Raw genomic sequence first — 113,730 nt, 5'->3', positions numbered from 1 at the left:
TCCACCCACATCCAGCACGCGATCGAACAGTGGGCCGTCCTCACCCCCGACACGGTCGCCGTCGAGCACCTCGACGAGCGCATCACCTACCGACAGCTGGACCGGCAGGCGGACCGTCTCGCCGCCCGGCTGATCGCCCACGGGGTAGGTCCGGGTGACCGGGTCGGCGTGTTCACGCGCCGGTCGATCCCCATGGTGGTCGGCATCCTCGCCACCCTGAAGGCCGGCGCGGCGTACGTGCCCCAGCACGCCGGGGTGGCCACCGAGGCCCACCTGCGGCACGTCACCGACACCGCCGGCATCCGGATCGTGCTGACCACCACCGAGACGGCGGGTCAGCTGCCGCACCTGCCGGGCCGGATGCTGATCGCCGTCGACGAGCTGCTCACCCAGCCGCTGGCGGACTCGGCGTACCCGGTCGTCCCGACCGGTCCGACCAGCCCGGACGACGGCTGCTACGTGCTGTTCACCTCCGGCACCACCGGCCGACCCAATGGGGTCACCGTCACCCATCGAAACGTGTGCAACCTGCTCCTGACCGCCCCCGGCGACCTGGGCATCCAGCCGGGGTGGCGGGTCGGGCAGATTCTCAGCATCGCCTTCGACATGGCCGCCTGGGAGATCCTCGGTTGCCTCAGCCACGGCGGAACCCTGGTCGTCCGGGGGAGCGACATCGCGGCGACGGTCGAGACGGTGGACGTGGTGATCGCCACCCCGAGCGTGCTGGGCGCCGTCGACCCGGACCGGTGCCCACGGGTCAAGGTGGTCGCCGTGGCCGGTGAACCGTGTCCACGGGAGCTGGCCGACCGGTGGGCCCGACAGGCGGTCTTCTACAACGGCTGCGGACCGACCGAGACCACCATCGTCAACACCATGCACCGGCACGACCCCGCCTCCGAACAGCTCACCATCGGCCGGCCGACCCCGAACAACACGGTGTACGTGCTGGACGCCGACCGCCGGCCCTGCGCGATCGGCGAGGTGGGGGAGATGTGGGCGGGTGGTGACTGCGTGTCGGTCGGCTACCTCGGCGATCCCGAGCTCACCGGGCAGCGGTACGTCCCGGATCCGTTCCTCGGCGGTGGACGGATGATGTTCCGTACTCGGGATCTCGGACGCTGGACCCCCGACGGTGAGTTGGAGCACCTTGGCCGCACCGACGACCAGGTCAAGGTCCGTGGGTTCCGGGTCGAGCTGGATTCGGTCTCCGCCGTCCTGGAAGCGGTGCCGGGTTGCCGTCGGGCGGCGACGATCAAGGTCGACGACCGTACGCTCGTGTCGTTCGTCGCCCCGGCGACCGTTGACCCGACGGCGGCGCGGGCCGCGGTCGCCCGGACTCTGCCGTACTACTGCGTGCCCGAGCGGGTGCACGCCCTCGAGTCGCTACCGGTGACCGATCGGGGCAAGATCGACAAGGGGGCGCTGCGCCGGTCGCTGGACCGCCCGGCCCCGCCCAGCAACCCGGCCCCGCCCAGCAATCCGGCCCCGCCCAGCCATCCGGCTCGGTCCGACCTGCCGGCTCCGCTGCCGTGGCAGCGCCGGATCCTCAGCCATCCCCGGCTGATGCCGTACCACCGGCTGGCCGCGCTGGTCCTGGCCGGCAACGCCGCACTGCTGTACTACGCGCTGACCACCGGCGGCTGGTGGCAGGCGACCGACGGCGGCCTGGCGAACCTGTCGTACGCCGCCCTGGCCAACGTCGCCCTGGCGGTGCTGATCCGCCAGCAGTACATGATCAACCTGCTGTTCTGGCTGGCCACCCGGGCGCCGACCCGGTGGCCGCTGCGGGTGCGCTGGGGGTTGGGCAAGGTCTACCACTTCGGTGGGCTGCACGTCGGTGGCGCACTCGCCGGCACCGCCTGGTTCGCCGGGTACGTCGCCGAACTCACCCGGCAGGCGTTGGCCGGCCGGGCCGTCACCGCCGTACTGGTGCTGTCCTACCTGTTGGTCGCGCTGCTGCTGGCGATGGTGACGACCGCGCTGCCGCCGGTTCGTGGCCGCTGGCACGACCTGTTCGAGCGGGTCCACCGGTTCGGCGGGTGGGCCGCGTTGATCCTCCTGTGGGCCCAGACGGTGCTGGTGGTCGACGGTGCCCGCGACGGGAGGCCGTTGGCCGCCGCGCTGCTCGGCTCGCCGGCGCTGTGGACCCTGGCACTGCTCACCGTCAGCGTCGCCCTGCCGTGGCTGCGGCTGCGCCGGGTGCCGGTGCAGGTGGACCGGCCGTCGAGCCACGTGGCCATGCTGACGTTCGGTCACACCACCCCGTTCGCCGGATCGTCCACCGCGATCAGCCGTCGTCCGCTGCTCGAATGGCACTCGTTCGCCAACGTGCCGGCGCCCGGTGAGCGCGGCTTCCGGCTGACGGTGTCCCGCGCCGGCGACTGGACCGGCTCCCTTATCGACGACCTGCCGAACCGGATCTGGGTCAAGGGCATCACCACCGCCGGCGTGGCCAACATCGAAACGCTGTTCACCCGGGTGGTGTACGTCGCCACCGGCAGCGGCATCGGGCCGGTGCTGCCGCATCTGCTGGCCGGCAAGGTGCCGGCCCACCTGGTCTGGTCCACCCGCAGCCCGCGGACGACCTACGGCGACCAGCTGGTCGACGAGATCCTGCGGGTGCAGCCCGACGCCACGATCTGGGACACCGCGCAGCGTGGCAAGCCGGACATGGTGGCCCTGGCCTACCAGGCATGGCAGGCCACCGGCGCCGAAGCGGTGATCTGCATCGCCAACCAGAAGCTCACCCGGCAGGTGGTCCACGGGCTGGAACGCCGGGGGATCCCCGCCTACGGCGCGATCTGGGACTCGTGAAACCGGACTGGGCCGACTGAAAACGGACCATCCGACCGACGACCCTGCGAATCCGACTGGAGGAACCGACATGCATCTGACGACCGAGCGGGACGGTGCCGTGGTCACCGTACGGCTGCACCGGCCCGCGGCCCGCAACGCACTCACCACCGCGCTCTGCGACGAACTTCTCGCGACCCTGCGACCACTGGACCGGGACCCGGACATCGGCTGTTTCGTGATTACCGGGTCGGACGGCTTTTTCTCCGCCGGCGCCGACATTCGAGAGATGGCGGCGATGAGCCCGGTGCAGGCGATGACGGCCGATCTCTTCGCCGGCTGGGAGGAGTTCGCCGCGTTCCGGACACCGAAGATCGCCGCGGTCGCCGGCTACGCGCTCGGCGGTGGCTGCGAACTGGCCATGATGTGCGACCTGGTGTTCGCCGCCGAGGACGCCCGGTTCGGTCAGCCCGAGATCACCCTCGGGGTGATCCCCGGGATCGGCGGCACCCAGCGGCTGACCCGGCTGGTCGGCACGGCGAAGGCGATGGATCTGATCCTCACCGGGCGGATGATGCCGGCCCGGGAGGCGGAGCAGTGCGGCCTGGTGTCCCGGATCGTGCCCGCCGACCAACTGCTCGTCGAGGCCCGGTCGGCGGCGGCGGTGATCGCCGGGCACAGCCGGCTCGCGGTCACCGCCGCCCGCGAGGCGGTCCAGCGGGCGCAGGAGGTCGGACTGCGTGAGGGGCTACTGTTCGAACGGAGGGTCTTTCACGGATTGTTCGCCACCGCCGACCGAGCGGAGGGGATGTCCGCGTTCCTGGAAAAACGGCCGGCACGGTTCACCGGCAGCTGAGCCGACCGAGCTTCACCGGCCGGACGGGCTGTCACCGGCCGGCCGGCTGCGGCGGACGGATCCGGCGGGATTTGATAGTTATTGTGCGTACGGATGAGGCGCGGGCTGGCTGAACCGGCAAGGATCGGCATATGAAGGTTCTCTTCCTGGGTGGCCCGTGGCATGACCAACGTCGCGAGGTGACGCCCCGCCGCCTCGCCGCTGCCGCGGACACCTTGCCAACGCAGTACACGGTGCCGCTCCGACCCGGGGTCAAGCCCGTCACCTACACCCGCCGTTACGCCCGCAGCCAGGGCGAGCGGCTGCCGGTCTACGTCGCCCCCGACTATTCCGGCCCGGCCCGCGCCTGACAACCGCGGCGCCGACGCCTGAGCCGGCCGCCGTCACCGGTCGAGCCCCCGCAGCCGGTCGGCCAGCTCTCGCTCGAAGAAGTCCAGGAAACCGTCCGGGTCGGGCCCGGCGTTCTGCAGCACGATGTGGTCGAAACCGGCATCGACGTACGGTTTGACCGCCTCGAGGTGCACCGCCGGGTCCGGCCCTACGCTGAAGTGTGCGGCGATGTCGTCGGCGTCGACCATCGCCGAGGCCGCCTCGAAGTTCACCGGGTTGGGCAACTCGCTCATCACCTTCCAGCCGGTCAGCGCCCAACGGCTGGACTCCCAGGCCGCCTTGACCGCCTGCTCCTCGTCCACCGCCCAGGCCATCGGCACCTCGGCGTAGCGCGGCCCGGCGCCGCCGGACCGCCGGTAGTGCTCGACGATCGAGCCCTTCGGCTCGGTGGCGAACAGTCCGTCGCCGAGCTCGGCGGCCAGCCGGGCGGACTCCGAGCCGCTGGCGGCCACCGCGATCACCGGCGGGGTCGGCGGCAGGTCGAACACTCGCGCGTCGTCGAGCTGCAGGTGCTTCCCCTGGTACGAGTGGTAGCCGCCGGACCAGAGCAGTCGGATGATCTCCAGCGCCTCGCGGAGCCGCTCGTGCCGCCCGTGCACACTCGGGAACGGTTCCCCGGTGACGTGCTCGTTGAGCCGTTCGCCGGCACCCACGCCGAGGGTGAACCGGCCGTCGGACAGCAGCGCCACGGTCGCCGCGGCTTGGGCGACGATCGCCGGGTGGTAACGCAGGCTCGGGCAGGTCACGCCGGTGGCCAGCCCGATCCGTTCGGTACGGGCGGCGATCGCACCGAGCACACTCCAGGTGAACGGCGAATGGCCCTGGGAGTCCAGCCACGGGTGGAAGTGGTCGCTCATCTCGACGAAGTCGAACCCGGCCTGCTCGGCCCGGACAGCCTGAGCGATCAGGTCGGCCGGTCCGAACGCCTCGGTGGCCAGCTTGTAGCCGATCCGCATGTCGCCTCCCCGGTGGTCGTCCGCGTCACGTCCAGTTGTCCGTGGCGCCGTCCAGGGTTGCCCTACCCCTGCCCGACGGATCTATTCGCGTTCACGGTCGATCCGCAGTTTCCATCCAAGCTGCAGTAGACCGATGGTCCGTGCACGTTGGGAGTGAGCACCGACAGCACCAGGAAGCCGGCGACGTCCGGCAGGCTGCGCGGCCGACGCCGGCAGGCCGCGCAGTACGGCGGCTGTCACCGGGATGCGGGCCAGTGCCCACCCTTCAGCACGGGGGTGGGGGCGCGCGTGGGGAGGCAGTCGATGCCTGAGGCTGAGCAGTGGCGGGCCGGACCGGTCTACCCCAAGATGTCGTTGCGCCTGCGGACCAGGTTTGCCACCGCGATGACGCGTGGGCGGCGGCCGCCCGCGACGTCGAAGCCAAGGCCATGGCGAAAGATCTCTGGAATCCAGTAGTGGTCCGCCTCGCGGAAGACCACGCCGTTTGCGTCGAGTAGTTGTGCCTGCTCTGCGGTGAGACCGACAGATTCCAGGGTGAAGGGGAGCTTGCGGCGATCGGCGTCGAGCGACCTGAGACGGTCCAAAAGTGCACCGACCGGCCTGTTTTCGAGACTGATGGCTTCGATCTTCTGGCTACTGCATCGAGGTAGTGCGCTACGCATCGCGACCGGTGTCAGTATTCGATCCGACCATCGGTCGGTGCCCGTCGATGCGGTGGCCGCCTCGGATAGGAAGGAGACGATGTCGCGGGCCTGGATCTGTTGGCGGAAGTCAGAAAGTGCCGCGAAGAACCACACATCTGATCGAGCTTCCTTTGATTTCGGAGTCCCCATCTTGTCGCCCCATACAGTGCTCATCTGGTCGGAGAGTTGATCGGCGGTGGCGGTGCGGACGCTGTCTGCGGATGCGGTGAGCGCGCCGGCCCTCTGACATACCCATGCCGCCAGTCTGAGCGCCTCCTCTCTGTTCCAGCGCAGTGCATACTTCTCATATCTTTTCTCGAACTGTGCCACGTTCTGGTGGATGGCCTTTTGTACGAGGTCCCGTCGGACGAAGGTCACCATTCCCAGTGGGCGTCCCCGCAAGGTGCGGAGCCACTCCGGACAGTCGACTAGCAGGGCGCGCAGGGCTCGCTGTTGACGGCTGTCCTCGACGAACTCCGGGAACAGGTCCTCAAGCCCGTCGATGACGAAGATTACTGAATTGGAGCGGGCAAAGGAGGCCAATGATTCCTCGACCTGTTCGGGGGTGGTGTCCAGGCCGATTGCGCGGGCAAAGCAGGTGAGCCATACTCGCCGCCAACCTCCCGATGTCAGCTCGCCGGACAGGGCGTCCTCGACGTTTTCGCGGACCGCCTGCGATCCGGCCGCTACGCCGCCGGTAAGCCTGTTGGCTTCCGCGATGCGTCTCTCGTTGATCGCTGTGGCCGATTGATCGCCCAAATTTGTTGACGCCAGGACAGGGATTGTTGGGATTCGCAGGGTCGCATCGTCGACTCCGGCTGCAGCCGCAAAATCAGCCCATGTCGTCCTCCGGCACAGCTGGAGGTACGTGAAGGTCTTCCCGGCACCTTTTCCGCCGACGACGATTTCGATTGGTGGCTCGGTCCGGTGTGCTTCGGCGAGGTTGCGTAGTGCGTCGGTGACTAGGAAGTCAACCTCTGGAGAAGTCTCTGCGAAGACCAAGTTTCCCGCGACCGCCGCGAGTCTCGACCTGATCGCGTCGAGATCGGCGGGCTCAGGTTCTGCTGGCACAGGCGCACCGGGGTTCAAGCGGGGCAACGAATCGATCAATGGGGTCAGCGGCTGTGCGAGTCTGGCGCGTTCGGCCAGTCCGGTGACGGCTTCCCACGAGGCTGGAAGATTTAGCAGTATCGGATTGAACTCGCTTGTCATTGAAGGAATCGCTATGTCGGCGTCAACCGTGGAAGCTGCTTGGCTCGTTGACGATACGGCGTAGGCGGCGCGCCGCAGGTCGGCGGCTACCTCTGCCAGCCGATCGCCATGGTCCTGCCCGCTGAACTGCGTGAGTAGAAGTGCGCAGTCGGGGTCGTTCTCCATGCGGGCAGGTGCGCGTTGCGCCAGCTCGGCGAGAACTCGTTCGGTACCCTTGACCGACTGGTCGCTGATGGTCGTGACGAACACCCTGAATACCCGCGGATCCAGTAGGAGGGGTGCGCTCAGTTCGCTCACGCCGGCTCTCAGATCGACCATGATGACGTCGGCACCGAGCGCGTGGCCGAGTCGAGCAAGTGCATTCGAAAGAACGTAAGGACTGCGATCGGGGGTCAACAGGTCGACCGGCTCAATCTGCGGTGGTGATATCCGGCTGTGATCTCGGCGGGCCGGCATCACCACCACGCCGTCGATTTCCTGGTTCACCAAGAACTTCCGGCCGAGGCTGATTGCCTCCGTGAATGATGAATCAACCGAACCTTGCACGAGGGCGAGGAAATCTTCGTAGGCAAAGTCGATGCGAATCGACTCGGCAATCATCCAGGTTATACCCGGTGCTTCGAGATCGGCATCAATCAGCAGTACCCGTTGCCCGCTTGAGGCAAGTTTCTGAGCCGCCGCCACACAGTGCAAAGTTCGACCGACGCCGCCCTTGAATGAATGAAAGGCCACGATCGGGATGTCGTGCGGCAATGGCGTTGTCGGAACGGGCAGCGGGTTCGCCAGCTCCGCGACCACCCGCCGATCCGTCCAGCGCGGACGCCGATCGCCAGGCGCGGGCGGGTCGTCCTGATCGATACTCACCGCGAGCGGTCGCTCCTCGCCAGCGTCATCGAGTAGCAGGCACCCGCGAGCGGGTTCGACGGTAAGTGGTCCGAGCACTTCGCGCAGCCAATGCCAGACATCGTCGGGCGGCGTCAGCGGGGCGACGGAGACCCGCACTCCGTCCCAGTAGGCGTCGATCTCCCGCAGCCATCCCGGCCACCGGCCTTGTCGGGCCAGCGCGGCGAAGTACAGGTTGACATCGAGCCAGGTGAACAGGTGGTCAGGATGCGAGGGACCAGAAACGTCCAAACGCTCGTTCACCGGCCCAGCTCCTTCCGACACCACTGGCCAAGGGATACCAAGCCTGCCACACAGCTCCGCTCGCCACCGGCATCCAGGCCCGCGCCGTATCGCCATGCCTCATGCAGCTGTGCTACCGCAACGGGCGGGGCGGGCGCGTTCGCTACGGCGACGCGCTTGCAGTCCACGAGCCGCTGGTACGCGGCTGGCGTGAGCCGGAGCTCTTTGGCGAGCCGCCGCAGGTCATGGCTGAGCAGGTCCGAGGGCAACTGATCGGTCCGCTGTAGGTTCCTCCGCCGCAGCGCTGCGGCCTTGAGTCCACATTCCACGGCATAGAACTGGAGCAGATTCGAGACCTGGCCGGCGGTGACCTCTGCGGACTCGAGCAGCCGAACGAAGCTCTTCACAAGATCACGATGGGTGACATGAAGGGGCACCGAGTGATACTACTGATCCCCGAGGCGCTTGCCGGCCGACGGTTCGCCGTGACGGTTCCTAGGGCGGTCGGGAGCGGGCCGCACGGGTAATAGTTGATCATTCCCAGTCCGGGTCGCGGCGCAGCAGCAGGGCGCTGTTGAAGCCGTCGAAGCCACGGGCGGCGACCAGCGCGGCGTGCCCCGCGCACTCCCGTGGCGTACGGACGAAGTCGAGGTCGCAGCCGGGTGCCGGGCGGCGCGGTGCGGCGGTCGGCGGCAGCAGCCGGTGCCGCAGCGCCAACAGCGCCGTCGCCACATCCAGCGCCGCACTGCCCTGGTGTGCCCGCCCGGTCAACGGCTTCGGCGTGGTCACCGGCGGCGCCGCCGGGCCGAAGACCGCCCGCACCGCCCGCGCCTCGGCCCAATCGAAACGCGGTACGCCGAGCGCGTCCGGCAGGCAGACGTCCACCTGCGCCGGAGCCACCCCGGCGGTCGCCAGCGCCCGGCGCATCGCCCGGGCGTACTGGTCGGCGTCCCCGCCGGTGTGCCGGTCGGTGTGCCGGGCGTCGTGGCTGGCACCCCAGCCGGCGACCTCGCCGTAGATCACCGGGGCGCCCCGGGCCAACGCGTGCCCCAGCTCCTCGACGACCAGCACCGCGCCGCCCTCACCCGGCAGGTAGCCGGCGGCGTCGACGTCGAACGGCAGGTACGCCGACTCCGGGTCGGTGCCGGTGCTGAGCAGCCCGCTCCGCAGCTGGCAGGCCAGCGCGTACGGGCTCAGCGCGCATTCGGTGGCACCGGCCAGCACCACGTCGGCGCCCCGGCGGATGGTCCGGGCGGCGTGCGCCAGGCTGTCCAGCCCACCGGCCGCCTCGGCGACCAGCACCCCGCAGGCGCCCTTGAACTGGTGGGCGATGGAGAGCTGGCCGACACTGGCGGCGTAGAACCAGGCAATCGACTGGTACGCCCCGACGGTACGGCCGGGCCGGCTCCACAGCCGCTGCAGCTCCCGCTGGCCGAACAGGTTGCCCCCGGACGAGCTGGCCAGCGCCACCGCGTACCGGTCGGGGTCGTCGGCGGTGTCCGGCAGCCCGGCGTCAGCCAGCGCCAGCCGGGTGCCGGCGAAACCGAGATGGGTCCACCGGTCGGTCTGCACCGCCCGCCGGTTGTCGGTCCACTGTAGCGCGTCGAAGTCGGCCACCTCGCCGGCCAGGGTGACCGGGTACGGCGCCGGGTCGAACAGGGTGATCCGCCCGGTGCGGACCTGCCCGGCCAGGGTCGCCTTCCAGTGCGCGTCGGCACCCAGCCCGGTCGGCGCCACCACGCCGATCCCGGTGACCACCGCCCGCCGCCCGGGCACCGCGGCCCGCTGACCGGGCAGCGCGGCCGGGGGGCCGTCGGCGCTCACCGTACTGTCCTGTCCGGTCGGGCGAAGACCATCGCCGACTGGAATCCGCCGAATCCGCTGCCGACCGACAACGCGACGTCGACCGGTAGCTCACGGGCGGTGTTCGGGACGTAGTCCAGGTCGCATTCCGGGTCGCGGGTGCGCCAGTTCGCGGTCGGCGGGACCACCCCGTGTGCCATGGCCAGCGCGCAGGCCGCCATCTCGATCGAGCCGATCGCGCCGAGCGAATGCCCGATCATCGACTTGATCGAACTGACCGGCACCCGGTACGCCGCGTCCCCGAGCGCCCGTTTGAACGCGGCTGTCTCGTGCCGGTCGTTCTGCCGGGTGCCGGAGCCGTGTGCGCTGACGTACGACACGTCGTCCGGGTTGAGCCGGGCCTGGTTCATTGCGTCCACGATGGCCAGCGCCATCTCCGCGCCGTCCGGGCGCAGCCCGGTCATGTGGTAGCCGTTGCTGCGGGTGGCGTATCCGCCGATCTCGCAGTAGATCCGCGCGCCGCGCCGCCGCGCGTGGTCCAGCTCCTCCAGCATCAGCACGGCGGCCCCTTCGGCGAGTACGAATCCGTGCCGGTCGTTGTCGAACGGCCGGCTGGCGTGCGCCGGGTCGTCGTTGTCCGGGCTGGTCGCCCCGATCGCGTCGAACGACGCGACGGTGACCGGGGAGATCGGCGAGTCGGCGGCGCCGGCGAGCATCACGTCCGCGTCCCCGTCGACGATCAACTGGTGGGCGTAGCCGATCGCGTCGATGCCGGAGGTGCAGCCGGTGGAGATCACCTGCGCCGGCCCGTGCAGCCCGTGCCGGCAGGCCACGTCGGCGGCCAGGCTGCTGGGCACCAGCGCCTGATAGAGGTACGGCATGGTGCAGTCCGGGTCGACCAGCCAGTGGCTGCCCGCGTCACTGGCCACCACGTACTCCTGTTCCAATGCCACAGTGCCGCCGACCGCCGAGCCGAGCGCCACCCCGGCCCGCTGCCGGCCGGCGTCGTCGAGGCTCAGCCCGGCGTCGGCGACCGCCTCGATCGAGCAGGCGAGGGCGAACTGGACGTACCGGTCGGCCCGTCGCCGCTCGCGCGGGCCGAGCCCGGCGTCCGCCGGGTCGAAGTCGCATTCGGCGGCGATCTGGGACCGGAACGGGGACGGGTCGAAGACGGTGATCCGGCGGGTCGCGGTACGCCCGGCGGTGATCGTCGCCCAGAACGCCTCCCGGGTGGTGCCGCCGGGGGCGACCACCCCGACCCCGGTGACGACGGTACGCCGGGGCGACCCGGCCGCGGTCACGGCCGGTGTCCGTTGGGTGTGGTGGTCCGGGTGCGCGGCACCGGCCGGCGGCCGGGCCTGGCACCGTTCGGACCCGGGCCGGCGGCGGCGTCCGGACCGGGACCGAGCACCGCCGGTCCTTCGGTGTCGACGTGGCCGAGTTCGGGGCGCGGCGCCAGCGGGCTGAGGTGGAAGACCACTTCGGCCGGTGCCTTGCTGACGTTGCGCAGCCGGTGCCGGGTGTTCATCGGCACGAACAGCCCTTCGGCGCGGTGCACCGCCACCGGCAGGTCGTCCAGGTCGACGACGATCTCACCGCGCGCGACGTAGAGGAATTCCTCGCTGTAGGGGTGGTAGTGCTCGGCGATGCGTTCGCCGGGGCGCAGCACCGCCAGGCCGAGGAAGCCGGAGGTGCTGCCGACCGTGCGTGGGCCGAGCAGGACCCGGAGTTCGCCGCCGCGTCGCCGGTCGGCGGCGAGGTCGCGGGCGGCGACGAGCCGTGGATCGTTCATGGGGTGCCTCCGACGGGGTCTGCGGTGCGGGCCAGGGTTTCGATCCGGTCGCGGATGATGTCCAGCTGGATCCGGCTGTTGGTGTTGATCCGTTCGGTCATGCCGGCGTTGTCGAGCGGCGCGGCCGGTCGCATTGCGAAGTCCTGCACCCAGGTCATCCGGGTGCCGCCCAGGACCTCGGCGTAGTCCCAGCGAATCCGCATGTACTCGAACGGTCCGGTCTCCACCCGGTGGGCCAGCACCCGGCGGCGGCTCCGGTCGGCGGTGCGTTCGCTGACCCAGCTCCAGACCGTTCCGTTCTCGTCCGGGTGCATGGTCAGCCGGAACCGCACGGTGTCCCCGTGCCGGTGCACGATCTGCACCGACGCGTACTCGGTGAACAGGTCGGGCCACCGGTCGACGTCGTTGGTGACCGCCCAGACGAGGTCCAACGGGGCGGCGATCACCACGCTGTTCTCGGTGTGTCCGGGGGGCTGTCCGGTGGCGTCCGCCGCGGCCGTTGTGGCCGGGCCGGTGTCCAAGGCAGCTCCGGCGTCGTCGTCGCCGGTGAGTTCGCTGGCAACCAGCTCGGCGATCTCGACGATGGTCAGGTCCGCGCTGTCCGGCGGGATCCGCACCTGGTACCGGTCGGCCACCACGGCCTGAAGTTCCAGCAACGCCAGCGAGTCCAGGCCGAGTTCGGCCAGGGATGATGCCGGGGCGTCGGCGGCACCGGACGGGTCGAGCCCGCAGTTGCGTACCAGGATCGCGGTGATGTCCGCGGCGGTGACCTTCTGCTGATCATCGGTGATACTCATCCGCTCCTCCTCGGGCGTGTGTGGTCAGGCCGTACGGATCTGCGACGGCTCGTCGAGCAGCCGGCCGACCAGGCCGGTCGAGAGCCGTCCTTTGCGGAACATGGCGTCGTCCAGCACCCGGCGCAGGAACGGGATGGTGGTGTGGACGCCGGGCCCGCGTACCTCGAACTCGCTCAGCGCGCGTTCCATCCGGTTGAGCGCCAGTTCCCGGTCCGGTGCCCAGACCACCACCTTGGCCAGCAGCGGGTCGTAGTGCGGTCCGACGACGTACCCGGTGTGACCGTGGGTGTCGACCCGGGTGAACGGGCCGCCGGGGATCTCGAAGCGGTCCAGCCGGCCGGGGGTCGGGGTGAACCCGCGCTGCGGGTCCTCGGCGTTGACCCGGCATTCGACCGCGACGCCCCGGGGCCGGATGTCCGGCTGGCGCAGCCGCAGCGGCGTACCGCAGGCGATGTGGATCTGTTCCTGCACCAGGTCCACCCCGGTGATCATTTCGGTGACCGGGTGCTCCACCTGGATCCGGCAGTTCATCTCGATGAAGTGGAACTGGTCGTGCTCGTCGACCAGGAACTCGAAGGTGCCGGCGCCGACGTAGCCGACCGCGAGCGCGCCGCGCAGCGCCGCTGCGGCCATCTCGTCGAGCATTGCTGCCGGCAGCGTCGGTGCCGGACCCTCCTCGATCAGCTTCTGATGCCGCCGCTGCACCGAGCAGTCCCGGGTGCCCAGGTGCACCCCGTTGCCGTGGCCGTCGCAGAGCACCTGCACCTCGACGTGCCGGGCCTGGGTGAGGAACCGTTCCAGGTAGACCCGGTCGTCGCCGAAGACCGCCCGGGCGGTCTGCCGGGTCCGGTGGTACGCCGGTGCCAGGTCCGCTTCGTCGGTGACCACTGTCATTCCCCGCCCACCGCCGCCGGCCGCCGCCTTGATGATGACCGGATAGCCGGTTTCGGCGGCGACTGCGGCGGCGTGGGCACTGCTGGGCACCGGCTCCCGGCTGCCCGGCGGCAGCGGCAGGCCGGCCGCCCCGAACACGTCCCGGGCCTTGGCTTTGTCCCCGAGGGCCTGCATGACCTGCGGCGGCGGCCCGATGAAGACCAGGCTGTTCTCCGCGCAGATTTCGGCGAAGTCGACGTCCTCGGAGAGGAAGCCGTATCCGGGGTGGACGGCCTGGGCACCGGTGCGCCGGGCCGCTTCGACGATCGCCGCCGCGTTGAGGTAGCTGGCCCGGCTCGGCGGCGGGCCGATCTGTACCGCCTCGTCGGCGAACCGGACCACCGCCGAGTCGCGGTCTGCGGTGGAGTGCACCGCGACGGTCCGTACGCCAAGTTCCCGGCAGGCCCGGGCGACCCGCAGCGCGATCTCTCCCCGGTTGGCGATCAGGATCTTCTCGAACACGGTCACCGCCTCCTCAGCCCGGTGCCACGGTGATCAGCGGCTGGTCGAACTCGACCGGATCGCCGTCGCCGGCCAGGATCTCCACGACCACACCTGGCCGGTCGGTGGTGATCTCGTTCATCAGCTTCATCGCCTCGACGATCCCGATCACCTGACCCGGCTCGATCGAGTCGCCGACCTCGACGAACGGCGTTCCGCCGGGCTCCGCGGCCCGGTAGAACGTACCGACGATCGGTGATCCGATCCGGTGCCCGGCCGCTGGCGCGACCTGGTCCGCCGCCGGTGCGGTCGGTCCGGTCGCCGACGCGTCGGCCGGGGGCGACGGCGTGGCCGCGACCGACGTCGTCCGGTCGTGCCACTCGATCTCGATCACCGTGTCGCCGTGCCGGACCTGGACCCGGCGCAGCGGACCGGTGAGTTCACCGACCAGCGTCCGGGTCTGCTCGGCGAGCCGGCGCAGCTGGCCGGCCGGCTCCGGCCCGGCCGGTGTTCCGTTGGCGGCGGCAGTGGTCATCGCGGCATCACCTGGATCGTCCGGTCGGTGTCGGGCTGCGGTACGGCGGCATCGACGGTGCCTGCCCCGTACCGGCGGAACCGGCGGGAACGTCGACGCAGCAGGTCGGTGGTGGGCACGGCGAGCAGGTCGGACAGCGCGGCGGTCAGCGCCGCCCGTACCCGGTCGGCGGCGCCGGCCGGATCCCGCTGCGCGCCGCCCGGTGGTTCGCCGACGATGCCGTCGGCGACGCCGAGGCGTACCAGGTCGGGCGCGGTGAGCTGGAGCGCGGCGGCGGCCCGGGGTGCGGCGGCCCGGTCATGGAACAGGATCGCGGCGCAACCCTCGGGACTGATCACCGAGTAGACGGCGTTCTGCAGCATCAGCACCCGGTCGGCGACGGCCAGCGCGAGCGCTCCGCCGCTGCCGCCCTCGCCGGTGACGACGGCGACCACCGGGGTGGGCAGCCGGGCCAGGGTGCGCAGGCAGGTGGCGATCGCGGCGGCCTGGCCCTGTTCCTCCGCGTCGACCCCCGGATGTGCGCCCGGGGTGTCGATCAGGGTGACCACCGGTAGTCCGAGCCGGGCGGCGAGCCCCATCACCCGCAACGCCTTGCGGTAGCCGGCCGGGCTGGCCATGCCGAAGTTGCGGGCCAGCATCTCCCGGGGGTCGTGGCCCTTCTGCTGCCCGATGACGGCGACCGGCTGGTCACCGAGCCGGGCCAGTCCGGCGACGATCGCCGGGCAGTCCGCACCGAGCCGGTCGCCGTGCAACTCGACGAAGCCGTCGAACGCCGTCCGCAGATAGTCCAGAGTGGTCGGCCGGGCCAGGTCCCGGGCGGTACGCACCGACTGCCAGGCGGTCGGCGTCGCGTCGGCCCGGTGCGTCGGCCTGGGGCGCGGAATCGGCCCGGATCCCGGCACCGTCGGTTCGGCCAGCGGACCTGCTCCGGCCCGGCCACCCGCGGCCAGCGCGAGCAGGGCGCGCAGCCGGGGGCGTAGGTCGTGGCGTTCGACGACCATGTCGACCTGGCCGTGCCGGAGCAGGAACTCCGCGGTCTGGAAACCGGGGGGCAACGCCTGGCGGATCGTCTCCCGGATCACCCGGGGGCCGGCGAACCCCATCCGGGCGCCGCGTTCGGCGATCACCAGGTCGGTGTTGGTGGCGAACGAGGCGGCGACGCCGCCGTACGTCGGATCGGTGACGACGCTGACGGTGAGCAGTCCGGCGGCGCGCAGTTCGGCGATCGCGCAGCTGACCGTCGCCATCTGCATCAGCGCCAGGACGCCTTCCTGCATTCGCGCCCCGCCGGAGGCGGTGACCAGCACCAGCGGATCCCGGGCAGCGAATGCCTCCTCGGCGGCGCGGGTGATCAACTCGCCGGTGGCGCAGCCGAGGCTGCCACCGAGGAACCGGAAGTCCATCACCGCCAGGACGGCCCGATGCCCGCCGATCCGGGCGGTGCCGCACAACACCGCCTCCGCCATGCCGGTCGCCGCCCGCGCCTCGGCCAGCCGTCGCCGGTACGGCATCGAGTCGACGAACCCCAACGGGTCCACCTCGGCGGCGCGGTCGGCGAGCCTGGTGAAGCTGTCCGGGTCGACCAGTTGTCCGATCCGTTCCGCCGCGGTCAACCGCTGGTGGTCTCCACACTCGGGGCAGACCTCCAGGTTGCGGCGCATCCGTCGCCGGTAGACCAGTGCGCGGCAGGCGTGGCAGCGCAGCCAGCGGTTGCGGCCCAGGGCCGCGACGGCGGTCATCGGGGCCGACCGGTGGGTGCGTCCCAGTGGTAGAACCGGTGCGCCATCGCGTCCCGAGGTGACCGCCAGGTCGCCAGGTACGGGCTGATGTAGCTGGCGAGTCGGCGGCTGACCTCGTCGAACTCCGGGTGTCGCCGGGCGGCGGCCACCGCGTCCGGTCCGGTCTCGGCGGTCTCGATCAGATGCACGTACAGGTCGTGCAGCCGGTAGAGCGACCGGTGCCGTACCCCGGCCAGGTGGGGCAGGTCGGTCAGGTCCGATTCGGCGAAGATCTCCGCGACCTGCTGCTCCGCGTCGGGGACCACCTTGGCGATGATCAGCGAGCGATCCATGGTTCCTCCCAGCGGTGTCGGGCCCGGTCCTGGCCAACCTTGCCGCCGTCGGCGTCACCGGCGCGTTGTCCGTGCCGTCCGGGGCACCGTTCACTGGTGACGCCGAGGTCACGGCCTGTGAGTACAGTGCGTGATCGCTCTCGATGTGCGTCGGTATCGCTCCAGCTGCCATCGGGGTTGCAAAATGCCAGGTCAGATGGGATGGGGTCGGTGGGTCAAGCGAATCGGGTAGTCGACTGAATGTTGACTGAGAGTAACCATGATTGATAATCTTCGTGACGCGATGACGTGATGCAAGGGCGGCGACCGGTGACTGACGTGTGCAGGAGGTTCGGCCGTGACGTCAGAGGCAGGCAACGCGGGGGCATCAGTCCGGCTGCTGCTGCTCGGCGGCTTCCGTCTGCTCCACCAGCACGAGACCGTGTTGATCCCCCGTGGACTGCAGCGGATCGTCGCGGTGATCGGGCTGCGACCCGGCGCCACCCGTGCCCACCTGGCCGGTCTGCTCTGGCCGGAAGCCGCCGAGGACCGCGCACTGTCCTCGCTGCGTACCGCGCTGTGGCGGCTGCGTCAGGAGCCGAACTGCCCGCTGCGGACCGCCGGCGACACCGTCCGGCTCGACCATCGGGTCCAGGTCGACGTCGACGACCTGGTCCGGACCGCCGCGCGGGTGCGCGACGGTGGGGATCCGCGACTGGCCGACGCGGTGCTCACCGCCGCCCGGCACGACCTGCTGCCCGGCTGGTACGACGACTGGGTGCTGCTGGAACGGGAACGGCTGCGGCAGCTGCGGCTGCACCTGCTCGAGCACATCGCCCGCTCCCATCTGGACGCCGGTCGGCACGACGAGGCGCTGCAGGCCGCACTGGAAGCGGTCGGTGCCGAACCGTTGCGGGAGACCCCACACCGGCTGATCGTGCAGATCCATCTCGCCGAGGGCAACGCCTACGAGGCGCTGCACGCCTTCTACGCGTACCGCGATCTGGCCCTGCGGGAGCTGCAGCTGGAACCGTCCCCGGCGATGGCCGCGCTGATCGGCGACATCCTCACCCCGATCCGGGACGCGCCGGCCCGGCGCACACTCGACCGGCGTCGGCCGGGTGAGTCGGCGTCCGGCCCGGTCAGCCCTCGCCCGGCCCGCTGACCCGTCCGGCGTCACCGCCGAGCGAGACCCGGACCAGGGCAGCGGCGAACCGGGGCAGGTCGCGCTCACCCACCAGGGCGGCCAGCCGCCGCGGTGAGGTCGGTAGATCCAGCTTGCGGGCCCCGGTCACCACCCGCTTGTCCAGGTACGGACGTAGTCCGGGCCAGACCGCCTGCGCCTCGCGCAGGAAAATGTCCGCTCCGGTCGGGCCGATGCCGGGGAACATGGTCAGCAACCGGCGCAGCACGGCCGGATCGTCACCGCCCTCAGCGTGCAGCCGCCGCAGGTCACCGCCCCACCGCTGGTGGCACAGTTCGGCTCCGTCGCCGAGCATCGTGGCGGTCCGTTCGTCGTACCGCCGGTAGTGGCCCCGGCCGAGCGCGTCGACGCGGTCCTGCCAACCGGCCGCGCACATCGCCGCCGGTGTGCGGTAGCCGGCCGCGAACAGTTCCCGAGCGCCGGCGACCGCGACCCCGGCCGAGATCCGGGCGCTGAGCAGGGTGGCCAGCACCAGCAGCTGGTACAGCGGGGCCGGCCGGTCGGCCAGGGCGATACCCGCCTCGACGCTGAACGTCCGGCCCTGCCGGTCGAGCAGCGCGTCGACCGCGCGTACCTGCCGATCCGCCATCGTGGCAACCTCCGTTCCCGGCCGACGAGGTACCCCCGGCGGTGCGCATGAAACGGAGCAGCCCGCCGTGCCCCCCCGCCGGCGTCGTCGGTCGCTTTCGGCGTCGGGTCAGCCCACGTCGCTCGGCACCAGCTCCCCGGTGCCGGCGCGGTCACCGTCCGCAGACCCGCCGACGCGGTCACCGTTCGCCGCTCCGCCGGCCTGGGCGATCCGCAGCGCCTCCACCAGGTCGCGGTACAGCTCGTCGGTGGCCGACAGCGTCTCGTGGTCGCCGTACGCCCGGATCCGCCCGCTGTCCATCACCACGATGGTGTCGGCGTCGATGACGGTGGAGAGCCGGTGCGCGATGGTGACCACCGCGCCGTTGCCGGCCTGCTCCCGGATGCAGTCGTGGATGGCCGCCTCGGTGAGTCCGTCGACCTGGGCCGTCGCCTCGTCGAGCAGCAGGACGTCCGGCCGCCGCAGGATCGCCCGGGCCAGCGCGATCCGCTGCCGCTGCCCGCCGGACATCGACGACGGAGTGAGCAGGGTGTCCAGCCCGTCGCCGAGCGAGTCGATCTTCTCGGTCAGCCGGACCGCGTGCAGCGCGCGGTGGATCTCCCCGTCGGTGGCGTCCGGATGGGTGAACAGCAGGTTTTCCCGGATGGTGCCGGGGATCACCGGGGTGTCCTGCTCGACGTACGCCAACCGGCTCCGGACCTGCTCGTGGCCCAGCGACGGGTACGGTCGACCGTCGAGCAGCAGCTCGCCCTGCTGCGGTGCGAGAAACCGCAGGATCAGCGAGAAAAGGGTGGTCTTGCCGGCGCCGGAGGGGCCGACGATGGCCAGGTGCCCACGGCGTGGCACGGCGAGATCGATGTCGCGTACCGCGGCCGGTAGGTCGGGTCCGTAGCCGGCGGTGACCTGCCGCAGTTCCAGTACCGGCCGGTCGGTGTCGTCGGTCGCCCGACCCGCCCGGCGGGCAGCCGGCTGCGGGCTTGTCCCCGGTGCCGGGGTAACGGCCGGGTCGGCCTCGGCCGGCATCGCCTCGACCTGCCGGATTCGACCGGCCGCGGCGATCCCGGACTGCAGCGCGGTGAGGTGCCGGCTCAGCGTGGTGACCGGCTCCATCAGCCCGAACGCGTACAGCAGGAACGCGATCAGGCTGGAGACCGGCAGCGCGCCGGTGCCGACCCGCCAGGCGCCGAGACCGAGGATCGTGATGATTGCCAACTGGATGCCGGCCCAGGCGACTGTCCAGGCGAGGGCTTCGCGGCGGATGGCCGCGATGCTCTGCCGGGCCGACTCGCGGGCCTCGCCGACGATCCGCTCCGACTGGCGCTGCTCGGCCCGGCTCACCTTGACCGTGCGGATCGCCCGTAACGTGCCCTCCAGCGCCGCACCCAACTTGCCGACGTGCTCCTGGGCGCGTTCGCGTGCCTTGGCGATGCCCGGCAGCAACAGGCTGAACAGGACGGTCATCCCGGCCACCGAGGCGACGGTGGCGCCGAGCAGCACCAGGTCGAGCACTGCCATCAGCACCAGAGTGCCGACCATCCTCACCGAGCCGTTGATCAGGCCGATCACGCTCGACGAGGCGGCTTCGCGCAGCAGCACCGTGTCCGAGGTGACCCGGGTGACGAACTCGCCGGTGGGCCGGGCGGTGACGGCCGGCACGGTGGCCCGGAACAGTCGGCGCACCATCGACTGGCGGGCGTCGAGGATCACCCGTTCACCGACGGTGCCGAGCAGGATCCACTGCCACAGCCAGATCACGACACCCAGGACGAGCAGACCGAGCAGCGCGAGCACCGGGCCGCGCAGCGACGCCGCCCCGGTCAGGGTGTCCAGCACCCATTTGGTGACCATGGGCGTAGCGAGGCCGGCGGCGGAGCCGACCAGGGCGAGGCACAGGCCGAGGCCCAGCGCGCGGCGGTGCGGCCGGGCGAACGACCAGAGCAGGCGGAGCCGGGGCAACCGGCGGTCGGCGACGGGGGGTTCGGCGGTCTGCGTGACGGTCACACCATCAAGTGGACCACGGGCCGCCGTCACGGTCGTCGCCGTCAGAGGACGGCGGGAGGGCCTTCGCCGTGTCGCCGCTGCTATCGAGCTGGAGCCTCCGCCGCAGCCTCCGCTGCTCGTCGGTGATCCAGTCCCGTCCGTCTGCGGAAACCGACTCCAGGATTCGGATCGCGGAGCTGATGCCGGAGGAACTGAGCGCCAGCTGCCGCAGCCGTGCAAGGTTCTCCTCCGGTCCCAGGAAACCCTTCTCGAAGTTCTCGACCAGTACGTTGATTTCGCGGCCCCCCGCGAGGTTGAGGTTAAATGCTTGGCGGGTTACGAGTTTGTTCACGTGCGGCCCAAATGCGCCTGCCTCCTGAGGTGAGAGAAGCTTGCGTTGTCCGTCGGAAAGTCGGAGGCCGAATTCATCTACCCGTACCGACTCAATCATGTCGTACCGGAACGTCTGTCGGCTTTCGTTGCTCAGCGTTCCGGTGGCGAAATCCATAGACATGGCGACCTGGCGGACGCCGCGTTGACTCAATAGAAAGAGGATCATCTCGTACTTCGAGTAACGAGGTGGCCCGTGCAGTACCCGGGCGCGCAATGCGTCCGGTGCCTCCTGGGTCATCAGCACATGCGTGATGACGTCGCGGTTCGACAACCCGTAGTCGCGCATCACCTCCATTCGGATGAAGACCTTGTCATAGTCGAGCCAGCGGGCCATCTCCTCGTCGGACGGCCGGTCGGCGAGCACCTGCGACCATCGGCCGAACTCGGTCCGCTCGGCAGCCAGTCGGGCAGTGGACTCCCGGCTCTCCTCCGCGTAGCGGATCCGCTCCGACTGCAGGGTCAGCAGCGCCTTCCACGATACCCACTCACCCGTGACGAGCAGCATCGCTGCGAGCAGTGCGTGCCACGGCATGGCGAACATTCCGAGAATCACGGCGGTAACGGTGGCGATGTGGAAGGCTGTCCATCCCGAGGAAACACCGACACGCACTGAAAAGGGAACACGTAGCCGTTCGCGGAACTCCGCCAGTTTGCCACGCCGCCACTGGTCGGCGGCGCGCCATGCGTACCACCGCACCAGCCACCGGATCCTTGCCACGTCCGCGTCGGGGTAGCCGTACAACAGCGTGAGATCGCGACGAAGGGTGGCGCGGATGCCGACAGTTAGCCCGGCCCACTGCACGTCGGACAGTCGTTCTCGGGGGCGGAAGCTTGCGAAACTGTCGCTGACGAGGCGTTCGAGAACGGAGCTGAACGGCTGTGGCGCGGACCAGCCGGCCGGTAGCGTGTCGGCGTACGAGCTAAACTCTCGTTCGCTGCGGGCGAGGCGGCGGCGCATCCAGTCGTGCCGGGGACCAAACAACGCGATGCCCGCGCCGCCGGCAAGCCAAAGAAGCGTGACCAGGGCGCTGCCGCCGAGACTCTGCCTTCCGGCGGTCAGGAGGGCGAGGGCTACGCCGCCGCCGACGGCGGCGAGGCCCAGCCCAAGCCGGATCCAGGCGTCGAGTCTGCTCTTTTCCGGGGCGACCGGCATCGGCTGCGGGGCCAGCGGGATCGGCTCAAAGAACATCCAGACCCGGTCGCGGCGGCCGTCTCCCATCCTTTGGGTGCTTATCTCGCCAGCCAGCTTGGCATCCAGCAGATCCTGGAGCTGCCCGGACAGAATCATGTCCAGGTGCCGGATTATTTCCTCTCGTCGTTTACTGTCAAGCTTCTGAAAGCGGTCCAGGATGCGGTGTATGCTGATCTGGGACTCGTCGGCTGCCTGCTGAGTTGAGTTTGCGACCATCATCTCGACGGTTTCCAGTGCTTCGGTCCACTCGTCGCGAGGTCGGTCTTTGGTGAGCTGAGCCTGTCCGTTGATCGTACGGAACTCATCATCAGACAGGTGGTCCACCGTTCGGCCGCTCAGCACCGCGACGAGGTAGTAGTAGACCACCTTGTTGGACGACTGCGGCGAGGTGATCAGATCTCGGAGCAGTTCGCGGGCGGAAGTGACTACACCGCCTCGGAGCATCCGCTCGGCGGCCGCGAGCCGCTCCTCGAAAGAGGCCTGCGGGTTGACCTGATATGTCTTGTTCTCAATCAGGACCTGTTTGCCGATGTTAATGTCACGAGCGGCGTACAGGTTCCGGTCGGTCGGCTGCCGTGGCTGCTGCACGGGTTGACTGAAGGCCCCGGTCGGCATGCTCATGCCCCGAAGGAACCCAGGATCGTCGCCACGTTCGCGCTGATCGCCAGCGTACCGGGAAGAATCTTCCCGATCCGGGTCAGCGCGGCCTGCAGCGCACGCTGCTCTTCCCGATCATCAGCAGGAAGTTGTTGCTGTGCGCAGATCAACTCGCGCTGCGCCGCAGCGTAATCTGCCTCGGCCAGTTCGCCTCGGGACCGAGCGTTGGCGAGCATCTCGCCCAGTCGCTCCAACGCCTCCTGTAACGCCACGACGCCGCCGAGATCCTCCGTACCGCCTGACTGCTCGAAGATGATCTGCTCGTTGATCTTGATGTCACGTCGAGCATTGAAGTTGGCCATCTGATCTCCAGATCAGGATCTGTCAGGTTGCGGGCAATGGCGCGACGACATGGCTCTCCGCCAGTGTGCGGCGCGGCGAATCGTTTATACCTCCGGAGTTCGAGCAGCGACAATCAGCGACGACGTCAGGCCGGTGTCAGATATTGGCAACACGGCCGGCTGGTTGTATCGCTCACGACGCCGGATCGGTGGAAATCGGCGACGTCCGGCCAGAATTCGCCGAGCGGCGGCCGTCGACACCTGGCGGGGCACTCGCCAGCGTGGGACCGGTCGGACCGAGGTCATCGCACCTGCCAGCTGCCTGGCGACGGTATCCGGCCTCGCTTCTGCGGTATATACGCTGGTCCGCGTGACGACGACTCACCGGCGGACGTACGGCACCGTTCTCGCCACCGCGCTGCTGGCCGCCGGCTGCGCCACCGGCCCTGCGGCGGCGCCCGGCGACAGCCGGGACGACGCCGTAGCCGGCGTCACCGGCCCACTCACCGTGCTGGCCGCCGCCTCGCTGACCGACGCGTTCACCCGGATCGGGGCCGACTTCGAGGCGGCCAACCCCGGTGTGTCCGTCACCTTCAGCTTCGCCGGCAGCTCCCAGCTAGCCCAGCAGATCACCGCCGGGGCACCCGCCGACGTGTTCGCCGCCGCCAGCCCGGCCACCATGGCAACGGTCGTCTCCGCAGGCGAGGCAGCCAGCGAACCGGCCGTCTTCGCCCGCAACCAGCTGGTCATCGCGGTGCCGGACGGCAACCCGGCCGGCGTCACCGGGCTGGCCGACCTCACCAGGTCCGGCGTCAAGGTCGCCCTCTGCGCTGAGCAGGTGCCATGCGGGGCGGCCGCCCGTACCGCGCTCGACGCCGCCGGCAGCGACCTCGTCCCGGTAACCTTCGAACGGGACGTCCGCGCCGCGCTGTCCAAGGTCCGCCTCGGCGAGGTGGACGCCGCCGTCGTCTACCGCACTGACGCGGCCGCCGCCGCCGACGAGGTCGACGCCGTCGAGTTCGCCGAGTCCGGCCAGGCGATCAACGAATACCCGATCGTCACCCTGGCTGCTGCCACCAACCCGCAGGCCGGGGAGGCCTTCGTCGGGTACGTCCGCTCCGCCGCCGGCCAGGCCGACCTGACCGACGCCGGCTTCCAGCGTCCGTGACCACGCCCGCGCCGCCCGCCGTCAGCCGGCGACGTCGCCGCACCGACCGGCGGCCGCCGGTCTTCCTCGCCCTGCCCGCCCTGGCCGGACTGGCCTTCCTGACGCTGCCGCTGGCCGGCCTGCTGCTGCGTACCCCGTGGGCGCAGCTGCCGGCCCGGCTCACCGCGCCCGGCGTCCTCGACGCGCTGCGGCTGTCCCTGCTGACCGCCACTGCCGCCACCGTGCTCTGCCTGCTGCTCGGCGTACCGCTGGCCTGGTTGCTGGCCCGCACCCGGTTTCCCGGCCGGGGCCTGATCCGCGCCCTGGTCACCGTGCCGCTGGTGCTGCCGCCGGTGGTCGGCGGCGTCGCGCTGCTGCTCGTCTACGGCCGGCGCGGCCTGGTCGGCGGCTGGCTGGACAGCGCGTTCGGGGTGACCCTGCCGTTCACCACCACCGCCGTCGTGCTCGCCGAAGCGTTCGTCGCCATGCCGTTCCTGATCATCGCGGTCGAGGGCGCGCTGCGCGGTGCCGACCCCCGGTACGAGGAGGCCGCCGCCACCCTCGGGGCCAGCCGGTGGACCACGTTCCGCCGAGTCACCCTGCCGATGGTCGGCCCCGGGATCGCCGCCGGTTCGGTGCTGTGCTGGGCGCGGGCGCTCGGCGAGTTCGGTGCCACCATCACCTTCGCCGGCAACTTCCCCGGCCGTACGCAGACCATGCCGCTCGCCGTCTACCTCGCCCTGGAGCAGGACTTCGACGCCGCGATCGTGCTGAGCCTGCTGCTGCTGACCGTGTCAGTGGTGATTCTCGCCGGGCTGCGGGAGCGCTGGGTCGGTGGTCTGCGGTGACCACGCGGCGACGGGCCGACGACCCCGTCCCCGACCCGGGGCCGGCGGCGGCGCTCGACGCACATCTGGTGGTCCGCCGCACCGGGTTCACCCTCGACCTGCGGCTGACCGTCGTCCCCGGGGAAGTGGTCGCGCTGCTCGGGCCCAACGGCGCCGGCAAGACCACGGCGCTGCGGGCCCTCGCCGGACTGCAGCCGCTGCACGCCGGCCACCTGCGCCTCGGCGACCGGACGCTGGACCAGCCGGACGCGGGGTTGCTGGTGGCACCGGAGCACCGGCCGATCGGCGTGGTCTTCCAAGACTATCTGCTGTTTCCGCACCTGACCGCGCTGGACAACGTGGCGTTCGGGCCGCGTAGCCACGGCGTGCCGCGTCGCGTCGCGCGCGACACGGCGGCTGGCTGGCTGGACCGGGTCGGGCTGACCGGGCACGCCCGCCGCCGGCCCCGGGAACTGTCCGGCGGGCAGGCGCAGCGGGTCGCGTTGGCCCGGGCGCTCGCCGTACGCCCGCAACTGCTGCTGCTCGACGAGCCGCTCGCCGCGCTCGACGCCCGGACCCGCGCGGAGACCCGCGCCCACCTGCGGCAGCACCTCGCCGCGCACACCGGCGTCGCCGTGCTGGTCAGCCACGACCCGTTGGACGCGATGATGCTCGCCGACCGGCTGGTGATCGTCGAGAACGGCCGGCTGGTGCAGTCGGGTGACGCGGCCACCGTCACCGCCCGCCCGCGCAGTGACTACGTGGCCCGGCTGGTCGGGCTCAACCTCTACCGGGGCAGCGGGGACGGGAGCAGCGTCACGCTGCCCGGCGGCTTCCGGCTGGTCGCCGCCGAGCCACAGCGCGGCGACGTGTTCGTGGCGTTCCCACCGTCGGCGGTGGCGCTCTACCGGCAGCGTCCGGACGGCAGCCCGCGCAACTCGTGGCCGGCCACCGTCAGCAGTGTCGCCCGCAACGGCGACCGGCTGCGGGTCGAGTTGGCCGGGCCGTTACCGGTCGGAGCGGACGTCACCGCGGCGGCGGCCGCGCACCTCGACCTGCGTCGCGGCGAGCGGGTGTGGGCGACGCTCAAGGCGACCGAGGTGGCCGGGTATCCGGCAGACCCGGACCGTACGATTCTCGGTGGAAGCCATGCTTCCGACGGCAATTCGTCTCCAGGAGGGAATCCAGGTGAGCACCGGGGTCGAGACGCGTGAGTTCCAGGCCGAGGCGCGCCAGCTCTTGCAGCTGATGGTCCATTCAATCTACTCGAACAAGGACATCTTCCTGCGCGAGTTGATCTCGAACGCCTCCGACGCGCTGGACAAACTGCGCTTGCAGGCGCTGGTCGACAAGGATCTCGACGTCGACACGTCGGACCTGCACATCGAGGTCGAGGCCGACCGCGAACAGCGCACCCTCACTGTGCGGGACAACGGCATCGGCATGTCGCGGGACGAGGTGGTCAGCCTGATCGGCACCATCGCCAAGTCCGGCACCGCCGAGCTGCTGCGCAAGATGAAGGAATCCAAGGAAGCCGCCGCGCAGGAGCTGATCGGGCAGTTCGGCGTCGGCTTCTACGCCACCTTCATGGTCGCCGACCGGGTCGTCCTGACCACCCGGCGGGCCGGGGAGACCGAGGCGACCCGCTGGGAGTCGTCCGGCGAGGGCACCTACACCATCGAGACGCTCGACGAGGCGCCCCAGGGCACCACGGTCACCCTGCACCTCAAGCCCGAGGACAAGGACGACCAACTGCACGACTACACCGAAGAGTGGAAGATCCGGGAGATCGTCAAGCGGTACTCGGACTTCATCGCCTGGCCGATCCGCACCACCACCGAGCGTCCCGGTGAATCCGACGGTGAGACCACCAGCGAGGTGGTCACCCTCAACTCGATGAAGGCGCTGTGGGCGCGGCCCCGTTCCGAGGTCACCGACGACGAGTACAAGGAGTTCTACAAGCACGTCAGCCACGACTGGAACGACCCGCTCGACATCATCCACATGAAGGCCGAAGGCACCTTCGAGTACGAGGCGTTGCTGTTCGTGCCGGCGCAGGCGCCGTTTGACCTGTTCATGCGGGACGCGCGGCGCGGCGTGCAGCTGTACGTCAAGCGCGTGTTCATCATGGACGACTGCGAGGCGCTGATCCCGGAGTACCTGCGGTTCATCAAGGGTGTCGTCGACGCGCAGGACCTTTCGTTGAACATCAGCCGGGAGATCCTGCAGCAGGACCGGCAGATCCAGCTGATCCGGCGGCGGCTGGTGAAGAAGGTGCTCTCCTCGCTCAAGGAGTTGATGGACAACGACGCCGACCGGTACCGCACGTTCTGGACCCAGCTCGGCCGGGCGGTGAAGGAAGGCCTGCTCAACGACTACGAGAACCAGCGGGCGATCCTGGACATCTCGTCGTTCGCCTCGACCCACGATCCGGAGCAGCTGACCACTCTGGCCGGGTACATCGAGCGGATGAAGGACGGTCAGGAGGACATCTACTACATGACCGGCGAGTCCCGCACGATGATCGAGAACTCCCCGCACATGGAGGCGTTCAAGGCCAAGGGGTACGAGGTCCTGCTGCTCACCGACCCGGTCGACGAGATGTGGGTCGAGTCGGTCGCCGACTACGACGGCAAGAAGCTGCGGTCGATCGCCAAGGGCCAGGTCGACCTGGCCGGCGACGACGACACCGCCGAGTCCGACCCGGAGCGGGAACAGCAGAAGGAAACGTACGCCCCGCTGCTGTCCTGGCTGGGCCAGACGCTCGACGAGCAGGTCAAGGAGGTACGGCTCTCCACCCGGCTGACCACCTCGCCGGCCTGCCTGGTCGGCGACGCCGCGGACATGACCCCGGCGCTGGAACGGATGTACCGGGCGATGGGCCAGGACGGGCCGAAGATCAAGCGGATTCTGGAGCTGAACCCGACCCACCCACTGGTCACCGGGCTGCGTGAGGCGTACGGTGCCCGCGCCGACGATCCGGCGCTGGCCGAGACCGCCGAGCTGCTGTACGGCACCGCGCTGCTCGCCGAGGGCGGTGAGCTGGACGACCCGGCCCGGTTCGCCAAGCTGCTCGCCGACCGACTGGCCCGTACCGTCTGAACCGCCGGTTCCGGTCCCCCGGCGGGCGTCGACCCGCCGGGGGACGCCCGCTGGCGGGACCCGCCACAGCTCAGGCGGTGACCGTTGCTTCGGCGGCGATCGCCTGGTCGACGGCGGCGGCGACGTGCAGCCGGCTGGTCGGGAAGAGCAGCAGCGGGGTGTCCTCTTGACGGACCAGCAGCTCGATCTCGGTGCAGCCGAGCACCACGCCCTGCGCGCCGGCGGCGATCAGCCGCTCGATCACCTTCAGGTACCTGGCCCGGGACGACTCGCTGACCACTCCGAGGCACAGCTCGTCGTAGATGACCGAGTGGACCATCTTGCGGTCTGCGGCGTCGGGCACCAGGACTGTCAGGCCATGGCCGGCCAGCCGCTCGCGTAGGAAGTCCTGCTCCATGGTGAAGGCGGTGCCGAGCAAACCGACCGTGTGCAGCCCGTGGCTGCGGACCGCGTCAGCGGTGACGTCGGCGATGTGCAGCAACGGGATGTCGATTGCGGCGGCGACCTGATCGGCGACCTTGTGCATGGTGTTGGTGCACAGCAGCAGCAGGTCGGCACCGGCCGCTTCGACCCGCCGGGCCGCGTCAGCGAGCAGGTCGGCGGCTTCGTCCCACTCACTGACCGCCTGCCGTCGTTCGACGTCGGCGAAGTCGACCGAGTAGAGCACGCACCGTGCCGAATGGTGCCCACCCAGCCGGTCGCGGACCAGTTCGTTGGCGAGCCGGTAGTAGTGCGCGCTGCTTTCCCAGCTCATGCCGCCGAGCATGCCGATCGTCATCATGCTGCCATCGTGCCACCGGGTGCCCGGGCACCGGGCGGATATTCGTCGGCGGACATCGACCCGGTCGGCGGCTGTCGCGGCCGTCCATGTATTGACTATTGTGGACTCACTTTGCGGACTACCGGCAGCTGTCCGAACATCAGGCGTGCCACCTGCGATGACCCAGCGACGGGCGGGAGGGGACCGTGGTGCCCAGGGACGTACCGGTACGGCGGATCGGCATGCGTGAGGTCGCTCGGGCCGCTGGCGTATCGGTCTCCACCGCGGCCAACGTGCTGAGCCGACCGTCGATCGTCGCGCCAGCGACCCGCCGCCGGGTGGAGGCCGTCATCGAGTCCGTCGGCTATGTGCCGAACGGTCCGGCCCGGCAGTTGCGCGGCCGGCCCAGCCCGATCGTCGCCAGCGTCACCCTTGACCTGGCCAACCCGTTCTACGCCGAGGTCAACCGGGGCATCGAGGACGAGCTCGCCGAGCACGGCTGTCTGGTGCTGGCCTGCAGCACAGACCTGCGCCCGGCCAAGGAGCGGCAGTTGCTGAAACTGCTGCAGACCCAGGCCGTACGGGGCGTCATCATCGCGCCGGTCGGTGCGGACCCGGCGCCGCTGCTGTGGATGAGTCGGCACGGGATGGCGGTCGTGCTGATCGACCATCCGCGCGCAGGGCTCGACCTGTGCGCGGTCGCGGTCGACGACGTCGCCGGTGGCCGGCTGGCCGGTGAGCATCTGGTCGGGCTGGGGCACCGCAGGATCGCGTTCCTCGGCGGCACCCGGGACGCCGGGCCGGTGGCCCGCCGTCGCGACGGCGTACGCAGGGCGCTGGCCGCCGCCGGTCTCGACCCGGCGACGGGGTTGCTGGACGTCCGCGTACCGCTGCATCCGCCGCCGCTGGTCGAAGCCGCCGCCTCGGCGTCGGCGCTGATTCTCGCCGCGACCCCGCCGGTGACCGCGGTGGTCTGTCTCAACGACACGGCGGCGCTGGGCCTGCTGGACGGGTTTGCCGCAGCCGGTGTCCGGGTGCCGGCGGACATCTCGGTCGTCGGCTACGACGACCTGCCGTTCGCCCGCCGGCTGGCGCCTGCGCTGACCACGGTCAGCCAGCCGAAGTATCGGCTGGGCCGGGCCGCCGCCGAACTGCTGCTGGACGAGGCCAGGCCGGGGCACGCTCACCGGGAGATCGGGTTCCGCCCGACGCTGGCGGTCCGCGCATCGACCGTCCCGCCGTCCGACGCGTCGAAACGCATCGATTGATAGCTATTGCCTCCGGCCGGGGTGCGGACGTAGCTTGTTGGCACACCGTAGAGCGCCGAGCCGGTCCTCGTACCCCCGGTTTACAAACGTTGCAACAGCGCGCCGCGCACGCCCCCGCTCCGGGTCCGTGCGCTCGGGCAGGCGCACCTCGCCCCGGGACTTCCCGGGCTCAACCTGAGGTAGGTCATGCGCGGGGTCAACCACCCGCACGTCTGGTACACCGGCGAGACCGACTCGTTCGCCGACATCAAGGCGCTCGGTGCCAACACCGTACGGGTGGTGCTGGGCAGCGGCCAGCGCTGGGGTCCGTCCAACGGCGTCGCCGACGTGATCGATCTGTGCAAGCGGAACCGGATGATCCGCGTGCTCGAGGTGCACGACACCACCGGGTACGGCGAAGAAGTGCCGCCGCCTCGCTCGACCAGGCCGTCGACTACTGGATCAGCCAGAAGAGCGCGCTGGTCGGCGAGGAGAACTACGTCGTCATCAACATCGGCAACGAGCCGATCGGCAACGTCGACGCCGGCCAGTGGACCGCCGCCACGGTCGACGCCATCGGGCGGATGCGGGCCAACGGCTTCGATCACCTGCTGATGGTCGACGCGCCGAACTGGGGCCAGGACTGGCAGAACGTCATGCGGGCGGACGCCCAGACGGTGCTGGACGCGGACAGCCACGGCAATACCGTGCTGTCGATCCACATGTACGCGGTCTACAGCAACGCCTCGTCGATCGTGAGCTACCTTGACGACTTCGAGGCCAACGGGTGGCCGCTGGTGATCGGCGAGTTCGGCTGGCAGTTCAACTCCGGAGAGGTGGACCACGACACGATCCTGGCTGAGGCGCAGGCCCGTGGCCTCGGCTACCTCGGCTGGTCGTGGAGCGGCGACACCGACCCGATCCTCGACATGGTGCTCAACTTCGACCCGAACCAGATGACCACCTGGGGTGAGCGGATCTTCAACGGACCGGACGGCATCAGCTCCACCTCCCAGGAGGCCAGCATCTTCGGCGGTACGCCGCCGACGACCGCCCCGTCGTATGACGCCATCACGATCGAGGTGGGGGTCCGGCCGGGGTAGGTGGCGTTCCAGGCGGCCCAGCCGTTGACCGAACGCCGGGCCTCGGCCACCGCCGTTCCCGCCACGGCCACTGTCGCGGCCGTCGGTGGGGCGGACACCGGCCGCGTGGGGGCGGGTACGGACGCGCCGAGGCGGATGCCACTGCCGGCACCGGCGGGGGTGGGGGTGACGGCGCGGGCGGCGGTGCCGGTGCCGACTCGGGTGCGGGTGCGCGGGCGGAACAGCGGCGCAGGCGCATTCACCGTGGCCCGGCCGGCGTTGATCACCGGCCGGTCGCCGCCGAAGGCCGCCGGTACGATCGGCCGACCGCCGACCAGCGACGGCCGGGCATGTCCGGTGAGGGCTGACCATCACCTCGGTCTCCGGCGGCGAGTACCTCGTCGCGTTGTCCAGCAGTTCGGCGAGCAGGTGCGCCACCTCGTCGACGGCCGCGCCGGCGACGGACAGCTCCCGGTCGACCGTGCCGATCCGTACCCGGGTGTAGCGCTCGATCTGGGAGAGCGTGGCCTGGATCACGTTGTCCAGCGGCACCGCTTCCCGCCGTACCCGGGAAGTACCGGAACCACCGAGCACCAGCAGGCTCTGGTTGATCCGTGCCATCCGGGCGGCGAGGTGGTCAAGTTGGTAGAGCTGTTCGAGCCGGTCCGGGTCGGTCTCGTCGCGCTCCACCCGGTCGACCTGGGCCAGCATCGCGTCGACCAGCCGCTGCTCGCGTCGGGACAGGTGGACGAAGATCTCCGAGACGTTGGCCCGCAGCACCGCCTGTACGCCGGCGACCCGTACCGCCTCGCGATGCAATCGCTGTGATCTTGTACGTCGGTGCCTGCCGGTAGGTCCTACGATGCCGCAGGTGGGCAGGGCGAACAGTCCGGTCGTCAATTCGTGGCAGGCGCTCACCCTCGACATCGGGCGGCGGGGCGCGGCCGGTCACGGCTTCACGCTTGCCTGCGTCACCTCATCGTCGAAGCGGCGGCGGGCGCGTTCAACCTCGGCGTAGTTGGCGGCGGTCCAGCCGAAGAGGGCGTCGACGAGGTCCTGCAGGGTCTTGCCCAGCGGGGCGATACGGTACTCGACGGCGAGCGGGCGGGTGCCGGTGACGACCCGTTCGACCATGCCGTTGCGTTCGAGCCGGCGCAGCGTGGCGGTCAGCGACTTCTGGGTGACCGCCGGGATCTCCCGGCGGAGCTCGTTGAACCGCAGCGGCCGCCCGCACAGCGTCTCGAGCACCCGCAACGACCACTTGTCCAGCACCTGGTCGAGCAGCTCCCGCTGGTCCCTGCTGAGCGGGGAGTCGGCACTGAGCTGGGCGTCAACGCTGATCGGGGAGTCGGCTTCCGCGAGGGTGGTTTCCGGCATGACACCTAGTATCGTTGAAGTTCCCTTCGGATACCAGGTAGACATCTGATACCTGATGACATCCGTGTTCGACGAAGGGTAACCCGCAATGACCACCGTGCAGCTGCTGTCCCCGGAGGGGATGGCCCAGCCCGTCCCGTACCACCACGTGTCGATCGCCACCGGCAGTCGCCAGGTGCACGTCGCCGGCCAGGTCGGGCGCGACGCCGACGGCAAGCCGGTCGGCGACGCCGACGAGCTCGCCGACCAGGTGGCGCAGGCGTTGCGCAACACCGCGCGCGGTCTCGCCGGTGCCGGCGCGAGCTTCGCGGACGTGGTCCGGCTGCGGTTCTACGTCACCGACTGGACCCCGGAGCAGATGGACGACCTGATGGCCGGCGTCGCGCGGGTCGCCGACGAGCTTGCGATCCCGCAGCCGTTCCCACCGTCGTCGCTGATCGGCGTCGAGGTGCTGTACGCCCCCGACGTGCGGGTCGAAATCGAGGCCGACGCGGTCCTGGACTGATGCGCGGCTGCCGACTCAGGCGGTGCCGCCGGACGTCGCCGGGCGAACTCGGCGATTACCCGGCGGGTCACCGTCTGGTCGACCAGACCGTAGCCGGCCGCCAGCCGGCGGATCGCGTCGATCAGGTCCTCGGGCTCGCAGTCCTTGAGGATGAATCCGCTGGCCCCGGCTTCGAGCGCGCCGAAGACGTACTCGTCGAGGTCGAACGTGGTCACCACCAAGACCGCTGGCGGCGACCCGGCCGCGTCGGCGAGGATCTGCCGGGTCGCGGTGAGCCCGTCGCCGCCGGGCATCCGTACGTCCATGCAGACCACGTCGGGACGCAGCCGCCGGGCGGTGGTGACCGCCGACGACCCGCTCGACGCCTCCGCCACCACCTCGATGTCGGCGACCTGCTCCAGCAGCACCCGGAAACCGGCCCGTACCACCGCCTGATCGTCCACCAGCATCACCCGGATCGTCCCGGCACCGGCATCAGCCCCGGCTTCCGCCCTGGTCACGACCGCTCACCTCCGTTGTCCGTCAGCATCACCGCGACCGACCAGCCGCCGTCGGTGGTCGGCCCGGCCGCGAGCCGGGCACCGATCAGCTGGGCCCGCTCCCGCATGCCGACCAGCCCGACACCGCTGCTGATCCGTACCGCAGGCTCCGGGTGTCGGGCCGGCGGGGCATTAACCACCGCCAGCGACACCTCACGCGACAGGCAATGCAGCGTGACCTGGACCGGCGCGCCCGGCGCGTGCTGCCGGGCGTTGGACAGCGCCTCCTGCACCGTGCGGTAGAGCGCGACGTCGGCGATCGGCGACACCGGCCGGGGCGGCCCGTTGACGCTGAACTCGACCGGCGTACCCAGGCCCCGGGCGGTGCGGACAAGTTCGTCGAGCACGGCCAGTCCGGGCACCGGAACGGCGCCCTCGCCGTCCCGTCCCGGACCGGCGCCGTCGGCCGGGTCCGCCGGGCCGGCACGCAGTACCCCGACAACCAACCGCAGATTGTCCAACGTCGCCTTGCCCTGCGTCCGGATCCAGGCCACCCCCTCCTTCGCTGCGGCCGGATCCCGGTCGATCAACTGCTGCACCGCCGCCGCCTGCACCACCATGCCGGACAGGTGATGCGCGGCGACGTCGTGCAGCTCCCGAGCCATCTGGGTGCGTTCCACACCGATCGCCGCCCGTACCTTCGCCTGCTGGGTCCGAACCGACTCGGCGGCCTGCTGACGGAGCAACCGCACGTAGCGTCCGCGGGTGGCGACGTAGCTGCCGACGAACGCGCCGCCGAGGTAGGACAGCACGCTTGACCCGGCCGGGCCGACCGCCGGCAGCAACAGGCCCGGCGTGCTCACCGCGGCGGCGCCGACCGCCGCCGCCACCTCGACCGCCACCTCGACCGCCACCGCCGCGCCGAGCAGCGCGAACGACCGCCGGGCCGGCGGCAGACCCGCGATGGTGTACGCCACGACAAACGGTGCGAATCCCCGGATCGTCGCGTCCGGTGGAGACGACGCGATCATCACGACCTGGACGCCGACGACGGCGGCGAGGCAGAGCAGCGGGTGGACCCGGCGCAGGCACAGCAGCAGCGCCTGCCCGACGGCGAGACAGACCAGCAGCCACTCCCGCGCCGCGGTGAGCGCGAACTCGCTCGGCGGCGTCACCACCCAGAACACTGCCGCCAGCATCGTGAACGTCAGCGCGGCGACGCCGGTCGCGAGTAGACAGTCACGGACGAACGGCCGGTCCTCGATGTGGTCGTACATCGTGTGCAGCATCCTCTGTTCCAGGTCGGGGCGGGCCGCGACGGGCAGTCCGGCCGGCCTCGGGACGGGCAGCTCGCACCGGTCAGTAGGAGATGTCCGGCGCGAGCAGCATGAAATCGACAGCGAACCATCCCGTACCGGCGAGGGCCAACAAAACCAGGGTGCTGCCAGCGCCATCTGGCGTAGGGTCACACTCGACCTACGACCTTGGTAGGAAGTCGGATCAGCCTCCGGTAGGCGGATCGGGCCGTGCCTGCTCCGGCCCGGGTCGGTCTGATTGCCGGGTAAACAGGTCGAGCAGGTCACCGATCTGCCGGTTGGCTTCGGCGGGGTGTCGGAAGTGCCCGGTCGGGTCGACGGTGTACTGGTTACGGCGGCCGACCCGGGTACGGCGCAGGTAGCCGGCGGCTTCCAGGTCGGCCACGATGCTCTGGGCCGCGCGTTCGGTGATCCCGACGGATGCGGCTACGTCGCGCAGCCGTACCGTCGGGTCCCGGGCGACGGCCAGCAGCACGTGCGCATGGTTCGTGAGGAAGGTCCAGCTCCGGGCGGCTGGCTGTGCGCCGGGATCGGCTGAGGCTGGCACCGACATGCTGACCCGCCGTCCCCTTCGCTCATCGCGCGTCCCTCGCCGTCGCACTTCTTCGAAGGCAACAGCCTTCGGACGCAATGTACGTAGGACAGTACGGGAAAGCCGGATCGCAGGTCCGGCGATCCGCCAGCCGTGCCGGTTGGCTGCCCGGAGCTTGACACGCGAATCGCGCTTCGCGAATACTGGTACGTAGTTCGAGGGGGAGTACCCGAGTACCACCGCGTCGTCGTCAGCACGGGCCCGGATCTGCCGCGCCCCGGCGACGCAGCCGCCACCCGGTGGCCCGGGGAGACCTTCGTCCAGTAGCGCCGGCCCTGACCACGGGTCGGCCGGGCGAAGGGTCTGTCCGTTGACCGTTTCCTGGTGGGTCTGGGCCGCGCTGATGCTCGCGGTCGCCGCGATGCTGGCCGTCGACCTGTTCCTGCACCGTGACAACCACGTCATCGGCTTCCGTGAAGCAGCCATCTGGTCCGGCGTCTGGATCGCCGCCGGCCTGCTGTTCGGCGTACTGCTGTGGGCCTGGCAGGGCGGCGAGGTCGCCGGCACCTACTACGCCGGCTACCTAATCGAGAAGGCGCTGTCCATCGACAACGTGTTCGTCTTCGCGCTGGTATTCAGCTACTTCGCGGTCCCGCCCGCGTACCAGCACAAGGTGCTGTTCTGGGGCGTCATCGGTGCCCTCGTGTTCCGGCTGGTGTTCATCTTCGTCGGCGCCGAACTGCTGGAGGCATTCTTCTGGACCGCGTACCTGTTCGGCGCGTTCCTCATCTACACCGGCTACAAGATGGCCTTCCGGCACGACGAGCAGACCCCACCGGACCGCAACCCGGTGGTCCGCCTGGTCCGCCGCGCCATCCCCACCGACCCGGCGTACCACGGCGAGAAGTTTTTCACCCGGGGCGACGGCAAGCGCGTCGCGACCCTGCTGTTCGTCGTCCTCATCGCGGTCGAGGCCACCGACCTGATCTTCGCCATCGACTCGATCGCCGCGATCCTGGCCATCAGCACCAGTACGTTCATCGTCTGGACGGCGAACGCCTTCGCCATCCTCGGGCTCCGCAGCCTCTACTTCTGCCTCGCCGGCCTGCTGCGCCGCTTCGTGCACCTGCACTACGGCCTGGCGGTGCTGCTCGCCTTCGCCGGCGTCAAGCTCATCCTCTCCGAGACCCCGGTCGGCAAGCTGCCCATCCCGGTCACCCTCGGGGTCATCGTCGTCACCATCGCGGTGTCGATCATCTGGAGCCTGCGCAGCACCAGCGGAACCGGCGACGCCATCGGCGGCGGTGGCGGTGGTGGCGACGGCGTCAGCGGGCCGGACACCGGTGCCTCCGGTGCCCGACCCGCTGAACCAGCTGATCAACCTGACCGTTCAGTTGTCAGGTGATGGTCCGGCCCGTCGTCAGACGACGGTGCAGGGCGTCCCGTTCAGGGTGAACGCGGTCGGCTCCGCGGTCCCGGAACCGGTGCCGTTGAACCCGATGCTCGCCGTGCCCTGCGGCAGCAGCGTCGAGTTCCACGTCAACGAGGTCGCGGTGACGTCCTGGCCGCTCGTACCGTAGGTGGCGGACCACCCGCTGCCGAACGAGTGCCCGCTGGGCAGGGCGAAGGCCAAGGTCCAGCCGTTGATCGTGCTGGTGCCGGTGTTCGTGATGACGATGTTGCTGGTGAACGTGGAGCCACCGCTGTTGACCGCGTAGGAGACCTGGCAGGTGCCCGCCCCCGTCGGGGTGTTGACGGTGACCGCCGACGAGAACGACGACAGGTTGCCGGCGGCGTCCTCAGCCCGTACCCGGAACTGGTAGCTGGTCCCCGGGGTCAGCCCGGTCGCCGTGAACGAGTTCGTCGCCGAGGTGCCGGCCGACGCGAACCCACCGCCGCCGGTGGCCCGCTCGATCTCGTAGCCGACCACCCCGACGTTGTCGGTCGACGCGGTCCAGGTGAGCGTGGCCGAGGTCGCGGTCACGCCCGACGCCACCGGCGTGCCCGGGGTCGACGGCGCGACGGTGTCGGTCACAGTGCTACCCGGGTCGGCGTACAGCAGCAGGTTCGGCGACCCGGCGCCGATGCCGGTCAGCACGTTGCTGGTCGCGGCGCCCAGCAGCGCCGCCTTGGCCTGGGCCATCGTCGCGCTCGGGTTGGCCTCCAGATAGCGGGCCACCCAGCCGGTCACGTGCGGAGCGGCCATCGAGGTGCCCGACCAGTTGGAGGCGACCGCGCTGTCGCCGCTGTTGCCGGCCGAGGTGATGTTGTTGCCCGGAGCGAAGACGTCGATGCAGGAGCCGTAGTTGGAGCTGGACCACCGGCCGTCGGTGATGGTGGTCGCGCCCACCACGATGCCGTCCGCTGACCGAGGGTTGTTGTTGCAGGCGTCGCTGTTGTTGTTGCCCGCCCCGAACACCGCCAGCACCCCGGCGTCGATCATGTTCTGGGCGGCCGTGTTCACCACGCTGCCGTAGTTCTGCAGGCTGAGATTCGCCACCGAGCGCGGCGGTGCGTTCGTCGCCACCCAGTCGATGCCCTCGATCAGGTCCGCGTCGGTGCCGAAGTTGAAGCAGTCCAACACCCGCACGTCGCGGATCTGCACGTCCTTGGCGACGCCGTACGTCGTGCCGCCGATGGTGCCGGAGACGTGCGTGCCGTGGCCGTGGCAGTCGCCCGGACTGTTGCCGTCGTTGACCGCGTCGTAGGCCCACTGCGCCCGGGTGCCGAAATCGTCGTGCGTGGTACGGATCCCGCTGTCCAGGACGAACACGGTGGTCCCGGTGCCGTCGGTGTCGTAGCTGAACTCCTGGTCGAGCGGGAGGTTCCGCTGGTCGACGCGGTCCAGACCCCATGAAGGGGGGTTGGGCTGGGTGGTCGCGCCACCGCCGGTCACCACGGGCTCGACGGCCTGGATCACCGCGTCGGCCTGGACGTACTCGACGTTCGGGTTGGCGCGCACCGCCTCGAGGGCGTCGGCGTCGAGTTTCGCGGAGAATCCGTTCAGCACCGTCGTGTACGGGTGGACCTCCCGGCCACCAACCCGCTCGGCGACCACCACAGGGTCGTTGGCCGCGCCGCCCTTGAGCGGCTGGTCCTTGAGAACGACAATGTAGCCACCATTTGGCGTACCATTCTCGGCAGGCAGCAGGGGAGCGAGAGAAGTCGTCGGTTGTGCCATCGCAGGGGTGGCGGCGAAAACTACCAGAAGTGCGGAAGTTGCGGCTGTCGCGAATGCCTGGCGACGGTATCGGTGCAGTCTGGACATAGGAGAAACTGGCCTCCTGGGCGCGGTGACGCATGGACTACCGGTGAATCGACGGCTTGCCCAGCTTGTCAGCTGCCGGGATCACCGGGCGCTGTGGCCGGACTGAGTGCTCGAGCCCCGTCTGCTGCAATGAGAGCACGGGTGTCGGCGTTCGCCAATGCCAAGACTTCTTGAAACGTGAATGAACTATGTTAAGAAGGCGGGGTGGCCAGGGGCTGTTCACAGGATCGAAAAAAGCGACTGCCCACGTGATTGCTCTCACGTTGCCAAACGGCGCGCGGGTCGATCTTCACCGGTCGTGCAACCCTCTCGGGACTGCCGGGCCACGGGGCCGCCGGGGTTGTCGGCGAGAGCGGGGTGGGCCGCCGGCTGCGGGCACCAGCAGCTCAGCAGGATAGGTGATCCGTCGATCCCGCGACCACCGGTGCTGTCGCAAGCCCGAGAACATCGGCCCAGCCCGGTCGCAGACATAGGTGTCACCGGTACCTTCGGCGCAGTCCGGGGCGGGGCGCCATGCCCGTCCACAGCGCGAGTGGTGTCGGGAGTCGGCAATGAGTGGCGAGCAGGTGCTGGTGACAGGAGGCTCCGGCTTCGTCGGGGCGCACTGTGTCGTACGGCTGCTGCTGCAGGGGTACCGGGTGCGTACCACGGTGCGTTCGGCGGGTCGTGCCGCCGACCTACGCACGATGCTGCAGGCGGGGGGAACGGAACCGGGTGACGCGCTCAGCTTCGCCGTGGCCGACCTCACTACCGACGACGGCTGGGCCGAGGCGGTGGCCGGATGCGACTACGTACTCCACATCGCCTCTCCGGTGCCGCTGGCCGAGCCCCGCGACGAGAACGAACTCATCGGGCCGGCACGCGACGGGGTGCTGCGGGTGCTGGGCGCGGCACGTACGGCCGGGGTCAAACGTACGGTGCTGACGTCGTCGATCGTGACGGTGAAGTACGGCCACCCGGCAGACAAGCGGCTGTTCACCGAACAGGACTGGACCGATCCGGAACAGGGGCAGGTCTCCGCGTACGCGAAGTCGAAGCTGCTCGCCGAACGCGCCGCCTGGGACTTCGTGCGTAAGGACGGCCAAGGCATGGAGCTGGCGGTGGTGAATCCGGTCGGAATCTTCGGTCCGGCCCTCGGACCGGACAAGTCCCTGTGGTCAGATCAGATCGACCGGATGCTGACCGGCCGCCAGCCCGTCCTGGCCCGGATCCACATCGGTGTGGTCGACGTACGGGACGTCGCGGACCTGCACGTACGGGCGATGACCGATCCGGCGGCGGCCGGCGAGCGGTTCCTGGCCAGCGCCGGCACCATGTCGATGCAGGACATCGCGGTGTTGCTGCGTACCCGGCTCGGTGACGGGGCTGACCGGGTCTCGACGCGGGTACTGCCGGACTGGGCGGTGCGTCTCGCCGCCAGGTTCAGCCCGCGGATCGCGTTCGTGCTGCCTGAGCTCGGTGCGGTACGCGAGGCGTCGAGCGAGAAGGCTCGTCGGATGCTGGGCTGGCAGCCTCGGCCGGCTGAGGAAGCCGTCATCGACATGGCGAACAGCCTGATCCGACGCTGATCAGGGCGACCATCAGGTCGTCGACGGCGGCGGGAGCGGACGCGATCGCGAACTCCGGCGGGTCTGCGGATGTGCCGGGTGCAGGACGAAGGAGTACGTGACCGGCGTGGCGTCGCCCGACGAGACGAGGAGGACATCGCCGGAGGGCCTGATCCGACCCGGTCCGGTCGATTCGACGTGGTGGAGATGAAGCCGGGCAGGGTGCGAGTCCGTTTGCCGAGCGCCGCGATGATGAGCATCGCGCCGGATTTCGGCTGTGATGGGGGCGTCCAGCTCACCTGGCCGAGGAAGACCCGGGCGCCGTCGGTGGGAATCACCGGCATCGATCGTCATCATGGGTTCGCGGGACGCGGCTGTCATTAGTCTCCGGGGTGGGCCGGCGACGTGCGCCTCTATCCCGTGTGCGCAATGCCGCCCCTTTGGGCTGGGGTACTGGTTGAGCCTGATGCCACAGGTGCATCAAGATGCACCTGTGGCATCAGGTCTCCGGAAGCGCCATGGGATTCCTCGGAGGAACCCGAGCCGGGCGGTCGAGTCGGCGGCAGCCCGGGCGGTGTGGCTGAGAGGGCTGCACTTCTCTCGGGCTGTATGGATAGTCTGGCCGGCATGGGTAAGGCGACGGGTGACGAACGGCCGTTGCTGGGCCGGACTGGCGGCGACCGCAGTCCTGAGCAGGCCGACGCCCATCGCTGGCACGTGTTTGGACGACGGGCCGTGTACGAGCGCCGGCCCTGGATTAGCCTCGACCTGGTTGACGTCCAGTCCTCCCGGCGGCGAGCGGTTCGAGCACCATGTCGTACGGCTGTTCCGCGCCGCCATCGGCGTCGTCGTCAATGATCACGATCAGGTGCTGATGCTGTGGCGGCACCGCTTCGTGTCGGACCAGTGGGGCTGGAGCTTCCCGGTGGGATCGTCGACGAGGGCGAGAGCCCGGAGACGGCCGTGGCACGCGAGGTCGAAGAGGAGACCGGCTGGCGGCCGAGGGCTTCTCGACCGGAACGAGATCCTGGGCTCCGGCTCGATCGTCGGCCTGCTGCACGTGTTGGCCTTCGGCCTGCCTGGTGGCTGAACCGCTGAGGGCTGCGACATGCGCTTTCGTCAGGCGGCTAGGCCGAGGAGTTCGGTGGCGCGGGTGGTGAAGTGGCGTACCTCGGGGAGGGTGGCGTACGGCTTCATGCGGTGTTGCAGGTCTTTGACGGTTCCGATGGTGCGGGACGAGTTGACGGAGGCGGCCAACTCGACGACATGAGCGGCGCGGTTGGCGGCGGCTTCGACGTCCGACCGGTCGAGGTCGGCGGTGGCCAGGGCGGCGTGGCTGAGGGCGGCACGTCGGGCGCGGCCCTGCCGGCGGGCACCTTCGGCGGACTCGGTGGCAAAGCGCACGGTTTCGTCGGGTTGCCCGAGGTCGCGGAAGCAGTGGGCGGCTTCGCCGTACAGGTATGGGGTGTCGATGAATCTGGCCCAGACGGGTTCGTCGTCGTGGTCGACGCGGGCGAAGGTCTGTTCGGCCTTGGCCACGGCGGCGGCCGCCGGTGCTGATTCGCCGAGTGCCGCGAGGGCGCGGGCTTCGAGGATGTGCAGGTCGGCGAGGCAGGCGGCGGAGTCGCCGTCGGCGAGTCCGCGGCGGCCGGCGCGGGCGAGCATCAGTGCTTCGCGGGGGTGACCGAGCAGGTTGGCCTGGTCGGACATGCCCGCGAGGACGTGCGCGCCGAGCGCGGAGTGGTTAGCGGCCTGGGCGAGCCGGAGCGCCTGGATGAGGTAGCGCTGGGCGAGGCCATGTTCGCCGTCGTCGTAGGCCATCCACCCGACGAGGTACGACTGCTCGGCGGCTGCCTCGTAGAGCGCCTGCTGCACGTCCGGCTCGTGCTCCCGCTTGAGCAGCGGTAGGACGTAGCTCTGCATGTACTCGACGAGGGCGGTACGGGCGTGGCCGCCGCCGCGCATCACGTCCAGCTCCTGGAAGAGGGCGAACATCTCCCGGATGCCGGCCACCTGCCGCATCCCGATCTGCCGGGGGCCGCGCTCCGTCGATGTTTCGTCGAGGGTGGCGAGCAGCCAGTCCCGGCTCGGTGCCCCGAGCGCGGCGAGTACGAATGGGGCTTTGACGATGTTGCGGCGCGCGACGTCAGCCTTGCCGAGGTCGATGATCGTGTCGACTGTGGTACGCGGATGGTCGGCGTACTGCAGGCCGCGAGCGGCAAGGGTTTCCTCGTCGGTCATGCCGAAGTCTGCCGGGGTGATCCGGCGACGCAGACGTTCACTGAGCGCCCGTGCCAGCAGCGTCGGCACCGGCGGTCGCGGACGTTCGCCGCGCTTTACCCAACGGTGCACCGCCGTGTAGTCGTAGCGCAGGGCAAGCCCTTCGTCCGCCCCGAGGCCGTTGACCCGCCGGGCCAGCCCGGCCCACGAGAAGCCCGCCTCGGTGATGAGCGAGGCCAGAGCATCGTTGGATCCGTTCACGGAGCACCCCTCCCAAGTGACTACCTTGGACGGTACCGGTCAGGCATTGACGCTGCATATGGCCACACGAAGGCTCGAATTTCGCACGGGTGTTCACATGGTGCCGGCGAGGGCGGTCGTCCAGTTGTCTCTGACGTGATGAGGGGATCTCAGTCCTCGCGTTGGGTGGGTCGGTGGATGCGGATCCACTCGGCGACCGCGTCGCGGGACCAGATGCGGCCCGTGGCGAGGACATCCAGCGGTGCGGGGAACGACGGACGGTTGACGATCTCGGATGCCCGCTGGCGGGAGACGCCACCGAGCATCTGCTGGATCTCGGACATCCCGGCCAACCGCATGTCAATGAACGTACGGAGGTGACGACTAGCAGCCCCGTCAACTTGATGCACTTGACACCCGTAAGGGGGATGGGTGATTCTCAGTCGCGCACATCTTCGGAGGAGGGGAGTTAGCCGTGACGCAGATGGATGACGACCGTTGGCGGTCGTGTGGGTCGGACTGGGACGACCCGGGAACCGGCCCACTGCAGGTGCCGGTCGACGTACCGCCGCCGGTGCTCATGCCCGACGCCCGGCGCGGTGACGCCGACGTCCGGCCCCGCACCGCTGCCCCGAGGGCGACCGGGCCGGGCAGCGCGCCCGCTGACCTCGGCGACTGCGCCTGATCCGGATTTCCGCAGCTCACGCGGCGGAACCAAGGTCTGCCCCGGTCGCCGTACCGCCAAGGAGGGCTGCGGTGATCGGGGCGGGGGTGGCCCCGCCCGAGTCGGCAAGGGGCAGGGCCACCCCCATCCACCACGCACACCACCAAAGCAATCACCGCACCACACAGGGGAGGAGCACTGATGATGCGAAGGATCTGGCAACGGATGCGGGTCCGCTGGGGACGCCGGCGGATGGCGTCCACCCCGCCCAGCCGCTGGCCGGCCGGCGGCGACCCCGGCGTGCACCGGGTGCCCGGCACCAACATGCGCTCGGCGGCGTACCGGCCGATCCGGCCCTGGCAGGTGCGCAACCAACGGTTCCGCCCGGTCGGCGTCACGGCCCGCGGCCTCGACCCGGTCGAAGTCGGCGCGTTCCTCGACCGCGTCGCCTACGACCTCGGTGTCCTCTACGCCGAACTCGACCGCACCTGGGAGCAGAACAACCGGATCAAGGACGCGCTGCGCCGCTGGCAGTCCACCCAGGCCGCGATGAACCAGGCCACGATCAACCAGGCCGCCGTCCGGTGACCGAGCCCGACAACCCTGGCGTCACCGTCGTCGACTGCACCACCTGCGACGGCGGTGGCGTCACCTCCCACCGGTGCAGCTGCACCTGGTACGGCGACCATCTCATCGTCGACGACGACCAGTTGACCGCCGGCAACCCGGGCGGTACGGCGTACCGCGACTGTCAGGTCTGTCTCGGCACCGGCACGAACTGCGTGACCTGCGACCGCTGCGCCGGGCTCGGCCGCCGCCGCGCCCAACTCGTCTACACCGTCGCCAACGCCGACACCGCCGCCGTCGCCTCCGTCAACATCGTGCCCGGCGCGCTCGACCCGGTGCACCGCGCCGGCCGCTGGTGGCTCGACCTCGACGCCGTCGTCACCGAACTGGCCGACCGGGTCGGCGCCGACCACCTCTACGACCCGGCTGCACCCGAGCGGGAACTTCTCGTCGGCGGGCTGGTGCTGCCCCGCGACTGGCGACCCGACCTGCCGCAGGCACGGCGACACGCCCTGGAAGCGGCGGCGATCGCCAACTACACGTACCACCCGTGGCAGCTCTGGCTGGGCCGTACCGCCCCGCCGGACCGCCCCGACCCGGCCCGCCACCTCGGCCGACTCTGCGCCCTCGCCGAACTGCTCTGCCTCGACCTGGTCGTCGAAACCCGGCCCGATCCGTACGGCGACGACCGCTACGGCTGGCAGCTGCGCCTCGAACTGCCCGACACCGGCGTCGGCGACGCGTTCGCCAGCGGTGTCGGCAGCTCCGACAGCCTCGACGCGGCGATCGTCGCCGCCGACGCGACCCGCCTCGCCACCGGGATCGGCGACCGTGGTGTCGACGTACCCGCCCACTACCTGCGCCCCGGCCGACCCGGCCCGCCGATCGGGCCGCCGAAACTCGACCTGGACCAGCTCGAACGCCGCATGATCGCCGACTGCACCTCAGTCGGCACGGGTGAGGCCACCCCTGGCGCGCAGGCCATCTGGCGCGACGGCCGCTGGTGGCACACCAGCCTGCGGGTGGTCGCTGTCGTCGAGGAACTCACCGAACGCACCACCGGCCAGATCTCCCGGCGTACGGTCGACAAGCTCGCCCGCTCGTGGCAGCCGCCGCCGCCCAGCTGGCAGGGGCCGGCGATCCCGTCCGAACCCTGCCCGTACTGCGTACCGGAGCAGGGGTTGCGCCGCTGCGTCTGCACCGTCGGCGCGCCCGCCGCCGACCCGGAGTGCCGCTACTGCGGCGGTGCCGGGCGCAGCGGCCGGTACGCCGCCGGCCTCAGCCGCTGCTTCAGCTGCGGCGACACGCTGCGCATCCGGCACGGTGCCGTCGTCACCGTCACCGACGGGCAGCACTGGGCCCGCCACCTCAACTGGGCACTGCCTGACGAAGCCACCGCCGTGGTGCCGCAGATCGGCAGCCAGCCGGGCGGCAAACCCATCCACCAGGTGCCGCCGCAGTTCCGGCTCCCGTTCCACGTCGGCGACCTGACGGTACGCGGCCAGCCGATCGGCCCGGACCAGCTCGCGCCGCTCGACGAGTACGAGGTCCTGCTGGTGCAGGAGCTGTGGTACGGCCACGTCACCCTCGACCACCCTGGGCAGGACCTGCTGACCGCGTACCTGGCGAACGTCGCCAACGGGCACCCCGGCGGCCGGGTGCTGCTGCACGCCGCCGAGCCGGACGCGCCACCGCTGGCGCGGGTGCTCGCGTTGGCGTACGGGCTGGGGCTGGCGCTGATCGTCACCGTCGCCGACCACCGCAACGACGCCGGTACGCCGTACCGCATGCAGGGGGTGTCGTGGGGTGCGTACCTCGCCGCGCCCGGTGCCGCGATCGGCCTGCGGGCCTACCCGCACCGGCCCACCCTTGGGCACGCGCTCGCCCAGGCCGTCGAGTACGTGTGCGGCGCCACCCGCTCGGCGGTGCCGGTCGATCCGTCGACCGCGATCGCCGTACCGCAGAACGTGCCGCAATGCGTACCGCAGGATGTGCCGACGCCGGCAGCCGACGGCGACCCCGGCGACTGGGTGACGCCTGCCGACCTGGTGCCGTTGCTGTCGTTGCTCGCGGGGTACTACGCCGGCGAGACGGTGATCGTCTCGCTCGCCGCGTCCCACTGTGAGGTGCACGTACGTGAAGGTCCCGAGACCACCCGCCGGGTCGCCACCGCCGCCGACCTGCCAGCCGCCGTCGCCGCCCTGCGTCTGCGCCCACCCGCGACCTGACGACCTGCGGTGGCCCGCGCCCCGAGGTCCTGGTGCCTTGGCGCTCCGAGAGCATTGCTCATGTGGAGGTAACGTCCTGCGTGGACCATGGGATAACGGTACGACCGATCGCTGACCTGGCATACGTACTGCTCGGGCTGTTCTTTCCGGCATCGCACAGGATCGTGATGATCGGCGCGGCGGCGGCAAGCAACATCAAGCCATTGGACGGTTGCAACATGTGATTGTTGTCACCTTGGCTTTACCGTGTGTGCTCCTATGTGGCGGTCTTCCTGTGTTCCCTGAGGCCAGGCCTCGAGTGCTTGAGATCGTCGCTGATGGCCAGTGATCAACGGTGATCGAAGGGTGTTGACATGTGTGGACACCGCGCCGAGTAATTTAACCGCTGGCCAGCTCTCGTTGTCCTTCCAAAGTAAGCGGGGAACAGTGAAGAGACTCGCGAAGGTCGTAACTGTTGCTGTGGGTGGCTTGGTGCTCAGTTTGACCTTGGTGTCGCCGGTGCGCGCTGAGGGAAGTTGGTCGAGTAGTGTGAGCGATGCCCTTACCGGATTCACATCCCGGGACTGGACCGACAACAACAGTGACTCGGCATCGACTCGTACGGTGTGGTCCGGTTGTTCGGTGGTAGCGGGAACCTACCAGAACACTACTCTCGACCTTGCTCGTAACAGGACGTGGCCGCTCCCCGATGTGACATACGGCGAGCGCACCTCGTCGTGTGGAACGTTCAATTGGGGTCGGATGACCGACGTCGGTAGCTACCACTGGACCATCAAGAAGATCAACGGATCGACCTCCGGCTGGCGAGTCAACGTAAACTCGCTGACCACCTACTACTGACCTGATGCCTTGATCATCTAGGATGGGGTGGCAAGTCAGCCATAAGGTCCTGACTTGCCGCCCCATGTCTGCCGTGTTCATGCCTCCAGAGGTTGACCCTGTGCCCGTACTGATCGCGGATTGTTCTTTCCGGTATCGCAAGGACATCCCGGTGTTCCGTGCCCTGACCGTCGAGTTCGAGCCCGGTGCGACCGTGCTGCTCGGCCCCAACGGTGCTGGCAAGTCCACGCTGCTGTCGCTGATCGTGGGGCTGCTGCAGCCCGACGCGGGCACGGTGCGAGTCGGTGACCTGGTCAGCGATGTCCGGCGTACCCGATCGCGGTACCGCCGCTCGGTCGGTTGGCTGCCACAGCACGTCGCCGCGATGCCCGGCCTGAAGGTGCGGGAGCAGGTCGCCTACGCCGGCTGGCTGAAAGGCCTCAACCGCCGTGACGCCTGGGTCAACGCGGCCCGCGCCCTGGGCCGTGTCGGCCTGCAGGACCTGGCGGAACGGCCCAGCAGGGCGCTCTCCGGCGGTCAGCTCCGTCGGGTCGGGATCGCGCAGACCCTCGTCCACGACGCGAAACTGATCGTCATGGACGAGCCGGCCGCCGGGCTGGACCCGCAGCAGCGGCGGGTGCTGCGCGAGGTGCTGAACTCAGTTGTCGGCGACGTTGACCTGCTCGTGTCGACGCACCAGACCGAAGACATCAGCGACATCTACCAGCACGTGGCAGTGCTGGACGACGGTGTCATCCGGTTCCACGGTGAGGTGCCGGCATTCCTGGCGCGGGCCAGGCCTGGCGTCGAGCCGTCCCGGCAGGCCGAGGACGCCTACGTGCAGTTCATCGGCGCCGAGGCATGAGCGCGGACGCGCACGGCGCCATGCGGACGATCTACCCCTGGCGTAGCCGCGCCGAGACCTACGTGACCGTGCCGATGCTGGCCCTCGTGCTGTTCCAAGGTGCGGCGGTCGTCGAAACGGCCACGCCCGGCTACTGGACGGCTGCGGTTGCCAAGGCCAACCTGATGCTGTTCATCGTGGTGCCGCTCTGCGCGGTCTGCGCCGCCTGGGAGGGGATGCGGCACCGCAGCGGCGGTATCGACACACAGACCATCGCTCGGCCGATGTGGACAGTCGTTTTCGTTGCGGTCGGCCCGACGCTGGTAATGGGGCTGGCCGGGGTCGTCGCGGCGGTGCTGTCGACCGCCCCTGCCGCAGTCGGCGCGCCCGGCGGTCCGCACCTCGGGCTGGTCGGCGTCTACCTGCTGGTGATGGTAGGGCACACCGTGGTCGGATACGGGCTCGGTCGCTGGCTGCCGCCCGCGCTCGCGTTGCCGGTCAGCCTGGGCGGCTCCTACATCTGGCTGGCCTACCCGGCCGCCGTCGAGCCGTTCTGGATCCGCCACATCAACGGGCTGTCCTTTGAAAGCTGCTGTGCGATCGATCAGCAGCCGGACGCGCGGGCGCTGCTGGCCGCCGCCCTGTTCGCCGTCGGTATCGGCGCAGGCACGCTGGTCGCCCTTGCCGGCGCCCGCCCGGCTCACGTCGGCGGTGCGTTGAGCTTCACCGCGTTGCTAGTGGTCGCGGTCACCGTGGCGGCACCGCTCGGCCCGTCTTCCGGCGGCCCGCGCGCCGGAGCGCCACAGTGCGTCGGGCAACGGCCCACGCTGTGCCTGTGGCCGGAGCAGGAGACGGCCCGGGATGCGATCCATCCGGCGCTGGCGTCGGCGTATCCCCGGCTCGCTGCGGTCGGCGTCACGCTGCCCGAGACGGTGACCAGCCAGGAGAGCAACGCGGCCGACGCTGTCTTCATCGTCCTGCCCGCCGAGTCGGACCCGCAGACGGCGGTGCTGAGTCTGGTCTCCAGCATCGTCCCGGACACCGTGCCCGCCTGCGCGGCCGAGGGGGAGTGGCCCGGTGCCCACAATCGTGCGGCGTTGCTGGTGTGGATGGCGCTGGCGGCCGGCGTACCGGCGTCGGAGCTCGGCCCGGTCGCGCCGCCGGAGCTGATCGACCTGGCGGTACGGGTGCGTCAGCTCGACGAGGACCGGCAGGCTGCCTGGTACCGAGCCAACCTCGCGCCGATGGCTGACTGCACCACCGTGCCGCGCCTCGACCCGGAACTTTTCGCGTCGGACGATCCGCAGTGATCTGGTGGTGGCGTACCCGCGCCCTGACGACGGTGACCGTCGCGTACGCCGCGAGCCTGGCCGCCGCGACGGTGATCGGCGGTGAGGTGCTGCCGCTGCCCAGCCTGGCCGGGGCGTTGCTGGTGCCGGTTGTGTTCGCCCTGCTGCTGCCGCTTGTCCCGATCGTCGTCCTCTGGCACGGCATCGACCGCAGCAGCGGTGACCTGGACACCACGGCGGTACGTTCGGTGGCCGCCCGCGACCTCGGTGTCGCCGCGGCGATGACGCTGATGACCGCGGTTGCAGTCGGCGTCGCCTCGGCGGTCGGCTGGTGGCAGCTCGGCCCCGGCTACCTGCGTAATCTCATCGGCTGCCTCGGGTTGGCCCAGATCGTCGCCCCGTTCGTCGGCGCACGGCTTGCAGCGGTGGTGCCGGTCGGCGCGGTGATCGTCAGTGCGCTGTTCGGCACCGGTGACGGTGGTCTGGTGCGTTGGTGGGCGTGGCCGATCGCCGATGCCTCCTCCGGGCCGGCCTTCGCCCAGGCCGTACTGCTGCTGGTGGTCGGTGCGGCAGTGGCGGTTCAGCCGAGGCTGGCCTGCCAGGCTAGGCGGATGGCGAGCAGGCCGATGATGCCGTTGCCGACCAGCGCCGTCACCAGCCGGCGCGTGGGCTGGCGAGCGCGCGGCCGAGAAGCGCGCCACCAGATGCCAGCAGGACCTGCCAACTGGCCGCTGCGACGAACACCGCTGCGACGAGTAGCAGGCTGCTGGTCGAATCTGCCGCTCCGCCCTGGTGGCCGACCACGAGAGCGGCGAAGTAGACGATGGTCATCGGGTTGAGCAACGTCAGCCCGACGAAGGCGGCGTACGTCCGGGCGATCGACCGCGCCGGTGCCGACTGCGGCGCTTCGGTCGCCGCTCGACGGGCCTGCATCGCTACGACGATTCCGCGTACCGCGTTCGCGGCGAGCACCACGGCGGCGGCTGCCCGCAGGATGCCGGTCGCCGGGTCGAGCAGTCGGGCGACGGCCGCGCCGTGCCGCAGCGACACCTGAGCAGAGACGGTGACGATCAGGACCCGATCGCGTCGACCGGGACCGCGATGCCGTAGCCGGCGAGCAACCCGGACGTCAGCGCGTCGAACACGTCAGGCCTATGTCGACCGACGTGCCGGGCCACAACCGGTTAGTGCCGCGCCGGGCCGGGCCGGGCCGAGCCAGGTCAGCGGCGGGTGGCGGCCAGCGCTCCGGCAGGCCGCCGAGCGTCACCGCGGCGACGGCACCTGCCATGAACAGGCCAGCGGTCGTGGTGCCGGCCGCGAGCAGCGCGAGTTCGACGCTGCGCCGGGCCAGAGACTGGCGACGATGGCGACCGTCAGGTAGTTCCAGCCCGAGTACCACCACTGGCGGCGTGGGCTGCCCTTGAAGCAGGGGAGCAGGAAGCCGAGGATCGCGGTGCCCGTCCACGCCGGCTGACGGTAGCAACGGCCTACCACCACCGCTGACCGGTCAGCTGATGGGGGTGCCGGATGTAGCCGCTGCCCAACGGGCGAGGGCTTCGCCGACCCGGTGGAAGCCATCGCCGACGGCGCTGAACGCGTAGCTGCCGTCGGCAAGGCGCTGGATCAGGCCGCGCCGCTCCAGGTCTGCCAGGCGCTGGGTGAGGGTGACCTGGTTGACCCCGGTGTCGCGGGTCAGGTCGGTGAAGCGGCGCGGCCCGACCAGCAGTGCGCAGTGCAGCTCAAGCATCCAGCGTTCCTGCATCAGTGACAGCAGGTCGTCGAGTTGGTGGTGGCGGGTGTCCGGGTCGCTGGTGTCGCCGGCCCAGGCCGCCATTTCGGCGAGCACCGGGCGCAGTCCGGTGCCGGTCGGCGTCAACGCGTAGCGGGTGCCCGGTGGGGTGGTGTCGATCACCGTACGGGTGACGATGCCGGCGGCCTCCAGCTCGCCGAGCCGGCGGGCGAGAGTGCTCGGCCCGATCGCCGGGACCGCCCGGCGCAGGTCGTTGAAGCCGGCCGGTCCGTCGAGCAGCGCGTGCACGATGTGCAGCGTCCAGCGCCCCCGCAGCCGACCCACGGCGGCCAGCAGTACGTCCTGCTCGACCTGCACGTCGCCACTGTATCCAGCGGCACACTTGTTAAAACTCAGTAGCTAGTACTATTTTTTTAGTCATGACTGAGTCAACGAAGCGGGCCCTGGTCACCGGTGGCACCGGCGGCATCGGCCTGGCCACCGCCCGTGCCCTGGCCGGCCACGGCTACGCCGTCACGATCGTCGGGCGCGACCAGCAGCGGGGCGACGCCGCCCGCGAGCAGGTGAGCGCCGCCGCCACGGGCTCCCGCTCCGCCGCTGGTCCGGTACCCGCCCGGTTCATCCGGGCCGACCTCTCCGCACTGTCCGCCGTCCGCGCCCTGGCCGACGACACCCGCGCCGCCGGCCCGCTCGACCTGCTGGTCAACAACGTCGGCGGGATCTACCGGCAGCACTGGCACACCGTCGACGGCATCGAGGCGACCTTCGCCATGAGCCACCTCTCCGGCTATCTGCTCACCGAGCTGCTGGTCGACGACATGATTGCCGCCGGGCACGGCCGGATCGTCAACCTCACCTCGGGCGCGATCCGGCTCGCCGACCGCACCCCGCTGGACCGGGTCGAGATGGCCGGGCGCTACTACGGCTTTCCTGCGTACGGGCGGGCGAAGCTGGCCAACCTCGCGTACACGATGGGTCTGGCCGACCGACTCGCCGGCACCGGCGTCACGATGCTCGCCGCCGACCCGGGGGCCAGCGCGACCGACATGGGCCGGTCGATGCGCGCGGACCTGTTCCCGATGCCAGCCCGGCTGGCCTTCCCGCTGATCTACCTCAACCTGTTCCGGGCCAGCGCGACCGATGCCGCCCGCAGCTCCATCGCCGCCGCCACCGCCGACCTGCCCAGCGGTACGGTGCTCGGCCCGAAGGGCACCCCGGTGCGCCCGGACGCGCGGGCCACCGACCCGACGGTCATCCAGACTGTCACCGCGCTCAGCCAGGCGACCTGCGCCTCCACTCACACCGACAGCCGGTCAGCGACTGCGGGACAGGATGCGCTGCCCGAGTAGCGTCACGTGGACCAGGTCGGCGGTCTCGTCCGTACCGTCGCCGGTCTCAGCTCCAGGGTGTCGTGTTCGGCAGGTCGGCGGCCGTCAACCGGCTGCTGCCCGACCTGGCGGCCCGGCCGCAAGCGGCTGCGGCTATTCGGCGACTGTGAGCTCGACACCGGTCAGCTTCTCGCTCTCCGTCCACAGCCGGCCAGCGGTGGCTGCGTTGTCGGCCGCCGGGCTGCGACGCGCGGCGACCGGCGGGCCGACCATGTCGAACAGCCGGCCCGGCCCCCAGTAGCTGCCACCGTCGACCGCCGGGTCGGTGGCGGCGCGCAGCGTCGGCAGCGCTCCGTCGCGCGGCCTCATCGCAATCAACCGGCTGACGGCGGTGACGAAGCCACCGGTGTGCCGGGCCAGGTCGGTGGCGGTCCACCCGGGATGGGCAGCGGTCGCCAGTACGGGAGACCCGGCTCCGGCCAGCCGACGTTGCAGCTCCAGGGTGAACAGCAGGTTGGCGAGTTTGCTCTGCCCGTACGCGGCCCACCGCCGGTAGCGACGCCGCTGCCAGTTCAGGTCGGCGAAGTCGATCCGGCCGGCGCGGTGGGCGTTGCTGGCGACGGTGACCACCCGGGCGTTGGCGCCGGCTTGCAGCAGCAGTGGCAGCAGCCGACCGGTGAGTGCGAAGTGGCCGAGATGATTGGTGCCGAACTGCAGCTCGAAGCCCTGCCGGGTGCGCCGCAACGGGGTCAGCATCACCCCCGCGTTGTTGATCAGCAGGTCAAGCCGGTCGTGGTCGGCGTGCATCGCCTCGGCGAACTCGGCCACCGAGTCGAGGTCGGCCAGGTCGAGCCGGGCGCAGCGCACCGTGCCGACCGGTTGCTCGGCGCGGATCCGGTCGGCCGCGGTGCCGGCCCGTCCGGCATCCCGGCAGGCGAGCACCACGTGGGCGCCTCTGGCGGCGAGCATCCGGGCGGTCTCGAAGCCGATGCCGGAGTTCGCGCCGGTGACGACGGCGGTCCGGCCGCTCTGGTCCGGCAGGTCGTCGAAGGTCCACGGTGTCATCGTCACTCCCGGGTCAGGGCCTCGCCGCCGGCGAACACGATCGTCACGGCGGTCTGCATTCCGTTTCGGTACTCGTCGACCGACGAGAGCTTGTGTTTCAAGCCGAACGAGGTGGCGTGCAGGTGCTCGGCCAGGTCCCGGGCGGACAGGCCGGCTGTCCGCCAGCGGTCGGCGACCCCGCTGTCGGCCAGGACCTGCTCGACCCCGTCGACCAGCCCGCGCTCGATCCGCTCGGCCAGCGAGCAGCGCAGCGTGGCCGCGGTGTTCAGCAGCTCCTCGAAGTTGCCGTGCACCGCGGCCCCGACCGACGGGCCCTGGCACGCTTCGAACGCGGCGAGGATCCGCCCGGGCGGGTCGAGGTCGTCGCGGGCGAAGGCCGCCCGGGTCGCCGCGCACACGCCGGTCACCATCCGGTCCACGGCGGCGACGAACAGCTCGTCCTTGGTCTTGAAGTGCAGGTAGAGCCCTTGCCGGGAGATGTCGGCCGCGCGGGCCAGGTCGTCCATCGAGGTCTTCCGGAACCCGTACCGGATGAACACGTCGATCGCGGCGTCGGCGATGGTGTCCCGTCGGGTACTGCCCGGCGTCACGCCGGGCGCTCCGTACGTCCCAGTGCCGAGAACGGGTACGCCACCCCGGTCAGCTGTTCGCTCTCGGACCACAGTCGGCTGGCCATGACGGTGTCCTTGGCCCGTGCGGAGCTGCGGGCCGGCGCGGGTGGCCCGGAGGCGCCGAACCGGCGGGCCGGACCCCAGTAACTGCCGGCGGCGGCCTGCGGATCGGTCGCGGCGCGCAGGCTGGGCAGTGCCCCGGCCGGTGGTCGCATCCGAATCATCCGCTCGACCCGCGACCGGCTCTCGCCGGTGGACCGGCCCTGGTGGCGGCCGATCTCGGTCGAGGTCAGGCCGGGATGGGCGGCGACGGCCCGCACGGTCGACCCGGCCTCGGTCAGCCGGCGCTGCAGTTCCAGGGTGAACAGCAGGTTGGCGAGTTTGCTCTGTCCGTACGCGGCCCATGGCCGGTAGCGGCGTTGCCGCCAGTTGAGGTCGTCGATGTCGATGCCGCCGGTCCAGTGGGCCAGGCTGGAGACGGTCACCACCCGGGCCGCCGGTGCCGCGTCGAGCAGCGGCAGCAGTTCGCCGGTGAGCGCGAAGTGGCCGAGATGGTTGGTGCCGAACTGTAGTTCGAAGCCCTGCCGGGTGCGTCCCAGCGGCGGTGCCATCACGCCGGCGTTGTTGATCAGCAGGTCGAGCCGGTCGTGGTCGGCGCGGTAGGCGTCGGCGAACGCGGTGACCGAGTCGAGGTCGGCCAGGTCCAGCTCGGCCCCGGTCACTGTGCCGGCTGGCTGACCGGCCCGGATCCGGTCCAGCGCCGATTCGCCCCTGCCCTTGTCCCGGTAGGTCAGCACCACGTGTGCGCCTTTGCCGGCGAGCATCCGGGCGGTCTCGAAGCCGATGCCGGTGTTCGCCCCGGTCACCACCGCGACCCGGCCGGTCTGGTCGGGAATGTCATCGAATGACCATGCAGCCACGCTGACCCCTCGCTTCTCCGTCTACTTGACAGGCGAGACAAGCTTTACGCGATGCACTCAATCTGTCAAGTATGCTGATCAGGAGCGGGCTCGAAGAGCAGTCGGATCACCGGGCCGGCGAGCGCCGCCGGGTCGTCGTCTGCGTCGTGCGGCAGCGCCCCGGACAGCCACAGGGTCGCGAAGCCGTGCACGATCGACCAGGCCGCCAGGCGGGCGTTGTCCCGGTCGCCGGCCGGCACCCGGGCGTCGTCCAGGCTGGCCCGTAGCGCGCGGCCGGCCCGTTGTCGCGCGGTGACCAGCTCCGGCGCGTCGAAGTTCAGCAGGCTCGGTTGGAACATCACCTCGAAGTGCGCCCGGTGGGACGCGGCGAACCGCACGTACGCCTGGCCGGCGGCGAGGATGTCACCGCCGGCCGCCGCCAACTGGGTCGCCAGCAGGTCGAGGCCCTCGGTGGCGATCGCGGTGAGCAGGCCGGTCTTGTCGCCGAAGTGGTGCGTCGGGGCGGCGTGCGAGACCCCCACCCGTCGAGCCAGGTCGCGCAGGCTCAGCGCCGCCACCCCGGATTCGGCGATCGCCTCGGCGGCGGCGGTCAGCAGGGCTCTACGCAGGTCGCCGTGGTGGTACGGCTGTTGCCGCATCGCGCCTCCCGTTATCTTTCCGTTGACAAGATGCTACCCGGAGCGGCTATCTTGTCAGTGACAAGATAGCGGGCGCGTGCAGTTCCGACCCCGAGGAGCACCCCTGATGAGTACGGCGGACCGATGGCTGACCGTGATCGCGCTGGTCAGCGTCCCGACGGTGATGTTCGGCGGCTACTCGTTGATGCGGCTGGCCGCCGCCCGAAAACTGACCGACTTCCAGTTGTCGCTGTTCCGGGCCGGCCACGCCCACGCCGGTGTGCTGCTGGTGCTGACCCTGACCGCACTGAGCATCGCCGCCCGCGCCGGACTGTCCGACCCGTACACCTGGGCAGTCGGCGCGCTGCTGGCCGCCGGCACGATCAGCCAGTCCGGCGGCTTCTTTCTGCACGCCGGGATCGGCCGCCCCGGACAGTGGTCGGTCGGCAACACCCTGACCGTGCTCGGCGCGGGGCAGCTCACCGTCGCGCTGCTGCTGCTCGCGTACGCCGTCGCAACCAGCTGACCTGCCGGTACGCCGACCGTAAGACTTTCGCAAGAGATCAACTACGGTCGGCCGGGCGCTGCCGCCGTAGGCTGATCCGCGTGTGGAAACGACTCCTTGCCAACCCGTTGAGCTGGCTGCTCGCCGTCGTCGTAGCCGCCGGACTCGCGTTCGGCGGCTACTGGTTCCAGCCGTGGAAACTGTTCACCGACGACGTGGTCGACGAGGCGCTGCCGCAGGTGCAGATCGCGGCGACCGGCACCCCGGCACCGGACCCCGCCGCTACCGGGTCCGCGTCGCCCGGGTCCGCATCGCCCAGCGCCGCACCGGCCAGCCCGTCACCGGCCGGGAACCGGTTGCTGGCCTCCGGCGAGTTCGTCACCCACGAGCACGAGACCAGCGGCACCGCCCAGGTCGTCGAGCTGGCCGACGGCCGCCGTCAGCTCGTGTTCCGCGACTTCGCCACCTCCAACGGCCCGGACCTGCGGGTCTGGCTCTCCGACCAGCCGGTGCTGGACGGCCGCGACGGCTGGTTCGTCTTCGACGACGGGCAGTGGGCCGAGCTGGACCGGCTCAAGGGCAACCGGGGTGACCAGGTGTACGAGATCCCCGCCGACGTCGACCTGACCAGCCTGACCAGCGTCTCCATCTGGTGCAAACGCTTCTCGGTGTCGTTCGGGGCAGCCGAGTTGACCGCCTGACAGCCATGGCCGCGCCCACCACCGGCGGACCGTCCCTACGGGTGCTCGTCGTCGACGACGATCCCACCGTGTCCGATGTGGTCCGCCGGTACCTGGAACGAGCCGGCTACCAGGTCACCCGCGCCGCCGACGGGGTCGCCGCGCTGGCCGCGGTCGACCAGTGCCGGCCCGACCTGGTGGTACTGGACCTGATGCTGCCAGGGTTGGACGGGCTGGAGGTGTGCCGGCGGCTGCAGCGGCAGGCCAGCGGCGTACCCGTGATCATGCTGACCGCACTTGGGGAGGAGGCCGACCGGGTGATCGGCCTGCAGCTCGGTGCCGACGACTACGTCACGAAGCCGTTCTCGCCCCGGGAGCTGGTGCTGCGGGTACAGTCGGTGCTCCGCCGCTCCGGGCCGCCCCCCGGCCCGGTCGGCGGTGAACCGCCGGTGGTCCGCGACGGCGAGCTCGCGCTGGACACCAGTCGGCGGTCGGCCCGGCTCGGCGACACCGAGCTCGCGCTGACCACCCGTGAGTTCGACCTGCTGCTGCACCTGGTCCGCCATCCGGCGAAGGCGTTCCGCCGGGAGGAACTGCTCGCCCAGGTGTGGGGCTGGAACTTCGGTGACCAGTCCACCGTGACAGTCCACGTGCGACGGCTGCGCGAGAAGGTCGAACGGGATCCGGCCCGACCCCTACGGATCGTCACCGTCTGGGGCGTCGGCTACCGCTACGAACCGGCGGCCGGCAATGCCTGACCTGCCCACCGGCGACGTCCTCGCCGTGTTCGCCATCGGGCTGGGCGCGTCACTGCTGATCGGTGTGCCGGGCGCGGTCGCGCTGCGGCTGCTGCGCCGGCACAGCATCGTCGTGCACCTGACCGTCCTGCTCACCGTCACCGTACTGGCGGTCCTCGCCGGCGTCGTCGGCGCGGCCCAGGCGATGTTCCTGTCCGTCCACGACCGGGACGTGGTGCTCCTGGTGCTCGCCGCGTCCGGAGCGGTCAGCCTGGCCGTCGGCTGGTGGCTGGGTGCCCGGCTGGCCCGGCAGGCGGTCTGGGCCGACCAGCTGCGTCAGCGGGAACGCCAGGCCGAGGCGAACCGGCGGGAACTGGTCGCCTGGGTGTCGCACGACCTGCGGACGCCGTTGGCGGGGCTGCGGGCCATGGCCGAGGCGCTTGAGGACGGCGTCGTCGCCGACCGGGCCACCGTCGCCGACTACCACCGGCGGATCCGGGCCGAGACCGACCGGATGACCCAACTCGTCGACGACCTGTTCGAACTGTCCCGGATCAACGCCGGCGCGTTGCGGCTGTCGCTGCGCCGGGTGCCCCTCGCCGAGGTGGTCTCCGACGCCCTGGCGTCGGCCGAGCCGCTGGCCCGGGCGCGGGGCATCCGGCTGGTCGCCGCCGAACGCGGCTGGCCGTCGGTCACCGCCAGCGAGCCGGAACTGGCCCGGATCATCGGCAACCTGCTTCGCAACGCGATCCGGTTCACCCCGTACGACGGGGTGGTGCAGGTCAGTGCGGGCCGCGACGGCGGTGCCGCCTGGCTGGCGGTGCACGACACCTGCGGCGGTATTCCCGAGGCGGACCTGCCGAGGGTGTTCGACGTGGCGTTCCGGGGCGAAACAGCGCGCAGCCCCGCTCCCGCCGGCCCGCCCCGAGCGGGGTCGCCGATCGGGCCGGCGTACCTGCCCAATTGGGCCGGACCCCGTCCCGAGCCGCCGCCGGCCGGCGGCGGGCTCGGCCTGGCGATCGTGCGCGGCCTGGTCGAGGCGCACGGTGGTCGGGTCGAGGTAGCCAACGCCGGCCCCGGCTGCCGGTTCCTCGTCCACCTGCCCGCCGCCGGTTGACCCTCGCACACGGTCAGCCGACCGGCAGGTCCCGCCGCCGCAGCCCGATCATGCCGGCGGCGGAGCCGGCCGCCAGCAGCGCCAGGACGACCAGCGGTACGGCCGACACCTGCCCGCCCGGCAGGCTCGGCAGATGCGTGAACGGGGAGAGATCGCGCAGCGGCTGCGGCAGTTGCAGCAGCGCACCGAACAGGTCGAGCCCGTCCAGCGCGGTGCTGCGGCCGTACCGCTTGGTCAGGACCCCGACCTCGATCGCTGTTTCCGTGACCAGAAATCTACGTAGCGTTCGCAAGGTGGTCAGTGAAGAGCCCGTCACCAGCGGGCATCACGCGTTGAATCGGGCCTGGCGTTGCAATGGCGGTTGCGGTCAACGCAACGATCAGTCAGGATGTGTTGCAATGAATTGAGACCGAACGCAGCGGAGGGCGGGGGGCGGATGCCCGGCGGACGGTTGACCTATCAGGACCGGCAGCGCATCGAGCAGGCGCTCGCCGACGGCGCCGGCTACGCCGAGATCGCCCGCCGGCTCGACCGGCCGACCTCCACGATCAGCCGGGAGGTCGGGCGCAACGGCGGGCCGGGCGGCTACCGGGCCACCGCCGCGCACCGGGCCACCGCGCACCGGGCCCGCCGTACCGGCCCGGTCACCCGGCCACCGGCCGACCAGGCCACCGGGTACGGCCGGGACACGGCCGCCGTGCAGGCCTTCGAGCAGCAGTTCGCCGCCCTGATGATCCAGTCCGGCTTCCCCCGGATGACCGCCCGGGTGCTGGTCAGCCTCTTCGTCAGCGACGGCGGTTCACTCACCGCCGCCGAGCTGGTCGACCGGCTGCGGGTCAGCCCGGCGTCGATCTCCAAGTCGATAGCCTTCCTGGAGCGGATCGGCTTCGTCGCCCGGCGACGCGAGCCGGGGCAGCGGCGCGACCGCTACGCCGTCGACGACGGCCTGTGGTACCGGGCCTGGTCGCTGCGGGTGCACGTCTTCCGGACCTGGGCGGACGCGGCGACCCACGGTGCCGCCGTACTCGGGCCGGACACCCCCGCCGGGGACCGGCTGCAGTTGATGGGCGAGTTCTTCGGGCTGGTCTGCCGGGACGTCGAGCGGATCACCGCCGAGTGGCAGTCGTTCCTGTCCACCCGCGGTCTGCCGCCGCAGCCGGATGCGCCCACCGCCGTCGCGGAGCCGGTCCGGTGACCGGCGAACCGGTCCGGCCCCGTGCCGGCCTCACCCGACGGGTGGTCGGCACCGGCCTGCTCGGCGGTATCGTGGCGCTGGTGACCACCGGCTGCACCGAGTCGAGCGCCGAGACCGGGTACCGGGTGCTCATCTGCAGCCGCACCACCGGTTACCGGCACGATTCCATCCCGGCCGGTGTCGAGGCCGTCGGCGAACTCGGCGCGGAGCACGGCTTCGCCGTCGACGCCACCGAGGACCCGGCCGTCTTCACCCCGGACAACCTGAGCCGGTACGCCGCCGTCGTCTTCCTCAACACCACCGGCGACGTGCTCGACGACGCCGGCCGGGCCGCGTTCGAGGGCTACATCAACGGTGGCGGCGGATTCGTCGGGGTGCACGCGGCCGCCGACACCGAGCACAACTGGCCGTTCTACGGCGAACTTGTCGGTGCGTACTTCGCCCAGCACCCGCCGGTGCAGCCGGCCACCGTCGAGGTCGTCGACCGGACCCACCCGGCCACCGCGCACCTGCCGACCCGCTGGGCGCGCACCGACGAGTGGTACGACTACCGGACCCGGCCGACCGACGCCCGGATCCTCGCGGTGCTCGACGAGACCAGCTACACCGGCGGGCAGATGGGGCAGCCGCACCCGCATGCCTGGTGCCGGACGTACGCCGGCGGCCGCACCTTCTACACCGGCGGCGGCCACACCGTCGAGGCGTACGCCGAACCGGCGTTCCGCGCCCACCTGCTCGGCGCGATCCGCTGGGCCGCCGGCCGGCCGCCGACCGACGTGGGCCGGTCGGCCGACGAAGCCGACCGGGACGTCACAGGGTGACGGCCGTGGCCCGGGCTCATCCGGACGGCCAGCGCTGACCTCCGAAGGTCGGTAACTATCCAAGATCTGATTGAACACGGAGTGTGACGTGGCGCACGCTGCAGACCGGTCCGAGTCCGGCTGCAGCAGCCTCCGAGGAGGAGCGCGTGTCAGAGCCAGTCCGTGGAGATCTCCCCGTCGTCCGTACCGTCCTGACCAGTCTTGCCGCGTCGGCCGCTCAGCGCGCCACCGCCGATCTGCCCCGCGACACCCGGCTGGTGCACCGCCGTGACGAACGCGAAGAACTCCTCGCCGGCCGGTTCGTCGACAGCCGCACCGGGCTGACGCCGGCTCGCCGCGTCGGCCCGTACCGCACCCCCGGCGGAGTCGACGTCTGGTACGAAACGTTCGTCGCCGCCCGCCGGCTCCAGGTCCGCGAGGCCGGTGCCGCCGCACCCGCGTTCGTGGTCACCCAGGCCCGGCCGCCGACCGTGCAACGTACCGGCACCGTCGTCGACATCGACGCCGGCACCGTCTGGATCCGCGGCGACCTGTTCGGCGGGCTGCCCGTCGACGCGTACGCCGGGCTGCTCGTCACCGGTGGGACGCTGACGCTGGGCACCGCGACGGTACCGGGCGACGTCGTCGAGGTGCCCGCGCCGCTGAGCGCCGTACTGCGACTCGACCCCGCACCCGACCCGCCGCCGGCCGGCGGCGTCGGCGGCTGCCACAGCGCCGGGACCGCCAGCACCCTGCCCACCTCGGTGACCTTCCGCTTCAAGTCCGGCGTAGTCGAGATCGTCGGCGACCCCGGCGCCGCCACGGCCTGAGGACAGCAGTTCCGGTTCGGCCCGGCCACCGGGGACCGGACGTTCGTCGAACAGCTCTGGACGCTGATGCTCGGCTACACCGTCGAACCGACCACCGTGGACGCCACCGGAGTCGGTGCCGACCCGGCCGGCAACCCGTTGACCGACTTCACCGGCACCGGCACCATCCGCGACGCCGGGCTCGGCCTGCCGGTCGTCGTCGTCACCGACCCGGCGATTCTCGGCGAGGCGTCCACTGCGGCGACCTGGCTGCTGCGGGTCACCGGCCTGGCCGCCCGCTGGTACGCCCCGGACCCGCGGGAACACCCGCTGGACAGCGCGTGGATGGTGATCGGTGCCAGACCGCGCCCACCCCGGCGCTGCTCGGCCGGCTGGCCGGCGCGCTCGACCTGGTCGCCGACGGCCCGACTCTGCTCGGCGCACCGGGGGAGCGGGTGGTGTTCGGCTGCGCCGGGCTCGGCCACCACCTCGCCCCGGATGGCGGCAGCGTCGAGTTCACCGATCCGACCGAACTCGCCGGACGGTGGCTGCACGCCGTACAGGCGGTGGTGGACCGGGACTGGACGTGGCGCGGCGCCGGCTCACCGACGCTGACGCTGCGGCGCACCGTACGGCTACCGGACGCCCCCGGTGCACCGCAGACCGTCACCGACGTCGGCGTGATCGAACTGGTCGACTCGGTCAACGTGCAGGCCGGCACCGGCGACCCCGATCGCGGCTTCGTCCGGATGGTCTTCCTCGACGCGGTGGCGGCACCGCTGGGTCCCGACGGGCTGCCGTACGAGCCGCAGGTCGACTACGACCTGGAGTTCCGCCTCGAAACCGGCGAGGTGGTGCGGCAGGTGATCTCGTCGACGCTGCCGATCGTCACGCCGCCGAGGCAGGTGCCCCGGGTGGTCGCCGCCGGCATCGCGCTCACCCCGTACGGCACCGACGCGTCGTACGCGGCGACCACGCCCCGGATCCGGCGACTCTGGCTGGAGTTCGTCGAACCGCTGGCCGACCCGCGTGACGCCTACTTCGTCCGGCCGTTGACCGTCACCCCGGACCCGATGCTGCTGCCCGACACCGAACCGGTCGCCGACCCGGCCACCGTGCCGACCCTGCCGCTGGACCCGGAACCGGTCCGGGTGATCACCCCGGGCCAGGTGCAGGACCTGGCGGGATACGCCACCATGCAGCGCCTCGAACCGGCGGCCGACAGCGACCGGCACTTCCTGGTGCCGCTGCCGCCCAACACCGACCCCGGCTCGCCGGAGCTGTTCTCGTTCTACACCTACGAGATCCGCGTCGGCCACGACTGTGGCCCGCTCGACGATCCGCTCTGGTCCACCGCCCAGGGCCGGTACGGCGAGCCACTGACCTTGGAAGGGGTGGCGCATCCGGCACCGGAGCTGGCCGCCACGGTGCTCGCCGAACCGGACGGTGCGGTGCGGGTCCGGGCCCCGTACGCCGTCCCGTACCTCGGGCTGCGCCGGGTGTTGCCGGACCCGCCGAACACCCAGCTGTGGGCGGTGCTCTACGCCCGGGTGATGCAGGCCGACGCGAGTACGCGGCGCAACGTGCAGGTCGGCCTGCGCCCGTTGTGGTTACCCCGACGACAGCCCGGTCCACGTTCGGTGCCGTTGCCGGTGGAGGGGGAGACGACCTGGTCGGGGGCGGACGTGCGGGCGGCACTGGAGGCGGCCGGGTTGCCGCCCGGGCTACCGGTCAGCGTGCTCGTCGTCGAGGTGCTGCCGGAGCCGAACGGAAGCTTCGCCGACCCGCTCGGCGGCGACCTGGGCCAGGTCCGGATCCTGCGGACGTCGCCGCTGTCCGCCGTCGACCGCGACTGCTGCGTGTCGTGACACCGGCCGTCCGCCAGGCCGGTGCTTGGCGGTAGGAGCGGAGTCTCCGGGCCCGGTCAGCCGTCGGCGTCGGCAGCCGGCCCGGGAACTCCGCAGCTTGCGGGTTCATCCGGCCGTGCAGCTGACGTTGCCGGGTGGCTGGCTGGTGCTGCTGGTGGTGCAGTGGGTCGATGCTGCTCGGCCCAGTCAGTCCCAGGCTTGGCCGAGGGCGTGCAGTTGGTCGGCGTACTCGATGCGGTCCGGCCACGTCGTCGGCCAGGCCGCCGTTCCGTACGCCGCGCCGAGGAACGCCCCGGCCAGACAGGCGATCGAGTCCGAGTCACCGGAGGTGGCCGCCCCGCGGGCCAACCCGCCCACCGGGTCGTCGGCATGCCACAGCGCGCAGAGCAGCCCGGTGGCCAGGGCCTCCTCCGCGATCCAGCCCTCCCCGGTGACCCGGCAGGCGTCGCCGCCGTCGTCCCCGGCCGCCAACGCCGAGTCGAGCCGGTCCAGTGCGTCGAGACACTCATCCCAGCCCCGGGAGATGAACCCCGTCGGACTGTCCGTTCCCGGCCGCTGCCACAGCGGGCCGAGCCAGTCGTCGCGGTACACCTCCCGCTGCCCGCGACAGTGCTCACGCAGCAGGCCCGGCAGCGCCGGTAGCGGCGTACCCGCGCGCAGCAGCCGGACCGCGACGGCGGTCAACTCGCTCGCGGCCAGCGCGGTCGGGTGTCCGTGGGTCAGCCCGGCCTGCAGTTGCGCGACGCCGGCCACGGTGTCGTCGTCGTAGGCGTCGACCAGACCGACCGGGGCGACCCGCATGTTCGCCCCGCAGCCCTTCGACCCGGCTACGGTGGCCTGCTGCCAGGCCACCCCGGTGGCCAGTTCGCCGCAGGCCCGCAGGCAGGTCATCCCCGGGGCCCGGTTGTTGTCCGGGCTGGCCGCCCAGGCCAGGAACCGGGCCCGGAGCAGCGGTTCCAGCCCGTCCGGGGTGGCGGCCGGGGCGTCATGCAGCGCCCAGCCGACCGCGAGGGTCATCTGGGTGTCGTCGGTGACCAGCGCCGGCTCGCCGGTCAGCTCACGCGGCCCGGCCTGGCCGTACCGGTGGTGGATCTCGGCGACCGTCAGAAACTCGGTCGGCTTGCCGAGTGCGTCACCGTACGCCAGCCCGAACAGGCACCCGGACGCCCGGTCACCCGCCGCGCTACCCACCGCCGTGTCACCCACCGCGACCTCCCCCGTCTCGTCCCGGTCGGCAGGCTAGTCGGGCCGGTCAACCGGCGTGCGTCCCACCCTCGGCACCCGGCACGACACCGGACGCCAGCAGATGCGCGCTCAACGCGCCGTCGATCGACGGCACCCAGACGTTCTGGCAGTACTGGAGCGTCCGGCAGCAGAAGCGCACCGGCGGCACCATCACCACCGCCAACCACTTCGACGCCTGGGCGCGCGCCGGGATACAGCTCGGCTCCAACCACAGCTACCAGGTGATGGCGACCGAGGGCTACCAGAGCCAGGGGAGCTCCGACATCAACGTCTGGGGGGCGGCAGCGGCAACCCCGGACCGTCCCCGACCGGCAACCCTGGCAACCCGGGTGACCCGGGCCAGAGCAACTGCACCGCCGTGCTGTCGGCCGGCCAGCAGTTCGGCGACCGGTTCAACCTCAACGTCTCGGTGCAGAACGTCAGCAACTGGACGGTCACCCTCAGCCTGCACGGCGGACAGAGCCTGCAGAACAGCTGGAACGCCTCGGTCAGCGGCACGACCGGGAACATCACCGCCAGGCCGAACGGTAGCGGTAACAACTTCGGAGTGACGATCATGCACGGCGGCAACTGGACCTGGCCGACGGTCACCTGTCGAACATGACCCCGACCGACCGTCGATAGCAACCACTGTCGACAGGAAACATCGTGGGCGGGTCGACCCTGCTGGGAGGGTCGGCCCGCCCCGGTGCGCGCCCCGGTCGCCCATCCGGTGGTCAACCCTTGACGCAGACCACCTGCCGCAGGTGCGCCACCACCTCGACCAGGTCGGCCTGCTCGGCGAGCACCTGGTCCAGGTCCTTGTACGCCGCCGGGATCTCGTCGACCACACCGGCGTCCTTGCGGCACTCCACCCCGGCGGTCTGCTCGGCCAGGTCGTCGACGGTGTAGGTCTTCTTCGCCTTCGACCGCGACATCCGCCGACCCGCACCGTGCGACGCCGAGCAGTACGCCGCCTCGCTGCCCCGACCCCGCACGATGTAGGAGCCGGTCCCCATCGACCCGGGGATGATGCCCAGTTCGCCCCGCCCGGCCCGGATCGCCCCCTTGCGGGTCACCAGCAGCGGCACCCCGTCGTAGACCTCCTCGGCCACGTAGTTGTGGTGGCAGGAGATCGGCTCGTCGAAGCGGACCGCCGGCACCGCCGTGCGCAGCACCCGGCAGAGCAGCGCCAGCATGACCGCCCGGTTGCGGGCCGCGTACTCCTGCGCCCAGGCCAGGTCCCGCCGGTACGCCGTCATCTCCGCCGTGTCGGCGAGGAAGACCGCCAGGTCGCGGTCGGGCAGGTCGGCGTTGTGCGGCAGCTTCCGGGCCGCCGCGATGTGCCGCTCGGCCAGCTCCTTGCCGATGTTGCGGGAGCCGGAGTGCAGCATCAGCCAGACTTGGCCGGCGTCCGGACCGCCCTGCTCGACGCAGACCTCGATGAAGTGGTTGCCGCCGCCGAGCGTGCCGAGCTGACGCTGCGCCCGGGACTCCAGCGCGGCGACCCCGGGGTGCAGGCCGGCGAAGCCGGACCAGAACCGGTCCCAGCCGGCGGTCGGCAGACCGTGCACCCGGCGCGGGTCGACCGGGGTGTCGCGGGCCTGGAAGCCGACCGGGACCGCGGCCTCGATCGCGGTACGCAGCGCGCCCAGGTCGTCCGGCAACTGCGCGTCGGTCAGGCTGGTCCGCACCGCGGACATGCCGCAGCCGATGTCGACGCCGACCGCCGCCGGGGCCAGCGCCTGACGCATCGCGATCACCGAGCCGACGGTGGCGCCCTTGCCGTAGTGCACGTCGGGCATCACCGCGACGCCGTGCACCCACGGCAGCGTGCCGATGTTGCGCAGCTGCTGGCTGGCGTGCGGCTCGATGGTCGCCGGATCGGTCCAGACCTTGACCGGGGCCCGGGTCCCGGGCAGCAGGGCATGACTCATCGGAAACTCCTCGGTAGGGGAAACGCGACGGTGATCCGGTGCCGGCCGGCGGCACCGGGAAGGGACCGGCGTGCATCGCCGGAGGGATCGGCGAGGATCAGCGGGACTGCCGGTGGGCGCGGCTCAGCCTCGTCGGGCGGTGGCAGGTTTCGCCAGCGGTCGCATCGGTCGCTCCTCGGTCGTCACGGTGCCGCTCACGCTAGCGGCCGCTGACCGGCGGCGACAATCGGATTGTCGTCGGTGCGGGCGCCCCGGGCGCGCCGGGAGGCGGCGTAGGTGACGGTACGGAGCCGTTGGATCAGCCCACCCGTTCGCAGCCGCAGCGGAGGGTGACCGGTCGGGTCGAAGGCGAGGGCGGCGTCAACGGCGGACGGCAGCGGCTCGCCGACGTCGATCCGACCGAACGTCCGCCAGTGACTGGTGGCGGTGGCCGCCGCCAGCCGCAGCACGATTGGGCGACGGGCGGCGACCTCGGCGAGCTGCTCGACCGCGCCGCCGAGGCGACCCGGGGCGGCCGGAAACGCGGCCAGGTAGATCCGGTGCCGACCGTGCCGCAACGACAGGATGCTGCCGTACGTGGTGGCGAAGTCGCGCCGGGGTAGCGGAAGGTGGCGCAGGACCGGCGCTCGGCCGGCGCTGGACACCAGCAGGTCGACCGGGCGGTCCGGGACCTGGATCCGGACCGCAAGGCCGAGGATGTCCGGCCAGCCGGGCGGGGTCGGGGTGCCCCGGGAGAACCGGATGACGGCCGGCCAGCGCCCCGCTGGCAGGAACCAGTCGGCGAGCGGGCCCCAGAGCTGGACCTCGCCGGTGAACGAGCAGCCGCGCGGGTGCAGCAGCCGACCGCCCCGCACATGCGCCAGCCAGGCTCCGAAGGTCACGGCGAAAGGCGTACCCAGGTTCGGGGCGATCTACCGCCGATGGTCGGCGTCAGGGCTGTCCGGCCGGTTTCCCGGCTGCTGCGCCCGGCGGCCGCCAGCTGCGGCGCTCACCGGCCGGCCGGGTCCGTTGCCAGGTCCGTCGCCGGGTCCGGCCGCGTCGGATCGGCGACCAGCAGGCATGCTGGAGCCTGTTGATCGTGCGGCGTCGCCGACGCGGGTGTCCGGTACAGGCCCTGCCCGGAGGCCACCGAGGCGGGCGGTCGGGTCACCGCCGACCCGGACACCCGCCAGATTGAGATCGTGCTCAGCGCGTAAGGAGAATCCCGACATGTCCGTATCATTACCGTCCGGCCCTGTCTTTCCCGGCAACTTCCTCTGGGGTACGGCGACCGCGTCGTACCAGGTCGAGGGGGCCGCTGCGGTGGACGGCCGCACACCGTCCATCTGGGACACCTTCGCGCACACCCCCGGTCTGGTCACCAACGGCGACACCGGTGACGTGGCCTGCGACCACTACCACCGGCTGGAGGAGGACCTGGACATCCTCGCCGAGCTCGGCGTCGGCGCGTACCGGTTCTCGATCTCCTGGTCCCGGGTGCTGCCAGGGGCCGGCAGCCAGCTCAACCAGCGGGGCGTGGACTTCTACTCGGCGCTGGTCGACGGGCTGCGGGCCCGGGGGATCGCGCCGGTCGCCACCCTCTACCACTGGGACCTGCCGCAGGAGCTGGAGGACGCCGGCGGCTGGCCGCACCGGGACACCGCCGAGCGGTTCGCCGAGTACGCCGGCCGGATGGGCGAGGTGTTCGGCGACCGGGTGCACACCTGGATCACCCTCAACGAGCCGTGGTGCTCGGCGTACCTGGGCTACGGCTCCGGCGTGCACGCCCCGGCGCGTACCGAGCCGGCCGCCGCGCTGGCCGCCGTGCACCACCTCAACCTCGGCCACGGTCTGGCGGTACGCGCGCTGCGGGCGAGCATCGACCCGGCGGCCCGGGTCAGCGTGACGTTGAACCTGCACCACGTGCGGGGCGAGTCGCCCGGCGACGCCGAGGCGGTACGCCGGATCGACGCGCTGGCCAACCGGGCGTTCCTCGGGCCGATGCTGGACGGGGCGTACCCACGGGACCTGATCGACGACACCGCGGCGGTGACCGACTGGTCGTTCGTGCGCGACGGCGACGAGGCGGCCGCGCACGCCCCGCTGGACCTGCTCGGGGTGAACTACTACAACCCGGTGCTGGTCCGCCAGTGGGACGGGGTGTCGCCACGGTCGACCGCCGACGGGCACGCCGACGGGGCGGCCTCGCCGTGGATCGGTGTCACCGACGTCGAGTTCGTCACCCAGCCCGGCCCGTACACCCAGATGGGCTGGAACATCGACGAGACCGGGCTGACCGAGCTGCTGCTGCGGCTGCACCGCGACTACCCGGGGCTGCCGATGATGATCACCGAGAACGGGGCGGCGTTCGACGACGTGCTCGACGACGACGGCCGGGTCCGTGACCCGCGCCGGGTCGACTACCTGCACCGGCACCTGACCGCGGTGGCCGAGGCGATCGACGGCGGCGCCGACGTGCGCGGGTACTTCGTGTGGTCGCTGATGGACAACTTCGAGTGGGCGCACGGGTTTGGCAAGACGTTCGGCATCGTGCACGTCGACCGGCAGACGATGCGGCGTACCTGGAAGGAGAGCGCGCACTGGTACCGGCGGGTGGTGGCCGCTAACGCGCTGCCGACCGCCCGCTGATCGGGCCGGTCGGCCCGGTGGTGCCGGTCGCCCCGGCACTGCCGGCCAGCCGCTGACCGCGAACTGCCCGGATTCGGTTCACCTATCGACCTGATAATTCCGATCGACATGCTAGACATTGCCGGTCCGGTCCGGCACCCTCGACAGGGTGGACTGGGTATTGGTGCTGGCCGGTTGCGGCATCGGGATCATCGTCGGGCTGACCGGCATGGGCGGCGGGGCGCTGATGACCCCGATGCTGGTGATCTTCTTCGGCGTGCCGCCGCTCGCCGCCGTCTCCAGCGACCTGGTGGTCAGCGCGGTGATGAAACCGGTCGGCGGGCTGGTGCACATCCGGCGGCGTACCGTGCACTGGTCGCTGGTCGGCTGGCTCTGCCTGGGCAGCGTGCCGAGCGCGTTCGCCGGCGTCCTGCTGCTGCGCTCGCTCGGCGACGGCGAGCGACTGCAGCAGGGCATCAAGGTGGCGCTCGGGGTGGCGCTGGTACTGGCCGCCGCTGGTCTGGTCTTCCGCACCTACACCCGGATGGCCGAGCACGCCACCCGCCGCCGGGCCGGCGCCGCAGACCATCGCGCGGATGATGCCGCACCGGCCGAGCCGGCGCTGCGGGCCCGGCCGCTGCCCACCGTGCTGATCGGTGCCGTCGGCGGTCTGATCGTCGGGATGACCAGCGTCGGCTCCGGTTCGCTGATCATCATCGCGTTGCTGATGCTCTACCCGCTGCTGCGGCCCGCCTTTCTCGTCGGCACCGACCTGGTGCAGGCGGTACCGCTGGTGATCGCCGCCGCCGTCGGGCACCTGCTCTTCGGTGACTTCCGCCTCGACCTGACCACCTCGCTGCTGCTCGGCGCGGTGCCCGGCGCGTGGCTCGGCGCACAACTGTCGTCGCGGGCACCCGGCGGCCTGGTCCGCCGGGCGTTGACCCTGGTACTGCTGGCCAGCGCCATGAAACTGCTCGGCGTGCCGGACATCCCGCTGCTGGTGGCCCTCGCCGCCGTCGTGGTCGCCGGGTCACTCGGCTGGATGGCCGCCCGCCGCCGGCACGGCCTGCCCGCGCTGGCCCGTACCGAGCTGCGTGAGCCGGACCGGCCGGCCGACCGGTCCGAACCGCTGCGGGTCGGCGGCCGGTGACGGTCAGAACACCGTCCCGATCAGTGGTCTGCAGCCAGCGGCGCAGGTTGATCATGATGGTGGTTCTGCGGCGGCGACCTGCCCGCCGGCCGCGCCCGGCGGCTGCCACAGTTGCTCCGCCGGTGCGGTACCGCACCCCGTTAGCGCCGTCGTCAGCACCACACTCCGCAGCGGCTGATCTCGCCTCGAACGCACCTGCTTTTCTCTGCCCCGTCCCGTCCACAACGGCTACCCGACACAGTTACGGTTCGGGCCGCCGGCTGACACTATGTCCAGATGGACTCTCGGCGACATCCACTCACCGTGCCGCGGTCCAAGCGGATCCGGCTGGTGGTCGACAGCGACGCGCGCAATGAGGCCGACGACCAGTACGCGATCGTGCACGCACTGCTCACCCCCCGGTTCGACGTGCGCGGGCTGGTCGGCGCGCACTTCGGCGTCCGAAACGGCCTGGACACCGCTGCCGCCAGCGTCGCCGAGATCCACCACCTGCTGGAGCTGATGCGACTGCCGGCTCCGCCGCCGGTGGCCGCTGGGGTCAGCCGTCCGCTGCGGGACGCGGTCGGCGGAGCACCCGGGGTCGACCTGATCGTCGCCGAAGCCATGCGCGACGATCCACTGCCGCTGTTCGTGGCCTTTCTCGGGCCGCTGACCGATCTCGCCGCCGCGCTGCGGGTCGAGCCGAGGATTGCCGGGCGGTTGACCGCCGTCTGGATCGGCGGTGGCCCGTACCCGGACGGTGGTGCCGAGTTCAACCTGGGTAACGACGTCGACGCCGCCAACGAGGTGTTCGACTCCGAGGTGGAGCTGTGGCAGATCCCCAACGCGGCGTACGGCATGATGCGGGTCGGTCTCAGCGAACTCGCGGTCCGGGTGGCGCCGCGTGGGCCGGTCGGTGCGTACCTGTTCCGGCAACTCGTCGAATTCAACGACGCGATGGGTGACAATGCGAACTGGCCGGCAGGGGAGTCGTGGGTCCTCGGCGACTCCCCTGCCGTCGGGGTGCTGCTGGACGAGCACTGGATGGATCACCGCCAGATTCCGGCACCGATCGTCCGGCCCGATCTGAGCTATCAGCACCGGCAGGACCGCTCGCGGACGATTCGGGTCTACCACCGCGTGGACTCCCGGTTCGTGCTGGAGGACCTGTACGCGAAGCTGACCCTCGCGTACGGCTGAAGACGTTGGCTAAGGTCGATCCGATGCACCGGATCGACGACACGGCGCCAGCGGCGCGCTGGGAAGACGCGTTCCTCACCGGCAACGGCGAGTACGGGCTGATGGTGTACGGCGACCCGACCGCCGAACGGATCGTGGTCGACCATCACCGGTTCGTGCTGCCCAACGGCACCCGCGGCCTGCGGCCACCGGAGCTGGCGGGGGTCATCGAGCAGGTCCGGGACCTGATCCTGGCCGGCCGACGGACCGAGGCCGGTCGGCTGCTCGCCGCCGGCCGGCAGCTGGAGTGGACCCAGTCGTTCCACCCCGGCTACGCGCTGACCGTCGACGACCTGACCGTCGACGCGCCGGCTGGCCGGGCCGCCGAGCCGGCGCCGCTGCCCGCCGACTACCTGCGTACCACTGACTTCACCACCGGTGAGATCACCGTGCGGTGGGCCGGCGGCGGAACCCGGCAAGCCTTCGTCTCCCGCGCGGACCGGGTCGCCGTGGTCCGGCTGGCTGCCGGCCCATGCCTGCTCGGCGCGACCGGCGACCTGCCCGGCCGGCCGGCCGACGTCAGCTACGACATCACCGCCTACCGGCGCGACGGGTACGCGTTCCTGCGGGTCCGGGGCAGCTATCCGGCCGGCCTCGGGGCGTACGGCTTCGAAGGACTGACCCTGGTGACCGGCGACACCGAGATCCTCGGCGACCGGATCCTGATCGGCGGGGACGCGCTGGCGCTGACCGTGCTGGACCGCTACGACGCGCCGGGCTGGGGCACCGGGGTGCTGCACGCGCGGCTCGCCGGGCTGGCCGATCAGCAGCCGGGCGCCGACTACCAGCGGCTGCTGGTTCGGCACGTCGCCCTGCACCGGCCGATGTACCAGCGGGTCGAGCTGCGGTTGCGGGTCGACGAGGCCGACCGGCGCCGTCCGGTCGGTGAGCTGCTCGACGCCCAGCGCGCCGACGACCAGCGACTGTCACCGGCGCTGCTGGAACGGCTGTTCCACGCCGGCCGGTACCTGCTGATCAGCTCCAGCGGGGCGCTGCCGCCCCGGCTGACCGGGCTCTGGCTCGGCTCCTGGGACGCCGCCTGGGCCGGCGACTTCACCACCGACGCCAACCTGAATTTGCAGTTGTCCGGGGCGAACATCGGCGCGCTGCCGGAGGTGACCGCTGCGCACCGACGGTTGATCGCCGGCCAGGTCGACGACTGGCGACGCAACGCGCGGGCGGTGTACGGCGGCCGAGGCCTGCTCGCGCCGGGGCGCACCGACGGCGAACACGGGCACCTGTTCCACTTCTGCGACGAGTGGCCCTGGCCGGCCTGGCTGCCCGGCGCGCACTGGCTGCTGTACCCGCTGTGGGAGCACCACCTGGTCACCGGGGAGCCGCTGGGGGAGGTGGCCGGTTGGCTGGTCGAGGCGGCCGAGTTCTTCGAGGATTTTCTGACCCGGGTCGACGACGACGGCCGGTACATGATCGTGCCGTCGTTCTCCGCCGAGACCGGGCCGCCCGACGAGCACGACGAGCCGGTCTACCCGGCGGTGAACGCCACCATGGACATCGCCGCCGCCCGGCACGCGATGCGGGTCGCGGGCGGGTTGACCGGTGCGCCCCGGTGGGCCGATCTGGCCGCGCGGCTGCCCGGATACCTGGTGGACGAGCGGGGCGCGCTGGCCGAGTGGGCGTGGCCCGGATACCGCGCCGACGACGACCACCGGCACATCAGCCACCTCTACCCGGTCTGGCCGCTGCACGAGATCACCCCGGACGGCACCCCGGAGCTGGCCCGCGCGGCCCACCGGGCACTGGCGGTACGCGGCGACGAGAACCTGTCCGCGCACGGCAGCCTGCACCGTGCGCTGGTCGCCGCCCGGCTGCGCGACGCCGACCGGGCCGCCGCCAACCTGCGGAAGATCATCTGCGCGGACATGTTCTTCCGGTCGTTGATGAGCGCCCACAACCCGGGTCTGCAGACGTACAACGCCGACGCCGTGCACACGCTGCCCGGCGTCCTGATCGAGATGCTGGTCGATTCGCGCCCCGGGTCGCTGCACCTGCTGCCGGCCTGGCCGGGCGAGCTGCCCGGCGGCACCCTGCGCGGGGTGACCTGCCGGGGCCGGATCACCGTCGAGGAGCTGACCTGGGACGCCACGACGCTGCGGGTCCGGCTCCGCTCGGCGCTCAGCCAACAGGTGGCAGTACGCAGCCCGTACGGTGCGAGGGCGGTGGACCTGCCCGCCGATGAGCCGGTGGAGCTTTCCCTGCATACTTAGGCGATGCTTACCTCACTTCGGGCCGGTCGGGGTGAGCGTGTCGGACGGGATGTTACCCAAAGTGGTCGTAGCTTTACGACACGTCGGCGGCTTGGTGGGCTGCTCGTTGCCGTACTGCTGCTGGCCCTGACCGTCTTCGCCAGCCTCGCCCTCGGATCCCGCGACATCGCGCTGCCAGTGGTGGTCGAGGCGCTGGTCGACCGCGACCCGGCGGTCAACGACCACGTGGTCATCTGGGACCTGCGGCTGCCCCGGACCGTGATCGGACTGCTCGCCGGTCTGGCACTCGGACTTTCCGGCGGGCTCATGCAGGGACTGACCCGGAACCCGATCGCCGACCCTGGGCTGCTCGGCATCAACGCCGGAGCCTCGCTCGCCGTCGTCGTCGCGATCACCTGGCTCGGCATCGGCACCACCGCCGGCTACATCTGGTTCGCGTTCGGCGGCGCGACCCTCGCTGCGCTGCTCGTCTACGGCATCGGGTCGATGGGCGGCGACGGCGCGACTCCGGTGAAACTCGCCATCGCCGGCTCGGCGCTCACCGCCGTGCTCACCTCGCTGATCACCCTGGTGCTGCTGACCAACCTGCAGACCCTGGAACGCTACCGGTTCTGGCAGGTCGGCTCGCTGGTCGGGCGGGACCTCGACACCGCCCGTACGGTGCTGCTGTTCATCGCCGTCGGCACCCTGCTGGCGCTGGTCTCCGGCCGGGTGCTCAACGCGCTCAGCCTCGGCGACGACGTCGCCCACGGGCTCGGCCAGCACGTGGTTCGGGACCGGGCGGTCATCATGACCGCGACCGTGTTGCTCTGCGGCTCGGCGACGGCGCTCACCGGACCGATCGTCTTCGTCGGGCTGGTCGTGCCGCACGCCGCCCGCTGGGTGACCGGGCCGGACTACCGGTGGATCCTCGCGTACAGCGCGGTGCTCGGTGCCGCTTTGCTGATCGCGGCCGACGTGCTCGGCCGGCTGGTCGCCCCGCCCGGTGAAGTCGAGGCCGGCCTGGTCGTCGCCTTCCTCGGCGCACCGGTGCTGATCGCCCTGGTCCGCCGCTCCCGATTGGCCAGCGTGTGACCGCCGGTCTCGGGCTTCCCGCGCTGGGCCGGCTGCGGCGTCGCCAACGCCGCCGGACCACCGTCGTGCTGGCCGGGTTGGTCGGGGTCGTCGCCGTCTTCGCCCTGCTCAGCCTCGGTCTCGGTGCCTACCGGATCTCGGTGGACGGGGTATTCCGCACGCTGATCGGGCAGGGCGACGGCCGCGACGACTTCATCATCCTCAGCCTGCGGCTGCCCCGACTGGTCGCCGGGATTCTGGCCGGTGCCGCGTTCGGCCTGGCCGGTGGCATCTTCCAGACCCTGCTGCGCAACCCGCTGGCCAGCCCGGACATCATCGGCGTCACTGGCGGGGCCAGCGCCGCCGCGGTGTTCGCGCTGGTCATGCTGGGCGCCGGCAGCCTCGGCGTGTCGGTCGCCGCGTTCGTCGGTGCGGCCGGTACGGCGACCGCCGTCTACCTGCTCTCCTGGCGGGGCGGGCTGACCGGGTACCGGTTCGTGCTGGTCGGCATCGCCGCCGCGTTCATGGCGCACGGTGTCCTCGGCTACCTGCTGACCCGGGGGGAGGTACGCGAGGCGCAGATGGCATTGTCGTGGATGGTCGGCAGCCTGGGCAGCGCCCGTTGGCCGGAGATCGCCGTCCTGGCGACGTTGCTCGGCGTGCTGACCCCGGCGCTGTTGGCGTTGCGTCCGGCGCTCGGGCTGCTGCAGTTCGGCGACGACACCGCAACCGGCCTGGGGGTGCGGCTGGAGCGCAGCCGGATCAGTCTGCTGGCGATCGCGGTGGCCCTCGCCGCGGTGGCGACCGCGGTGACCGGGCCGATCGCGTTCGTGGCGTTCGTCGCCATGCCGATCGCCCGGCGGATGATGCGTTCCGGCGCCCCGGTGCTGCTGCCCGCCGCTCTGGTCGGAGTGGTGGTGGTGACCGGGGCGGACCTGGTCGCCCAGCACCTGCTGCCCGGCAACATCAAGACCCCGGTCGGCATCGTCACCGCGGTGATCGGCGGGCCGTACCTGCTGTGGTTGCTCGCCACCGCCGGCCGGAATCACGGCTCGGTAACCAGGATTACATAGGCTAGCCAAACCTAACTTAGCCGTGGTTGCATGTGCTGACCTTCGCGGACGACCCCGCGCTCGTAGGAGAGACAGTGATCAGCAGAGAACTCAGCCGCGTCCTTTTCGCCGCTCCGCTTGCCCTCGCCATCGGCCTGACCGCGTGCGGTTCCGGCGACGACTCCAGCGCCGATGACCCCGCGACCGGTGGCAGCTCGGCCGGTTTCCCGGTGACCATCGAGCACGCCCTCGGTGAGACCACTATCGAGGACACTCCGACCCGGGTGGTCGCCTGGGGATGGGGCAGCGCCGACGCCGCCATCGCGCTCGACGTGGTGCCGGTGGCCATCCCGTTCCAGAGCTACGGCGGTGACGCCAACGGCGTACTGCCGTGGATCGCCGAGAAGCTCGACGAGACCGGCGCCGAGGTGCCCACCGTACTGCCGGACGCCCAGGATCCGCCGTTCGACGAGATCGCCGCAGCCGACCCGGACCTGATCCTCGCCGTCTACTCCGGCATCGACCAGGAACAGTACGACCTGCTCAGTCAAATCGCGCCGACGGTCGCCCACCCGGGCGAGGCGTGGGCCACCCCGTGGCGTGACCTGATCACCACCGTCGGCACCGCGCTCGGCAAGAGCGACGAAGCACAGGCGCTTCTGGACGACATCGACGCGCGGGTCGCCAACAAGGCTGAGGAGAACCCGCAACTGGCCGGCAAGAGCGTCGCCATGGTCTGGGACTCCGCCGGCACCTTCTACGTCTACAAGGAGGCCGACCCGCGGGTCGAGTTCGCCCTCGACCTCGGGATGACCGGCGCGCCCAGCGTCAACGACCTCGGCACCGACGAGTCGACGTTCTACTTCACCATGAGCTACGAGCAACTCGACCAGCTCACCTCGGACGTGCTGGTGTCGTTCGCCACCACTCAGGAGGAACAGGACGCGTTCCTGTCCTCGCAGGCCGCCCAGACCATGCCGCAGATCCGGTCCGGGGCGGTCGCCTCGCTGGTCGGTGCCGAGTTCATCGCCTCGGTGTCGCCGCCCACCGCGTTGTCGGTCACCTGGGGCCTCGACGAGTACGTCGCCGCACTCGCCGAAGCCGCCGACAAGGTCGACGCCGCTTCCTGAACGGCTACCCGGCCCGGGTCGGTTCGCCTGACCCGGGCCGGCCCGGCCCCCCGGGTCAGAGCTCGTAGTGCCAGATGCTGATCGCGTCGGCACCCAGCCGGCAGACGATCGTGCCGCGGTCGCCGACACAGCCGCCGACCGGTCCGGGAACGCTACCGACCATGCGTACCGTCTCCGGACCGGCCGGCGCCAGTACCGCAAGCCACGCCGGTCCGGTCTCGGTCAGCTGCCGGTAGCCGACGAACGTCGCGTCGCCGCGCCCCTCCAACTCAATCTCCCAGGCGCTCAACGGCAGCAGGGTCCGCCCGGTCCGCGGGTCGATGATCCGCCCGCTGCCCGAACCTGCCTCGGCGCTGGCATCCGCCACCGCCACCGACGCGGGATACCCGCGACCGTCGCCGTCCGCTGCGGCGCCGGACCCGCCGTCGGCCGAGACGCTGTACGCCACCAGGTAGCTGTCGAAGTCGACCACCAGGTCAGCCGGCACCCGCCACACCGTCCGGCCGGTCAACGGGTCGACCGCCTCGATCCGGGTGTCGTCCGGGAAGCAGATCAGCTCGCCGCACCCGGTGATCCGGCCCGGTCCGTACCGCACCGGCCGGTGCCACAGCTGCCGCAACGTCGCCGGGTCGTAGCCGGTGACCCCCAGCTCACCGCCGCGCCACTGGCGCAGCAGCAGCGTGCCGGCCATGGTGTCCGGCCGGGACACCTCACCCAGATCGGCGGTACGCAGCATCGTGCCGTCGCGCCCGTCGCGTACCTGGGCCCGGCCGTCGGTGCCGACCAGCAGCGCCTGCCCGGCGGTCCCGGCCAGCACCTCGGTCGGCACGGACAGGTCGGCCCGCCACAGCTCGTCGCCGGTCGCCACGTCGACCGCACGCAGCGTCGACGAGGTGGCGCCGGCGTCGTCTGGCTCGTCGATCAGCGCGGTACGCCCGTCGTCGGTCAGCACCAGCCCGTCCGGTGCCACCCACCGGGTCTGCCCGGTCTGCGCGTCCAGGATGACCGTCGAGCCGGTGCCGGGACCGGACCTCGGGTCGACCAGCACCACGTCACCGGTCCGGCGCACCTGGCGCAGCCGCCAACTCGCCGAGTCGAACGGTACCGTCCACCGCAGCGCGCCGTCCGGTACGCCGTACGCGGACAACTGCCAGGTGGTCGCCGCGCCCTGCGCGGCAGCCGAGGTGACCAGCAGCCGGTCCCCGGCGAGCACGATGTCCCGGGCCTTCACCTGATGGCTGGCGACCTGGACGAGCAGCGGGCCGCTGGGCGGGGCCGCGCCGGACAGGCCGGCCAGCAGCGCCAGGCCGGCGACGGCGGCGAGCGGACGGGCCCGGCCGGCGGCCAGCCGTACCCGTCGTGGTGTCCGCCACCAGCGTCCGGCCGGTGCCTGCGGCGGCGCCTCGGGGTGGCTGGCCAGACCCAGCTCGATGACCATGTGCTCCACACTCTTCCCTGTCGCGGCCGGTGTCCAGCGGCGGGCGCGACGTGCCCGTCGACCATAATTACGGCATGGACGACGCCCCGGCTCATCCGACCCGTCGAACCAGGTGGCTGCGCCGCAAACTGGTTGTCTGCGCGGCGGCGGCGGTCACGGTCGCGCTGCTGGTCACCGGCAGCGGCTACTGGGTCCGCGCGTCGGCGGCCGAGCATGTCTACGAGCTGGCCGACGTGCCGGCCGCTCCGGTCGCCCTGGTGCTCGGGGCGCAGGTCCGGCCGGACGGCACGCCGTCGGAGTTCCTGGCCGGTCGGCTGGAGGTGGCCCGGCGGCTGGTCGAAGCCGACCGGGTCCGGGCGGTGCTGGTCTCCGGCGACCATCGGGAGTGGGACTACGACGAGCCGGGCGCGATGCGGCGCTGGCTGATCGATCGTGGCGTGCCGGCGGACCGGATCGTGCAGGACCACGCCGGTCTGGACACCTACGACTCGTGCCTGCGGGCGCGCCGCGTCTTCGGCGTGGAGCAGGCGATCGTGGTGACGCAGAGCTTCCACATCGAGCGGGCGGTCACGGTCTGCCGCCGGGTCGGCGTGGACGCGGTCGGCGTCGGTGACGATTCGGTACGCCGCTTCGAGCGGGCCTGGCGCTGGGGTGCGTTCCGGGAACGGTTTGCCTCGGTCAAGGCCGCGTACGACGTGCTGGTGGGCCGGGATCCGGCGCTGCCCGGCCCACCCGAGACCAGCCTCGACGACGCCCTGCGCGACTAACGGCATATATGTCGGTTTTGGGTTGCACTTCTTGCGCTTTCGCGCGATGCTGATGGTCTGAGAGCGTAGAGGAGGGCCATGAACGGGGATGCGATTGTGCCCGGTCTGGACGAGCGCGCGGAGCTGGCGCGACTTGCTGATCTGCTCGAGACGGCCGAGGGACGTGAGCTGGCGCTGGTTCGCGACGGCATCGAGACGGAGCTTCCCGGGTCGGTGCGCGAGGTATTCGCGCGTCTGGTGCAGGTGCTTGCCTCTGGGAGGGGCGTGGCAATTGTGCCGGTCGACCAGGAGTTGACCACAAGAGAAGCGGCTGAGCTGCTCGGTGTGTCCCGGCCGACTCTCATCAAGCTGCTGGACGATGGGGAGATCCCCTATTCCAGACCCAACTCCTCCCGGCGGATTCCGCTAGGTGGTCTGCTCGCTTACAAGCAACAGCGGAGCCACGCGCGACGCCAACTGCTAGCCGAGATGACTGCGGATGCGGTGGATTCCGGGATGTACGGCACTCCGGCAAACTCTGACGAGCGTGACGTCGCGTAGCGTGCCGCTCACCGCTACCCTGGATGCCAACGTCCTCATCCCCAATGCTCTGTGTAATCTGTTACTCCGGCTCGCGGAGGAAGAGCTCTACGTCCCGCGTTGGTCGAACCTGATCCTCGATGAGGTGCGCCGGAACCTGCCGATGCAGCCGTCGGACGCGGTCGAGCGCCGAATTGTCTTCATGAACGCCGCATTCGGCGATGCAATGGTACGGGATTTCGACTAGCTGGCAGAGGTTCGAGTGGAACTGTTGCTCCGGTCCGGTGACGGTTTCAGTGGAACAGTTCGTGCAGCCAGCGCAACTGTCTGCGGACCTGCTCCGACTCACCGCCTTCGTGGCCGTTGAACGGATACGGGTGAATCTCCCGAGCCGGTGGCTCCAAACGCCCGTTTCCGGCGCCGTACTGGTTGTACGCGGCGAAAACCGTGCTCGGTGGGCAGGTGGTGTCGCGCAGCCCGATACCGAAATGCGCCGGAGCCACCGCGGTGCGGGCGAACGACACTCCATCGAAGTAGGACAGGGTGCGGCGTACCGCCGGCTCGGCGTCGCGGTGCACGGCGAGGTACCGGGCGATGTCGCCGTACGGCTCGTTGTCGGTGATCTCGATCGCCCGCTGCCAGTGGCAGCCGAACGGCGCGGTGCAGATCAGCGCGGCCAGGTCGTCGACCAGGCCGGCGACCGCCAGGGCGAGCCCGCCGCCCTGGCTGTTGCCGGCCGCGACCACCCGGGACGGATCGACGCCGGGCAGCGCACGCACCGCAGCCACCGCGCGGACCGCGTCGGTGATCAGCCGGCGGTAGTAGTAGTCGGCCGGGTCGAGGATCCCCCGGGTCACCGGCCCGGGGCCGCCGGCCGTGGCGGGGTGCGGATCCGGGGTGTCCCCGCCGTTGCCGTACTGGTCGCCCTGGCCGCGGGTGTCCATCAACAGGTGCGCGTAGCCGGCGACCGGCCAGATCAGCCGTTCATGCGGCAGGCCCCGGCCCCGCCCGTAGCCGAGATACTCGACGACCGCCGGCAGCGGCCTGTCCACCCCGGCCGGGCGGGTGTACCAGGCGTTGACCGGGTCGCCGCCGAACCCGCGCAGCGTCACCTGCCAGGTGTCCAGTAGGCGCAGGTCCGTTGGCTCCAAGCGGACGTCGATCAGCACCTCACGGCTGGCGGCATCGTCCAGGGTCGACTTCCAGAACATCGCGAAGTCGGCTGGTTCGACCACAGATGGGTTGTACGTCGCAAGTTGCGGCAACGGCAGATCAAACGAGGGCATTGAATCTCCCAGGAGACAGATGCACGGTGGACAAATGCTCAGGCAGGCGGTGGCGGGGCGGTACTCTCCCGGATCACCAACTCGGTGACCAGGTCAATGCGGCTGGTCGACAACTCGGCACCGCGGGCCAGGTCCAGCAACATCTGCGCGGCGGTGCCGGCCATGTCGCGCAGCGGCTGGTTGACGGTGGTCAGCGCGGGCACCGTCCAGGCGGCGACCGGCACATTGTCGTACCCGATCACCGACAGGTCGTGTGGGACATCCAGGCCGAGTTGGCGGGCTGCCCGGAGCACGCCCAGCGCCTGCATGTCGGATCCGGCGAAGATCGCGGTCGGCCGGTCCGGGCGGTCCAGCAGTGCCATCCCGTGGGCGAAGCCGGCGTCGACGTAGAAGTCGCCGTGCCGGACAAGGTCGGCCGCGACCGGCAGGCCGGCCTCGTCGTGGGCCGACCGGAATCCGGCGGTACGGGCCTGAGCGCACAGTACGTCCCGTGGCCCGGAGATGATGGCGATCCGTCGATGCCCGAGCTGCAGCAGGTGCCGGGTGGCGATCAGCCCGCCGTTCCAGTTGTTGGATCCGACGGTCGGCACTGACGCCGACGTGGCGCTGTCGGTGTCGATCACCACGAAGGGAATGAGCTGGCGGGCGAGTAGTTCCTGCTGCCGCTCGGTGAGGTGGCACAGGACGAAGAGCACGCCGAGCGGGCGCCGGACCACCGCGCCGTCGAGCCAGTCCTCCGACGGGCTGTGCCGGCCGCCGAGCTGGGTCAGGTTGAGACCGATGCCGGCGGCGCTGGCGATGGTCTCCACCCCGTGGATGATTTCCATCGCCCAGAGTGAGTCGAACTCGTGGAAGACCAGGTCGATCTGGTCGTGCCGGATCGGCGGGCGTCGGGCCCGCCGCCGGTACTGGTGCCGGGCCAGGCTGGCCTCCACCCGGGCCCGGGTCTGCGGCGCCACGTCTGCCTTACCATTGAGAACCTTGGATACGGTGGTGATCGAGACGCCGACCTCGTCGGCGATGGTGGCGATGGTCGTCGGAGACGGCGGGTCGGTGGTCGGGACGGGTGTGGGAGTCGACGGTGCTGGGGGCAGCGGCGGCGCTTCTGTCATGCGTACCTCACGTAAGGTAACCGAAACTTCCGGTGCTGAACCTGCTGGTAACCCGGGGTCAGTGTGTGTCAGGGGTGGCGATGAGTAGGGCTTTGGTGACATCTGGGCGTCGTCAAGCGCACTCTATGCAGTTGAAGGTCCGGTTCAGTGACCCTTGACACACCATGCCGGGGAGTTTAGGTTCCCCGCAAGGTAACGCACATATTTCCGAAAGTTTCGAGGAACGTGTCCCGCGAGGCGTTCCCTGCTGCCGGCAGGGGGCCGGTGGCGGGCCGGACGTGAGGGGTGGCAACTGGGATGAGCACACCCAGCACGGTCGATGCGTCGCCGCAGGCGCAGGTGCCCTTGCCGCCGGTCGGCGACCTACCGCGACGCGGCCGGAGTCGGACCCGTACCTGGCGGCGGGCGCTGCGCCGCGACTGGCAGCTCTACTCACTGGTCGTCCTGCCGCTGGTCTTCTTCCTGATCTTCCGCTATCTGCCGATGCTGGGAAACGTCATCGCGTTCCGCCGGTTCCAGCCCGGCGGCAGCGTCTTCGGTGAGTACTGGGTCGGCCTGCGCTACGTCCGGATGTTCCTCGCCGACCCCACGTTCTGGCAGGTCTTCACCAACACCCTGATCCTCGGCACGCTCACCCTGGTCGTGGTGTTTCCACTGCCGATCGTGCTGGCCCTGCTGCTCAACGAGGTCCGCGCCCGCCGGGTGAAGCGGTTCGTCCAGTCGGTGTCCTACCTGCCGCACTTCCTGTCGATCGTGATCGTCGCGGCGATGGTGATGCAGATCCTCTCGGTCGACGGCACGGTCAACTCGATCATCCGGGCGTTCGGCGGTGACGCGATCCCGTTCCTGCAGCAGCCGGGCTGGTTCCGCACCATCTACGTCTCCTCCGAGGTGTGGCAGACCGTCGGCTGGGGGACGATCCTCTACCTGGCCGCCCTCACCACGATCGACGAGGACCTCTACGAGGCGGCCCGGATCGACGGGGCGAACCGGTGGCGGCAGACCTGGCACGTGACGCTGCCCGGCATCCGGCCCACCATGATCACCCTGCTGATCCTCAACATCGGCACCTTCATGGCGGTCGGCTTCGAGAAGATCCTGCTGCTGTACAACCCGCTGACCTACCCCACCGCCGACGTCATATCGACGTACCTCTACCGGATGGGTGTCGTTTCCAGCAACTTCAGCTACGCCGCCGCCATCGGCCTGTTCGAGGCGCTGATCGGGCTGACCCTGGTGCTGTCCGCCAACCTGATCGCCCGTCGCACGGTGGGGACAAGCCTGTGGTGACCGTCGACGCCTCCCGCAAGCTGTTCCAACCGACCCGACGCCGCCCCCGACGGCCCGACGACACCCGCGGCTACCAGATCTTCCGGGCGGTCAACGGCATCATCCTGACCGGCGTCGTGATCGTCACGCTCTACCCGTTCGCCAACATCGTCGCCCGATCGCTCAGCGACGAGGGCTACATCCGATCCGGCCAGGTCAACATCATCCCGCGCGGGTTCAACCTGGACACCTACCGGTTGGTGATGTCCGACTCGATGTTCTGGACCAACTACCGTAACACCATCGTCTACACGGTCACCGCCACCGTCATCTCAATCGTGCTAACCACCTGCTACGCCTACGTCCTGTCCAAAAAGGATCTGAAGGGTCGGGGCGCGCTGGTCGGTATCGCCGTCTTCACCATGTTCTTCTCCGGTGGCCTGATCCCCAACTACGTGCTGATCACCAGCCTCGGGCTGAAGAACAGCATCTGGGCGATCGTGCTGCCGAACGCGATCAACGTGTTCAACCTGCTGGTCATGAAGGCCTTCTTCGAAAGCCTGCCAACCGAGTTGGAGGAAGCTGCCGCCGTCGACGGGCTCAACACGTACGGCATCCTCTGGCGCATCGTCATCCCGCTGTCAAAGGCGATCATCGCCACGATGGTGCTCTTCTATGCGGTCTCGTTCTGGAACTCGTGGTTCACCGCGTTCCTCTACATGGACCGCTCCGAACTCTTTCCGGTGACCGTCTACCTGCGCAATCTGATCGCCGGGGCAACCACCGCGACCTCCACCGGAAGCAGCAGCGACAGCCTCGCCCAGGCAGCCGCGAACATCCAGGCCGTCACCATCATCCTGACCGTACTACCGATCATCATGGTCTATCCATTCATTCAGCGTTACTTCGTGTCGGGCATCATGCTCGGCGCGGTCAAGGGGTAGCGCTGCGGACAGGTCCGCCCCATTCGACTGAATGCCTTCCGCACACGAAAGGAAGTCCGATGTTCCAACGATCTCGGCACCGCCACGCAGCGGTCGCCGCCGGCGTCCTTGCCCTCACACTCGGTATCGCCGCCTGTGGCAGCGACGGCGACACCGAGACAGCGGACCTGGACGGCAACAGGGTCGGAGCCATGGAGAGCTACGGCCTCGGTGACCAGTTCACCGCCACCGAGGCGCTGAGCTTCTCGCTGCTCTACAACAACCACCCCAACTATCAGATCGACAAGGAGTGGATGTTCTGGGACGAACTGACCGAGCGCACCAACGTGTCGCTCGAAACGGTCGAGGTGCCGCTGAGCGACTACGAGCAGAAGCGAGGCCTGCTGATCGGCGCCGGCGACGCGCCGTTCATCATCCCGAAGACCTACCCCGGCCAGGAATCGGCGTACGTCTCCAGCGGAGCGATCCTGCCGATCAGCGACTACGTCGACCTGATGCCGCACTTCCAGGACAAGGTCGCCAAGTGGAACCTGCAGGGTGACATCGACTCGCTGCGCCAGCAGGACGGCAAGTACTACCTGCTGCCCGGTCTGCACGAGGACGTCTGGACCGACTACACCATCGCCGTACGCACCGACATCCTCGCCGAGCTCGGCCTCGAGGAGCCGGCCACCTGGGACGAGTTCCGGGACATGCTGCGGGCGATGAAGGCCGCGTACCCGGAGGTCTACCCGATGTCGGACCGGTGGAGCATCCCCACCCCGCTGGGCGCGCTGCAGAACATCATCGGCCCGTCGTACGGCTACGACACGATGGGCGGCTGGGGTTACCAGAACGCCTCGTTCAACCGGCAGGCCCAGGAGTTCGTCTTCACCGGCACGATGCCGGAGTACAAGGAGATGGTGGAGTTCCTGCACTCGCTGGTCGCCGAGGGTCTCTTCGACCCGGAGAGCCTGACCCAGGACGACGACACCGCGATCCAGAAGCTCGCCACCGGCAAGTCGTTCGTCATCAGCACCAATGCGCAGACCCTGGTCAACGACTACCGGCCGGCGCTGGCACAGAACAACCCGAACGCCACCATCGCCAAGATCACCCGGCCGGACAGCCCGGTCGGCTCGGTCAAGGCCGGCTCCCGCCTGGAGAACGGAATCATGATCTCCAGCAAGGCGCGGGAGAGCGAGAACTTCGTCGCGATGATGCAGTTCATCGACTGGCTCTGGTACTCCGACGAAGGCCAGGAGTTCGCCAAGTGGGGAGTCGAAGGCGTCACCTACACCAAGGACGCCGCCGACAAGTGGGTCCTCGACTCCGACATCGACTTCATCGGAATCAACCCCGACGCCAGCAAGCACCTGCAGAAGGACTTCGGCTTCAGCAACGGGGTGTTCGCCTACGGCGGCACCACCGAACTGCTGCAGTCGACCTTCTCCGAAGAGGAGCTGAAGTTCCAGGAGGCGATGGGGCAGAAGGAGACCCTGCCGGTCTCGCCGCCGAGGCCGTTCAGCGGGGAGGAGCGCGAGCAGGCCACCCTGTGGGAGACCCCGTTGAAGGACTACGTCCAGCAGCAGACCCTGCAGTTCATCCTCGGCCAGCGTGACCTGTCCGAATGGGACGCCTACGTCGCCGAGGTCGAGGGCAAGAACGCCCAGCAGTACATCGACCTGGTCAACGGGGCGTACCAGCGATACCAGGAAGAGCACGGCTGACCACCTGGGGGGTGCCGGTCGCGTCCGTGGCAGGGACGTGACCGGCACAGCCGGCACCATCATGAGGAGCGGAGCAGAGATGACCCGGATCGCCGTACCGCAGCAGGGCACCGGCACCCTGCCAGACGCCTGGCGGGCCTGCGTCGGCACCGGCCGGCTCGACCTCGCGCTGCGCAGCGACTACCAGGAGTCCCTGGCGCTGGTCCAACGGGAGATCGGCTTCCGCTACATCCGGGGGCACGGGCTGCTCAGCGACGGCGTCGGCATCCACCGACCGTACGAACACGCCGGCCGACGCGGCGTGCACCACTCGTTCACCTACGCCGACCAGATCGTCGACACCTACCTCGACCTCGGCATCGCCCCCTTCATCGAGCTCGGCTTCATGCCCGGAGCACTCGCCTCCGGCGACCAGACCGTCTTCTGGTGGCGCGGCAACGTCACCCCGCCCCGCTGCGAGTCCGAGTGGGCCGACCTGGTCCGGGCCACGATCGGCAACCTCGTCGACCGGTACGGCCTGGCGCAGGTCCGCAGCTGGCCGATCGAGGTGTGGAACGAACCCAACCTGGACATCTTCTGGCAAGGCGCCGACCAGGCCGCCTACCACCGGCTGTACGAGGTGACCGCGCACGCCGTCAAGGAGGTCGACGCCGACCTGCAGGTCGGCGGGCCGGCGATCTCACCCGGTGCTGACGAGTGGCTGGTGCCGTTCGCCGAGTACGTCACCGACCGCGATGTGCCGATCGACTTCGTCAGCCGGCACGCGTACACCTCGGGGCCGGCCCAGCACGTGCCGTTCGGCACCTACCAGACCCTGATGCCCGCCGGCCACCTGCTGGAACAGTTCGCCAGCCCGCGTAAACACCTGGCCGGCACCGCCCTGGCCGACCTGCCGGTGCACATCACCGAGTTCAACTCCTCCTACCGGCCGGACAACCCGGTCCACGACACCGCGTTCCACGCCGCCTACCTGGCCCCGGTCGTCGCGGCCGGCGGCGACCTGGTCGACTCGTTCTCCTACTGGACGTTCAGCGACGTCTTCGAGGAGGTCGGCATCCCGGCCGCGATCTTCCACGGCGGCTTCGGTCTGCTCACCCATAGGCAGATCAGAAAACCCACCTACCACCTGTACGCGTTCATGGCCCGGATGGGCCGTCAGGTGCTCGCCCGGGGCGCCGACCACCTGATCACCCGCGACGACGACACCGGCCGGGTCACCGTGCTGGCCTGGGCGCCGGTCGACGTCGCCGACGTCACGGCGGCACCGGACCGGCACACCGTCGACCTGTCTGTCCCGGCCACCGCACCAGCCGGCTCGGTGTTCCTGCTGCGCTCGTCGGTCAGCGACGACGCCGGCAACGCCTGGCGGGCCTGGTGCGAGCTCGGCCGCCCCCGCTCACCCCGGCCGGCGCAGCTCGACGCGCTGCGTACCGCCGCCGAACCGGCCCGCACCCACCGCGCGCTGCCGGTCGTCGACGGCCGGGTCGACGTCGACCTGACCCTGACCCGGCACGAGGTCACCCTGGTCGAGATCACCCCGGTGGTCGACGAGACGCCGCCGTGGTGCGACGATCGGCGGCTGCTCGGGCAGGGCGGCCGCGATGAGTGACCTCGGCGCCGCGCAGCGGCAGTTCGGCACCGGCCCGCTGTCGCGGGTCGCGGCGATAGTCTACCGGCTGACCGTCGTCGAGCTGCTGCTGCTCGCCGGCTTACTGCCCGGTCTGGTGCCCGCGCTGCTGCTGGCCCGGGACTCCAGCAACATTGCGCTCTACGCCGTCTGCGCCATCCCGGTCGGCCCGGCGCTGTCCGCCGGCCTGTACGCCATCGCCCGGCACCGTCCCGACATCACCGACCTGAACCCGGCCGTCGACTTCCGGCGCGGCTACCGGGCCAACCTCGGCGGGGTGCTGCGGATCTGGCTGCCGCTGCTGGCCGGGCTGACCATCGTCGCAGTCAACCTGGCCTACTTCGACGCGGCCGGGGTGCCGCGCTGGTGGGCGGCGCTGCTGGTCCTCGTCGCGGTCGCGGCGACCGTCTGGGGTGGCATCGCGCTGGTGATCACCTCGCTGTTCGCGTTCCGCGCCCGCGACGTGGCCCGGCTCGCCGCGCACTTCCTGACCCGTACGCCCGGCACCTCCCTCGGAGTGCTGGCGCTCGGGGTCGTAGCGGCCGGGATCACCGCGTACACCTCGGAAGCGGTGCTGGCGCTGGCCGGCTCGGTGCTGGCGTTGCTGCTGCTGCGCACCAGCCGATCGATGATCACGGCGATCGAGAAGGAGTTCACCAGGTGACGCTGCCCGACGTCGCGAAGATCCCGTACGGCGGGGACTACAACCCGGAGCAGTGGCCCGAGGACGTCTGGAAGGACGACTACCGGCTGTTCGACGCGGCCCGGATCGACACCGTCACGGTCGGCGTCTTCACCTGGGGGCTGACCCAGCCCGGTCCCGGTGTCTACGACTTCTCCACCCTGGACCGCATCGTCGAGCGGGCGGTCACCGAGGGCCGGCAGATCTGCCTGGCCACCGGCACCGGAGCGCATCCGGCCTGGATAGCCCGTGCCCATCCCGACGTCACCCGCGTCGACTTCGAGGGCCGCCGGCACCGGTTCGGCCAACGGCACAACTCCTGCCCCAGCTCACCGACGTACCGCCGACTCGCCACGGAGCTGGCCCGGCGGGTCGCGCATCGCTACGCGCGCACCCCCGGCCTGGTCGCCTGGCACGTCAACAACGAGTACGGCGGTGCCTGCTACTGCGAGCTGTGCGCCGCCAACTTCCGGCTCTGGCTGCGTGAGCGGTACGGCAGCCTCGACGCGCTCAACGCCGCCTGGTACACCACCTTCTGGTCGCACACCTTCACCGAGTGGGGGCAGATCGAGCCGCCGTCGGCGTTGACCGAACACTGGCGCGGGCCCGACCACACCGCGTTCCAGGGCATCACCCTCGACTATTTGCGGTTCATGTCGGACGCGATGCTGGCGAACTTCGTCGACGAGAAGGCGGCGATCCGCGAGTCCAGCCCGGACACCCCGGTGACCACCAACTTCATGGGCATGTACCGGCCGATCGACTACCACCGGTGGGCCGAGCATCTCGACTTCGCCTCCTGGGACAACTACCCACCCGACGACCGGTCGGCGGCCCGGATGGCGTTCACCCACGATCTGATCCGCGGGTTGAAAGGCGGCCAGCCGTTCTGGCTGATGGAGCAGACGCCGAGCGTCACCGCCTGCCGCGACGTCAACCCGCTGAAACGGCCCGGCGTCATGCGGCTGTGGAGCTGGCAGGCGGTGGCGCACGGCGCCGACGCGGTGCTGTTCTTCCAGATGCGCGCCGGCCGGGGGGCCAGCGAGAAGTACCACGGGGCGGTCATCGGCCACGCCGGCCGATCCGACACTCGGGTCTTCACCGAGGCCGCTGAGCTGGGTGCGGAGCTGGCGCAGGTCGGCGGCGTGACGCTCGGTGCCCGCACCCCGGCCCGGGTGGCGGTGCTGTTCGACTGGGACAGCTGGTGGGCGTTGGAGATTTCCGACGGTCCGTCCCGGCTGGTCCGCTACCAGCAGGTGGTGCTCGCCTATCACCGGGCACTGTGGGACGCGGGGGTGGACGTCAACGTGGCGCCGGTGACCGCCGAGCTGACCGGCTACGACGTCGTGGTGGCCCCGGCTCTGCACATGGTCAAAGACGATCTCGCCGCCCGCCTGGAGGTGGTCGCCCAGCGGGGTGGCACCGTGCTGGCAACGTATCTCTCCGGGCGGGTCGACGAGAACGATCAGGCGTTCCTGGCCGATGTGCCGGGGCCGCTGGCCCAACTGATGGGGATCCGGATCGACGAATGGGACGCCCGGGAGGCCGACGTGGTCAACCCGGTCACCCTGGCGGCGGACGGTGCCCGGTCGGTCGTCTCCGCCGCCACGCTGCTGTTCGAGCTGGTCATCCCGCAGGGCGCCGAGGTGATCGGCACCTACCAGGCCGACTTCTACGCCGGCACGCCGGCGGTCACCCGCAACCGGTTCGGCGCCGGCGAGGGGTGGTACGTCGCCGCCGGGCTCGACCTGGCGGGGGTTTCCTGGGTGGTACGCCGAATCCTGGACCGGCACGGACTGCTCGGCCCGTACGCACACGTGCCGGACCTGGAGTCGGCGGTACGGGTCGCGCCGGACGGCACCCGGATCCGGTTCCTGCTCAACCACGGCGAGGAGCAAGTGGAGCTGCCGGCCTGTGCCGCCGGGGTCGACCTGCTGACCGGGGAACGGGTCACCGCCGGTGCGCCGCTGCGCCTGGACCGGTACGGCGTACTCGTGCTCCGCGAGGACACCTGACGCCGCGCCGCCGTCCGTCGGGACGTCGTGTCACGCGGCGGGTCGAAGGTGGTGCACCCTATCGCGCCAGCTAGGGTGCACCACCCTCAGCCCGCCGCGCCGACACGATGACCCAGAACCGGTGTACGCCGGATGGGTGACGTGTGCCTGAGGGACCTGAGCGGCGCCTGACCGGTGGCAGGGTCGGTGCGGTGGCCGGGGCGGAACCGACCGGCTGATCCGGACGGTGCCAGCGGGGGAGCACGGACGATGGTGAGCAGACGTACGGCGTTGCGGGCAGGCGCGGTCGCCGGGCTGGTCCCAGCGGTCGGTCTGATCGGGCGACCAGCCACGGCCGTACCGACGCCGGCCGAGGAGCCGACGCGTACCCCGGCCGAACAACCGACGCAGGTCAGGCCCCAGGACCCGGACATCGGGCCCGGCGCTGGCCGGGACGATCGTCCGTGGCGGGATCTGCCGGACCGGCAGTGGGTCGAGCTGCAGGGGCAGCTGTCGGCGGATGCCACCCTGTACCGCCCCGGCGGGGCGAGCTACGAGGCACTCAGCATCCCGTACAACCACCGGTACGCCAACGTGCAACCAGCCGCGATCCTGACACCCGGCACACCCGACGACGTCGCGGTGGCAGTCAGCTGGGCACATGATGTCGGGATGCCGCTGGTGCCCCGGTCCAGCCTCGGCCACAACTACGCCGGCTACTCCACCACGACCGGCCTGCTGATGGTGATGAGCCGGCTGCGGGGGATCGAGGTCACGCCGAACCGTTGGCCGGCACCGCCGCGGCGGTACGGGTCGGTCGAGGTTACCGACGATGCCGGCACCATCACCGTGCAGGCCGGCGTGGTCAACGCCGACCTGCTGCCGATCCTGCGCGACCAGGGTGTCTTCGTCCCCGCCGGACGGTGCCCGACGGTCGGTGTGGCCGGGCTGGTGCTCGGCGGCGGGATCGGCTTCAGCGACAAGATGTTCGGCCTGACCTGTGACCGGCTGGTATCGACCGAGGTGGTGCTGGCCGACGGCACGGTGACGGCCTGCGACGAGACCAACGATCCGGACCTGTTCTGGGCCTGCCGGGGCGGCGCCGGCAACAACTTCGGCGTCAACACCTCGTTCACCTTCCGCTACGTACAGCTGCAGGGTCTGGTGTCGTTCTTTCGGTTCCGCTGGTCGGCGGCCAGCGTCACCCCGGCCATGCTGGCCTTGCAGGACGTCGCGACCGCCTACCGCAGCGATCGGCGCCTGGACTGCCGCATCGGTGCCGGCACCACGCTGGCCGCCGGCGAGCAGCAGGTGTACGCCGACGCGCTCGGCCAGTTCTACGGCACCGTCGACGAGCTGATTGAGATCCTCGAGCCGGTACTGCGCGTCGGGACGCCGGCCGAACGTGAAGCCAACCGGGACGGCGTCCGGGCGGTGTCGCCGGCCGAGGCGAGCGTGTTGCTGTCGGCGAACACCCCGGCGCAGCAGTTCGCGGTCAAGTCGGCGGCGCTGCCCGAGTCGTTGAACCGGCGGCAACTGCAGGCAGTGCTCGACGGCCTGCACCGGTGGCCGGGCAGCCGCAACCCGGACGGGGCCGGGATCGCGTTGTTCTGCCTGGGCGGGCAGGTGAACGAGGTACAGCCGAACGCCACCGCGTTCGTGCACCGCGACGTCACCTTCATCATGGCCGCCGAGGCGACCTGGGCAGACGACGATCCGCCGGAGGTCGCCGTCGCCAACGAACTCTGGCTGACCGAGTTCTTCGACGAGATGTTCGCCGGCCACCCTCCGGCGGGGGCGTACCAGAACTTCCCGGATCCCCACCTGGCCGACTGGCGACACGCCTACTACGGCGGGAACTACCCGCGGCTGGTCGAGGTCAAGCGCAAGTACGACCCGACCGGCTTCTTCACCTACCCGCAGGGCATCGGGTCCTGCGGCGCCGTCGACGGCTACGCCAACCAGTGGTGTCCCCGCTGACCTCGGACCGGAACCCGACGTGGGGGGGGGGGGAGGGGGGGTGGGGGGGGGGGCTGTGGGGGGGGAGGAGGGGGTGGGGTGCTTGGTCCCCCCCGGCTCCTGGTCTCCCGCTACCTGCTGGTCAGGGCTGGCTACGCGGGCTGTCCGGGCCCAAAGTGTCGATGAACTCGTGCGGTCCGGTCACCTCGGACGCGGCGCGGGCCTGCTGCGCCCGGGCGGACATCTGCTCGGCCACGGTCCCGGCCGGCACTCCGGCCCGCCCGGCGGCGTCGACGACCTTGCCGTACGCCTGCTCGGCGAGGACCAGCGCACGCCGGTAGTCGTGCCGGGCGAGCGCGTGCTCCGCCGCACCGATCAACCGGTCGGCGGCACGCAGGTCACGGTGGGCCCGGCCGGGGTGCGGACCGTCCAACACCGACTCGGCGAGCCGGTTCGCCGCCTCGTTGTACGCGGCGGTCAGGAACCGGTCGCTGTTGTCCCGGTCGAACTGGCTGAAGTCCCAGTTCAGGTCGATGTAGCTCATCATCGAGTTGACCTGGTCGCCGGACCAGGCGAAGAAGAAGTCGTCCTCCGGGCCGTAGTCGACGCCGGTCTCGCTGTCGTAGCCGTCATGCGGATGACTCATTCCCAGGTGGTGTCCCACCTCGTGGATCAGCGTGGTGGTGAGCCCGTACCCGGCGTCGACGATCTCCGGGGAGACGAATGCGAAGACGTACGACTGCGTACCGTCGGTGTAGTCGTCGTCGGCGAAGCCCAGCGCCGGCACCGGGGTGCCGGCCGGCAACGCGTAGCTGAACACCGGCAGCTCGTAGTCGACCCGGTCCTGATCGTCGAGCACCCGGTCGAGTTCGAAACTGTTCTGCAGGTAGAAGTTGGCGAACGGCGGGTAGCCAAGCTCCGGGTAGCAGGACTCGTCGTCGATCATCACCGCGTAGTAGCAGCGCTCGGCGTCACCTTCGAACGGGAGGTTCTGTCCGTCGTAGTCCAGCACGTTGCGCCACCGCAGTTCCCGCAACTCCAGCTGCAGTAGCTCCTCGTCGATATAGCGGACGGACGCGTCGACGCCCTCCCAGCCCTCGTAGACGTTGCTGTCGATGTTGATCGACTTCGGCGGTTCGGCGCTCGGCAGCTCCGCCGGATAGAGCGGCGACGTGGTGAACAGCAGGTTGATCGCCACGTAGCGGGTAGTCAGGGCGAGGTCGCCGGTGAGCGCGTCGGGGGAGCGGTAGCCGTCGGCGGCGTACTCCCAGACCGGCGGCATCCGGTAGTCCTCGACGCCGTTGCCGTCGAGGTCGGGATCATCGACGTTCCAGTTCTCGGTCCACGATTCCGGCCCGGCCGACAGGTCGTGGAACCACACCCGCCGGGTGGAACCGAGGCCGTTCTCCTCGTCGTCGGCGGTGGTACCGCCCCACGCGGAGATCTTCCGGCTGTCCCGTTCGGCGCCGAAGTTGTGCCCGGTGTCCGGGTCAGGTTCATCGGTCTTGGTGTAGACGTGGAACTTGAAGTCCGACCGGCCGAACCAGTTGATGAAGAAGATGGTGTTGCGTCGGGTGTCGACGCCGGCCGGTGGGTTGAGGGCCAACCACCGCTCCACGCTCGGCGCGTCGATGTGGTGGTTGTCGGTGATGGTGGCGACGTTGCCCTGCTGCTCGTTGTAGAGCTCCTGGTAGACGGTGAGCGGCGCGGGCGTGGCCAGCCGCTCCAGCTCGGCGAAGAACCGGTCCTCGTACCGCTTGTTCGCGTACCGGACGCGGTAGTCGTAGGTGTAGGTCAGACCGAGCTTCTCGACCTGGTCGTACCACAGCCGGGAGCGGACCACCGGCTCGTAGCGCTGCGGCAGTTCATCGAGGTACGCCGACCGGTCCACCTGCGTCCGGCTGTAGCCGAGGAAGACCACATTGACCGGGACCTTCTCGGTGAGCGCCGGCGCTCCGCCCGGATTGAGGTGCGCGAAGTGCGGCGGTGCCGCCTGACTGGCGGGTGCCGCCGCGACGATCATCAGCAGTGCCGCTGCCGCCGCTATCAGGGTTGCCGCTGCGGACCTCGTCGTTGTCCTTGTCGACATCCAGTTTCCCTCCGTTGACGACAGGTGGCCGCCGGTCCGGCCGTCCACCCGTGGCAGGGGCGGTCGCCCTCCGCTGTGGACACGGTGCCATTGATCATCGGCGCTGTAAATCCGCCGCCGGTAAAACCTGGCGGACCCGCCGGGGGTGTGTGCCCAGTCGGTTGAACCGGGTATCTGTCCGAGCCGTATCCCGGGTTGACGGCGGGTGGTCCGCCGAGCACGGCGATTCGGGAGGCCACGTGGGGGAGCGGGAGCTGGGGCTGCGGCGGGTCACGATGATCACCGGCGGGCTGGCCGTGGCGAGCATCGCCGGCACGCTCGGCGTCGCCGTGGTGGCGCACGCCGATCACACGGCGGACCAGGAGGGGAACGCTCCGGCGGGTAGCGTGCAGGGCGAAACTGCGCCGCAGCCGGCCGGTGCCGACGGGCAACCCGATCCGGGTGAGGCGGGTACCGATCCGGCGGCGACGGCCGGCGACGGACAACCTGCCCCGGACGGCGCGACCGAACCGGACCAGCCGGTCGACCGGGCCCCGCCGACGGCCGAGTTTCCGCCGGTGACCGGCGGTGGTGGCCAACCCGGCCAGGCCACCTCCGGCGGGTCGTGAGGCGATGCCGCTGCTAGAAACCCTCCCGGTCGGGCCAGACTGTGCACAGTGGCAGGTGTGGGGAACCCTCGCCAGGGTGGTGGTGAGCGACCCTGCGGCGGTGCCGGCGGCCCGAACGATCGTCGAGGACGTGCTGGCCGCCGTCGACGCCGCCTGCAGCCGGTTCCGCGCCGACTCCGAACTGGTCCGGGCATGCCGCAGCGGAGGAACGCCGGTGCGGATCAGCCCGCTGCTCGCCGGCCTGGTGTCGGTGGCGCTGCGGGCGGCCCGCGAGACCGACGGCGACGTCGACCCGACCGTCGGGTCGGCGCTGTGCCGGCTGGGCTACGACGAAGATCTGCGCTGGGTGACCCTGCACGGACGGCCCGCCGTGCCGCAGACCGTCCCGCCGGCCGCGGACTGGCGTCAGATCCGGCTTGACGGGACCGATCTGGCCGTACCGGACGGGGTGCAACTGGACCTGGGCGCGACCGCGAAGGCCTGGGCGGCCGACCGCTGTGCCCGGGACGTCGCGCGCCGGTGCCGGGTCGGTGTGCTGGTCGCCCTCGGCGGCGACATCGCCACCGCAGGGTCGGCCCCGGAGGGACGCTGGCGGATCCGGGTGCAGGACCGTCCATCGGATCCGGTGTGCGTGATCGGTCTGCCGGCCGGCGGCGCGGTGGCCACCTCGAGCACGGTGAGCCGGCAGTGGACCGCCGGAGACGCAACGATGCACCACATCGTCGACCCCCGCACCGGTACGCCGGCGGGCCGGGTGTGGCGCAGCGTCTCCGTGGCGGCGTACAGCTGCCTGCGGGCGAACACGTTGAGCACCGCAGCGCTGGTGCGGGGTGCGACCGCCGATCGGTGGCTGGCAGGTCTCGGCGCGCCGGCCCGGCTGGTGGCTGTGGACGGCACGGTGCGGACCGTCGGAGGCTGGTCCGCGGAGGAGGAGACACAGTGACGGAGGCAGGGTGGTTCGTCGCGCGCGGCACCGGGGTGACGGCGCTCGTCCTGTTGTCGGCGGTCGTGGTGCTGGGGGTGGGCAGCAGGTCGGGCCGACCGGTGTTCGGCCTGCCCCGGTTCGCAGTGAGCCTGGTCCACCGCAATGCGGCGCTGCTGGCGGTCGGGCTGCTGACGGTCCACGTGGTCACGTTGCTTTTCGATCCGTACGCCAAGCTCCGGGTGTACGACCTGTTCGTGCCGTTCGGCGCCGAGTACCGGCCGCTGTACATGGGGCTGGGCACGCTCGCCGGTGACGTGATGCTGGTGCTGGTGGTGACCAGTCTGCTGCGTCGGCGGATCGGCGTGCGGTTGTGGCGGGCGCTGCACTGGCTGGCGTACGCCGCCTGGCCGGCGGCGCTCGGCCACTCGGTCGGAACCGGCACGGACAGCGGCCAGACCTGGATGGTGGCGGTCAACGCCGGGTGTCTGGCGGCCGTGCTGGGCGCGCTCGGTTGGCGTCTGCTGCTGTGGGTGCGGCCCCGGTCGCGGCGGCGGGCCACCGACGACGCTCCCCGACCCGGGGGGCAGGCCCCCGGGGGATCGCACCGGCGGTCGGGACTGACGACCGACGAGGCAGCCGTCCGTCCGCCGACCGACTGGCTGCACGCCGACCCGCCGGGCGACCGCGCGTCTGCCGGCTACCGACCTGCCGTTCCCGTCGGCTACCGACCTGCCGGTCCTGCCGGCTACCAACCTGCCGAGTATCAGCCGACCGGGCCGATGTGGGACCGTCCGCCTGCGGTAGTAGGTCAGGCAGAGCACCCGGTCGATTCCTACGTCGGCGGCCGGGCCGCCGCCTCCGTACCGTCCAGCCTGCTGGACATGTACCGCAAGCCGGGATCGGTCTTCCAGCCGGCGGACCCGCCGGGCTGGCTGCCCGACGCTGGCGCCGACGGCGACCTCGTCGCCCGGCGACCGCCCGAAGCCGGTGCCATCCCGCCGTACGGTGACTCCGAGGGCTATCGGATTGCGGGCCAGCGTTCCGGCACTCAGGGCGGGGTGAGAGCCCGCGCTGGGAGGGCCGTCAGGCCCGAGTAGTGCGCGAGGAGACGCCCTTCTCGAAGTCGCGGCACCTGGCCCATGATCGCCTCCATGCGGGCCAGGTGCCGATCGCCGAACACCTCGTGCCGAAACTTCGTCACGAAGACCAGAACGGACATGCATCGCGAGAACTCAATGTCTGCCGGTACGGACGCCTTCGTGTTCAGCCATAGACCAACACGGTACGGTGTATCTCGTGCAGCTCCGTCCTTCAGCTTCAGGGCGGACAGGATGCCAGCGTGAAGCTGCTCCACACACGGCCTTCACCGGGTGGCGCCGTTAGGAGTGACGACAGGTGAACGATCCGCACGGTGCACGGTTGCAGATCGACTGGGCTCGCTGTGACGGTCGGGGTCTCTGCATCGAGCTGCTGCCCGAGCTGCTGACCCGTGACGACTGGGGCTTTCCGATTTCCCGGGACGGCAGCCGGGAGCCGGCGGTGCCTGCGGAGCTGCGCCGGCACGCCGACCGTGCCGTGGCGAACTGTCCGGAGCTCGCGTTGCGGTTGACCTCCGCCCAGCCGGCGCGTCGGCGACGCTGACCGCGTGCCGCTGTCGCCGAGCTGACCCACACGTACCGCCGCCGTCCACCCCTGGCTGACGGGCGTCTAGCATGGGCAGGTCCCGCCGGTCGCGGCGTGGCGAGGAAGCCAAGGACACGATCCATGACCAACGACGACGACGTCCGGGAGCCCTGGCTGCGCCCGGTTCTCAGCCTCGCGGAACACGCTGCGGGCGTTCGGCGCGGCGAGCTGTTCGACCGTGCCGGCTGTGTCATCGTGCCGGGCCGGCGGCTCGGGCAGCTGGTGGGTGGACGTCCACCGGGTGTCACCACCCGGCAGTGGAGTGTGGCCACTCGGGCGCGGTTCGATCTCGTGGTCTGTGGTGCCGACGACTACCGTCCGGTCTTCGTGGCCGACTTCGTCGACCCCGCCGACCGGACCGCCGAGCAGCGTCGCGACGAACGAATGACCGACGCCGTGTGCGAAGCGGTGGGCCTGGCGGTGCTGCGGGTCGAGTCGGCGGCGCTGAGGGCGACCGGTCCGGGCCGGCGGGTGGTGGAGTACGTGCTCGACGCACGGACGTTCCAGCAGAGCACGGCCGGGTTGCGGCCCGGTGAGATCGTTGGGGACATCAGCTACCGGGACATCGTCGGCCGGCTGCCGGACGGTCGGACCGGCCAGGTCAACGATCTGGGTGCGGTGGCACGCGTCCGGGCAGTGGAGGCCTTCGTCAGCCGGCAGCTGTCCGATCCGCTCCTGCGTAGCCTGCATGTCGAGTGGAAGGACGGGGGCGCGGAGGGCTGGGCCTGGCTGACTGCCGGCGAGGGTGGGTTGCTGTTCGAAAGGGTACGGATCTGGCCGCACCGGCTGCACTGCGGGATAGCGCCCGGACGATTCGCTGAAGACCTGGCGGCGGCGGCCGTGGGGGAGCGGTTGACGACACTGGAGATCGGCGAGCCGCAGTTGCGTAAGCGCCACGAGCTGGCCGGCGAGTTGCATGCCTTGCTGTCACGCCGTGCCGAGATGAGTGGTGAGTTCGCGTTCGATCATGTGTCGTTCGACTGATCGCGTGCCTCCCAGCCATCCGACCAGGAGGGCGGTGGCGCCGGCGGATGTCCGCCCTGCCGCCGGACGAAATCGTCCGGCGCCGCCGCCGGCGCCGATAACCTAGCTGCCCGAGTGACGCGTGGGCACCTCTGCCGGGAATGTACCCGACGGGTGGTCAGCCCTTGTGGTAGGCGGCGATCACGTTTGCCGGGATGCGACCGCGTTCGGAGACCGGGTAGCCGTTCCTGGCCGCCCATTCGCGGATGGCGCGGTTCTGCTCGCGGTCGGAGCGGGCCGGCGCGGCCGAGAAGCTCCCGCGACCCCCTCGACCGCCAGCGCTGCTGCGGCTCACCCGGGTGCCGGCGGCGATGTACGTGTCTAGGGCTTTGCGCAGCTTGCCGGCGTTCTTCTCGGACAGATCTATGGTGTAAGTGACACCGTCCAGCGAGAACTCGACCGTCCGGTCGGCCTCGCTGCCGTCGAGGTCGTCGGTCAGCAGAGTAATGACTTTCTTGGCCACAGATGCTCACTCCTCGGGATACGGCCGTGTTCGGAATTGAGTCTGACGCATTGGCCATCGATTCCGCAACACTTCGGCCATTGTCAGTGGTCAGGCGGCCGGCGTTCGCTGGTCCGGATCTCGTTCCGGACACCATTTGGCGCTGGCCAGGGGGCGGTCGGTCGAGGAAAACCGGCATCCGGGTGCGGCGGTCAATGCTTGTCCCGGGCGGGGGTCACTGATCATCCGGTCTGCGGGCACTGGCCGGCCACAGCCACGTGGGATGGCCCACAATCCATTACCGAACCGGCGGCGGCTCTCTAGGATTGAGGAGCAGTGACGATCGCCTGGTTCAGGCGACGACCGCAGGAGCGGTGAGCGTCCGGTTCGGACGCTCGGTAGCTGCCGTTTGATGGACGTGGGTGCCGGAGGTGCGTGGCGCACCCACCAAAACCCCCCCTCCCCCCCCCCCCCCCCCACCCCACCCCCCACCCTTTCTCCACTCCCCTCCCCCCCCCCATCCCACCAACCCTTTCTCCTCCCCCCCTTCCCCTTTTTTTTGGGGTGGGAGGGGGAAGGGGGAGGAGAAAGGGGGGAGGGGGGGGGGGGGGGGGGGGGGGGGGGAGAGGGGAGGGGGGGGGTGTGGGCGGCGCCCCCCCCCCCACCCGGCGCTCATGTGCATTCCCTGCCGTCGAAGTGCGCGGGCAGCGGTCGGCCCCGCCGAGTGAATTCAGCGGGGCCGTGACGGTCGACCGACTCGGGGTGGGTCAGCGGAGCCAGGCGTTGCGCCGTACCAGCGGCAGGTTCCGCCACCAGTTGGCCAGGCCGTACCGGAGGCCAGCGCCGGTCGTGGCCAGGCCGAGCAGCACCAGGGCGTAGACCAGGTGGTCGTCCAGGAACGGGTTGGTGGCGATCGGCAGCGACGCCAGCCACATAAGGGCCAGCAACAACGAGCCGGATGCTGCGGCGACCCACATTCCGACGCCCAGGATCAGCGCCACGCCGATGCCGAGCAGGCCGACCATGAACAACCAGTCGGCCCAGGCCTGACCGGCCATGCCGCTGAAGAACTCGCTGAACGGGCCCTCCACGTTGCTGAGGTACCCGGTGGTCGGGGATCCGCCGTTGATCCAGGCGCGCTCGCTGGGGGTCGCCTTGCCGAGGCCGGCGAGCTTGTCGAGGAAAGCCCAGAGAAAGACGAATCCGAGGGCCAGTCTGGTCACTGCCCAGACCACCTCGCCGAACCGGGCCTCGGCGGGCGTGGTGGCGAATCCTCTGTCGGTCGTGGCTGGTGCCGGGTGTGTGGTGCGTGCCATCTCGATCCCCTCCCTGTCGTTGATCGGTGTCGGTGTCCGGCGCTCTCTCCGACACATCGATTGTCAGGGGATTTCCCGGCAGGGCGGCAGGGCCGGAAGTCCCGCCGGCCGGTGCCGGAGGTCGGCCTGTCCGGCGGCTGTCCGGCGGGGCTATCCGACAGCGGCCGACCGGCGTGAGTGATCCCGGGCGTGTTCGAGTAGCTTCACCAGGACTTCCTTGCCGGACTGCCGGTGCCGGGCGTCGCAGAGCACCACCGGCACCTCCGGATCGAGGTTCAGCGCCAACTGGACCTCGCCGAGCGCGTACTGCCGGGCACCGTCGAAGCAGTTGACCGCGACGATGAACGGGGTGCCCCGCTGCTCGAAGTAGTCGATGGACGGGAAACAGTCGGCCAGCCGCCGGGTGTCAGCGAGAACCACCGCACCGAGCGCGCCCATCGCGAGTTCGTCCCAGACGAAGAGGAATCGCTCCTGGCCGGGGGTGCCGAACAGGTAGAGCACCAGATCTTCGCTGATGGTGATTCGGCCGAAGTCCATCGCCACCGTGGTGGTGGACTTCTCCTCCACGCCGGAGACGTCGTCCACCGCGACCCCGACCTCGGTGAGCAGTTCCTCGGTGCGCAGTGGCCGGGTTTCGCTGACTGAGCCGACCAGGGTCGTCTTGCCCACCCCGAAACCGCCGGCGATGAGCACCTTCACCGCGGTCGGTGCGATCGGCCTGGTGCCGGCCGGATCAGAGCGCTCGTAGTCCATTGATAACCGCCTCGAATACGCTGTCGTCAGTCGGGTTCGACGCCGAACGGGGTTCCTGTACCTCGACCAGTGCGTGTTCGAGCAGGTCGCCGAGGAGGACCCGGACGGTGCCGAGGGGCAGATCCAGGTAGGCCGCGACTTCGGCCACCGACAGCGGCTCGCGGCAGCGGTCCAGGATCGACAGGTGCTCCGGGCCGAGACCGGCTTCCGTGGGTGGGGTCCGTGGCCTGGCCAGCACCAACGAGATGAGGTCGAACCGGCCGCGGCGTGGCCGGGTGCGTCCGCCGGTCATGGCGTACGGACGGACCACCGGCCCGGCGTGGTCGTCGATCCACCGGTCCTCACCGGATTCGTCGGACTGGCTCATCGTCGCCGGGTCACTTCTCTGTGTGGTTCTCGGCCGGGCGGCTGCGGGAGGCCAGGTACTTGCCGGCCCTGGTCACCAGCATCGCCATCTCGTAGGCAATCAGCCCCACGTCGGTCTCCTCGCTGGCCAGTACGGCGAGGCAGGCACCGTGCCCGGCCGCCGTGACGAACAGGAACGAGGACTCCATCTCAATGATGGTCTGTCGTACCGGCCCACCGCGGAACCGTTTGCCGGCCCCGCGGGCGAGGCTCTGAATTCCGGCGGCCAGCGCCGCGAGGTGCTCGCCGTCGTCGCGTCCCAGGCCGGCCGAGGAGGCCATCAACAGGCCGTCCACGGAAAGCACGATCGCATGCTCGGCCTGCTTGACCCGACCGACCAGATCGTCGAGCAACCAGGTGAGGTCCGCGATCGAAGCGGTCTGCTGCATCAGTGGTTCTCCTGTTCGTGCCAGCCCTAGCGCTGAGGCTCACGCCGATGGTGGTTTCCGGTCGTCGCCGACCGGGGCGGTGGCCGGTGACTGTCGTTGCGGCGCTGCCGCGGAATCCTCGGGTGGCGGCGCGTCAGGCAGTTGCGCCGCGTCCGATCGACCCTGCCTCGTCCCGCTCTGGTATGCGCTCATCATCCGCAGTACCTGCTCGGCCGGGCGGGCCGGGGGATCGGCCGGTTCGCTCTCCGGGTGCCCGTCCAGCTGCGACCTGTCGGGCGGGTTCGCGCCCGGCCCACCGGCGGATCCGGCGGCTGCGGAGCGTACCCGGACGGGTAGCCCGGACGGGGTGTAGGTCGATGTGTGTGACCCGGCTGGCGGGGCGGCCCGGACCTGGTCAGGATCGGACTGCACCGACCCGGCCGGACCACCCGCCGCTGTCGGTGCGGTCGGCGCGTCGCCGCCCGGTTGCGGTACGGGCTCGGATCGGGCGGTGGCGGCCACCTGGGCGACCGCCCGTACCGTGGAACGCCGCTCGGCGGCCCGACCCGGGCCGGCTGCGGCCGCCAGGGGCAGCGTCTCGACGGCGTCGGTCGCAGCAGAAACAGCCGGGACAGCCGCTGGGAGCCGGTCGCTGGAGCACAGATCCGGGTCGGTGGCTTCGTCGCCCGGCACCACCAGCTCCCGTGGAATCAGCACGACAGCGGTCGATCCGCCGTACGGCGACTCCTTCAGATGCACCCGGATGCCGGTGCGCTCGGTCAGCCGGCTGACCACGTACAGGCCGAGCCGGACGGTGCTGGACAACCGGAATTCCGGATGCTCGGTGATCCGTTCGTTCGCGGCGGCCCGCTCGTCGTCGCTCATGCCCAGCCCGCGGTCCTCGATCTCCACCACGTAGCCGTTGGCGACGAACTGCCCCTTGACCTGGACGGTGGTGTGCGGCGGGGAGAACGACAACGCGTTCTCGATGAGTTCGGCGAGCAGATGGATCACGTCGGCGACGGCCCGGCCGGCCAACGAGACCTGCCCGATCGGAGCGACGGTCACCCGGGTGTAGTCCTCGACCTCGGCGATGGCACCCCGGACCACGTCCACCATCGGCACGTCGCGGCGCCAGGTCCGGCCGGGTGTCGAGCCGGATAGCACGATCAGATTCTCCGCGTTGCGCCGCATCCGGGTGGCCAGGTGGTCGACCCGGAAGAGCTCCTCGAGCTTGTCCGCGTCCTCCTCCCGGCGTTCCATCGAGTCGAGCAGGGTGAGCTGCCGGTGGACCAGCGCCTGGGTCCGGCGGGCCAGGCTGAGGAACACGTCGCGGACGCTGCGCCGCAGCTCGGCCTGTTCCACGGCGGTGCGCACCGCGGTTTCCTGCACCTGGTTGAAGGCGCGGCCCACCTGCCCGATCTCGTCGTTGCCGAACTCCAGCGGCGGTGCCTCGGCCGCCACGTCGACCTCCTCGCCCCGGCCGAGCCGGTCGACCACGCCCGGCAGCCGCTCCTCGGCCAGCCGGTGCGCCGCGTCCCGGAGCCGTTCGAGCTGGGCGACGATCGCCCGTGCGGTGGTGATCGACATGATGATCGACGCGACGACCGCGAGCATGCCGAGACCGGCCGCGAGCAGCAGCCGGAGCAGCACCAGCAGTGCCACCGGCACGGCCCGGTCGACGAGGTCGTCGCCGCCGGCCAGCACGATCGCGTGCAGATCGGACATGGTCGTGTCGGCCGCGGGCCGCCACTGCGCCTCGGTCAACGGTGCCGACGAGGAGGACGGCCCGCTCGCGATGATCCGCTGCTGAGCGTTGCGGAAACGTTCGTAGCTGGCGCTGTCGACCAGTTCCGCGTACCGGGCCCGGTCCGGTTCCGGCAGTTCCACCACAGTGGCGTCGACGAGGAATTCCTGTGCGCCGACCAACTGTACGAACCAGGTGTGCTCGGCTGTGGTGAACCGTTCGGCGACGATCACACCGGCGATCAGCGCATCCTGCTGGGCGACCAGTTCCTGGCTCCGGTTGAGATCGGTCAGGGTCGCCGTGTCGTCGGCGATGTCGCGTTCGTCGAGGTTGCCCAGTGCACCGAACAGTTGGAAGAACGCGGCGATCGTGTTGGTGTAGGCCCCGTGTGCGCTGCCCCGGTCGACTTCCCGTGCCTCGACGGCGTCGCGGGTGGCGCGTAGCTCGGTCAGCCACCGTACCGTGTCGGCGACTTGTTGTTCCAGTCCGGCGCCGGCCGCGAGGTCCGCCCACCAGTGCTGGGCGGATGCCTGAAATTCGTTCGCGAGCAGTTCGTTTGCCTCGCGGAGCTCGACCAGTTCGCTACGGCGTTCGTCGGTTGGCCCGGCCAGGTATTCCATCGCCAGCCGTCGCTCGGACTGCAGTCCGAGCAGCAACGGCTCGCTCGGCTGGTAGATCTGGCTGTCATAGGTCTGCACCCACAACAAATTCAGGCCGTCGCGCAGGGTCACCCACGCGGCGAATGCCCACAGCGCGCTGAGTGACAGCAGCAGCGCGACAATCTTGGTACGCAGGTGAAATCCGCGTGACACCATTACACCGTCCCCGGCCTGACCTGCGAATATCTCGTCATCTGCCTGCTACTCCTGGCCGTACATACGCGGACTGTGCCGCGCCTGTTCATGAGCGCATCGGCACGGCGCACGCTAGCAGCGTCGCGGTCCGTGGCTCAAGCGTGCCTGTTGACGCCGGTGACGCGTGCCCGGTGCGCGAGTTTGCCGGCGGCCACGATCTCCGCCGCGACCACTGTGACCGGTTGGTAGAGGTCTTTGTCGTGCCAGAGCGCCGGCCCCTGGTCGGCGGTGGACGGTACGAGATGGGCGGCGCCCCGGCGGGCGGCCCGCAGCATCCGGTCACTGGGTGGGTCGGTGGTGTCGAGCAGGATCCGTACCGCGTACGCGGTCTCCTCGGCGGTGCCGTGCCAACGCCCCCAGGAGCCGTCTGGCCGTTGGGTGCGCAGCACCCAGTCCACCGCCCGCAGCACGGCGGCAGCCGGCCGGGCTCCGGTGCCGGCGGCGGACAACGCCAACGCGCAGGCGGCGGTCGCGTAGTACGGCGAGGCGTGCCAGCGGTCCTGCCAGGAGCCGTCGGGTTGCTGCTGGTCGCAGAGCCAGGCGCTGATAGACCGGTGGAGTACGTCCAGGTCGGCGGCGCGACGTCCACCCCCGACCGCCTGAAGGCTGTCGAGGGCGTGTGCGTTGGTGGTCACCGAAGTTCCGTCCTCCCCCGGCCAGGTGGCGATGTGGTCGCCGGCCCAGAAGCCGAGCAGCACCGCCGGATCGGCCGGCTGTCCGAGCAGCGCGAGACAGTGCAGGACCACGGCGGTGGTGTCGGCGTCCGGCGGCAGGCCCGCACCGGTCGCTGCTCCGGCCGGGGTGAGCGCCGCACGCAGCGATCCCGGCAGTTCGGGCGGAACCAGCACGGCGACGTCGGCGCGCAGCAGGGTGGTCAGAACCCAGGCCCGTTCGAAGACGGCGACCGGCGTGGCACACGGCACCGGACCGTGGTGTTGGTGTACCACCGCTTCCAGATAGCGGCGCGCGGGCATCGGGTCGACCTCGGTGTGGACCGGATCGATGGTGGCGAGCCAGGCCGCGGTGGCGGCCGGCGAACCGCCGACCGTGCCGGCCTGTCCGCCTGTCCCGGACCCCGCGAGCGGGTGGGCCGGCACGGGGGCCACCGCTGGACGGCCCAGCGGCGCCACCTGGTTGGCGAAGGTCTCGTACGCGTGCAGCAGCTTCGTCGGCACCGGCCGGCCACCGGCGGACAGCCGGCGCACCGCGTCCAGCCGGTCGGAGTCGAGTTCACCTCGCAGCCGTAGTGGGGGGTCGCTCGCGGGCAGGCCGGGGCGGTGCCGTAACCGTTGGTTGATCCGGCCGACCAGCGCTGCCACGATCAGATCAGCGGCGGGGGTGTCGGGCAGTGTCCCGCCGGCCGCCGCTGCGAGGATCCGGTGCGCGGCGGTCAGCCCCCGCGTCGTCGCGTCGGTCAGTGGCGTCGCGTCGGTCAGTGGCGTGGCGCTGGACCGGACCGGCGGTACGGCCCTGACGCCGAGCAGCGCCTCGACGGCGCTCAACGTCGGGACCAGCGCGTAGCCGCCCGGACCGCCCCAGCTGCCGTCCGGCTGCTGGCTGGCCAGCAGATAGCGCACCCGGGCCCGGTGCCCGGTTAGCCAGGGGGCGAGACTGACCAGTCGGGCGGTCTCGTAGACGGAGACATCGGTGCGGCCCCAGGGCTGACCGGGCAGCCGGTCCACGATCTCCTGCGCGGCCCGGTCCCAGTTGTCCGTGACCGGTCCGACGTACCGTCGGGCACGGACCGGGACCGGGTCGGCCGTGGCGCGTCCGCCACCGGGCGCGGCCCGGCTTCCGGTGACCATCACAGCTCTCCCCAGAAGTCGGTGACCCGGTAGAAGCCGCTGGTGTACCCCAGCTGCCGGGACAGGTAGGCGGCCTGGTTGGGGCAGCGGATCTCCAACGGCCGCAGCAGGTCGCGGCACCGGTCCACCAGATGTCCGATCTGGTCCTCCACGACACCCCGGTCGGCGGTCAGCAGCAGCGCGTTGAGGTCACCCCAGGTGGTGTCCCGCTTGATCGAGGCGAGGTCGTTGACCAGCCGGAGCACCCGCTGCACCTCCCGGCTGACGGTGATCAGCTCGGTCAGGTGCGCCAGCGTCGGCCCGTCGCCCAGACGCAGCCAGTGCGTCACGTTGACGAAGGTCGACCCGAAGTTGTCTGCGTTGTCGAGGTAGTCGGCGAAGGTCGGGCCGGCTTGCGCCGGGGTGGCGCGGCGGGCCGCCTTCCACCGCCATTCCCGGTGCATGGCGGTGAGCGTCCGGTCCAGCTCGGCCCTCCAGCGGTCCCGTCGGTCGGCGAAGGCGGGTGCCTGGTCGAGTTCGGCGACGATGTCGGCGAGGAATCGGCCGAGTTCGTCGTCGGGCCCGGCTGCGGCGCCGTACGCCACGGCGCGGCACCGGTCGACGAGGGCGACGATCTCGTCGTCGGTCGTGGCCTGGTAGTCGATCAACCAGTCGGCGGCGAACACCCACAGCGCGGCCCGGTTGGCCAGCCGTAGCTGCTCCGGGGTGCACCAGGGCGCGGCGAACGCGGTGGCCAGCGAGATCGCGGCGCTGACCGCCGGGTCGAACGGGCGGGCCGGGAACAGACCGGGGTAGGCCCGGGTGTGTTCGGCCAGGTCACGCTGACCGTGGATCGCGATCGCGCAGATCCGGCCGTTCTCGGCCGCGCTCTGCAGGTTCGCTGCGGCCGATGAGGACACCGTGTGCATCAGACCGTCCGGGAGAGGGCGGCCGGTTCGATCCGGACCCGTACCGGTGCGTCGGTCCGTACCGACGCACCGGCCTGCGGCGTGGGCAGCCGGCCGTCCGTCACCCGCACCCGGAACCGGCTGAGGATCGTGGCGACGATCAGCGACGCCTCCAGGTAGAACAGGTGCTGGCCGAGGCACTGGTGTGGTCCGCCGCCGAACGGGAAGTGGGCGTACCGCTGCCGACGCCGGGCCGACGCCGGGGCCGACGGACCGGCGTCGGTGTCTTGCGTACCGTCGGGGTCGAACCGGTCGGGGTCGAACCGGTCCGGGTCCGGCCAGACCGTGGGCAGTCGGTGGGTCAGGTACGGGCTCACCATCAGCTGCGCGCCGGCCTTGATGCGGACGCCGTCGATGACGTCGTCGGCGAGCGCGGTACGCGGGATCAGCCAGGCGACCGGGTACAGCCGCAGCAGTTCGTCCAGCACCATGCGGGTGTAGCGCAGCCGCGGCAGGTGCTCGCGGCGGACCGGTCCGGCGCCGACCACCTCGTCGATCTCCCGCTGCAGCCGGTCGGCGACCGCCGGGTGCCGGTGCAGCAGCGGCCAGAGCCAGGTCAGTACGCCGTACGTGGTCTCGGTGCTGGTGGCGAACATGGCCACCGTGTCGTTGCGGATCTGCGCCTCGTCGAAGCCCCGGCCGTCGCGGTCGCCACCTCGGACCAGGGTCCCGACGACATCGTCTGTGTCGTCGCCGTCGGCCCGGGCCTGCCGAACCACCGGCAGCACGATGTCGTCGATGGTCCGGACGGCCTGACGGAACGCGCGGTCGCGGGGCAGTGGGACCGCGTTGGGCACGAACGGCAGGAGCAGCCTCGGCAGTACGGCGGTGGCGATGGTGTCCTGGGCCGCGGTGATCCGCAGCGCCTGGTCGGTGGTGAACCGGTCGGCGAACATCACCCGGACGATGGCGCGGCAGACCAGCCGGGCCAGTTCGTCGCCGATGTCGACGGTGTGTCCGTGGCGGGCCGCGTCGGCCAGTGGCCCGGTCGCGTCCGCGATCGCCGTGGCCAGGTCGTCGGTGAGGGCGTCCAGCCGGCGGGCGGTGAACAGCGGCTGCAGCGTACGGCGGCTGTCCGACCAGACCGGACCTTCGCTCAGGATGCCGTCGCCGAACAACCGCAGGATGGGCCGCCAGAGCAGGCCACGGCCGTCGCGCAGGTAGCTGGCCGCGTTGTCCCGCAGCACGTGCGCCACCTGGGCGGGATCACTGACCAGATAGAGCCGGGCCGGTCCGGCGGACAGCCGGACGATGCTGCCGTCGGCGTCGGCGGCGAGCCCGACGAGGGTCTGCAGCGGGTCGCGGACCAGCCCGGGCAGGACGCGTAGCGCCGCGACCGGACGCATCGGGGCGGGAGAGGCACCCGGTCGGGGTGTCGGACCCGTCATGCGATCACCTGCACACGATCTCCGTTCCGTCACCTGACCGCAGGGTCCACCGGGTCGACTGGTGACTGATTGGAAGCAAAGGACGACGTTCGGCTGATCATGCCATGGTGATCACAGGCAATCTAGATTCATAGATGTTAAGTTCTCCTTTGGTTCGCGCGCCTTTGCGCACAACCAGGCGTACGGTCGTCTGCGCCGGCAGTCGGCGTGGCCCGGTGTGGTATGAGTGCACGGTGACCCAGACCCAGCCCGGTGCCGGTGCCGGTGCCGACGACCCGAAGCCGGACCCCCGACGGGTGTCCGGCTGGTCCACCCTGGTGGAGTTGATCGCGCTCTGCGGGCTCGTGGTGACCCAGCCGCTGCTCGACGTGATCGGTCGCAGCCCGGATTTCTTCTTTTTCCACGGTGCCGGACCGGCCGCCGTACTCGCTCTGGTCGCGGTGATCGTGCTGGTTCCACCGGTACTGTTGTGGGGTCTCGGCTGGTTGATCGGGCTGGCCGGGCCGGCGGTGCGGCGATGGACTCATCTGATCGTGCTCGGCGGTCTGACCGTGTTGCTCATGGTGCAGATTGCAAAGGCGTTGATCGATGTGCGTGGCCCGCTGCTGGTGTTGCTCGCCGCTGTCGCCGCCACGGTGCTGCTGGCCGGGTACGTCCGGTCGACGGTCGCCCGGCAGGTGCTGCGGGTCGCCGCGGTCGGTCCGCTGGCGTTCGTGTCGCTGTTCGTCTTCGCCTCGCCGTCGTCGGCGGTGCTGCTCGGCCGAGAGACATCCGGCGCGCCGGTGCGCAGCATCGGTCCGCATCCGCCGGTCGTCGTGATCATTCTCGACGAGTTCCCGCTGGTGTCACTGCTCGACGAGCGGGGTGAGATCGACGCTGGGCTGGTGCCGAACTTCGCCCAGCTGGCCGCCGGCTCGACCTGGTACCGCAACGCGACAACGGTGAGCGGCAAGACCGTCAACGCGGTGCCGGCGATGCTGACCGGACGGTACCCGACCGGGGAATTGACCCCGCACTACTCGCAGCACCCGGACAACCTGTTCACCCTGCTCGGACCGGCCTACCAGGTCGAGGCCTGGGAGAACGTCACCCAGCTGTGCCCGCCGCAGCACTGTCGGGGACGTCCCGGGCAGGACCGGGGCAGTCTGCCGGTGATGCTGCGGGAAACCGCGGCACTGTACGGCCAGTTGATCTCCCCGGACGATTCGCTGGACGACCCGGCGGCGAGTTTCCGCGAACCGACGGTGGCCGACGACATCCGGGCCAACGACAAGTCCCCGGACGCCGGCCCCGGGTTCCGGATGAGCAGGTTGAAGGAGAACCAGCCGGCCAGGTTCACCGAGTTCCTCGGTTCGCTGCGACCCCGGGACACCCCGACGCTGCACTTCCTGCACCTGCTGATGCCCCACTCGCCGTGGACCTATCTGCCGAGCGGGATGCGGTACGACGGTCCGGGCGGGCTGCCGTACGACGGACCCTGGTGGGCCCGGCTCACCCATCAGCGGCACCTGCAGCAGGTCGGCTACACGGATCTGCTGGTCGGTGAGGCGTTGCGCACGCTGCGGGCGAACGGACTCTACGACGACGCGCTGATCGTGGTGACCTCCGACCACGGCGGCAGCTTCAGCGAGGGGGTCGCCGGCCGGGAGATGGACGACCAGTTCGCCGCCGCCGCCGAGCTCGCCTGGGTGCCGCTGTTCGTCAAGGAGCCCGGCCAACAGGCCGGGCGAATCGATGATCGCAACTGGGAGCAGGTCGATCTGCTGCCGACCGTCGCCGACCACGCCGGGGTGCAGGTGCCGTGGCGTACCGATGGCATCTCCGCGCTGCGCGGCGAGCGGGAGACCACCGACAAGCGGTTCGACCCGCGACCGGGCGAGCCGGTGACGATCGACGGCCCGGCCCACTTCGCGGCCGTACAGGCGGGTTCCAGCGCCCGGCCGGTGTTCCCGCCGCTGCCGGCGGCGGACCTGATCGGCGTGGCGGTCGACGATCTGACTGTGGTCGACACGGGCCCGCCAGCGACCGTGACGAATCTGTCCGAGTACCAGGACGTCCGGGCGGAGCGTGGCAAGATTCCGGCGTTGGTGCACGGCACCCTGCCGGAGTCGGTGCCGGTCGGCGCACCGGTCGCGGTCGCGTTGAACGGGCAGGTCGGCACCGTGGTCCAGGCGGCCCGCGACGGTGCCGGTCAGCTCCGGTTCGTCGGGCTGATCCCGGACGAGCGACTGTTCGTCGCCGGTGCCAACCGGTTGGAGCTGTTCCTGGTGGTTGACGCCGAGCACGCCGGCGACGGCCCGACCGCAACCGCGCCGACTCTACGGCGCCTGCCCACCACCGGCTGATCCGAGACGCCCACCCACCTGCGGCCGGTCCACCCCGCCGATCGTGTCCGATCAGGCTTAGCGGAGCGGGCCGCCGGGTATGTGTCTGCCGGGTGTCGATACCCGACCGAAGGAGGCGACCATGGTCGGCAGAATGATCAAGCGCTGGGCGGTCGTCGCGGTCGCCGTGCCGCTGGCGGCAGCCGGGGCGCGCAAGCTCAGCTCGGTGGTGGAGTCCCGCAGGGGCCCGTCGTCGCGTACCTCGAAGCTGCTACGGCAGGCGGGGGACGCGCTGCACCGGAACAAGCGGCGTCGCTGAAGGCGGTACGCCGCGACAGGTTGCCCGGTCCGGAGCACAACGGTCGGGGTCCGTTGCCACCGGACCGGGCATCCGCCTCTCAGGTCAGGACGGGCAGTTGCCGGCCGCCCGGCGCTTCTCGATCGCGTCGGCGGCGCCCGAGGCGTACTCGACGAGCACGCCGCCGCCCGGGTCGAACCGCCAGGTGTCCTGCACCAGCCGCAGTGAGCTGTTGCCCACGGTGTCGTCGCGGCGCCAGGTCAGGTCGACGGCCGTCTCGTCGACCGGTGTCACCTCCTGCAGCTGGAACTCGACGCCGTCCTGCACCGGGCACGCCTCGTTGGTCTCGACGAACACGTCCTCCGGCACCGACTGCTGGGCCTCGGCGGTCCACAGCTGCCAGGCACCCGACCAGTCGCCGCCGGCGATCAGGTCGAACTCCTGCTGAGCGACGTCGAGCGCTTCGGCGACGTTGACCTGGATCGGCTCGCGGGTCTCGGTCGGCGAGTCGACGCCCGGGACCGACGGGGTGCCTGGGGACCCCGTCGGGGGCGGGGTGCAGCCGGCGACGAGTGTCAGGGCGGCCACCCCGACGAGTACGCTCGCGGTAGAGCGGCGCATGACCGTTCCTCCTCTCGGTGCGCCTCCGGCAGGGGACGGCTTTGGGAGCGCTACCAGAGGTCAATCTGGCAGCTTAGGCCCAGCATCAACTTTTGTCGATCACCTGCGGGCGGTCGGATCGGTGCCGTGTATCAGGTGTGTGAAACCTTGTGAACAAAGTTGCGCCGGTGGCCTCGGCCTTTTGGCTGCTCTGCCTCGCCACACGCCGAGATAGTCTCGGTGAACGGGTTTCACCTCTTGTTCACTAACGTTCAGCCTGATAGAACACGGGGGGTGGCGCGCCGTACTTCGCGGCCCGCTTCGCCGCTTGACCCGCTACCTGAACGCACAGCTACCTGATTGCAAGGTCACCCTCGCCGTTCACGACGGAGGACTTCTCCCATGGCTGGTACCTCTCCGCAGGGCGGATCCGCCCCGCCCGCCCTCTCCCGCCGGTCGGTGCTCCAGCTCGGGGGCATCGGCGCGTTCCTGTTCGCCACCGGCGCCTGTGCCTCCGGCTCGGGCACCGACGGCTCCGACGACGCCTCCCCGGGCACCTCCGCCGACACCCTGCGTATCGCCGTCTCCAGCTACCTGAGCAGCTGGGACCAGGACTTCGTCGGCTTCGACCCGGTCGCGCTCATGCTGTACAAGAACGTCTTCCCGTACATGATCGACTACGGGGTCACCGAGGTCGACGGCTCCCGGATCCTCGACACCGAGAACGTCATGGCGACCTTCGCCGAGTCGTTCGAGCCGAACGAGGATCAGACCGTCTGGACCCTCAAGCTGCGTCAGGGCGTCACCTTCGCCAGCGGCAACGAGATGACCGCCGCCGACGTCAAGTGGTCCAAGGACCGGGCCTTCGCTGCCCAGGCCAACGTCGCCGGCATCTACCGGACCATCGGTTTGACCGAGCCGGACCAGGTCACCGTGGTCGACGACTACACGGTGCAGTTCACCCAGGCGTTCCCCAGCGCGTTGACCCGGCAGATCCAGGCGATCTCGCTGTACGTCTTCGACTCCGAGGAAGCGAAGACGCACGCCACCGACGCCGACCCGTGGGCCACCGAGTGGTTCGCCAACAACGCCCCGACCGGCGGCTACTTCAACGTCGAGCGGGCCGTGCAGGGCCAGGAGATCGTGCTCGCCGCCAACGAGGGCTACTCGGGCCCCGACCCGGCGCAGACCAAGACCATCCGGATCTCGGTGGTCCCGGCCGCCGCCAACCAGCGACTCCAGCTGGAAGCCGGCGACATCGACGTGGCGCTGGGCATCGGCCAACGCGACATCGCCGACCTGAAGAACACCGACGGCGTCAAGGTCATCTCCGCGGCCAGCAACGAGCAGGTCGCCATCCAGATGTCGGTGACCACCGCGCCGTTCGACAACGTCGACGTCCGCAAGGCCCTCGCCCACGCGGTGCCGTACGACCAGATCATCAACAACGTGTACGGCGGCGACGCCCGCCCGACGAAGAGCCTGGTGCCGCTGGACATGCCCGGCTACGACGAGCGCGGCTACCCGTACGGCTACGACCCGGACGCCGCCCGCGCCGCGCTCGCCGCCGCCGGGGTCGACCAGGTCAGCTCCGAGCTGGTCTACGCCACCGACAACGACACCCAGCAGCAGATCGCGGTTTTGGTGCAGAGCGAGGCCCGCAAGGTCGGCATCGAACTGGAACTGGTCCCGCTGGACCCGGCCACCCTCGCCGAGCGGCGGCAGCAGAAGAACATCCCGCTGCAGATCACCGCCGGTCAGCTGTGGGTCAACGACGTCGAGTACATGCTGGCCACCAGCTTCGTCGAGGGCGCCAACCTGAACTACTCCAACTACGTCAACCAGGAGCTGGAGGAGATCTACGAGCGGTCGCACACCGTCGTGGACCCGGCCGAGCGCAACGAACTCTGGCTGCGGGTGCAGGAGATCCTGGCCGCCGACGTGCCCTGGGTGATCTTCTGCCAGCCCAACTTCAACCTGCCGGTACGCGAGGACGTCGCCGGCTGGGTCCAGCCCATGGACGGACTGGCCCGGCTGCGCTACCTCCACGCCTCGGCCTGACCCACTCCGGCACCCACCCCTCATGCGCATCGCCCGCTTCGTCGCCCGCCGGCTGCTGCAGCTCGTACCGGTGCTGCTCGGCGTGATCGTCGCGACCTTCGTCCTGGTACGGGTGCTCCCCGGGGATCCGATCCGGACCATCCTCGGCCCGAACGCCACCGAGGTCGAGGCCGCCGCCGCCCGGGCCCGCTACGGACTGGACCAGCCACTGTGGAAACAGTTCCTGGACTACCTGGGCGGACTGCTCACCGGTGACCTCGGCACGTCGATCCAGAGCGGCAACGCGGTCGCCGGCGAGCTGGCCCTACGGGTCGGCCCCACCCTGCAACTGGTGGTGCTGGCGGTCGCCGTGGCGGTGCTCATCGCCGTGGGGGGGGGGGGGGGGGTGGGGGGGGGGGGGGGAAGGGGAGGAGGAAAAAAAAGAGAAGGAAAGGGGGGGGTGTAGGAAAACACGGAGGGAGGGTGGGG

The 113,730-nt window shown here is 70.6% G+C and carries 104 protein-coding genes and 5 pseudogenes (1 of these 109 only partly in view); 59 read left to right on the top strand and 50 right to left on the bottom strand.

Translation table 11 applies throughout. The annotated features are described in order from the left end of the window. The 4 genes and pseudogenes from ACXAHD_RS02975 to ACXAHD_RS02960 all read left to right on the top strand — a co-directional run. A pseudogene (locus ACXAHD_RS02975) lies at window positions 1–1,443 on the top strand (amino acid adenylation domain-containing protein); its annotated part reaches 177 nt to the left of the window's first position; the annotation flags it as partial. Continuing rightward, on the top strand, window positions 1,435–2,814 hold the full coding sequence (locus ACXAHD_RS02970) for a ferredoxin reductase domain-containing protein (RefSeq protein ID WP_281555699.1): 1,380 nt from the start codon (window positions 1,435–1,437) through the stop codon (window positions 2,812–2,814). The pseudogene ACXAHD_RS02975 and the gene ACXAHD_RS02970, both read left to right, overlap by 9 nt. A gap of 70 nt (window positions 2,815–2,884) precedes the next feature. Then, on the top strand, window positions 2,885–3,649 hold the full coding sequence (locus ACXAHD_RS02965; protein WP_281551529.1) for an enoyl-CoA hydratase-related protein: 765 nt from the start codon (window positions 2,885–2,887) through the stop codon (window positions 3,647–3,649). A 131-nt stretch (window positions 3,650–3,780) separates the two neighbouring features. After that, entirely contained in the window at window positions 3,781–3,999 is a 219-nt protein-coding gene (locus ACXAHD_RS02960) for a hypothetical protein (protein ID WP_278174201.1), read from the top strand. A gap of 33 nt (window positions 4,000–4,032) precedes the next feature. On the opposite strand, the gene ACXAHD_RS02955 is transcribed toward ACXAHD_RS02960, so the two are convergent. The 11 genes and pseudogenes from ACXAHD_RS02955 to ACXAHD_RS02905 form a co-directional block, all read right to left on the bottom strand. Continuing rightward, on the bottom strand, window positions 4,033–4,995 hold the full coding sequence (locus ACXAHD_RS02955) for a TIGR03557 family F420-dependent LLM class oxidoreductase (RefSeq protein ID WP_289211271.1): 963 nt from the start codon (window positions 4,993–4,995) through the stop codon (window positions 4,033–4,035). A 338-nt stretch (window positions 4,996–5,333) separates the two neighbouring features. Beyond that, window positions 5,334–8,036: a KGGVGR-motif variant AAA ATPase gene (locus tag ACXAHD_RS02950; RefSeq protein ID WP_289211270.1), complete on the bottom strand. Its 2,703-nt coding sequence runs from the start codon at window positions 8,034–8,036 to the stop codon at window positions 5,334–5,336. Continuing rightward, a complete protein-coding gene (locus ACXAHD_RS02945) occupies window positions 8,033–8,422 on the bottom strand; it encodes a hypothetical protein (protein ID WP_281551526.1) in 390 nt (129 codons plus the stop codon). The genes ACXAHD_RS02950 and ACXAHD_RS02945 overlap by 4 nt, the downstream gene beginning before the upstream one ends. Window positions 8,423–8,549: 127 nt before the next feature. Continuing rightward, window positions 8,550–9,791 (bottom strand): beta-ketoacyl synthase N-terminal-like domain-containing protein, encoded by a 1,242-nt coding sequence (locus ACXAHD_RS02940; RefSeq protein ID WP_475048423.1) that lies wholly within the window; start codon window positions 9,789–9,791, stop codon window positions 8,550–8,552. Window positions 9,792–9,835: 44 nt separating this feature from the next. Further along, window positions 9,836–11,119, bottom strand: coding sequence for a beta-ketoacyl-[acyl-carrier-protein] synthase family protein (locus ACXAHD_RS02935; protein ID WP_281551524.1), 1,284 nt, complete (start codon window positions 11,117–11,119; stop codon window positions 9,836–9,838). 119 nt (window positions 11,120–11,238) lie between these two features. Next, window positions 11,239–11,610: pseudogene (locus tag ACXAHD_RS02930) on the bottom strand (cupin domain-containing protein); the annotation flags it as partial. Then, window positions 11,607–12,407 (bottom strand): SRPBCC family protein, encoded by an 801-nt coding sequence (locus ACXAHD_RS02925; RefSeq protein ID WP_281551523.1) that lies wholly within the window; start codon window positions 12,405–12,407, stop codon window positions 11,607–11,609. The pseudogene ACXAHD_RS02930 and the gene ACXAHD_RS02925, both read right to left, overlap by 4 nt. 24 nt (window positions 12,408–12,431) lie before the next feature. Then, window positions 12,432–13,802 carry an acetyl-CoA carboxylase biotin carboxylase subunit gene (locus tag ACXAHD_RS02920; RefSeq protein ID WP_281551522.1) on the bottom strand — a complete coding sequence of 457 codons (1,371 nt, stop codon included), beginning with the start codon at window positions 13,800–13,802 and terminating at the stop codon, window positions 12,432–12,434. A gap of 13 nt (window positions 13,803–13,815) precedes the next feature. Then, on the bottom strand, window positions 13,816–14,316 hold the full coding sequence (accB, locus tag ACXAHD_RS02915; protein ID WP_475048408.1) for an acetyl-CoA carboxylase biotin carboxyl carrier protein: 501 nt from the start codon (window positions 14,314–14,316) through the stop codon (window positions 13,816–13,818). Continuing rightward, a complete protein-coding gene (locus tag ACXAHD_RS02910) occupies window positions 14,313–16,055 on the bottom strand; it encodes an acetyl-CoA carboxylase carboxyltransferase subunit alpha (RefSeq protein ID WP_475048406.1) in 1,743 nt (580 codons plus the stop codon). The genes accB and ACXAHD_RS02910 overlap by 4 nt, the downstream gene beginning before the upstream one ends. Beyond that, window positions 16,052–16,387 (bottom strand): TcmI family type II polyketide cyclase, encoded by a 336-nt coding sequence (locus ACXAHD_RS02905; RefSeq protein WP_281551519.1) that lies wholly within the window; start codon window positions 16,385–16,387, stop codon window positions 16,052–16,054. The genes ACXAHD_RS02910 and ACXAHD_RS02905 overlap by 4 nt, the downstream gene beginning before the upstream one ends. Before the next feature lie 337 nt (window positions 16,388–16,724). On the opposite strand from ACXAHD_RS02905, the gene ACXAHD_RS02900 reads away from it, so the two are divergent. Then, window positions 16,725–17,531 (top strand): AfsR/SARP family transcriptional regulator, encoded by an 807-nt coding sequence (locus ACXAHD_RS02900; protein WP_281551518.1) that lies wholly within the window; start codon window positions 16,725–16,727, stop codon window positions 17,529–17,531. On the opposite strand, the gene ACXAHD_RS02895 is transcribed toward ACXAHD_RS02900, so the two are convergent. From ACXAHD_RS02895 to ACXAHD_RS02880, 4 genes are all read right to left on the bottom strand, one after another. After that, window positions 17,509–18,159: a hypothetical protein gene (locus tag ACXAHD_RS02895; protein WP_281551517.1), complete on the bottom strand. Its 651-nt coding sequence runs from the start codon at window positions 18,157–18,159 to the stop codon at window positions 17,509–17,511. The two genes, ACXAHD_RS02900 and ACXAHD_RS02895, sit on opposite strands and share 23 nt — an antisense overlap. 108 nt (window positions 18,160–18,267) lie before the next feature. Further along, the gene (locus ACXAHD_RS02890) at window positions 18,268–20,160 is read right to left on the bottom strand and encodes an ABC transporter ATP-binding protein (RefSeq protein ID WP_281551516.1); all 1,893 of its coding nucleotides are present in this window, start codon (window positions 20,158–20,160) and stop codon (window positions 18,268–18,270) included. A 4-nt stretch (window positions 20,161–20,164) separates the two neighbouring features. Continuing rightward, window positions 20,165–22,345: a hypothetical protein gene (locus ACXAHD_RS02885; RefSeq protein WP_281551515.1), complete on the bottom strand. Its 2,181-nt coding sequence runs from the start codon at window positions 22,343–22,345 to the stop codon at window positions 20,165–20,167. Further along, the gene (locus tag ACXAHD_RS02880; RefSeq protein WP_281551514.1) at window positions 22,342–22,683 is read right to left on the bottom strand and encodes a hypothetical protein; all 342 of its coding nucleotides are present in this window, start codon (window positions 22,681–22,683) and stop codon (window positions 22,342–22,344) included. The genes ACXAHD_RS02885 and ACXAHD_RS02880 overlap by 4 nt, the downstream gene beginning before the upstream one ends. 349 nt (window positions 22,684–23,032) lie before the next feature. On the opposite strand from ACXAHD_RS02880, the gene modA reads away from it, so the two are divergent. Genes modA through htpG form a run of 4 tightly spaced genes read left to right on the top strand, consistent with a single transcriptional unit; the run spans window position 23,033 to window position 27,738 of the window. Continuing rightward, window positions 23,033–23,830: a molybdate ABC transporter substrate-binding protein gene (modA, locus tag ACXAHD_RS02875; protein ID WP_281551513.1), complete on the top strand. Its 798-nt coding sequence runs from the start codon at window positions 23,033–23,035 to the stop codon at window positions 23,828–23,830. After that, entirely contained in the window at window positions 23,827–24,657 is an 831-nt protein-coding gene (locus ACXAHD_RS02870; RefSeq protein WP_281551512.1) for an ABC transporter permease, read from the top strand. Before modA ends, ACXAHD_RS02870 begins: the two co-directional genes overlap by 4 nt. Further along, on the top strand, window positions 24,654–25,850 hold the full coding sequence (locus ACXAHD_RS02865; protein WP_281551511.1) for an ABC transporter ATP-binding protein: 1,197 nt from the start codon (window positions 24,654–24,656) through the stop codon (window positions 25,848–25,850). Before ACXAHD_RS02870 ends, ACXAHD_RS02865 begins: the two co-directional genes overlap by 4 nt. A gap of 34 nt (window positions 25,851–25,884) precedes the next feature. Then, entirely contained in the window at window positions 25,885–27,738 is a 1,854-nt protein-coding gene (htpG, locus tag ACXAHD_RS02860; RefSeq protein WP_281555698.1) for a molecular chaperone HtpG, read from the top strand. Window positions 27,739–27,808: 70 nt separating this feature from the next. Here the strand turns inward: htpG and ACXAHD_RS02855 are convergent, their stop codons facing one another. Further along, on the bottom strand, window positions 27,809–28,519 hold the full coding sequence (locus ACXAHD_RS02855) for an aspartate/glutamate racemase family protein (protein ID WP_475048399.1): 711 nt from the start codon (window positions 28,517–28,519) through the stop codon (window positions 27,809–27,811). Window positions 28,520–28,707: 188 nt separating this feature from the next. Here ACXAHD_RS02855 and ACXAHD_RS02850 point away from each other — a divergent pair, with 188 nt between their 5' ends. The 3 genes from ACXAHD_RS02850 (at window position 28,708) to ACXAHD_RS02840 (ending at window position 31,655) form a co-directional block, all read left to right on the top strand. Continuing rightward, a complete protein-coding gene (locus ACXAHD_RS02850) occupies window positions 28,708–29,766 on the top strand; it encodes a LacI family DNA-binding transcriptional regulator (protein WP_475048396.1) in 1,059 nt (352 codons plus the stop codon). 338 nt (window positions 29,767–30,104) lie between these two features. Next, the gene (locus ACXAHD_RS02845) at window positions 30,105–30,848 is read left to right on the top strand and encodes a cellulase family glycosylhydrolase (protein WP_475048393.1); all 744 of its coding nucleotides are present in this window, start codon (window positions 30,105–30,107) and stop codon (window positions 30,846–30,848) included. 408 nt (window positions 30,849–31,256) lie between these two features. Next, window positions 31,257–31,655 carry a hypothetical protein gene (locus ACXAHD_RS02840; protein WP_281551507.1) on the top strand — a complete coding sequence of 133 codons (399 nt, stop codon included), beginning with the start codon at window positions 31,257–31,259 and terminating at the stop codon, window positions 31,653–31,655. Window positions 31,656–31,775: 120 nt separating this feature from the next. Here ACXAHD_RS02840 and ACXAHD_RS02835 read toward each other — a convergent pair whose 3' ends face one another. Continuing rightward, window positions 31,776–32,204: a winged helix-turn-helix transcriptional regulator gene (locus tag ACXAHD_RS02835; protein ID WP_281551506.1), complete on the bottom strand. Its 429-nt coding sequence runs from the start codon at window positions 32,202–32,204 to the stop codon at window positions 31,776–31,778. An 88-nt stretch (window positions 32,205–32,292) separates the two neighbouring features. On the opposite strand from ACXAHD_RS02835, the gene ACXAHD_RS02830 reads away from it, so the two are divergent. Continuing rightward, window positions 32,293–32,709: a RidA family protein gene (locus ACXAHD_RS02830; RefSeq protein WP_281567278.1), complete on the top strand. Its 417-nt coding sequence runs from the start codon at window positions 32,293–32,295 to the stop codon at window positions 32,707–32,709. A gap of 119 nt (window positions 32,710–32,828) precedes the next feature. Here ACXAHD_RS02830 and ACXAHD_RS02825 read toward each other — a convergent pair. From ACXAHD_RS02825 to ACXAHD_RS02815, 3 genes and pseudogenes are all read right to left on the bottom strand, one after another. Next, a pseudogene (locus tag ACXAHD_RS02825) lies at window positions 32,829–33,158 on the bottom strand (response regulator); the annotation flags it as partial. Window positions 33,159–33,205: 47 nt separating this feature from the next. Continuing rightward, a complete protein-coding gene (locus tag ACXAHD_RS02820) occupies window positions 33,206–34,477 on the bottom strand; it encodes a sensor histidine kinase (protein ID WP_281551504.1) in 1,272 nt (423 codons plus the stop codon). Window positions 34,478–34,688: 211 nt separating this feature from the next. Beyond that, entirely contained in the window at window positions 34,689–35,057 is a 369-nt protein-coding gene (locus tag ACXAHD_RS02815) for a helix-turn-helix transcriptional regulator (RefSeq protein ID WP_289211262.1), read from the bottom strand. Window positions 35,058–35,406: 349 nt separating this feature from the next. On the opposite strand from ACXAHD_RS02815, the gene ACXAHD_RS02810 reads away from it, so the two are divergent. After that, window positions 35,407–36,441: a TerC family protein gene (locus tag ACXAHD_RS02810; protein ID WP_475048388.1), complete on the top strand. Its 1,035-nt coding sequence runs from the start codon at window positions 35,407–35,409 to the stop codon at window positions 36,439–36,441. 15 nt (window positions 36,442–36,456) lie between these two features. On the opposite strand, the gene ACXAHD_RS02805 is transcribed toward ACXAHD_RS02810, so the two are convergent. Next, complete coding sequence (locus ACXAHD_RS02805) at window positions 36,457–38,217, bottom strand: S8 family serine peptidase (protein WP_475048386.1); 1,761 nt, start codon at window positions 38,215–38,217, stop codon at window positions 36,457–36,459. A 638-nt stretch (window positions 38,218–38,855) separates the two neighbouring features. Here ACXAHD_RS02805 and ACXAHD_RS02800 point away from each other — a divergent pair. Together ACXAHD_RS02800 and ACXAHD_RS02795 are read left to right on the top strand one after the other, a co-directional pair. Next, on the top strand, window positions 38,856–39,872 hold the full coding sequence (locus ACXAHD_RS02800; protein WP_289211260.1) for an SDR family oxidoreductase: 1,017 nt from the start codon (window positions 38,856–38,858) through the stop codon (window positions 39,870–39,872). A gap of 858 nt (window positions 39,873–40,730) precedes the next feature. Continuing rightward, complete coding sequence (locus tag ACXAHD_RS02795; RefSeq protein WP_348651180.1) at window positions 40,731–40,949, top strand: NUDIX domain-containing protein; 219 nt, start codon at window positions 40,731–40,733, stop codon at window positions 40,947–40,949. 21 nt (window positions 40,950–40,970) lie between these two features. Here the strand turns inward: ACXAHD_RS02795 and ACXAHD_RS02790 are convergent, their stop codons facing one another. Next, on the bottom strand, window positions 40,971–42,332 hold the full coding sequence (locus ACXAHD_RS02790; protein WP_289211259.1) for an NsdA family TPR-like regulatory protein: 1,362 nt from the start codon (window positions 42,330–42,332) through the stop codon (window positions 40,971–40,973). A gap of 149 nt (window positions 42,333–42,481) precedes the next feature. Continuing rightward, window positions 42,482–42,670 carry a hypothetical protein gene (locus tag ACXAHD_RS02785; protein WP_281551496.1) on the bottom strand — a complete coding sequence of 63 codons (189 nt, stop codon included), beginning with the start codon at window positions 42,668–42,670 and terminating at the stop codon, window positions 42,482–42,484. Window positions 42,671–42,786: 116 nt separating this feature from the next. Here ACXAHD_RS02785 and ACXAHD_RS02780 point away from each other — a divergent pair, with 116 nt between their 5' ends. The 6 genes and pseudogenes from ACXAHD_RS02780 to ACXAHD_RS02755 all read left to right on the top strand — a co-directional run bounded on the left by ACXAHD_RS02780 (window position 42,787) and on the right by ACXAHD_RS02755 (window position 49,352). Next, window positions 42,787–42,996: a hypothetical protein gene (locus tag ACXAHD_RS02780; RefSeq protein ID WP_475048382.1), complete on the top strand. Its 210-nt coding sequence runs from the start codon at window positions 42,787–42,789 to the stop codon at window positions 42,994–42,996. Between the two features lie 303 nt (window positions 42,997–43,299). Beyond that, complete coding sequence (locus tag ACXAHD_RS02775) at window positions 43,300–43,563, top strand: DivIVA domain-containing protein (RefSeq protein ID WP_281555697.1); 264 nt, start codon at window positions 43,300–43,302, stop codon at window positions 43,561–43,563. Further along, a complete protein-coding gene (locus ACXAHD_RS02770) occupies window positions 43,560–45,770 on the top strand; it encodes a hypothetical protein (RefSeq protein ID WP_289211257.1) in 2,211 nt (736 codons plus the stop codon). Before ACXAHD_RS02775 ends, ACXAHD_RS02770 begins: the two co-directional genes overlap by 4 nt. Before the next feature lie 991 nt (window positions 45,771–46,761). Beyond that, window positions 46,762–47,454: an ABC transporter ATP-binding protein gene (locus ACXAHD_RS02765; protein ID WP_475048379.1), complete on the top strand. Its 693-nt coding sequence runs from the start codon at window positions 46,762–46,764 to the stop codon at window positions 47,452–47,454. Continuing rightward, on the top strand, window positions 47,451–48,743 hold the full coding sequence (locus ACXAHD_RS02760; RefSeq protein ID WP_281551491.1) for a DUF7224 domain-containing protein: 1,293 nt from the start codon (window positions 47,451–47,453) through the stop codon (window positions 48,741–48,743). Before ACXAHD_RS02765 ends, ACXAHD_RS02760 begins: the two co-directional genes overlap by 4 nt. Further along, window positions 48,740–49,352 (top strand): annotated as a pseudogene (locus tag ACXAHD_RS02755) (hypothetical protein). The gene ACXAHD_RS02760 and the pseudogene ACXAHD_RS02755 overlap by 4 nt, the downstream one beginning before the upstream one ends. A 21-nt stretch (window positions 49,353–49,373) precedes the next feature. Here the strand turns inward: ACXAHD_RS02755 and ACXAHD_RS02750 are convergent. The 3 genes from ACXAHD_RS02750 to ACXAHD_RS02740 all read right to left on the bottom strand — a co-directional run bounded on the left by ACXAHD_RS02750 (window position 49,374) and on the right by ACXAHD_RS02740 (window position 50,829). Next, window positions 49,374–49,694, bottom strand: a complete 321-nt coding sequence (locus tag ACXAHD_RS02750; RefSeq protein ID WP_475048418.1) for a LysE family transporter — start codon at window positions 49,692–49,694, stop codon at window positions 49,374–49,376. A 157-nt stretch (window positions 49,695–49,851) separates the two neighbouring features. Next, the gene (locus tag ACXAHD_RS02745) at window positions 49,852–50,187 is read right to left on the bottom strand and encodes a hypothetical protein (protein ID WP_281551488.1); all 336 of its coding nucleotides are present in this window, start codon (window positions 50,185–50,187) and stop codon (window positions 49,852–49,854) included. A gap of 42 nt (window positions 50,188–50,229) precedes the next feature. Then, window positions 50,230–50,829, bottom strand: coding sequence for a winged helix-turn-helix transcriptional regulator (locus ACXAHD_RS02740; RefSeq protein ID WP_281551487.1), 600 nt, complete (start codon window positions 50,827–50,829; stop codon window positions 50,230–50,232). A 62-nt stretch (window positions 50,830–50,891) separates the two neighbouring features. Here ACXAHD_RS02740 and ACXAHD_RS02735 point away from each other — a divergent pair, with 62 nt between their 5' ends. Further along, complete coding sequence (locus ACXAHD_RS02735; RefSeq protein WP_475048375.1) at window positions 50,892–51,821, top strand: SDR family NAD(P)-dependent oxidoreductase; 930 nt, start codon at window positions 50,892–50,894, stop codon at window positions 51,819–51,821. Between the two features lie 132 nt (window positions 51,822–51,953). On the opposite strand, the gene ACXAHD_RS02730 is transcribed toward ACXAHD_RS02735, so the two are convergent. The 4 genes from ACXAHD_RS02730 to ACXAHD_RS02715 all read right to left on the bottom strand — a co-directional run bounded on the left by ACXAHD_RS02730 (window position 51,954) and on the right by ACXAHD_RS02715 (window position 55,034). Next, a complete protein-coding gene (locus ACXAHD_RS02730) occupies window positions 51,954–52,865 on the bottom strand; it encodes an oxidoreductase (RefSeq protein WP_289211253.1) in 912 nt (303 codons plus the stop codon). Window positions 52,866–52,867: 2 nt separating this feature from the next. Further along, window positions 52,868–53,455: a TetR/AcrR family transcriptional regulator gene (locus tag ACXAHD_RS02725; RefSeq protein WP_281551484.1), complete on the bottom strand. Its 588-nt coding sequence runs from the start codon at window positions 53,453–53,455 to the stop codon at window positions 52,868–52,870. Continuing rightward, a complete protein-coding gene (locus ACXAHD_RS02720; protein WP_281551483.1) occupies window positions 53,452–54,396 on the bottom strand; it encodes an oxidoreductase in 945 nt (314 codons plus the stop codon). The genes ACXAHD_RS02725 and ACXAHD_RS02720 overlap by 4 nt, the downstream gene beginning before the upstream one ends. Window positions 54,397–54,461: 65 nt before the next feature. Next, a complete protein-coding gene (locus ACXAHD_RS02715) occupies window positions 54,462–55,034 on the bottom strand; it encodes a TetR/AcrR family transcriptional regulator (RefSeq protein ID WP_289211252.1) in 573 nt (190 codons plus the stop codon). Window positions 55,035–55,140: 106 nt separating this feature from the next. Between ACXAHD_RS02715 and ACXAHD_RS02710 the strand changes: the two genes are divergently transcribed. The 4 genes from ACXAHD_RS02710 to ACXAHD_RS02695 all read left to right on the top strand — a co-directional run bounded on the left by ACXAHD_RS02710 (window position 55,141) and on the right by ACXAHD_RS02695 (window position 58,052). Next, window positions 55,141–55,539, top strand: coding sequence for a hypothetical protein (locus ACXAHD_RS02710; RefSeq protein WP_281551481.1), 399 nt, complete (start codon window positions 55,141–55,143; stop codon window positions 55,537–55,539). A gap of 80 nt (window positions 55,540–55,619) precedes the next feature. Then, window positions 55,620–56,219 (top strand): DM13 domain-containing protein, encoded by a 600-nt coding sequence (locus ACXAHD_RS02705; RefSeq protein ID WP_281551480.1) that lies wholly within the window; start codon window positions 55,620–55,622, stop codon window positions 56,217–56,219. A gap of 5 nt (window positions 56,220–56,224) precedes the next feature. Further along, a complete protein-coding gene (locus ACXAHD_RS02700) occupies window positions 56,225–56,956 on the top strand; it encodes a response regulator transcription factor (RefSeq protein ID WP_281551479.1) in 732 nt (243 codons plus the stop codon). Continuing rightward, window positions 56,949–58,052: a sensor histidine kinase gene (locus tag ACXAHD_RS02695; RefSeq protein ID WP_281551478.1), complete on the top strand. Its 1,104-nt coding sequence runs from the start codon at window positions 56,949–56,951 to the stop codon at window positions 58,050–58,052. The genes ACXAHD_RS02700 and ACXAHD_RS02695 overlap by 8 nt, the downstream gene beginning before the upstream one ends. Before the next feature lie 13 nt (window positions 58,053–58,065). Here ACXAHD_RS02695 and ACXAHD_RS02690 read toward each other — a convergent pair whose 3' ends face one another. Beyond that, window positions 58,066–58,344 carry a hypothetical protein gene (locus ACXAHD_RS02690; protein ID WP_281551477.1) on the bottom strand — a complete coding sequence of 93 codons (279 nt, stop codon included), beginning with the start codon at window positions 58,342–58,344 and terminating at the stop codon, window positions 58,066–58,068. Window positions 58,345–58,488: 144 nt separating this feature from the next. Here ACXAHD_RS02690 and ACXAHD_RS02685 point away from each other — a divergent pair, with 144 nt between their 5' ends. The 3 genes from ACXAHD_RS02685 (at window position 58,489) to ACXAHD_RS02675 (ending at window position 60,877) form a co-directional block, all read left to right on the top strand. Beyond that, window positions 58,489–59,247: a GbsR/MarR family transcriptional regulator gene (locus ACXAHD_RS02685; protein ID WP_475048368.1), complete on the top strand. Its 759-nt coding sequence runs from the start codon at window positions 58,489–58,491 to the stop codon at window positions 59,245–59,247. Beyond that, complete coding sequence (locus ACXAHD_RS02680) at window positions 59,244–60,068, top strand: ThuA domain-containing protein (protein ID WP_475048365.1); 825 nt, start codon at window positions 59,244–59,246, stop codon at window positions 60,066–60,068. Before ACXAHD_RS02685 ends, ACXAHD_RS02680 begins: the two co-directional genes overlap by 4 nt. A gap of 146 nt (window positions 60,069–60,214) precedes the next feature. After that, complete coding sequence (locus tag ACXAHD_RS02675) at window positions 60,215–60,877, top strand: hypothetical protein (protein ID WP_475048362.1); 663 nt, start codon at window positions 60,215–60,217, stop codon at window positions 60,875–60,877. Window positions 60,878–60,951: 74 nt separating this feature from the next. Here the strand turns inward: ACXAHD_RS02675 and ACXAHD_RS02670 are convergent, their stop codons facing one another. Continuing rightward, window positions 60,952–61,140 carry a hypothetical protein gene (locus ACXAHD_RS02670; RefSeq protein WP_475048360.1) on the bottom strand — a complete coding sequence of 63 codons (189 nt, stop codon included), beginning with the start codon at window positions 61,138–61,140 and terminating at the stop codon, window positions 60,952–60,954. Window positions 61,141–61,197: 57 nt separating this feature from the next. Between ACXAHD_RS02670 and ACXAHD_RS02665 the strand changes: the two genes are divergently transcribed. Further along, window positions 61,198–62,724, top strand: coding sequence for a hypothetical protein (locus ACXAHD_RS02665; RefSeq protein ID WP_475048358.1), 1,527 nt, complete (start codon window positions 61,198–61,200; stop codon window positions 62,722–62,724). 186 nt (window positions 62,725–62,910) lie between these two features. On the opposite strand, the gene ACXAHD_RS02660 is transcribed toward ACXAHD_RS02665, so the two are convergent. Then, entirely contained in the window at window positions 62,911–63,930 is a 1,020-nt protein-coding gene (locus ACXAHD_RS02660; RefSeq protein ID WP_475048355.1) for an ADP-ribosylglycohydrolase family protein, read from the bottom strand. Between ACXAHD_RS02660 and ACXAHD_RS02655 the strand changes: the two are divergent. Both ACXAHD_RS02655 and ACXAHD_RS02650 read left to right on the top strand, forming a co-directional pair. Next, a pseudogene (locus ACXAHD_RS02655) lies at window positions 63,852–64,175 on the top strand (glycoside hydrolase family 11 protein); the annotation flags it as partial. The gene ACXAHD_RS02660 and the pseudogene ACXAHD_RS02655 overlap by 79 nt on opposite strands. Before the next feature lie 152 nt (window positions 64,176–64,327). Further along, on the top strand, window positions 64,328–64,573 hold the full coding sequence (locus ACXAHD_RS02650) for a hypothetical protein (RefSeq protein WP_281555821.1): 246 nt from the start codon (window positions 64,328–64,330) through the stop codon (window positions 64,571–64,573). Window positions 64,574–64,685: 112 nt separating this feature from the next. Here ACXAHD_RS02650 and ACXAHD_RS02645 read toward each other — a convergent pair whose 3' ends face one another. Together ACXAHD_RS02645 and ACXAHD_RS02640 are read right to left on the bottom strand one after the other, a co-directional pair. After that, window positions 64,686–65,885 carry an RtcB family protein gene (locus ACXAHD_RS02645; RefSeq protein WP_281551473.1) on the bottom strand — a complete coding sequence of 400 codons (1,200 nt, stop codon included), beginning with the start codon at window positions 65,883–65,885 and terminating at the stop codon, window positions 64,686–64,688. A 194-nt stretch (window positions 65,886–66,079) separates the two neighbouring features. After that, window positions 66,080–66,766, bottom strand: coding sequence for a phosphodiesterase (locus tag ACXAHD_RS02640; protein WP_281551472.1), 687 nt, complete (start codon window positions 66,764–66,766; stop codon window positions 66,080–66,082). Between the two features lie 328 nt (window positions 66,767–67,094). Between ACXAHD_RS02640 and ACXAHD_RS02635 the strand changes: the two genes are divergently transcribed. From ACXAHD_RS02635 to ACXAHD_RS02605, 7 genes are all read left to right on the top strand, one after another. Beyond that, window positions 67,095–68,513 carry a GH1 family beta-glucosidase gene (locus ACXAHD_RS02635; protein WP_475048350.1) on the top strand — a complete coding sequence of 473 codons (1,419 nt, stop codon included), beginning with the start codon at window positions 67,095–67,097 and terminating at the stop codon, window positions 68,511–68,513. A 148-nt stretch (window positions 68,514–68,661) separates the two neighbouring features. Then, the gene (locus tag ACXAHD_RS02630; RefSeq protein ID WP_281551470.1) at window positions 68,662–69,642 is read left to right on the top strand and encodes a sulfite exporter TauE/SafE family protein; all 981 of its coding nucleotides are present in this window, start codon (window positions 68,662–68,664) and stop codon (window positions 69,640–69,642) included. Between the two features lie 276 nt (window positions 69,643–69,918). Further along, window positions 69,919–70,821 (top strand): nucleoside hydrolase, encoded by a 903-nt coding sequence (locus ACXAHD_RS02625; RefSeq protein ID WP_281551469.1) that lies wholly within the window; start codon window positions 69,919–69,921, stop codon window positions 70,819–70,821. A 23-nt stretch (window positions 70,822–70,844) separates the two neighbouring features. Further along, a complete protein-coding gene (locus ACXAHD_RS02620; RefSeq protein ID WP_281551468.1) occupies window positions 70,845–73,085 on the top strand; it encodes a glycosyl hydrolase family 95 catalytic domain-containing protein in 2,241 nt (746 codons plus the stop codon). Window positions 73,086–73,088: 3 nt separating this feature from the next. Further along, window positions 73,089–74,159 (top strand): FecCD family ABC transporter permease, encoded by a 1,071-nt coding sequence (locus tag ACXAHD_RS02615; RefSeq protein ID WP_281551467.1) that lies wholly within the window; start codon window positions 73,089–73,091, stop codon window positions 74,157–74,159. Next, window positions 74,156–75,211: a FecCD family ABC transporter permease gene (locus ACXAHD_RS02610; protein ID WP_281551466.1), complete on the top strand. Its 1,056-nt coding sequence runs from the start codon at window positions 74,156–74,158 to the stop codon at window positions 75,209–75,211. Before ACXAHD_RS02615 ends, ACXAHD_RS02610 begins: the two co-directional genes overlap by 4 nt. A gap of 74 nt (window positions 75,212–75,285) precedes the next feature. Next, complete coding sequence (locus ACXAHD_RS02605; protein ID WP_289211244.1) at window positions 75,286–76,320, top strand: iron-siderophore ABC transporter substrate-binding protein; 1,035 nt, start codon at window positions 75,286–75,288, stop codon at window positions 76,318–76,320. 55 nt (window positions 76,321–76,375) lie between these two features. Here ACXAHD_RS02605 and ACXAHD_RS02600 read toward each other — a convergent pair whose 3' ends face one another. Then, on the bottom strand, window positions 76,376–77,758 hold the full coding sequence (locus ACXAHD_RS02600) for an outer membrane protein assembly factor BamB family protein (RefSeq protein WP_281551464.1): 1,383 nt from the start codon (window positions 77,756–77,758) through the stop codon (window positions 76,376–76,378). 74 nt (window positions 77,759–77,832) lie between these two features. Between ACXAHD_RS02600 and ACXAHD_RS02595 the strand changes: the two genes are divergently transcribed. From ACXAHD_RS02595 to ACXAHD_RS02585, 3 genes are all read left to right on the top strand, one after another. Beyond that, window positions 77,833–78,525, top strand: coding sequence for a SanA/YdcF family protein (locus tag ACXAHD_RS02595; RefSeq protein WP_281551463.1), 693 nt, complete (start codon window positions 77,833–77,835; stop codon window positions 78,523–78,525). A gap of 78 nt (window positions 78,526–78,603) precedes the next feature. Further along, complete coding sequence (locus ACXAHD_RS02590) at window positions 78,604–79,065, top strand: helix-turn-helix domain-containing protein (RefSeq protein ID WP_289211243.1); 462 nt, start codon at window positions 78,604–78,606, stop codon at window positions 79,063–79,065. Further along, a complete protein-coding gene (locus ACXAHD_RS02585) occupies window positions 79,052–79,291 on the top strand; it encodes a hypothetical protein (RefSeq protein ID WP_475048341.1) in 240 nt (79 codons plus the stop codon). Before ACXAHD_RS02590 ends, ACXAHD_RS02585 begins: the two co-directional genes overlap by 14 nt. Window positions 79,292–79,337: 46 nt before the next feature. On the opposite strand, the gene ACXAHD_RS02580 is transcribed toward ACXAHD_RS02585, so the two are convergent. Continuing rightward, window positions 79,338–80,330 carry an acetylxylan esterase gene (locus ACXAHD_RS02580; protein WP_281551460.1) on the bottom strand — a complete coding sequence of 331 codons (993 nt, stop codon included), beginning with the start codon at window positions 80,328–80,330 and terminating at the stop codon, window positions 79,338–79,340. A 38-nt stretch (window positions 80,331–80,368) separates the two neighbouring features. Continuing rightward, window positions 80,369–81,442, bottom strand: a complete 1,074-nt coding sequence (locus ACXAHD_RS02575) for a LacI family DNA-binding transcriptional regulator (RefSeq protein ID WP_289211240.1) — start codon at window positions 81,440–81,442, stop codon at window positions 80,369–80,371. Between the two features lie 297 nt (window positions 81,443–81,739). Between ACXAHD_RS02575 and ACXAHD_RS02570 the strand changes: the two genes are divergently transcribed. From ACXAHD_RS02570 to ACXAHD_RS02540, 7 genes are all read left to right on the top strand, one after another. Continuing rightward, the gene (locus ACXAHD_RS02570; RefSeq protein WP_281551458.1) at window positions 81,740–82,732 is read left to right on the top strand and encodes an ABC transporter permease; all 993 of its coding nucleotides are present in this window, start codon (window positions 81,740–81,742) and stop codon (window positions 82,730–82,732) included. Continuing rightward, complete coding sequence (locus tag ACXAHD_RS02565) at window positions 82,729–83,655, top strand: carbohydrate ABC transporter permease (protein WP_281551457.1); 927 nt, start codon at window positions 82,729–82,731, stop codon at window positions 83,653–83,655. The genes ACXAHD_RS02570 and ACXAHD_RS02565 overlap by 4 nt, the downstream gene beginning before the upstream one ends. Before the next feature lie 59 nt (window positions 83,656–83,714). Next, window positions 83,715–85,364 carry an ABC transporter substrate-binding protein gene (locus ACXAHD_RS02560; RefSeq protein WP_281551455.1) on the top strand — a complete coding sequence of 550 codons (1,650 nt, stop codon included), beginning with the start codon at window positions 83,715–83,717 and terminating at the stop codon, window positions 85,362–85,364. A gap of 79 nt (window positions 85,365–85,443) precedes the next feature. Continuing rightward, complete coding sequence (locus ACXAHD_RS02555) at window positions 85,444–86,973, top strand: GH39 family glycosyl hydrolase (RefSeq protein ID WP_475048335.1); 1,530 nt, start codon at window positions 85,444–85,446, stop codon at window positions 86,971–86,973. Continuing rightward, the gene (locus ACXAHD_RS02550; RefSeq protein WP_475048332.1) at window positions 86,966–87,655 is read left to right on the top strand and encodes a hypothetical protein; all 690 of its coding nucleotides are present in this window, start codon (window positions 86,966–86,968) and stop codon (window positions 87,653–87,655) included. Before ACXAHD_RS02555 ends, ACXAHD_RS02550 begins: the two co-directional genes overlap by 8 nt. Beyond that, complete coding sequence (locus ACXAHD_RS02545) at window positions 87,652–89,688, top strand: beta-galactosidase (RefSeq protein ID WP_475048329.1); 2,037 nt, start codon at window positions 87,652–87,654, stop codon at window positions 89,686–89,688. Before ACXAHD_RS02550 ends, ACXAHD_RS02545 begins: the two co-directional genes overlap by 4 nt. Window positions 89,689–89,937: 249 nt before the next feature. After that, the gene (locus ACXAHD_RS02540) at window positions 89,938–91,647 is read left to right on the top strand and encodes an FAD-binding oxidoreductase (RefSeq protein WP_475048326.1); all 1,710 of its coding nucleotides are present in this window, start codon (window positions 89,938–89,940) and stop codon (window positions 91,645–91,647) included. A gap of 121 nt (window positions 91,648–91,768) precedes the next feature. Here ACXAHD_RS02540 and ACXAHD_RS02535 read toward each other — a convergent pair whose 3' ends face one another. Further along, on the bottom strand, window positions 91,769–93,715 hold the full coding sequence (locus ACXAHD_RS02535) for a zinc metalloprotease (protein ID WP_281554319.1): 1,947 nt from the start codon (window positions 93,713–93,715) through the stop codon (window positions 91,769–91,771). Between the two features lie 239 nt (window positions 93,716–93,954). Between ACXAHD_RS02535 and ACXAHD_RS02530 the strand changes: the two genes are divergently transcribed. From ACXAHD_RS02530 to ACXAHD_RS02510, 5 genes are all read left to right on the top strand, one after another. Further along, a complete protein-coding gene (locus ACXAHD_RS02530) occupies window positions 93,955–94,323 on the top strand; it encodes a hypothetical protein (RefSeq protein ID WP_281554320.1) in 369 nt (122 codons plus the stop codon). A 4-nt stretch (window positions 94,324–94,327) separates the two neighbouring features. After that, complete coding sequence (locus tag ACXAHD_RS02525; protein WP_281554321.1) at window positions 94,328–95,266, top strand: FAD:protein FMN transferase; 939 nt, start codon at window positions 94,328–94,330, stop codon at window positions 95,264–95,266. Further along, window positions 95,263–96,345, top strand: a complete 1,083-nt coding sequence (locus ACXAHD_RS02520) for a ferric reductase-like transmembrane domain-containing protein (protein ID WP_281554322.1) — start codon at window positions 95,263–95,265, stop codon at window positions 96,343–96,345. The genes ACXAHD_RS02525 and ACXAHD_RS02520 overlap by 4 nt, the downstream gene beginning before the upstream one ends. Window positions 96,346–96,643: 298 nt before the next feature. Continuing rightward, window positions 96,644–96,889 (top strand): ferredoxin, encoded by a 246-nt coding sequence (locus tag ACXAHD_RS02515; protein WP_278168406.1) that lies wholly within the window; start codon window positions 96,644–96,646, stop codon window positions 96,887–96,889. A gap of 123 nt (window positions 96,890–97,012) precedes the next feature. Then, window positions 97,013–97,915: a DUF2726 domain-containing protein gene (locus ACXAHD_RS02510; RefSeq protein WP_289212616.1), complete on the top strand. Its 903-nt coding sequence runs from the start codon at window positions 97,013–97,015 to the stop codon at window positions 97,913–97,915. A 157-nt stretch (window positions 97,916–98,072) separates the two neighbouring features. Here the strand turns inward: ACXAHD_RS02510 and ACXAHD_RS02505 are convergent, their stop codons facing one another. The 10 genes from ACXAHD_RS02505 to ACXAHD_RS02460 all read right to left on the bottom strand — a co-directional run bounded on the left by ACXAHD_RS02505 (window position 98,073) and on the right by ACXAHD_RS02460 (window position 107,979). Beyond that, complete coding sequence (locus tag ACXAHD_RS02505; RefSeq protein ID WP_281554324.1) at window positions 98,073–98,417, bottom strand: histone-like nucleoid-structuring protein Lsr2; 345 nt, start codon at window positions 98,415–98,417, stop codon at window positions 98,073–98,075. Window positions 98,418–98,748: 331 nt separating this feature from the next. Continuing rightward, window positions 98,749–99,072: a hypothetical protein gene (locus tag ACXAHD_RS02500; protein WP_475048319.1), complete on the bottom strand. Its 324-nt coding sequence runs from the start codon at window positions 99,070–99,072 to the stop codon at window positions 98,749–98,751. Between the two features lie 91 nt (window positions 99,073–99,163). Next, window positions 99,164–99,712 carry a DoxX family membrane protein gene (locus ACXAHD_RS02495; protein ID WP_281554325.1) on the bottom strand — a complete coding sequence of 183 codons (549 nt, stop codon included), beginning with the start codon at window positions 99,710–99,712 and terminating at the stop codon, window positions 99,164–99,166. A gap of 150 nt (window positions 99,713–99,862) precedes the next feature. Beyond that, the gene (locus tag ACXAHD_RS02490; protein WP_281554326.1) at window positions 99,863–100,465 is read right to left on the bottom strand and encodes a GTP-binding protein; all 603 of its coding nucleotides are present in this window, start codon (window positions 100,463–100,465) and stop codon (window positions 99,863–99,865) included. Next, a complete protein-coding gene (locus ACXAHD_RS02485; protein ID WP_281554327.1) occupies window positions 100,446–100,832 on the bottom strand; it encodes a DUF742 domain-containing protein in 387 nt (128 codons plus the stop codon). The genes ACXAHD_RS02490 and ACXAHD_RS02485 overlap by 20 nt, the downstream gene beginning before the upstream one ends. Before the next feature lie 10 nt (window positions 100,833–100,842). Continuing rightward, entirely contained in the window at window positions 100,843–101,259 is a 417-nt protein-coding gene (locus tag ACXAHD_RS02480) for a roadblock/LC7 domain-containing protein (protein WP_281554328.1), read from the bottom strand. Between the two features lie 39 nt (window positions 101,260–101,298). Next, the gene (locus tag ACXAHD_RS02475; RefSeq protein ID WP_281554329.1) at window positions 101,299–103,800 is read right to left on the bottom strand and encodes a sensor histidine kinase; all 2,502 of its coding nucleotides are present in this window, start codon (window positions 103,798–103,800) and stop codon (window positions 101,299–101,301) included. Window positions 103,801–103,934: 134 nt separating this feature from the next. Then, window positions 103,935–105,644 (bottom strand): prenyltransferase/squalene oxidase repeat-containing protein, encoded by a 1,710-nt coding sequence (locus ACXAHD_RS02470; protein WP_281554330.1) that lies wholly within the window; start codon window positions 105,642–105,644, stop codon window positions 103,935–103,937. After that, window positions 105,644–106,552, bottom strand: coding sequence for a terpene synthase family protein (locus ACXAHD_RS02465; protein WP_281554331.1), 909 nt, complete (start codon window positions 106,550–106,552; stop codon window positions 105,644–105,646). The genes ACXAHD_RS02470 and ACXAHD_RS02465 overlap by 1 nt, the downstream gene beginning before the upstream one ends. Further along, a complete protein-coding gene (locus ACXAHD_RS02460) occupies window positions 106,552–107,979 on the bottom strand; it encodes a cytochrome P450 (protein ID WP_475048311.1) in 1,428 nt (475 codons plus the stop codon). Before ACXAHD_RS02460 ends, ACXAHD_RS02465 begins: the two co-directional genes overlap by 1 nt. Window positions 107,980–108,113: 134 nt before the next feature. On the opposite strand from ACXAHD_RS02460, the gene ACXAHD_RS02455 reads away from it, so the two are divergent. Both ACXAHD_RS02455 and ACXAHD_RS02450 read left to right on the top strand, forming a co-directional pair. Beyond that, the gene (locus tag ACXAHD_RS02455; RefSeq protein WP_475048308.1) at window positions 108,114–110,324 is read left to right on the top strand and encodes a sulfatase-like hydrolase/transferase; all 2,211 of its coding nucleotides are present in this window, start codon (window positions 108,114–108,116) and stop codon (window positions 110,322–110,324) included. A 121-nt stretch (window positions 110,325–110,445) separates the two neighbouring features. After that, window positions 110,446–110,622, top strand: coding sequence for a hypothetical protein (locus ACXAHD_RS02450; protein WP_278116793.1), 177 nt, complete (start codon window positions 110,446–110,448; stop codon window positions 110,620–110,622). 84 nt (window positions 110,623–110,706) lie between these two features. On the opposite strand, the gene ACXAHD_RS02445 is transcribed toward ACXAHD_RS02450, so the two are convergent. Further along, window positions 110,707–111,222 (bottom strand): hypothetical protein, encoded by a 516-nt coding sequence (locus ACXAHD_RS02445; protein ID WP_281554334.1) that lies wholly within the window; start codon window positions 111,220–111,222, stop codon window positions 110,707–110,709. A gap of 381 nt (window positions 111,223–111,603) precedes the next feature. On the opposite strand from ACXAHD_RS02445, the gene ACXAHD_RS02440 reads away from it, so the two are divergent. Together ACXAHD_RS02440 and ACXAHD_RS02435 are read left to right on the top strand one after the other, a co-directional pair. Further along, window positions 111,604–113,262 (top strand): ABC transporter substrate-binding protein, encoded by a 1,659-nt coding sequence (locus ACXAHD_RS02440; RefSeq protein ID WP_281554335.1) that lies wholly within the window; start codon window positions 111,604–111,606, stop codon window positions 113,260–113,262. Window positions 113,263–113,284: 22 nt separating this feature from the next. Then, entirely contained in the window at window positions 113,285–113,707 is a 423-nt protein-coding gene (locus ACXAHD_RS02435; protein ID WP_475048305.1) for a hypothetical protein, read from the top strand. Window positions 113,708–113,730: the final 23 nt, after the last annotated feature.

The organism is Micromonospora sp. ABR4_055, from assembly GCF_056160425.1.
This window is presented reverse-complemented; position numbering and strand designations above follow the sequence as displayed.

Bases quoted from the DNA above. Each gene is read 5' to 3' on its own strand.
- ACXAHD_RS02730 (WP_289211253.1), bottom strand. From the start codon at position 52,865: ATGACACCGTGGACCTTCGACGACCTGCCGGACCAGAGCGGCCGGACC.
- ACXAHD_RS02465 (WP_281554331.1), bottom strand. From the start codon at position 106,552: ATGCACACGGTGTCCTCATCGGCCGCAGCGAACCTGCAGAGCGCGGCC.
- ACXAHD_RS02700 (WP_281551479.1), top strand. From the start codon at position 56,225: ATGGCCGCGCCCACCACCGGCGGACCGTCCCTACGGGTGCTCGTCGTC.
- ACXAHD_RS02645 (WP_281551473.1), bottom strand. From the start codon at position 65,885: ATGAGTCATGCCCTGCTGCCCGGGACCCGGGCCCCGGTCAAGGTCTGG.
- ACXAHD_RS02620 (WP_281551468.1), top strand. From the start codon at position 70,845: ATGCACCGGATCGACGACACGGCGCCAGCGGCGCGCTGGGAAGACGCG.
- ACXAHD_RS02470 (WP_281554330.1), bottom strand. From the start codon at position 105,644: ATGGTCACCGGAAGCCGGGCCGCGCCCGGTGGCGGACGCGCCACGGCC.
- ACXAHD_RS02490 (WP_281554326.1), bottom strand. From the start codon at position 100,465: ATGGACTACGAGCGCTCTGATCCGGCCGGCACCAGGCCGATCGCACCG.
- ACXAHD_RS02440 (WP_281554335.1), top strand. From the start codon at position 111,604: ATGGCTGGTACCTCTCCGCAGGGCGGATCCGCCCCGCCCGCCCTCTCC.
- ACXAHD_RS02885 (WP_281551515.1), bottom strand. From the start codon at position 22,345: ATGAGCATGCCGACCGGGGCCTTCAGTCAACCCGTGCAGCAGCCACGG.
- ACXAHD_RS02815 (WP_289211262.1), bottom strand. From the start codon at position 35,057: ATGTCGGTGCCAGCCTCAGCCGATCCCGGCGCACAGCCAGCCGCCCGG.
- ACXAHD_RS02475 (WP_281554329.1), bottom strand. From the start codon at position 103,800: ATGGTGTCACGCGGATTTCACCTGCGTACCAAGATTGTCGCGCTGCTG.
- ACXAHD_RS02775 (WP_281555697.1), top strand. From the start codon at position 43,300: ATGCGCTCGGCGGCGTACCGGCCGATCCGGCCCTGGCAGGTGCGCAAC.
- ACXAHD_RS02800 (WP_289211260.1), top strand. From the start codon at position 38,856: ATGAGTGGCGAGCAGGTGCTGGTGACAGGAGGCTCCGGCTTCGTCGGG.
- ACXAHD_RS02550 (WP_475048332.1), top strand. From the start codon at position 86,966: ATGAGTGACCTCGGCGCCGCGCAGCGGCAGTTCGGCACCGGCCCGCTG.
- ACXAHD_RS02695 (WP_281551478.1), top strand. From the start codon at position 56,949: ATGCCTGACCTGCCCACCGGCGACGTCCTCGCCGTGTTCGCCATCGGG.
- ACXAHD_RS02855 (WP_475048399.1), bottom strand. From the start codon at position 28,519: ATGATGACGATCGGCATGCTCGGCGGCATGAGCTGGGAAAGCAGCGCG.
- ACXAHD_RS02880 (WP_281551514.1), bottom strand. From the start codon at position 22,683: ATGGCCAACTTCAATGCTCGACGTGACATCAAGATCAACGAGCAGATC.
- ACXAHD_RS02615 (WP_281551467.1), top strand. From the start codon at position 73,089: ATGCTTACCTCACTTCGGGCCGGTCGGGGTGAGCGTGTCGGACGGGAT.
- ACXAHD_RS02445 (WP_281554334.1), bottom strand. From the start codon at position 111,222: ATGCGCCGCTCTACCGCGAGCGTACTCGTCGGGGTGGCCGCCCTGACA.
- ACXAHD_RS02805 (WP_475048386.1), bottom strand. From the start codon at position 38,217: ATGGCACAACCGACGACTTCTCTCGCTCCCCTGCTGCCTGCCGAGAAT.
- ACXAHD_RS02685 (WP_475048368.1), top strand. From the start codon at position 58,489: ATGCCCGGCGGACGGTTGACCTATCAGGACCGGCAGCGCATCGAGCAG.
- ACXAHD_RS02895 (WP_281551517.1), bottom strand. From the start codon at position 18,159: ATGGCGGATCGGCAGGTACGCGCGGTCGACGCGCTGCTCGACCGGCAG.
- ACXAHD_RS02595 (WP_281551463.1), top strand. From the start codon at position 77,833: ATGGACGACGCCCCGGCTCATCCGACCCGTCGAACCAGGTGGCTGCGC.
- ACXAHD_RS02625 (WP_281551469.1), top strand. From the start codon at position 69,919: ATGGACTCTCGGCGACATCCACTCACCGTGCCGCGGTCCAAGCGGATC.
- ACXAHD_RS02460 (WP_475048311.1), bottom strand. From the start codon at position 107,979: ATGACGGGTCCGACACCCCGACCGGGTGCCTCTCCCGCCCCGATGCGT.
- ACXAHD_RS02635 (WP_475048350.1), top strand. From the start codon at position 67,095: ATGTCCGTATCATTACCGTCCGGCCCTGTCTTTCCCGGCAACTTCCTC.
- ACXAHD_RS02590 (WP_289211243.1), top strand. From the start codon at position 78,604: ATGAACGGGGATGCGATTGTGCCCGGTCTGGACGAGCGCGCGGAGCTG.
- ACXAHD_RS02835 (WP_281551506.1), bottom strand. From the start codon at position 32,204: ATGCCGGAAACCACCCTCGCGGAAGCCGACTCCCCGATCAGCGTTGAC.
- ACXAHD_RS02455 (WP_475048308.1), top strand. From the start codon at position 108,114: ATGTTAAGTTCTCCTTTGGTTCGCGCGCCTTTGCGCACAACCAGGCGT.
- ACXAHD_RS02830 (WP_281567278.1), top strand. From the start codon at position 32,293: ATGACCACCGTGCAGCTGCTGTCCCCGGAGGGGATGGCCCAGCCCGTC.
- ACXAHD_RS02535 (WP_281554319.1), bottom strand. From the start codon at position 93,715: ATGTCGACAAGGACAACGACGAGGTCCGCAGCGGCAACCCTGATAGCG.
- ACXAHD_RS02435 (WP_475048305.1), top strand. From the start codon at position 113,285: ATGCGCATCGCCCGCTTCGTCGCCCGCCGGCTGCTGCAGCTCGTACCG.
- ACXAHD_RS02910 (WP_475048406.1), bottom strand. From the start codon at position 16,055: ATGACCGCCGTCGCGGCCCTGGGCCGCAACCGCTGGCTGCGCTGCCAC.
- ACXAHD_RS02710 (WP_281551481.1), top strand. From the start codon at position 55,141: ATGAGTACGGCGGACCGATGGCTGACCGTGATCGCGCTGGTCAGCGTC.
- ACXAHD_RS02785 (WP_281551496.1), bottom strand. From the start codon at position 42,670: ATGCGGTTGGCCGGGATGTCCGAGATCCAGCAGATGCTCGGTGGCGTC.
- ACXAHD_RS02600 (WP_281551464.1), bottom strand. From the start codon at position 77,758: ATGGTCATCGAGCTGGGTCTGGCCAGCCACCCCGAGGCGCCGCCGCAG.
- ACXAHD_RS02735 (WP_475048375.1), top strand. From the start codon at position 50,892: ATGACTGAGTCAACGAAGCGGGCCCTGGTCACCGGTGGCACCGGCGGC.
- ACXAHD_RS02820 (WP_281551504.1), bottom strand. From the start codon at position 34,477: ATGCTGCACACGATGTACGACCACATCGAGGACCGGCCGTTCGTCCGT.
- ACXAHD_RS02510 (WP_289212616.1), top strand. From the start codon at position 97,013: ATGACCAACGACGACGACGTCCGGGAGCCCTGGCTGCGCCCGGTTCTC.
- ACXAHD_RS02480 (WP_281554328.1), bottom strand. From the start codon at position 101,259: ATGCAGCAGACCGCTTCGATCGCGGACCTCACCTGGTTGCTCGACGAT.
- ACXAHD_RS02500 (WP_475048319.1), bottom strand. From the start codon at position 99,072: ATGAGCGCCGGGTGGGGGGGGGGGCGCCGCCCACACCCCCCCCCTCCC.
- ACXAHD_RS02955 (WP_289211271.1), bottom strand. From the start codon at position 4,995: ATGCGGATCGGCTACAAGCTGGCCACCGAGGCGTTCGGACCGGCCGAC.
- ACXAHD_RS02925 (WP_281551523.1), bottom strand. From the start codon at position 12,407: ATGAGTATCACCGATGATCAGCAGAAGGTCACCGCCGCGGACATCACC.
- accB (WP_475048408.1), bottom strand. From the start codon at position 14,316: ATGACCACTGCCGCCGCCAACGGAACACCGGCCGGGCCGGAGCCGGCC.
- ACXAHD_RS02560 (WP_281551455.1), top strand. From the start codon at position 83,715: ATGTTCCAACGATCTCGGCACCGCCACGCAGCGGTCGCCGCCGGCGTC.
- ACXAHD_RS02960 (WP_278174201.1), top strand. From the start codon at position 3,781: ATGAAGGTTCTCTTCCTGGGTGGCCCGTGGCATGACCAACGTCGCGAG.
- ACXAHD_RS02905 (WP_281551519.1), bottom strand. From the start codon at position 16,387: ATGGATCGCTCGCTGATCATCGCCAAGGTGGTCCCCGACGCGGAGCAG.
- ACXAHD_RS02715 (WP_289211252.1), bottom strand. From the start codon at position 55,034: ATGCGGCAACAGCCGTACCACCACGGCGACCTGCGTAGAGCCCTGCTG.
- ACXAHD_RS02760 (WP_281551491.1), top strand. From the start codon at position 47,451: ATGAGCGCGGACGCGCACGGCGCCATGCGGACGATCTACCCCTGGCGT.
- ACXAHD_RS02580 (WP_281551460.1), bottom strand. From the start codon at position 80,330: ATGCCCTCGTTTGATCTGCCGTTGCCGCAACTTGCGACGTACAACCCA.
- ACXAHD_RS02525 (WP_281554321.1), top strand. From the start codon at position 94,328: ATGCCGCTGCTAGAAACCCTCCCGGTCGGGCCAGACTGTGCACAGTGG.
- ACXAHD_RS02450 (WP_278116793.1), top strand. From the start codon at position 110,446: ATGGTCGGCAGAATGATCAAGCGCTGGGCGGTCGTCGCGGTCGCCGTG.
- ACXAHD_RS02575 (WP_289211240.1), bottom strand. From the start codon at position 81,442: ATGACAGAAGCGCCGCCGCTGCCCCCAGCACCGTCGACTCCCACACCC.
- htpG (WP_281555698.1), top strand. From the start codon at position 25,885: ATGGTCCATTCAATCTACTCGAACAAGGACATCTTCCTGCGCGAGTTG.
- ACXAHD_RS02540 (WP_475048326.1), top strand. From the start codon at position 89,938: ATGGTGAGCAGACGTACGGCGTTGCGGGCAGGCGCGGTCGCCGGGCTG.
- ACXAHD_RS02485 (WP_281554327.1), bottom strand. From the start codon at position 100,832: ATGAGCCAGTCCGACGAATCCGGTGAGGACCGGTGGATCGACGACCAC.
- ACXAHD_RS02555 (WP_475048335.1), top strand. From the start codon at position 85,444: ATGACCCGGATCGCCGTACCGCAGCAGGGCACCGGCACCCTGCCAGAC.
- ACXAHD_RS02965 (WP_281551529.1), top strand. From the start codon at position 2,885: ATGCATCTGACGACCGAGCGGGACGGTGCCGTGGTCACCGTACGGCTG.
- ACXAHD_RS02570 (WP_281551458.1), top strand. From the start codon at position 81,740: ATGAGCACACCCAGCACGGTCGATGCGTCGCCGCAGGCGCAGGTGCCC.
- ACXAHD_RS02495 (WP_281554325.1), bottom strand. From the start codon at position 99,712: ATGGCACGCACCACACACCCGGCACCAGCCACGACCGACAGAGGATTC.